The organism is Caballeronia sp. INML2 (assembly GCF_023631365.1).
GTDB lineage: Bacteria > Pseudomonadota > Gammaproteobacteria > Burkholderiales > Burkholderiaceae > Caballeronia > Caballeronia turbans.
On sequence record NZ_JALQDH010000049.1, the window covers coordinates 112,026 to 223,979 of the forward strand.

The following is a 111,954-nucleotide window of genomic DNA, read 5'->3' on the forward strand; positions in this document are numbered from 1 at the left end:
CGACGATCCGAAGCACACCGGTTACGGCGCGCTCGCGTTTCGCCCCGAAGACACGGATCTTCGCGACGCCGTCAACAAGGAACTGCATCAGTGGCTCGGCACCGACGATCACCTGAAGACGGTCGCGCCCTTCGGCTTCGACAAGTCCAACGTGACGACCAAGAAAGCGCCGGAGCTGTGCGCCGGTTGAGCGGGCTTCAATAGCGACGCGCAGCGTCCATCCATTCGCGAGGAACCGTCATGAGTGACCTCAATGAGCTTTTGCCCCTGATGATGAAGGGCACGCTCGTCACGATCCAGATCGCCGTCATCAGCATCCTGCTTGCGATCGTCATGGCGGGTGTCGCGACGGCGTTGCGCGCCGCGCCCTACCGCGCCGTGCGCTGGGCCGGCAATGTCTATGTCGAGGTGTTTCGCGGCACGTCGTTGCTGGTGCAGCTATTCTGGCTCTTCTTCGTGCTGCCGCTGCCGCCCTTCAACGTGCAACTGACGCCTTTCACCGTCGCGATCGTCGGTCTCGGACTGCACTACGGCGCCTATGGCTCGGAGATCCTGCGCGGCGCGCTGCGCTCCGTGCCCGGCGGGCAATATGAAGCGGCGCTGGCGCTGAACATGCCCGCGGCCGCGCGGCTGCGCCGCATCGTGCTGCCGCAGGCGATGATCAACGCGCTGCCGCCCGCGACCAACCTGATGATCGAGCTTCTGAAAGGCACCTCGCTCGTCTCGCTGATCACGCTCTCGGACCTCACGTTCCGCGCGCGCCAGCTGGACGAGGCGACCTTCAAGACGGCGGAAGTCTTCGGACTCACGCTTCTCATCTACTTCGTGCTTGCGCAGGTGATCGTCGCCGTCATGCGCGTGTTCGAACGGCGCGTAAGCAGTCATGTCGCCATTCGCCGCACTGTCCCGGGGGCTGCATCATGACATCGCTGGGTCAACTCTTCGATGTGAAATACGCGCTGCATATCCTGCCCGAACTCGCGCGCGCGGCGACCTACACGATCGGCATCACGCTTGTCGGCTTCGCGATTGCGCTCGTGCTCGGCCTCGTGCTCGCGATCATGCGACGCAGCGAATTCGCGCCGCTCGCCAGGACGACCGCGTTCTTCATCGAGTTCATTCGCAGCACGCCGCTGCTGATCCAGGTGTACGTGCTCTTCTATGTCGCGCCGCTCTATGGCTTTACGATGTCCGCGCTGACGGCCGGCACGCTCGGCATCGCGGTGCACTATGCGTGCTACGTGTCCGAGGTGTATCGCGCGGGGCTCAACGGCGTCGCGCGCGGACAGTGGGAAGCATCGTGCGCGCTGTCGCTCTCGCCGTGGCGCACATATACCGGCGTGGTTCTGCCGCAGGCGATTCGCCCGGTGATTCCCGCACTCGGCAACTATCTCGTCGCGATGTTCAAGGACACGCCGGTGCTCTCCGCGATCACCGTCGTCGAACTGATGCAGCAGGCGAAGAACATCGGCTCCGAGACGTTCCGCTATCTCGAGCCGATCACCATGACCGGGATCTTCTTTCTCATCATCAGCGTGACGTTCGCTTCGGGCGTGCGTCATCTCGAACGGCGCGTGAGGCTGCCATGATGGTTCAGCATCGCGTATCGACCACTCAGACCCCGCTGGACGGCGCACGGTAATGCAACTCCAGGAGCAGCAGATGAAACGAGACCTCGACCCGGCGCTCGGCGCAGCGGCCGACGCCAGCGCGACCACGCCCATGGTGCGCTTTCGCAACGTCACCAAGCGCTATGGCGCGCTCACCGTGCTCGACGGCCTCGACCTCGATGTCGCCCGGAACGAAAAGGTGGCGATCATCGGGCCGAGCGGCTCGGGCAAGTCCACGCTTTTGCGCGTGTTGATGACGCTGGACCCGCTCACCGATGGCGTCATCGACGTGGACGGTGAACCGCTCACGCACGAAATGCGCGGCGGCAAGCTCGTGCCCGCATCGCCGCGACATGTTCGCCAGGTGCGCAGCAAGATCGGCATGGTGTTTCAGAGCTTCAATCTCTTTCCGCACATGAGCGCGCTTGCGAATGTCATCGAAGCGCCGATGAGCGTGCTCGGATTATCGAAGAAAGAAGCGACCGAGCGAGGGCGCGACCTGCTTTCGATGGTCGGTCTTTCCGAAAAGTGCGATCACTATCCGTCGCAGTTGTCGGGCGGACAGCAGCAGCGCGTAGCGATTGCTCGCGCGCTCGCAATGCGCCCGAAGATCATGCTCTTCGACGAAGTGACCTCCGCGCTCGATCCTGAACTGTGCGGCGAAGTGCTCACTGTGATTCGCCGGCTCGGCGAAGAACATAGTCTGACGATGCTGATGGTCACGCACCAGATGGGCTTTGCCAAAGACTTCGCCGATCGCGTGTGCTTCTTCTCGCAAGGCAAGATCATCGAGCAGGCGCCGCCGCAGCAGTTCTTCTCCGCGCCGCAGCATGAGCGCACGCGGCAGTTTCTGCGCGCGGTGACCGAAGCGCTTTGATCACGCGTTTTCTCGCGGTCCGATAATTGCTTCGCGCTCTTCGCATGGCCTGTTGCTTCAGCCACCGGAGAGTGCGATGTCCCCCACCCTGAATAAAGTCGCGCGCTTTGAGGATCTTTCCATCGAGCGCGGCACACGCGTATGCGTCAAAGCCGGCGACGACGCGAAGGAAATCCCCATCCTGCTCGTGCGCGACGGCGACGACGTGCGCGCCTATACCGCGCAATGTCCCCATGCGGGCGGCCCGCTCGATGAAGGCGCGATCTGCAACGGGCGCATTGTGTGTCCCTGGCACAAGGGCACGTTCGAGGTGCGCGACGGCAGTCTCGTCGAGCCGCCGCCGCTGAAAGCGTTGACACGCTACGAAGCCACGATAAGGGACGGCGACGTGTACGTGTCCGCGCAAGCCATCGACAGCGGTGACGTCTCGAAGAAGCAGACGAACGCGAGCCGGACCATGCTCGTCGTCGGCGCGGGCGCAGCGGGCGCGGCCGCATGCTCGGCGCTGCGCGAAGCGGGCTTCGACGGACGCATCGTGCTTGCAGGCGACGACGCGCGCGAGCCCTACGATCGCACGTCGCTCAGCAAGTTCACACTCGCAGGCGACATGCCGCCCGATGAAGTCCCGCCGCTGCTCGACGACGATTTCTTCGCGAAGCACGATATCGAACGCATCGAATCGCAGGCCGTTCGTCTCGATCCGAAGGAGAAGCGCGCCGAGCTCGCGAACGGACAGAAGATCGAATACGAAGCTGCGCTCGTGTGCACCGGCGGCGTTCCGAAGCCACTCGATATTCCCGGCGCAGAACTCGAGCATGTGCATCTGCTGCGCACGCGCGAGGATGCACGCGCGATTCTCGCATCGCTCGAAGGATGCAAGCACGTGGTGATCGTGGGGGCGAGTTTCATCGGGCTGGAAGTGGCTTCGTGTCTGAGGAAGCGCGAAATCGACGTGACCGTCGTCGCGCCGGGGAAGACGCCGTTTGCCAGGCAGTTCGGCGAGCGCATCGGCGAGATGTTCAGATCGTTGCACGAAAAGAACGGCGTGACGTTTCATATGAATGCGCGCATCAGCGCATTCGCAGGCGATGGTGCAGTCAGCGAAGTGATCCTCGATTCGGGCGGCAAGGTCGCGGCCGATGTCGTCATCGCGGGCACGGGCGTCGAGCCGGCGACGTCGTTTCTGTCGGGCCTCGCGCTCGCGGACGATGGAGGCGTCGACGTCGACGCAACCATGCTCGCCGCGCCCGCGTTATACGCCGCCGGCGATATCGCGCGCTTTCCCCTGCCGCGCTCGGATCAGCGACTGCGCATCGAGCACTGGCGCGTGGCGCAACAACATGCGCGTGTCGCCGCCTACAACATGGCGGGCAGCGCGCGGGAATATGTCGGCGTGCCCTACTTCTGGACGTTCCACTACGAGAAGACCTTCGACTATCTCGGGCATGTCGAGAAGCCGGATAGCATTAAAATAGACGGCGATCTCGATGCGCAGCATTTCATTGCCTACCTGATGAAAGACGGACGCGTGGGCGCGGTGATCGCATGCGAACACGAAACCGCGGTATGCCGTCTCGCCGAAGCGATGCGCGAGCCGCTCACGCTCGATGACGCGCGGCGCGTCGCGAACGCTTGAGAAACCGACATGGCCACGAAGCAGCCCGGCGTCGAACCGGATCAGGCTCCCGAGTCGCTGGACGAATGCCGCCGCTGCGCGCTCTGGGAACATGCGACGCAAGCGGTTCCCGGCAAAGGCCCGCGTCACGCGCCGATCATGATCGTCGGCGAGCAGCCCGGCGATCAGGAGGACTTGCAGGGCAAGCCTTTCGTCGGGCCGGCGGGCGCGATGCTCGATCGTGCGCTCGAAGAAGCCGGCGTCGCACGCAGGGAGGTCTACGTGACGAATGCCGTGAAGCACTTCAAGTGGGAGCCGCGCGGCAAGCGGCGATTGCACAAGACACCCGCGCAGCGCGAGATCGACGCATGCCGCTATTGGCTCGATCGCGAGACGGGTGATGTCGGGCCGAAGGTGATCGTCGCGCTCGGCTCGACCGCGCTCAAGTCCGTGATGCGCGATTCGAAAGCGACATTGCAGGCGTCGATGGGACAGGCGATCGAGCACGAAGGCCATGCAATCGTCGCGACCTATCACCCTTCGTTCGCGTTGCGGGCGCCCGATCCCGAAACGCGCGAGCGCGCCTACGTGGCTATCGTCGACGCGTTGCGCGAGGCGCATAGACTCGCCACGCATCATCGGAAAGAGCGTTGAGGTATGACTATGGCAACGAGCAAAACCCCATCGAAGAAGACAAGCAGCGGCAAGCGGCCCAGCACGCGGCAAAGGCATTCGCTCGGGAGTGCCCGCAAGAAGCCGGCGCGTTCCACGCATCGCTGGTCACATCATGTGATGGAAACGAGCGATGCAATGGATATTCAGCGCGATATCTTCAAGACAGGCAATGCGCAGGAAATCGCGGATTCGCTCAAACGGTCATCGACACGCAGTACGCGACGCAAAGGCTCGCCGTTTCAATCGGCCATGTCGATGCTCAACTTCTATATCAATCGCGCGGGACGCAATCTGCCCAAGTCGCGCAAGAGCACGCTCGAGCGCGCAAAAAAACGTCTGCGCGAGGCATTCGGACGCAAGCCCTGAAAAAGAGGCCCGAAAACGATCGCGCGCGGCCTCGTCGAAACGAAACCGCGCGCATTGCTTCCTGCCACTTCTCCAGAACGATCAAGGTTGCCGCTGGCCGCCCTGATGCTGCGGCAACGGCTGGTTCTGCTGCCGCTGACCGGATTGCTGATCCTGTTGCGGCTGCCCCGGCGATTTTTCCTGTTGGCCATGCTGCCGGTGTGACGGGTTCCATTGATTGGGCGTAGACGGCTGATTGCCCGTTTGCTTTTGATTCCCGCTCATAAAAGCCCTCCTGGCTGTGTCATCGCGCATCGAAGACGCGTAATGACGTTGCAGTGGTGAAAGCCGCGGCTCGCGCCGCATCGACATTCGAGCATCACGCGTACCAGACACGGCAGCCGCGCGTACGAAGGTGGCGCGGCGCGATGTACGCTGCGGGCGTGCAAAAACTGCCAGACGAATGCAAGCCTTGCAAGGTCATGAGGAACGGCGCTTGCTGCCGCTACGCATGACGCAACCCCAAGGAGACATCGATGGCTCAGGAACCCCCTCTCAATCCCGGCGATGAAGCCGAACCCGGCACGCCTGGCACGGGCGAAGATCTCTGTCCGGACTGTAACGGCTCGGGCAAGCTCGACGGCGCCGACTGCGAGACCTGCGGCGGCACGGGCAAAGTGACGCAAGGCATCGGCGGCGGCTGAACCGGACGTTCGACTCGTCAGGAGCGCAGGTTTGAAAACGAAAACAAAGCTACTTATGCGAGCGACGGCGCTCGCCTTGATGATCGCGAGCGGCGCGGCCACCGCCGATACCACCGCCGGCGATTACGCGCAGGGGTTCGGCCCGAATCCGACGCTGCCCGCGCCGCACAAATCGATGATGCCCACGGTCAACATCGCGCCCGCGAGGCCGTGGGCGCAAGGACAGAAGCCCATTCCCGCCGCGGGCTTCGACGTCACCGCCTTTGCCGCGGGCCTCGATCATCCGCGCTGGGTCGCGACCTTGCCCAATGGCGACGTGCTCGTTGCCGAAAGCAACGCACCCGCCCAGCACGACGAACACGCCGGCATCAAGGGTTTCGTGATGAAAAAGGTGCAGAAACGCGCCGGCGCCGGCGTGGAAAGTCCGGATCGCATCATGCTGCTGCGCGATGCCGACGGCGATGGCGTCGCCGAAACACGCACCGTGTTCATCGACAAACTGCATTCGCCCTTCGGCATGGCGCTCGTCGGCGATGAACTCTATGTTGCGGATACCGATGCGATCCTGCGCTTCAAGTACGAAAACGGCGCGACGCAAATCTCGACGCCCGGCGAGAAGTTCATGGACTTGCCAGCGGGCGAAATCAATCATCACTGGACCAAGAACATCCTCGCGAGCCGCGACGGCAAGAAGCTGTATGTGACGGTCGGTTCGAACAGCAACGCGGCGGAGAACGGCATCGACGCCGAGAACGGCCGCGCGGCGATCATGGAAGTGGATATCGAATCGAAACAGGCGCGTCTGTTCGCAACGGGCTTGCGCAATCCGAACGGCATGTCGTGGCAGCCGCAGAGCGGCGCGCTGTGGACGGTCGTGAACGAGCGCGACGAACTCGGCAACGAACTCGTGCCGGACTATCTGACGTCGGTAAGGGATGGCGCGTTTTATGGCTGGCCATACAGCTATTACGGCCAGCATGTCGATGACCGCGTGAAGCCGCAGCGCGCGGATCTCGTGCAATCGTCGATCGTGCCCGACTATGCGCTCGGCGCGCACACGGCTTCGCTCGGGCTCGCGTTCTACGACGGCAACGCGTTTCCGGAGCGTTATCGCAACGGGGCGTTCATCGGTCAGCACGGGTCGTGGAATCGCAAGCCGAGAAGCGGCTACAAGGTCATCTTCGTGCCGTTCGACAACGGCAAGCCTTCGGGTCCGCCCGAAGATGTCCTGACGGGCTTTCTATCGTCGGATGGCCATGCGCTCGGGCGGCCTGTCGGCGTCGCGGTGGATCGCAAAGGCGCGTTGCTCGTCGCCGACGATGTAGGCAACACGGTATGGCGGGTCGCGCCCGCCACGAAGTGAATGGCCGCGAAGAAGCCGACTCGGGAAGCAAAGAGCTATTTTGCGCTCGCGGAACGGCAGATCGTTGGTCTCTATGACGCAGGTGTGATGTCGCCTGCCGTATTGCATCACGTGGTTGCGGCTTATGCGGATAGCGGCATCGACTGGAACGAGGATGCCGCGCTGCGAACCGTGGATGGCCATTCCGTGCACGAAGCCGTGGTGCTCGTCATGATGCCGGGGCGCGCGCTGAAGAATGCGAGGAAGGACTTCATGTCGGTCGTCGCGCATCTTGCGGGCGGCGAATCGTCGTCGGCAGACGACGAAGAACCGAAAGCGGAAGACGACGAAGACCTGCTCAGTCAGCTAGGCGGCGATACGTCATCGCGTTCCAAGACCCGTCCCGCCAAGAAAAGCGAACAAGCACCGGAGCCGAAGCGCGCGGCCTTCAATCCGCTCGTCGGCGCGCGTGCCGTACCGGGGCACGACAAGCGCTGAACGCGTTCAGTGCGGGACGCCCGGCGCGATCAGATCGAGCAGATCGTCCATGTCGAATGGCTTTGCGAGGATCGGCACACCGAGATGCTTCGCGCGCTCCAGTTCGTCGGCGTAGCCCGTCATCAGCACGAGCTTTTGCGAAGGAAGACGCTTGATGATCTGCTCGGCCAGATCGATGCCGTTCATGCGGCCAGGCATCTGCACATCGGACAGCACGAGGTCGAAGCCATAGCCTTCGCCCAACAGCGCGAACGCGGCATCCGCGCTTTCCTCGTGATGCACCGTGCAGCCGAACACTTCGAGCACCGCCCTCACGCCCGCCGCGACATCCGCGTTGTCCTCGACGAGCAGCACCGTGGTGCCGCGCAGCGGCTCTCCCTCGTCGTCCGTCGCGGGTACGAGCGGCGGCGTCGTTACATCGGGTGGCACGCATGCCTTGGACGCCTCGGGCATCGGCCCATGATGACGCGGCAGATAGAGCCGCACCGTCGTGCCGGAGCCCGTCACGCTCGTGATGCGCGCGGTGCCTCCCGCCTGCTCGCACGCGGCGAGCACCTGCGTGAGGCCGAGACCGGCGCCCGCGCCGCGCTGCTTCGTCGTGAAAAGCGGCTCGAACGCGCGCCGCCGGACTTGCTCGGTCATGCCTTCGCCGTTATCGGTGATCGAGACGAGCACGTACTCACCATCCGGAATATCCGTTTCCGCGCCGCGCACGCGGGCATTCTGGCAGCGGATCAGCACGCGTCCGCCATGCGGCATGGCATCGCTCGCATTCACCGCGATATTCACGAGCGCAAGCTCCAGCTCGACCGGATCGGCCATCACGTTCCACAGATCGGGCGACAGCTCCAGCGTCACCATGACGGACGGATGCACCGATTTCTTCACCAGATCGAGCACGTTTCGCAGCCAGGCGCCCGGATCGATCAATTCCTGCCTGAGCGGCTGCTTGCGCGCGACGCTCATGAGCCGCCGCGCGAGCGACTCGGCGCCGGCGGTGGCGCGCTCCACCGCGAGCACTTCGCTTTCGACGTCGTTGAAGCGCTTGCGCCGTGCGAGCTCCATGTTCGCTCCGACCACCATCAGCAAATTGTTGAAGTCGTGCGCGACGTTGGCGACGAGATTGCCGAGCGCGCCCATGCGCCGCAGTTGCCGGCGCGACGCCTCGATGGAAAGGCGCGTCGCGACTTCGGCCTGCCATCGCTCCCATGCGGCCTGTTCGGCATCGAGCCGGCGAATCGAGAACGCAATCAGCAGCCACACCGCGATGCACGGCAACAGCGCGATCGCCGCGACGAGCGCGAGATTGTCGCGCCAGCGCTTTTCAACCACGGATGTCGCGTAGCCCGCCGATACATAGAGCGGCGAGTCGCCCACGCGCCTGAAGGCGAGCAGCCGATCGACGTGATCGATGCTCGAGCGCATGCGCATGCTGCCGTAGAGTTCGTTGTTGCGAAACGCGCGCGTAAAGCCCGTATTGGTTGCCGGTTGCGTGCTGCCGGCGCTCTCCGGAAAGCGGGCGAGGACGCTGCCGTCGCGGCGATACAGCCCGATGACGAGCGCGCGATCGCCCGCCGCGATCTCGCGATAAAAATCGGTGAAATAGCCGCGCTTCAACGCGATCGACACGACGCCGAGAAACTGCCCGTTGCGCGCGATGCGGCCCATCGTCGTCGTGAACACATCTGAACTCGCCACCTTGCCGCGCAACGGCAGCGAGAAGTACGTGACGGGCGCGACGGCACGCGCGGACCGGAAATCGTCGCGCTCCGCAATCGACACGGCCGGCGCCGGATACCAGCGGCTATTCGCGAGCAGCGCGCCGTTTTCGCCGAAGACGGAAATCGCGGCGATCTGCGCGAGCGTGCCGCTCATGTCGTCGAGCGTGCGGTGCAGACCTTCCTCGCGGCGCTTGATGAGCGCGTCGTCGCTGTCGCCGAGCAGATCGACGATGCGCGTCTCCAGTTGCTGATTCAGGTCGATCACTTTCAGCGCATGCTCGTCTGCAATGCGCGTGAGGCGCTCGATCAGTTCCTGTGCTTCAGCAAAGCGACGCTGATGATCGTAATAGCCATAAATGCAAAGGCACGCGAGCGGGATCACGATGGACGCGCCCAGCACGAGCAGCAGCATCCTTCGCATCGATGCGAAATTGCGCACGGGCAGCGGCAGATCGAATGTCGCGGTCTCTGTGGAGTCCAAGCGATGCGCCTCCGAGGGAATCGACCGGTATATCCTACCCGGCGCGCGCTGGAAGCGATATGAGGAATAAAGACCGTGCCGGACCTGGCATGCTCTTTTGGCGCGGCGAGTGCGTCGATCGCACTCGCCTTCCTGCCGTCATTCGATGCGACGCATCACGATGCGAGCGCCGCCTGTGACCTCCGATAGCGCGTGAAAGCGCTGGCTGCTCTCCGCGTCACCCCGCCATTTCCCGATCCGGCGTTGCCGAGATGCGATGAATCGCGAGATCGGCGCCATTGAATTCTTCTTCGCGATCGAGCCGCAACCCGACCGTCGCCTTGATCGCGCCATACACCGCCGCGCCGCCCGCGAGCGCGAGCGCCACCGCACCGACCGTGCCGATGACCTGCGACCACATCGACACACCGCCGATGCCGCCGAAGCCCTTCTGCCCGAAGACGCCCGCGGCGATTCCGCCCCACGCGCCGCACATGCCGTGCAGCGGCCACACGCCGAGCACATCGTCGATGCGCCAGCGGTTCTGCACGCACGTGAACATCTGCACGAAGAGCACGCCCGCCACCGCGCCGACGATCAGCGCGCCAAGCGGATGCATGAGGTCCGAGCCCGCGCACACCGCGACCAGACCCGCGAGCGGGCCGTTGTAGGTGAAGCCCGGATCGTTGCGGCCGGCGAACCACGCGGCAAGCGTGCCGCCGACCATCGCCATCAGCGAGTTGACCGCCACGAGGCCGCTGATCTTGTCGACCGTCTGCGCGCTCATCACGTTGAAGCCGAACCAGCCGACCGCGAGCACCCATGCACCGAGCGCGAGGAACGGAATGCTCGAGGGCGGATGCGCGGCGATGCGTCCATCCTTGTGATAGCGCCCGTGACGCGGCCCGAGCAGCAGCACCGCCGGCAGCGCGACCCAGCCGCCGAACGCATGGACCACGACCGAGCCGGCGAAGTCGTGAAACGGCGCGCCGAATGCCTGCGTCAACCAGCCCTGAATGCCGAAGCGCTCGTTCCACGCCACCCCTTCGAGCAACGGATAAACGAAGCCGACGATCACGCAAGTCGCGAACAGTTGCGGATTGAACTTCGAGCGCTCGGCGATGCCGCCCGACACGATCGCCGGAATCGCGGCGGCGAAGGTCAGCAGGAAGAAGAAGCGCACCAGCGCGTAGCCGTTGTGCTCGGCGAGGATATCGGCGCTGTGCATGAACTGCACGCCATACGCGATGTTGTAGCCGATGAAGAAATACGCGAGCGTCGAAACCGCGAAGTCCACGAGGATTTTCACGAGTGCATTCACCTGATTCTCGCGGCGCACGGTTCCGAGTTCGAGAAAGGCGAAGCCCGCGTGCATCGCAAGCACCATTGCGGCGCCCAGCAGCAGAAAAAGAGTGTTGGTTCCGGATTGGAGTGCCTGCATGTTTTTCAACGGTCGTCTGAAAGAGGCGCTGGTTTTGCAAGTTCCGGGCCAAGTTGGCGCAAACAGCATCGGAACGGTGCGCAATGGGCGTTGGCGCGGTAAAGCGTGGTGCAACGTGCGCCGCGAATGGTCATTTCGCATCGCTCGAACTTGGTGCAATGCTCCGTCGTGTTGCATCTCATGCACCGGATATGCGCCAGATATTTCATCACGACAGCTTTTAGCATGGTGAACGAAAGCATTTCACGTGGCGCACCGATGCGTCGTGCCGCGAGTATCCTGACGTGTGTAGCCGCGAAAAACTGGAGCCGTCGATGTCTTCTCACATCGAGTATCTGGGCGAGCATGTGCGCATGGAACCGCACGCGCTCGATCCGCGAGTCGTCACGGTCGTGCTCGACCGTGCCGAGCGGCGTAACGCGGTGGATCGCCACATCGCGGATGCGCTGCGCCAAGCGTTCGAGCGCTTCGACGCCGACGATGCGCTGCGAGTCGCCGTGCTGTGGGGCGCGGGCGGCACGTTCTGCGCAGGCGCCGATCTCTCCGCACTCGAGGACGACGCGCGCCGCAACGAGATCCATTCCGACGGCAGCGGCCCCGGCCCGATGGGACCGACGCGGCTCGCGCTGAACAAACCCGTGATCGCGGCGATCGCGGGACATGCGGTCGCGGGCGGGCTCGAACTGGCGGCGTGGTGCGATTTGCGCGTCGTCGAGGAACACGCGGTGCTCGGCGTGTTCTGCAGGCGCGTGGGTGTGCCGCTCATCGACGGCGGCACGATCCGGCTGCCGCGTCTCATCGGCATGTCGCGTGCGCTCGATCTGATCCTCACCGGACGAGCGGTCGACGCGACGGAAGCGCTTGCCTTCGGCCTTGCGAATCGCATTGCGCCGCAGGGCGAAGCGCGCGGCGTGGCGGAAGCGCTTGCGTGCGAACTGGCCGCGTTGCCGCAGGCCGCATTGCGTGCGGACCTGCGCTCGGTGCACGAGAACGCGTTCGACGCCGACATCGCCCGGGCATTGCAGCGAGAAGGCGCGAACGGATATCGCTCGATATTCGATGAAGGTCTCGACGGCGCGTCGCGTTTTCTCTCGCGCGCGTCGAGTCCGAAAGGACAGGCAACATGAACTCAGTATTCGAGAACCGCAGAGCCGCGGGCCGCGCGCTCGCGCAGCATCTCGGCGCTTATCACGGCCGCGCCGACGTCACCGTGCTCGCGCTGCCGCGCGGCGGCGTGCCGGTTGCGTATGAAGTGGCGCGCGCGCTCGGCGCGCCGCTCGACGTGCTCGTCGTGCGCAAGCTCGGCGTGCCGGTGCAACCCGAACTCGCGATGGGCGCGATCGCATCCGGCGATGCTTTCTATCTCGACGAGCGCATCGTGCAATACGCGGGGGTCGCGAAGGACGATCTCGAACGCGTGATCGCGAAAGAACGCGCCGAGCTTGCCCGGCGCGAGAAGCTGTATCGCGGCTCGCAGCCGCCGCTCGATGTCGAAGGACGCGTCGCGATCATCGTCGATGACGGCATGGCGACCGGCGCGACGATGAAGGCCGCGGCGATGTCCCTGCGTCATGCGCATCCGTCGAAGATCGTCGCGGCGCTGCCGGTGGCGCCGCTCGATTCCGAAGCGCGCGTGGACGAAGTGGTCGATGAATTCGTCTGCGTGCTGCGCCCGCATCAGTATTACGGCGTCGGGCAGTTCTATATCGACTTCGATCAGACAAGCGACGACGAAGTGCGCGAGCTGCTCGACGCCGCGCGCAAGGCCGCCTAGCGCATCCAGGGCGCGTCGTGCGCTTCCTGCGTCTTGCCGTACTTCACGCGCGCGGTCTTCAAGACTGATTTATCGATGACGCCTTCGTCCACGAGCGACTTCAACGCGGCGATGACGATCGACACGCGATCCACTTCGAAGAACGCGCGCAATGCCTGCCGCGTGTCGCTACGGCCGAAGCCATCCGTGCCGAGCGTGACATAGCGGCGCGGCACGTAGGCGCGAATGAGTTCCGGCACCGCGTGCACGTAATCGGTCGCCGCGATCACGGGACCACGCGATCCTTCGAGCGCACGCGTGACGAACGGCGTGTTCACATCGTCGTCGCTCAGGCGGGCAAGACGTTCGGATGACGCGCCGTCGCGATGCAATTCGGTATAACTCGTCACGCTCCACACGGCGGCGTCGATGTTCCAGTCGTCCTCGAGCATCGTGCGCGCAGCGATCGCTTCGTTGAGAATCGCGCCGGAACCGAGCAATTGAACCTGGGCTTCGGCTGCGTCGCCGCCGATGCGATAGATGCCGCGCAGAATCCCTTCGCGCGTTTCTTCATCCAGTGAGCCGCCGGGCGCGGAAGGCTGTGCGTAATTCTCGTTGGTCACGGTGACGTAATAGAACACGTCGTTCTGGCGCTCCATCATGTCTTTCATGCCTTCATCGACGATCGCGGCGACTTCATAAGCGAACGCCGGATCGTAGGCGCGGCAGTTCGGAATCGTCGAAGCCGCGAGATGGCTCGTGCCGTCCTGGTGCTGCAGGCCTTCGCCGCCGAGCGTCGTACGCCCCGCCGTCGCGCCGATGAGAAAGCCGCGCGAGCGCTGGTCCGCCGCCGCGAAAATCAGATCGCCGATGCGCTGAAAGCCGAACATCGAGTAGTAGATGTAGAACGGCAGCATCGGCAGATCGTGCACGCTGTAGGACGTCGCCGCCGCGATCCACGACGACACCGCGCCCGCCTCCGAGATGCCTTCTTCGAGAATCTGCCCGCGCGTGTCTTCCCGGTAGTAGAGCATGGAGCCCATGTCCTCCGGCTCGTACAACTGGCCGAGCGGCGAATAGATGCCCACTTGCCTGAAGAGATTCGCCATGCCGAAGGTGCGCGCCTCGTCCGCGACCACCGGCACGACGCGCTGCCCGATGGTCTTGTCCTTCAACAGGCTGCCGAGCATGCGCACGAAGGCCATCGTCGTCGACATCTCCTTGCCGGATGCGTCGAGCGCGAATTGGCCCCACGAATCGAGCGCGGGCGGCGCAATGCCTTGCGATGCCTTCGCGCGACGGCGCGGCAGATAACCGCCCAAAGCCGCGCGGCGCTCATGCAGATAGCGCATCTCGGGTGCGCTGTCCGCAGGCTTGTAGAACCTGACTTGTTCGACGTCTTCATCCGAGAGCGGCAAACGGAAGCGATCGCGAAACTGCTTGAGATCGTCGAGATCGAGCTTCTTCTGCTGATGCGTCGTCATGCGGCCCTGTCCCACCGTGCCCATGCCGAAACCTTTCATCGTCTTGGCGAGAATCACGGTCGGCTGGCCCTTATGCGACAGCGCTTTCGCATAAGCAGCGTGCAGCTTGCGTACATCGTGGCCGCCACGGCGCAAGCGGTCGATATCTTCATCCGACATATGCGCGACGAGTGCCGCGAGTTCCGGATTCTGGCCGAAGAAGCGCTCGCGGTTATAACGGCCGTCGTTCGCCGAGAAGGTCTGGAACTGACCATCGACGGTATGCGCGAAGGCGCGCAGCAAGGCATTCGTGCGATCGCGCGCGAACAGGCCATCCCAGTCCGATCCCCACAGCACCTTGATCACGTTCCAGCCCGCGCCGGTAAACTGCGCTTCGAGTTCATCGACGATGCGTCCGTTGCTGCGCACGGGACCGTCGAGCCGCTGCAAGTTGCAATTGATGACGAACACGAGGTTATCGAGTTGTTCGCGCGCCGCGAGCGACAGCGCGCCGATCGATTCAGGCTCGTCCATTTCGCCGTCGCCGAAGAAGCCCCACACCTTGCGCCCTTCCGTGCGCAGCAGATTGCGGTTTTGCAAATAGCGCATGAAGCGCGCTTGATAAATCGAGTTGATCGGGCCGATGCCCATCGAGCCCGTCGGAAATTGCCAGAAGTCGGGCATCAGCCATGGATGCGGATACGAGCACAAACCCGGTCCCTCGATCTCGCGCCGATAGTGCTTCAGATGTTCTTCGTTGAGAAAGCCTTCGAGATAAGCGCGTGCATACACACCCGGCGACGAATGCGGCTGGAAATAGACGATATCGCCGCCGTTGTTCGCATCGGCCGCTTTGAAGAAGTGATTGAAGCCGACTTCGAACAAATCCGCCGCCGACGCATAGCTCGCGATATGGCCGCCCAGTTCGCCGTATGCGCGATTCGCGCGCACGACCATCGCGAGCGCATTCCAGCGCAGCACGGCGGCGAGTCTTTCTTCGATGTCGAGATTGCCGGGATAAGGTGGCTGCTGCGATACGGGAATCGTGTTCGTGTAGGGCGTCGCGCGCGCCCGCGCCGATTCGATGCCCACCGACAGCGCGTGCTCCGCGAGCCTGTCGAAAAGATATTGCGCCCGTTCCCGCCCGACATGCGCGACGACGGCATCGAGTGCCTCCAGCCATTCTGCGGTTTCGCCGGGATCGATGTCCTCACGTCCCTTGGCAAGAGAAAGAAGCTGGTTGGTTCCGCTCGATAAGTCGGTCATGGTGCGACTACGCTGTGGCTGAAAGATGATTCAAGCATATCCATTGACGCGCAGAATGTGCGTCTTATTTGGCTGCGGCCGCGCTTTGCGGTAGTGTGTTTATTCTTCCAGAATGCCAAAAACCGGAATCTTTCGACTATGACGGCCAGTGTGAAGCAACGGCTCGACCGCACCGACATCGGAATATTGAATCAGCTTCAGCAAAACGCGCGCATCACCAATTCGGAACTCGCGCACGCGGTGAATCTTTCGCCGACGCCCTGCTTCAACCGCGTGCGCGCGCTGGAAAAAGCCGGGCTCTTCAAGCAGCACGTGACGTTGCTCAATCCCGAAGCGCTCGGGCTTTCCATCAATGTTTTCATTCAGGTGAGTCTGGAAAAGCAGATCAAGGATGCGCTCGCGCGTTTCGAGCAGGCGATCAGCGAGCGCCCCGAAGTGATGGAGTGTTATCTGATGACGGGCGACGCCGATTACCTGTTGCGCGTCGTCCTGCCCGACGTGGCCGCGCTCGAGCGCTTCATTCTGGAGCGGCTCACGAAAATGCCGGGCGTTTCGAACATTCGTTCGAGCTTCGCGCTCAAACAGGTGCGTTACAAGACCGCGCTGCCGCTGCCCGCATCCGGGCTTACCCTGCCCGATCAGAACTCCGACGAAGCAGAATGGACCTGATCGTTACGCAATGAGCGATCGACCCGCGATTACTGGCGCGATCATCGTCGACCCGATTTTCACGCTCCATTGCTGAACTAGAATGGGTTGAACCGGCGCGGCCTCGCGCCGGATCACCGGTCGCGCGCGGAGGATGACATGCCGACTTATCAATACCGTTGTCAGGATTGCGGCGAAAACTTCGAGCACGCGGAGCACATCGCCGAGCATGCGACGGTGCAGCTCAAATGCCCCAAGTGCGGCAGCGAGAAAGTCGCGCACGCGCCCGCACCGTTCGTCGCGAAGACCACCAAGAAAAGCTGATCCTCACGCCGCGCGGAAGCGGAGCTCGTGTGATGGCAGTCCGCCCAGACGCTGCGCGACGTGATCGATGAACGCGCGCAGTCGCGGCGCTTCGTGACGGCTCGGCGGCCAGAGAATCTGGAACACGCCTTCCGTACGCATATGCGCGCCGAGCACCGCCCGCAGCAAGCCGGCTTCCAGCGCGCTCTTCGCGACGAAATCCGGCACGCATGCGAGGCCTAAGCCCGAGATGCAGGCGGCGAGCACCGCTTCCATGTCGTTGAATGCGAGCGTCGCGTGCGGATCGATGGCGAAGGTGTGATCGTCGCGCGCGAAACGCCAGGGCTCGGACCGGCCGCTCGTCGGAGAACGGAAACGGATGCACGCATGGCCTTCGAGATCAGTCGGCGTCACCGGCTCGCCGTGTCCCGCGAAATAGGCGGGCGAGCCGACCACCACCGGCCCGTATTGCGCGAGCGGCCGTGCGAGCAACTGCGAATCGGCGAGACGTCCCGTGCGGATCACGGCGTCATAGCCTTCCTGCGTGACATCGACGACGCGATCGCTGAAATCGATATCCAGTTCGATGTCCGGATAACGCCGCCTGAAGTCGGGCACGAGCGGCATCAGGAGCCGGCTGCCGAGCGACGGCGCGCTGATGCGCAACCGGCCGCGCGGCGAAGAGGTCGAATGGAACAGTTCGTTCTCCGCTTCTTCCAGATCGGCGAGCATGCGTTTGCAACGTGCGAAGAAGCGCGCGCCTTCGTGCGTGAGTCCTATTCTGCGCGTCGTGCGATTGAGCAGTTGCACGCCGAGCTTCGCTTCGAGCCGCATCACGCTCTTGCCGACCGCCGACGCCGAGAGCCCGAGCGCGCGCCCCGCCGCCACGAAACTGCCGGACTCCGCCGCACGCACGAAGGCGACCATGCCGGAGAGACTTTCTGTCGAAGGAGGCGCGCCTGGTGAACTCCGGGCAAGAGATCCATGCGGAGCCTGCGATGGAACGGTCGTCATATTCATGATCTGGCGAGAAGTGAGGCGCGACGGAATGCGCCTGTCTCCTGCATGAACGTCCGCCACGCTGTTTTATTCCCGAAATTGCGTGCGGCGGACGCCTACCAGACGAAGGGCACGAGCCGAAAGCGCACGCGTTGCGCATAATCGGCATAGCCTTCGAGATGCGCGACGAGCTCGCGCTCCTCCATCACCGTGCGCCAGACGAGCCCCGCGAGCAGCAGCATGGAGCACGCGAGGCCCCACCACGAGCCGAGCACGAGCGCGCTCGCCGGGATCATGATGCAGGCAGCCGCATAGAGCGGATGACGAACGACCGCATACGGCCCGTTCGAAATGACACGATGCCCGCGCTCCGTCTGAATCCTCACGACCGGCGCGAGGAACGTGTTCGCGAGAAACACGCGCGCGACGAGCCAGAACGACACGGCCACGAGCGCAGCGCCGGCCGACGCGAGCCAGAGCGGCATGACGGACCAGCGAAAGCGCACGGCGTCGAAACCCATCAATACGAGCCACGCGCACCACAGCGCGCCCATCACGACGAGAAACACCTTGTCCCAAAGCGGCTGGCCGGGCTGCATCGGTGAGCGCATGCGTTCGGCTAGCAATGCGGGGTCGCGCCGCGCGATGAGCACGGTGACCGCGCCGCCGCCGCCGAACATCAGGAGTATCCACGCCCAGCCCGCGCCCCATTCGAGCGTGCCCGCCGCACCGAACAGCAGCGCGATGAACACCGCCGCTTCGACGATGGTTGCAATCGCAACTTTCGACGTGACGGGCATGGCGCGATGGTCTGTTCGTGCCGGGTCAGCCGTTCAATTCCTCGTGCAGCGCGACATATTCCTGCGCGAGCTTGTGACGCGGTTCGAGATAGATCATCGGGCGCGCGTGCTGATGGCTCTCGCGGATTTTCACGGAGAGCGACAGATGCGAATTGAGCACGGGCAGATCCTCGCCGCGCAGTTCGTCGACGAGTTGCTGCGGCAGGCTCGCGCGCGGCTGGAACTGATTGATGACGATGCCTTCGACGCTCAAGTCGGGATTGTGATCGTGACGAATTTCCTGCACGTTATCGAGCACCGAATAGAGCGCGCGACGCGAGAAGTCGTCGCAATCGAACGGGATCAGGCAGCGCTCTACCGCGATCAGCGCCGAGCGCGTGAAGAAGTTCAGCGCGGGCGGCGTGTCGATATAGACGGCGTCGTACTGTTGCAGCCCCTTTAGCGCGTCGCGCAGCTTGTAGATCTTGTAGCGCGATTCGAGCTTGCTTTGCAGCCCCTCGAGATTCGGATGCGACGGCACGATGTCGAGATTGTCGAACGGCGTCGAATGGATGAAAGATTCGAACGCCGGCTCGCGAAAACTATAGCTCAATGCCGATTCGAAGAAGCTCGCGAGATTCGGCTGGGCGTCGCGGGCTTCGGCGCCGAGCAGGTACTGGCTCGCGTTGCCTTGTGGATCGAGGTCGATGACCAGTGTGCGCAGGCCGCGGGAGGCGCTGATCGCGGCGAGATTGCAAACGATGGTGGACTTGCCAACGCCACCCTTTTGATTGAAGACCACACGGCGCATCGGGTTTTTCATCCTGGGTTTATGAACGCTCGTTTTTTTATGCGTTCTGTCTGTCTGGTAGATCGGTTCCCGGGATGTGATCTTAGCGCATCAAAATGACGGAGCTTTCGGGTTTGTTTACCTACTGCCGGATCCGGTTGCCCAGGCGACTTCCGGCGACCGCATGCTGTCGAATTCGACCGTCACCTCAGCGCCAGCGAAGCGTTTCCAATGCTGTCCGGGCTGAACGGAACTCCGCCGAGTTCTACGATGAAGCGCGTGGCGCCTTCAAAGCAGATCGTTGCCTTACGCTGGATCGACAGAGATCAAGGAAACGCAGGAATCGTAGGATCGGCCCCTTCGACATCCGCCTCCGGATGATGACTCTTCACGAGCGCCTCGATCTCCTCGACGCGATCCTTCGGCACATCCACCATCATCAGCAATTCGCCTTCTTCGATCGCATGCTCGAAGCGCCGCAAGCGCGTATTCGGAATGCCGACGCCGATCATCGTCGCGGCCCATGCGCCGAAGCCCATGCTCGCGAGCGTCATGCAAACGACTGCGCCGCCGGCAATCGTCAAACCCGCGGGCGGAAACGCCATTGCCACAAGTCCAGCGAGCGCGCCCGTCACGCCGCCGGCAGCCGTTCCGCGCGCGAGTGCGGGCAACAAATCCGTGCGTTGAACGAGTGTCGCCTGCGGCAAGTCCTCAAGCGGCTCGTGAGCCCGCGCGAGCACATGAATATGCCGCCATTCGATTCGCTTGAGCAGCAGTTCGTCGATGATCCCCTTTGCGCTCGCCACACTGGGGAGCAAAAAATAGATGCGCCTCATCTCGCACCTCCCTATCGGATCGTCATAAATCCAATATAGACGACGCGCACGAGAACGCTTTGCGGCACGCGTGAAGGCTTACGTTTTTCAAACGCTCGAACGAATGCGTGCGCCGCTCTCCTCGAAGAAATAGATGCGCTCGCGATTCACGCGCACACCCGCAGCCCCGCCGATCTCGCCCGCGAACGTATTCGGCACCTTCACGACCACCTGCTGCTCACCGACGTTCATCGTGACGAGCGAATGATCGCCGATCAGTTCGACCGAATAGATGCGCCCCTCCAGTTCGCCTTCGCCTTGCGCCACGAGCGAGCATTCTTCGGGGCGTACGCCGAGCGTCGCCTGGCCTTCATGACGAACCGCCGTCGCGAGCGAGATACCGGGCGCATCGAAGCGCCCTTGCGCGAGCTTGCCGCGCAGGAAATTCATCGGCGGGGAACCAATGAAACCCGCGACGAACAGATTCGCCGGGTCCGAATAGATGCGCGCGGGCGTATCGAGTTGCTGCAGCGCGCCCTTGTCGAGGACGGCGACGCGGTGCGCGAGCGTCATCGCTTCGATCTGATCGTGCGTGACATAAATCGTCGTGATGCCGAGTTCGTGCTGCATGTGCTTGAGTTCCGCGCGCATATGGCCGCGCAGCTTGGCATCGAGATTGGAAAGCGGCTCGTCCATCAGGAACGCGGCGGGCCGCCGCACGATCGCGCGCGCGAGCGCCACGCGCTGACGCTGTCCACCGGACAGCTGCCGCGGAAAACGCGACAGCAACGGCGCCAGTTGCACGCTTGCGGCCACTTCGCGCACGGCGGCATCGATCTCGCTTTTCGGGCGCTTTCGCACGATGAGCGGATACGCGATGTTCTCGAACACCGTCTTGTGCGGATAGAGCGCATACGACTGGAACACCATCGCCACATCGCGGTCTCGCGGCAACTGGTGCGTGACATCGGTATCGCCGACGAACACCGCGCCTTCCGTCGCCGACTCGAGTCCCGCGACGATGCGCAGCGCCGTCGTCTTGCCGCAGCCCGATTCGCCGAGCAGCACGAGGAATTCGCCCGCCTGCACGTCGAGCGACAGATCGCGCAGCACGCGCGTGTCGCCGAACGTCTTGCCGACGCTTCTCAACGACACGCTCTTCGACTGGCGCGCCGCCGCGATCTTCGTCAGGCGGGCGTCGTCGACCTTCACCGCCTCGCTTTCCATGACCGTCATCCTTTCACGGCTCCTACGAGAATGCCCCGCACGATGAAGCGCTGCAGCGTAAGCGTCAGCAGCATCACCGGCAGGATCATGATGAGTATCAGCACCGACATGTTCCACCATTGCGGGCCGCGCGTCGCGTTCTGCGCGGCGACGAGCAACGGCATCGTCTGGGCCTTCGCGGTCGTCAGAAAGAGCGCGAACAGGTACTCGTTCCACGAGAGGATCAGCACGAGCAGACCCGTTGCGACGAGACCCGGCGCGACGAGGGGCAGCACGATGCCGAAGAGTATCGAGAAGCGCGTCGCGCCGTCGATCTGCGCACTCTCTTCGATCTCGCGCGGAACGCCGTCGAAGAAATCGAACATCAGCCATACGACGATCGGCAGGTTCGCTGTCGCATACGTGATGATGAGCGCGAGATGCGTGTCGAGCAGGCCGACGTCCTTGAAGGTGAGATAGATCGGGATCACCGTGACGACGGGCGGCAGAATGCGCTGCGATACGACCCAGAAGAGAATGTCGTCGTTGTTCAGATGCTTGCGCGCGCGCCGCACGATCGGGCGCAATACGAGGAAGAACAACGCGAGCGCGACGGCCAGCGCGATGCGCAGATCGACATGCCCCCACGCGACCGCCGCGATCAGCAATGCGATCAGCAGGATGCCAAGGCCCACCGCCGCAACCGGCGGCCGATACTCGATGCGCGCGAGCGCATACGCCGCCATCGATCCGAGAAACACCGAAGCCGCCGTGCCACAGGTCGCGACGATCAGCGAATTCATATAAGGGCGATACGTGTCCGGCCCGAGATCGACGAAGATGTAATGCCACGCATCCAGATGCGGCTCGAAGTCGACGAAGGGAATGTAGAGCGGTCCCGTCGATACATCCACCGGCAGCTTGAACGACGTGATCGCCATCCAGTAAAGCGGAAACAGCACGACGAGCGACCAGAATCCGAGCAATAGATACGCGATCGCCTTGGCGCCGATCGGCAACTCATCCAGACGCGCGGGCACGAACCAGCGTTTCAACGCGCTCATCACTGATCTCCCCGCGCGCGCCGCACGACGAACTGAAAGAAGGACACGCATGCGATCGTCGAGACGAAGAACAGCATGTACGCCACCGCCGAAGCGCCGCCGAGATTCAACGCGCGCCATTCGATGAACGCGTGCAGCGTCATCGATTCGGTCGCGATGCCCGGACCGCCATTCGTCAGCACGTTGGGCAAGTCGACGATCTTGAACGCTTCGATCAGACGGATCAGCACCGCGCTCGCGGCGACAGGCGCAATGGACGGCCACGTGACATCGCGGAACACGCGCCACGCCGATGCGCCGTCGAGCTGCGCCGCTTCGATCTGCTCGCGCGAGGTGCCTTCGAGCGCGGCGAGCATCACGAGGAACATGAAGGGCACCCATTGCCACGTATCGCCGATAACGACGACGAGCCGCGCGAGCCACGGGTCCGCCGCCCACGCGATCTGGCCGAGGCCGAGCCATGACCATACCGGCGCGAGCGGTCCGATGGACGTATCGGCCATCATGCGGAACATGTACGCGATGCCGACGGGCGTCACCATGAGCGGCAGGAAGAACAGAAGGCGAAAGAAGCGCCCGCCCTGGAGCGGCAGCGTGCACAGATAGGCAAGCCCGAGCCCGACGAAAAATTGCAGCGCAACGCCGAGGACGACATAAAAGATCGTCACCATCAGGCTGCCGAGCGCGCCGCCGCCGCCGAGCGTGTTCGCCGCGAGCCACACGAGCGCTAGAAACGCGGATGCGCTGATCGATCGGCCGAGCGTGCCCATGATCGAGCGGCCGTCGCTTCTGAAGTAGCGATAAAACCACACGATCACCGCCAGCACGGCGATCACGATAGTTGCAATGCTAACTATCCCCGGCGCGCGGAACACGCCGGTGAAGTGATATTGCTGGCTGCCGGAAAAGAGCCGCACGTAGTTGCGCAGGCCCGTGAAGGTCAGTTGATAACCGCCCTCGCCCAGCTCGAAACGCGTGAGCGAAAGATAGGCCGACGTCACGAGCGGAAAGATCGAGAACGCGAGAATCAGCAGCACGGTAGGCAGCACGAAGACGAACGGCGCCTGCCGGTCGAGCCAGTTGGCGACGCGCGCGCGCGAGCCGGGCTCGTTCGCGGCCACGGACGATGCATGCGACGGCGTATTCATCGAGTCTCCATTGCGAAGCGAGCGCGTCACGAACGAACGCGCCCGCCTTCGTCATCACTTCGCGCCGATCGACGCCTTGTACGCGCGCAACTGGGCGTCCTTGCCGAGATCGTCGGTGATCTCGCTCCAGCCGCTGTCGATGGCCTTCATCGTCGCGTCCGCATCGATTTCGCCGGCGACGAAGCGCGCGACCGCCGTATCGAGCACGACCTGCTCATAGCGCTGATTCTGCGGAATGCGCAGATCGATGATCATGTTCGGGCTTTGCAGGCTCTGCTGGATTGCGCCGAGATACGACTTCGCCGCCGCGTCGCTCATGCCGGCCTTCTTCCATGCCGACATATCCGTGAATTGCGAACGCCGATACGGATTGAAGCCCGACGCGCCGATGGTCACGTCGACGTTCGATTGCGCCGGCTGGCTCATGAACGACAGGAACGCATAAGCGGCGTCCTTCACCTTCGGCTTCGCCTTTGCGTTGATGCCGCCCGACCAGCCGCCGAAAGCCGCAAACGGTGCATGATTCACGCCGTCGATCGCATAGGGACATGTGGTCTTGTCGCACGGCACGAGTTTGCCGGTATCGCGATCGACCACCTTGCGCGAGCCGGGCAGAATCACCGCGCCGACCTTGTCGATCACCTTCGACTGCTTCGGATCGATCGCCAGCACGCCGATGTCGCCCCAGTCGAGCGTCAATGCGCAATGTCCGGAGATGAACGCGCTGCGCGTGTCGCCGACATCGAGGTTGATTTCGTTGGGCGGTCCGTAAGTCGTCGATTCCTTGTAGATGCGCAATGCTTCCTTGAAGCCGTCGTTGTTCACGAGCGACTTGAAGTTGCGCGGATCGAAGAACGCGCCTTGCGCGGTGCCCTTCGATTGCAGATAACCGCCCGCGATGGAGATGATCGCCCAATACGCTTGCGCGTTACGTTTCTTGGAGATGCACGAACCCGCGACCGGCTTGCCGTCGCCGCCGAAGACCTTGCCGTTCGCGGCTTTTGCTATATCGAGGTAATCGTCCCAGGTTTTCGGCGGCTGCTTGCCGAGCTGCTGAAGAATGTCCGTGCGGTAGTAGACCATCTGGAAGTCGCCATCGAGCGCGACGAGATAGGTCTTGCCGTTGTACTTCTGCGAGAAGTCGACGAAGAACGGCATCACGTCGTCTTCCTTCAATGCCTTGTCATTCGCGACACGCTGCGTGAGGTCTTCGAGGAAGGCGCCTTTCGTGTAATCGACCATCCATTGCGGCGCGAAGACCGCCGCATCGACAGAATTCGTGCCCGAGGCCCAATCCGTCAAAAGCTTCTGATAAAGATCAGAGAACGGCACCGTCAACACGTTCACCTTCGCACCCGTCAGCTTCTCGAACTCGGGCGCGCGGCGTTGCAGCGGCTCGGCGATCTGCGGACCGACGAACGTCATCACGTTGACGGTCACGCCCTTGAAGTCCTCGGCCGCCATTGCCGGTGATGCACCCAGGCACGCCGCCGCGAGCGCCGCCACGGCGCCCACTTGCTTGAACAGGTTCATTGTGTGTCTCCTCCATTGCGGTTGACCACATGTGTCGCTTGTCTTTCTTGTCTCCTACTCCCTGAACAGGTCCGGTCTTTCAGCGGAAAAGCGCCGCAATTCCGCGACGACTTCATCCAGGTGATCGTGCATCGCGCGCGCGGCGGCATCGCCATCGCGTGCGCGAATCGCGCCGGCGATGCGTGTATGCTCGGCGAGCGTATGCGCGTGGCGCTCGGGACTCGCCATCAGACGGCGCGCACGATCGAGCGCATTGCGCGACGCCGCCACGATCTCTTTCACGCGCGGCAAGTTGATCGCATCGAGCAGCAGTTCATGAAATGCGAGATCAAGCAAATGGAACTCGCGCCGCAGGCCTTGCTGCACTGCGTCGGCCTCGCGCTCGAGGTTGGCGTCGAGCGCATCGAGGGTGGCTGCATCACATGCGGCGGCCAGCGTGCGCACGGTTTCCACTTCGAGCGCGCTGCGAATGAAGAGATGCTGACGTATGTCGTGCATGACGATGGGCATGACGCGTGTGCCGCGCTGCGGCAAGACTTCGACGAGCCCCACAGCCGCGAGCTTGGCCAGTGCCGACGAAACCGGGAAGCGCGACACGCCCATGCGCTCGCATACCGCGAGCTTGTCGATCATCATGCCGGGCTCCATCGCCAGGTTGACGATGGCCGCGCGCAGTGCCTCCTCGACTGCGTCGGTGAGGCTGCCGCGCTCTGAACCGTGCAATCGGGGCAACGCGCGGTAAGGGTCGGCGGCAAGACTGTTTTCATTCGTCGATGAGCTCACGCCGCCCTTGATTTCGCACTAACATGCTAGCAGGCTAGGAGGTCGAACACGCGTTGTCAATGTCGTTCGCTTGCGTGCATCGCAGCATATTCAGGCCTGTATAAAAGCCTCCGTTCAAACCCTGAGCATCGCCGTCACGCCACCTTTCGAGGAGATGAACATGACCAGCATCACGAAGCTCTCCGTGCGCGATATCCGTTTTCCCACTTCGCGTTCGCTCGACGGCTCGGACGCGATGAACGCCGCGCCCGACTATTCCGCCGCCTACGTGATACTCGAAACCGATGCGCCCGGACTCGCGGGACACGGCCTCACCTTCACCATCGGACGCGGCACTGAAGTCGTCGTCGCGGCGGTGGAGGCGCTTGCGCCGCTCGTCGTCGGCAGGACTATCGAAGATATCGCCGCCGACATGGGCGGCTTCTGGCGCGCGTTCACATCGGATAGTCAGTTGCGCTGGATCGGCCCGGAGAAAGGCGCGATTCATCTCGCGACGGCGGCGGTCGTCAACGCCGTGTGGGATCTCTGGGCCAAGAGCGAGAAGAAGCCCGTGTGGAAGCTGCTCGTCGATATGAGTCCGGAACAGCTCGTGCGCTGCCTCGACTTCCGCTATGTGACCGATGCCATTACGCCATCCGAAGCGCTCGCCTTGTTGAATCGCCTGCATGCGACACGCGGCGAACGGGAAAAGGAAATGCTCGCTCAGGGCTTTCCCGCATACACGACATCCGCCGGCTGGCTGGGCTATGACGACGACAAGATTCGCCGGCTCGCGCGTGAAGGCGTCGCCGCGGGCTGGACGCATTTCAAGCAGAAGGTCGGCGGGAATCTCGACGAAGACATCCGGCGCGCGCGCATTCTACGGGAGGAAATCGGCCCCGACCGCAAGCTGATGATGGATGCGAACCAGGTCTGGGAAGTCGATGAAGCCATCGCGAACATGCGCCGTCTCGCGGAGTTCGATCCATGGTGGATCGAAGAACCCACGAGTCCCGACGACGTGCTCGGCCACGCCGCGATCCGCCGGCGCCTTGCGCCGATGATCGGCGTTGCGACCGGCGAGCATTGCCAGAACCGCGTGATCTTCAAGCAGTTGCTGCAAGCGGAAGCGATCGACTTCTGTCAGATCGATAGCTGCCGTCTCGGCGGCCTCAACGAAGTGCTCATCGTTCTTCTGATGGCTGCGAAGTTCGGCGTGCCGGTGTGTCCGCATGCGGGCGGCGTCGGCTTGTGCGAGTATGTGCAGCATATTTCGCTGTTCGATTACATCTGCGTGTCGGGTTCGCTCGATCGTCGTGTGCTCGAATACGTCGATCATCTTCACGAGCATTTTCTCGATCCCGTCGTCATTAGAAGCGGACGCTATATGCCACCCCAAGCACCCGGCTACAGCATCGAAATGCACGCGGCATCGCTCGATCGATACGAGTTCGGCAAAGGAGAAGCATGGCGCGAATGAACGCCCCTTCGTGGCAGGACGTCGTCACGCAAACGGAACGCGCGCTCGCATGCGGTGCGCTGCGTTCGTTCGATACCGTGCAAAGCGTGATCGAAGACGGCGGCGTGCCCTTCCTCGTGCGGCAAGCGGCGAACCTCGCACGAAAGGAGGAAGCGTCGAAGCTCGCGGCCAAGTCCGCGGCCGATGCGGCGAGCGCATGGCGCGATCCGTTCTCGCCGTGCGAAGAAGCGTTGCGTGTGGGCGATATCGGCGAGCGGCACTTCCTGTTGCTCAACAAGTTCAACGTGCTCGCGCATCATCTGCTGATCGTGACGAAGGACTTCGAGCCGCAGGATTCGCTTGTCGGCGAGGATGACTTCGCCGCGCTCTTCTCCTGCCTCGACCGCTTCGATGGTCTCGGCTTCTACAACGGCGGCACGGTCGCCGGATCGAGCCAGCCGCACAAGCATCTGCAAATCGTGCCGCTGCCGCTCGATGGACACGCGTTACCCGTCGAACCGTTCATCGAAGCCGCGCATACGAGAGGCGTTTTTCGCGCGCCGCAACTCGCGTTCGCGCACGCGGCAGCATGGCTCGATGACGATGCCGCCGCAAACCTGCACGCAACTTATCTGCAACTGATGAACGCGATCGGCGTGCAGCCGTTCGACGTCGCGGGTGTCGCGCACCAGAGCGCGCCTTACAACCTGCTCGTCACGCGCCGCTGGATGCTCGCGGTGCCGCGCAGCGTCTCGCATGTCGAAGGCGTCGCGGTGAATGCGCTCGGCTTCGCCGGCTCGCTGTTCGTGCGCGACGATGCACAGCGCAACGTCGTCGAAACACTCGGGCCGATGAAACTACTGGCAGACGCAACTATCTCTTGAAAACCACGGCAGCGCCCCGCATGTCCGCATCCAGACATCGGGAGTCCAACGAACATGGGAAGCCGGCCTCAATTCATCGACGATCTTGCGCGCGGGGCGCAGGACGCCGCGCCCTCCGTCCCGCTCGACGATACCGCCTTGCTCGACGCCTATTCGCGCACGGTCATCGGCGCGCTCGAGCGCGTGCAGCAAGCCGTGGTGTTCATCTCTGTCGAGCGCCAGCTCGCCGACGCGCGCGGCACGCGCCGTAACGTCGGCGGCACGGGCTCGGGATTCATCTTTACGCCGGATGGCTATCTGCTGACCAATAGCCATGTGGTGCATGGCGCGACGCATATCGTCGTCACGCTCGCCGACGGCGCGCGCTTCGATGCCGATCTCGTCGGCGACGATCCTGCGAGTGATCTCGCGGTGCTGCGCATCGGTTCACCGGAGCCGCTGCCGCATGTCGAACTGGGCGATTCGGGCAGTCTGCGCGTGGGGCAGATCGCGATCGCGGTGGGCAATCCGCTCGGGCTTGCGCAGACCGTGACGACAGGCGTCGTGTCCGCGCTTGGCCGCTCGCTGCGTTCTACTTCCGGCCGCATGATCTACGACGTGATCCAGACCGACGCCGCGCTCAATCCCGGCAACTCGGGCGGGCCGCTCATCAACTCGGCGGGGCACGTCATCGGGGTGAACACCGCCATCATTTCCGGCGCGCAGGCCATCTCCTTCGCCACCGCGATCGATACGGCCAAGTGGGTCATCATGCAGATCTTCGCGTACGGGCGCGTGCGGCGCGCGTATATCGGCGTGGCGGGCACGACGACGCCGATCTCGCGGCGCGTGCAGCGCTTCTTCGAGCTCGCCTCGGCGAGCGGCGTGCATGTGATGGAGATCGTCAAAGGCAGTCCGGCCGCGCTCGGCGGATTGCGCACGGGCGATCGTATCGTCGCGGTGGATGGTATCGCCGTCGACAGCGTCGATGGCTTGCAGCGCACGCTCGATGCATCGCGCATCGACAAGCCCGTGAAGATCGCGGTGCTGCGCGGCACGCAGAAGCTCGATATCGACGTGACGCCCGTCGAGCAGACGGGTTGACGCTGCGGCGGCGCATGTGATCGTCACACGCGCCGCCACGCGCGTCGCTTCGCTTCATTTTCTGCTGCCGGTCTCCCGCGCCGCTTCTCCCGCGTGCCCCGTGTCCCGTTCGGGCGCATTGGCGAACAGCTCCGCCAGGCGCTCGCGCAGCGCAGCCGCATCGCGCCGCAACGGCTCGTTCGTCGACGCGACGATCAATGCATCGATGCGCCGCTGCCAGTACTCGGGCCGCATGACGGCATGCCGCATGGGTTCGCCGTGCCCTTCCGTCGCGACACGCTCCAGTTCCGCGATCATCCGCCCAATGTGTGCGAGTTCCTCTTGCGCATGTTGATCGGCGCTCACAGGCGTCTCCTCCCTCGTCCCGCATCTGGATTCCCGCGCGGGTTCACACATGCTAAACGGCAAGACCGAAAGGTTTATTCCAGCGGCGAAGGGAAAACCCGAGCACATATTCGGGTCCGCGCCTTGCGCTATCTGTCACGTCTTGACGGCTATGTGCGCTAACAGCCGGTGCCGCTTGTGCGGCTCCGGCTTAATGTGAAAGCAGCAGGCAGTGTTCGCGCGCATGGGCCGCCCCGTCGAACGATCCTGCCCTGTCGGGGAAGGTCCTAAAAAGGATTGCCATGACCACGCACAAGAATAAACAGACGGCCTCGCGCCGCGGAGCGTTCCGTTGCACTGGCGCACAACTTGACGCCATATTGCGATTCGCTGAGGAACGCAAGCTCGACGATCAACCGCTGCATATCGTCGTCGCCGAATACTGGCGCTATCAGGCGCACGCGAAAGCGGCCTGATCGTTCGTCCTTCTCGCTGGTTTTTGCGCTCGCCTGTGCGGGTCGCGGAGCGCTATTGTCCCGAAAGCACCCGCTGCTTGAGCACCCAGATCGCAGTCGGCACTGCGTAGTAGCCGCTGACATTGCCGGTGACGAGCTTGCCGGTTACCTGTATACGCGCGTTCTCGGTTGGCGTCGCATCGATGATCTGCACCGCCGACACGTTCGACTGCTGCCGCCCGCCCTGGCCCGCGCCTTGGCCCGCGCCTTGGCCGGTATTCGCGCTCAGCACGCAGATGGGGCCTGGCAGCGACAGCACCCACGCGGATTTCGCGGATGCATCTCCCTCGTGCGCGGCCTGGCGCGTCGCCGTGCCTTCGAGCGTGACGACATCGCCGTCGTTGTAGCAAGGCGCCGCCGCTGCGGAGCCTGCCATCAGTACCAGTACCCAAGCACAGGCTTTCGCAATCATTCGGACCTCGCGAAGAGCGCGTTGCGTGACGCGCGAATCCGGCAAATAAGTTCAGCTACTTTAGGTGATACGGGTTGGGGTCGCAACCTGCGCAAGACCGTGTTTGCCAAGCTTCCTTTCAAAACATTCATGCGGGAACGCGTGTTGCTGATGATCATCTGACGAATCGAACAGCGCGAGAGATGGATCGAAAACCGCGCACGAATACATCTGTTGCTTGGTTCGTGAAACGATGCGGGCCGACAGAGGGGGCGACGATGAATCAGGTCATAGTTGGAGTGTTCGGCTGCTATAGGGACGGGCATGACGCGCTTCGCGCATTGCAGCTCGCGGGCTTGCGACGCGACGATGCGCATCTGTATCGCGCGGGACGCGGCGAAATCGACATCGATGCGCTCCTGCCACCCACGCACGACGAAGACGACGCGGAGTACGTCGCGCATGGCGAACATCAGGGCGTGATCGGCGCCCGCAACCGTTTCGTGCCGCAAGATCCTTTGCCGCAGCGACCATCGGCACCGCCGTCCAGCGACGACACGACGCCGCAGCGCACGTTGCTCGTCATTCGCATCTCTGACGACATCAAACCTGGCGCCATCGGCGAAGTGCTGCACGAGCATGGCGCGATCGCCGTGAAAGACGCGAGCGGACACTGGCGCTTTTCGCCGTTCCGAAATCCGGCAGGCGTCTGAACGCGCACAAGTCAGTGCAGGCCGGGATGCGGCTTGCGCGTGGCGGGATGCGCTTCAGCCTCGGCACGCTCGTCGTCTTCGGGCGTGTCGTCGGAGGACGCCTCATCCGCCAGATCGCGTGCTTCCTGCGCCGCCGCCGCGGCGCGCAGCCTTCGACACTGCGCCGAATGGCGGAATGCCGCGAGCATGCGCACGACTTCGCGAGTTCTCGTTCTCATTGTTGCCTCCCTCGAAGCAGTTGAGAAACTACTTTAAGTGTAGGCGGCAAATCCTCAGGCGCAAGGCGTTCGCACGAAATAATGGCTTGCAGGCTTTCCCTTATTTGCGCGCATTTGAAGCCGGGCGACTGCTTGCGCAGATGTCCGGGTTTCTTGTCACTGCTTCGTTTGTCAACACCAACTTGCCGCTTCATATTCCGTTGGCATAACGCGGACCTCGCCGCAGAGGCACTGCTGACCGACAACGCACATGACGGCGGCGGCGAGAATAAAGAACTTAAACTGCGTCTTAATTCGGAAGACGCGATGACGCCGAAAAGCACGCCCGACCGATCGTGCCGATCGCAGCCGCACGCGATTATCCGAACCGTCTAGTACATTTGCCGCATCGTGACCTGTGCACAACACGGCGGAAAAGAACTTTACTGTCGCCTTGCCAGCGGTCTGCGATGCCGGGAGAATCGAAGCAACGGCCTGCAAGCCGTTCCTTCACACATGCCGTCAGCATGAACGCCGGGCAACGGTTTGCTGCACGCGACGGCGCATCACGAGAACTCGATGGCAACCTTAGAGGGCAAGGCGCGATACCGGATTGATACCGATAACACCGGCGCCGGTATCGCGATCATGATCCTGACGACAGCGACCTTCGCGGCAAGCGATTCCACCGTCAAGCTGATCGGCAACGCAGTCCCTCTACTGGCGCTACTCTGGGTGCGCTATCTGTTTCAGATGATCGTGATGGGGATCTGGCAAGTCCGGCGCCGCGCATTCGGTCTCTTCCGTTCCGGCAGCGTGAGGCTCCAGGTCGTGCGCGCGGTGCTGCTGCTCATCAACTCCGCTTGCACGTTCGCGGGCTTGCGCCATCTGCCGCTGCCGGTCACGACGTCGCTTGCGATGCTCGCGCCGCTCATCTCCACGCTGCTCGCCGCGCTCGTGCTCAAGGACGAGGTGCCGCGCAGCAAATGGGCGATGGTCGTCCTCGGTTTCATCGGCATGTTGCTGGTCGTGCGCCCGGGTGGCAGCCAGTTCAGCTGGACCGTTATCTTTCCGATCGGCGCCGCGACGTCCTTCGCGTGCTTCCAGGTGGTGTCGAGCCATCTCTCGCGCGTCGACGATGCAATCACAACCAACTTCCTCACGGCGCTCGTCGCCACCATCCTGTTATGCGTGCTCGTATGGATGGATCAGGCCGAAACCTTGCCCGCGCTCGCACAGGTGCGGGCGGCGAGCTGGCTGCTCGTCGTCTTCATGGCGACGATGGCAACCGTCGGGCACGGGTTCATGCTTCAGGCGTTGAAACGCGCCCCGCTTTCCGTGCTGACGCCGTTTTCCTATGGCCAGCTCGCGTTCGCGGCGCTCTTCAGCTGGCTGCTGTTCGGGCAGGCGCCTGACGTCTGGATGGCGATCGGCATGTGCGTGATCGCGGCGAGCGGCATCGGCACCGTGCTCCTGCATGGACGCAAGACGGCACCGGCCGTATCGACCGAAGTCTGACTTACAGGGAAGCGCGACAAACGGGCGCCCGAAGCGCCCGCGATCAGTTGGCGGAATGCGCGTGCAGCGCCTGGCCGGTACAGAGCCAGTGCGGATCAATGTCCAGCACCCGCGCGATGCGGTTGAATGCCGCGAATGGTGGAACCGTGATACCGCGCCGCCAGAATTGCACGTCGTGCTCGCTCACGTCGAGCCAGCCAGCGGCTTTTGCGGAACTGACGTTCGCCTTTTGCAAGGCGCGGTCGAGTCGTGCGGCCATGGCGCGCCGCAAGGCGTTGTCTTCGTGACTGCGTTCAAGATGGCCAAGGGTTTGGGAATGTCGCCCCATTTTCTTCAATTCTCTCAGATTTATATCTTTATGCCGTTCAGCGCCGGCTCATTCGCGCGAAAGTGAATCCTACGGATTTACGATGACGGAGCAGTGACAAAAATACCGACTACGTTCTCGCCCCGCTGGGTGCTCCGTCGCGCGTGTTGCAGTGCGACATTCTTTCAATTGACGCATCAAGGCGTCAAGTGGGGAAACAACGCATAAGCCAAGTTTTGGCTTAGGTGTTTACGATAGGTCGTAATGACAGCGCACCCGCGAGCGCTTTCATCTTATGGAAAATAACAGTCCTGATCGGGATCTATGCGCTTGCCGCAATACCGTCAGCGAAAACTAAATGACCGTTCGTATGATGTGATGTGTGATCAGGTTGTCGGATTAAATGAGCCTGCTTATTTACTTATTGCCACTCTGATTTTTGAATGATGGGCGATATGGTTTAAAGTCAAGCGGGGAAAACGTAATTGACACTCCACACGCTTTCCTTAAAATAGACCAATCGCTGCACTGCACAATCAATTGCAAAATCAATTGGCAACTTCCCAATGGAGTCCAGAATGAGCAGTCTTGCGCCGGAAAATGTAGTCGCGTCACAGAAGGCGGGGGTCGACACGACTTTCGGTCTCGCCGCACAAGCCGTGGGGGGCTTCGAAAAGTTGATCGACCTGAACGTGCGCACCGCCAGGACGGCACTTGACGAGCAACAGGCACTTGTCGCCAAAGCGCTTTCCGTGCGCGATCCGCAGGAATTATTCGCCCTCCAGAACCAGCATCTGCAAAACAGCGCCCAGCGGGTGCAGGCGTACTGGCAGAGCGTCTATGAGATCACGACAGGCGTGCGCGGCGGCTACATGGAAGCGGCGCAGGATCAGCTCGAGAAATCGCAGCGTAATGTGCAGGCATTCTTTGAAAGCCTCGTGAGCAACGCGCCCGTCGGCAGCGAAGCGGTCGTTTCGGCGTGGAAGAACGCGATCGATGCCGCGACGCAATCGGCGAATTCGGCTTACGAAGCCGCCAAAAAGGCTGCGAAACAAGTGGTCGAAGCGGCGCAGAACGACGCCACCATCGCGGGCCAGACGGCCGTGCGCACCGTAGCCTCGAAACCGGCGAGCGCGAAGAAGTAAATCTCGCGAATGCCGGGAAGAAAGGCGGACACGTTCCGCCTTTTTCTTTTCCCGTGTCAGGCGGCGAGACTCTTCAGCACCAGTTCATGCGAGCGGCCGATCCACACCGCCGAGTCGCGATGATCGACGAGCGCATTGCCCGTATTCGGATGCATGAAAACATCGAGCGTGCCGTGATGGAGGGTGAGCCAGGCGAGCATCGGCGCGAGCAGTTCGCCGCCGAAACCCAACTGGAAAGACCACATCGGATGCGGTCCGACCGGACGTTCGTGAAAGCGTCCCAGGCGCAATGCGCCGCTTTGCAATTCCGTCGCAAACTGTTGCTCGATGACGAGCCGAAGCTGCCACGCCGCGTCGCGGCTCGCGGCGTCGAAATACACGTGCGCGTGCCAGTCGGCGATCGTGCGGGTGTCCGTGGCGTTCATCGTTTCATCCGTGCGCGGCAATATTGAGACACGTCTCATTCTACCGAACGCGTTTCAGCAACGTTCGAGCGTCCAGAGCACGGCGCCGTCATCGAACGCGCGATGGTGCGTTGTGCGCATGCCGATCCCCGCGCCGAGTCGCGACAACACGAACGCGTCGGCGAAGCGCGTCAATCCGCCGATCGGGTGCGGCGACGAGATCGCTTCTTCAGACAAGCGCTCGATCCACAGCCAGCCCGCATCGCCCGACAGGGATTGGACGCGCCCGTTCGTCAGACGCGCCCGCCGCACGAGGACGCGGCTTTGCGGCAACGCTTCATCGACGACCCAGATGCGCGCCGATGTCCGCGTCGCGCCGCCAAAAGCAATCCACGGCAATCCCGATGTGCCCGCCGCGATGAGAAACGCGCGCCGCGTCGTGGTCATCGCCCTTCTCCTTTTGCGACGTCCGAACGCTTCGCGGGCCAGATGCCCTGTTTGCCCGGCGACAGAATCCCGTTCGGATCGAGCGCCGTCTTGATCGTGCCGGACAGTCGCATCAGCGCGTGATCGTTGAAGTCGTATTGCGCGGCGGCCAGATCCATATACGAGAGATGCGTCCGATATTGCCCGTAGCCGGCCGCGCCCGCCTCGCGGATCAGCGTTTCGATCAGCGCGCCGGCAGCGTGCGATTGCTTCGGATCGTCGCGATCGAAAATCGCCGCGAAGATGTGATGCATCGCGCGCTCGCCCGCCGTGAAACCGCCGTAGTAATCGAAGCCGAATTGCGCGGCGCGCTCGCGAACCATGCGGACCTGCTTGACGGCATCGCGTCCGATCGGCGGGCAGATCGGCGAAAAATCGATATGCGCGCCTGTGCCGCCGCGCCAGTTCAGCAGATTGAACGCTTCGAGTCCGGGAATGCCGACTTGCGCACGATCGCCGCCGCCCTCGGGTTCGAGGGATGCATCGCGATACGGCATCTCGAAGAGCGTCGCGCCCGCGATCGGCTGAAAACGCGCCCGCACGATATCGCGCCGCGCCTTCACGAGCGACGGCGGTCCATATAAACAGAAGCGCAGATTCCAGCGCCCGATGCCGATCTTGCGCGTCATGGCGTCGATGGCGTCGTCGGGCATCGCGCCTTCGCCGTCGTACCAGGTTTTCCGCGTCGATACGCCCGCGGCCCAGCGCACCGCGCTTTCGATGACCGCGTTGCTTTGAATCGTGCCGTCCATTCTGAGCGGACGCAGCGTATCGACGACGCGTTCGAGATCGTCTTCGCGCGCGAACGCGTAGCGGCAGATCATGTAGCCCTCGGGCGCGGGCATGAGCCGGATGCCGAGCTTCGTGACGACGCCGAAGTTCGACTGCTTGAACATGTCGTCGTAAGACGGCCCGAAGCCGCTCCTGAAAACCTGCCAGTCACGGCTCGACGTCATCGCGCCCATGCCGGTGCGCACGACATCGCCGTTTGCAAGCACGACCTCCATGCCGCACTGATGCGCCGCGTGGTCCCCGTACGGCGTCGTGCCATAGCCGCGTTCGAGCGTGTTGCCGATCACGCTGCCCCAGCCGGCCGCAGGCGGATCGAGCCAGAACCGCCGTGGTGTCCCGAGCGCACGATGCAGCTCGTAATACGTCACGCCCGGCTCGACCAGCGCATAACCCAGCGTTTCGTCGATCTCGATGATGCGGTTCATCCGGCGCAAATCGAGCACGACACAGCCGCGCATGCGCGGCGCGGCGCCGCCGTAGGCGAAGTTGCGTCCGGTCGATACGGTCCAGAGCGGCACCTGATACCGGTTCGCCACAGCCAGCGCCGCGCGCACGCCTTCGACATCCTTCGGCAGCACGACAGCGGACGGCGCGTGCGCGAGTGCATCGCCGGGTGCGAATGGATCAAGATACGAAGCCGGATCGTACGACACCGCGTCGCTGCCGAGCGCCGCCGCGAAGGCCGCGAGCGCCGCCCGGAACTGCGCCGCCGACAAGCCCGGCGGCAGCGGCGTCGCGCTCAATATCCGCCGCTGCTGCCGCTGCCGGACGTCGTGCCGGATGATGTCGAACTGCCATCGGTCTGACATCCCGCGAGCAAACCGGCGAGCAGAGCGAGCACGACTGTTGCGATTCTGGCGAGCTTCATGGAAGCACCTCCGAAAGGTTTGAAAAGCGGACACGGCGATTAAGCCGCTTGTCCATTAAACGCGCGGCGGTGTGCCGATATTCCTTCGCGAGGCCGTATGAGACAATTTCGCGCCGCGCAAAGCCCTCGCGCGCACTTTCACCCACGTCACGCGATGAAGCGCTACCAAGCCCTTGCCGACACGATGGCCGCCGAGATTCGCGCGGGCCGGCTGCCCGTCGGCACGCGCCTGCCGTCGGTGCGGCATCTGACGACGCAATACGGCGTCGGCCAGTCGACGGTCTTTCGCGCGTATTACCTGCTCGAAGAATGGGGCTTGATTCGCGCGCGCGAACGTTCCGGCTATTACGTCGCACCGGGCGCGAAGGTAGCGACGCAAGCTACTTCGCCCACGCCGCTCGCGGAGCCCGCGGCCATCGACGTGAGCAGCCTCGTCTTCTCCGTGCTCGATGCGGTCAAGCGTCCGGACGTCGCGCCGCTCGGCTCCGCGTTTCCGTCGCCGAAACTCTTTCCGCTGGCACGTCTTGCGAAGTCGCTCGGCCACGCGGCGCGCATGCTCGATCCGTGGAGCACGGTCGTCGACATGCCACCGGGCAACGAGCAACTGCGGCGGCAGATCGCACTGCGTTACATCGGCATGGGCATCGCGCAGCCGGTCGAGGAACTCATCGTCACGAACGGCGCGATGGAAGCGCTCACGCTCAGCCTCATGGCCGTCACCAAGCCGGGCGATGTCGTCGCCATCGAATCGCCCTGCTTCTACGCGGCGTTGCAGGCGGTCGAGCATCTGGGCCTGCGCGCGGTCGAGATTCCCGTCGATCCGCGAGAAGGGCTCGATCTCGACGTGCTCGCCGAAGCGCTCGTCAAGCATCCGGTGCGCGCCTGCTGGTTCATGACCAACTTTCAGAATCCGACGGGCGTGACGCTCTCCGTCGAGAAAAAGCGCGCGCTGGTCGGCTTGCTCACGAAGCATGACGTTCCGCTCATCGAGGACGATGTCTACGGCGAGCTGCATTTCGCGCCGGATCGTCCGCCGCCCGCGAAAGCCTTCGATGCGACAGGTCTCGTGATGCATTGCGCGTCGCTGTCGAAGACGCTCGCGCCGGGTTACCGGCTCGGCTGGGTCGCGGCGGGCCGCTTCGCCGACGCGATCCGCCGGCTCAAGCTGATGACGAGCATCTCGACCAGCATCCCGGTTCAGGCGGGCATCGCCGACTATCTTCAGCACGGCGGCTTCGACAAACACCTGCGCAAGCTGCGCGGCGCGCTTCTCACGCAGCGCGGTGCGATGGAACACGCCATCGCGCGCTGGCTGCCGCCGGAGGTCGCGCATCAGCAGCCGGAGGGCGGCTATTTCCTCTGGCTGCGACTGGCCGAGCATGTCGACGCGATGCAGTTGCACAAGCGCGGACTCGAACATGGCATCAACGTGACACCCGGACCGATCTTCTCCGCGCGTCACGCGTTCGGGAATTACGTGCGCATCAACTTCGGCCATCCGTGGTCGCCGCAGGTCGAGGGCGCCGTGAAAACGCTCGGAGAACTTCTGCGCGCCGCGTCGTAGAAGGCCTTTGCGGCCGATTCGCCCATGCTAGACTGCTGTACATGCATACAGTATCCGAGCCCGCCTACACCGTCGCCGTGCGCGCGCTCTGCGAGTTCACCGCGAAACAGGGCGACCTCGATCTGCGCTTCACGCCCACGCCAAGCGCGCAGGAAGGCGTCGCGGGCCACGTCGCGGTGACGAGCCGCCGGCCGGCCGGATATCAGAAGGAAATATCGCTTTCGGAAACCTACGGGCCGCTCTTCGTGCGCGGCCGCGCCGACGGGTACGATCCCGCGCTCAACCGTCTCGAAGAGATCAAGACGCATCGCGGCAAGCTCGAATCGATGCCGCAGAATCATCGTCATCTGCATTGGGCGCAGGCGCGTGTCTATGCGCATCTGATGTGCCGCAAGCTCGGGCTCGACGCCATCGAGGTCGCGCTCGTGTATTTCGATATCGTCGATCAGACCGAGAGCGTGCTCGTCGAAACGCAGACCGCCGAAGCGCTCGCGACGCATTTCGCGGCGCAGTGCGAGCGCTTCATCGCGTGGGCAGAACAGGAGCTGGCGCACGGCGCGGCGCGCGATGACGCGCTCAGAGCACTCGTGTTTCCTCACGCGGATTTTCGGCCCGGCCAGCGCGCACTCGCGGAAGCGGTGTATCGCTCGGCGGTGTCCGGCCGCTGTCTCGCGGCGCAGGCGCCGACCGGCATCGGCAAAACGGTCGGCACGCTCTTTCCGCTGCTGAAGGCGTGGCCGGGCCAGCGGCTCGACAAGATCTTCTTTCTCACGGCGAAGAGCGCGGGACGGCAGCTCGCGCTCGATGCGCTGACGACGCTCGCCGCCAGGCCGTTACGCGTCGTCGAACTCGTTGCGCGCGACAAGGCTTGCGAATACCCCGATCGCGCGTGCCACGGCGAGTCGTGTCCGCTCGCGCGGGGCTTCTACGATCGCCTGCCCGGGGCGCGTGCCGCCGCCCTCGACTGCGCGCAGCTCGACCGCGCGTCGGTTGCCGAGGTCGCACGAGAGCACGAAGTCTGTCCGTACTATCTGAGCCAGGAACTGTCGCGCTGGGGCGACGTGATCGTCGGCGACTACAACTATTACTTCGATACGAGCGCCATGCTCTTCGCGCTCGCGGAGGCGAATCGCTGGCGCGTGTCGGTGCTCGTCGACGAAGCGCATAACCTCGTCGAACGGGCGCGCGGCATGTATTCCGCGACGCTCGATCAGGCCGCCTTCAATGCGATGCGTCGCGGCGCGCCCGTTTTGCTGAAGCAGGCGCTCGGCCGCGTCGCGCGAAGCTGGAGCGAAGTGACGCGTGAACAGGACGCGGCGAACATCGAATACGCGGCACATGCGGAACCGCCCGCGCGCCTGCTCACGGCGCTGGGGCAAGCCGTCTCGCTGATGACGGAAACGCTCGGCGAGCAGCCCGACGTCTTCACGCCCGAAATCTTGCGCTTCTATTTCGATGCCATGCATTTCACGCGCATCGCGGAACGCTTCGGTTCGCATTCGATCTTCGACATCACGCTTGGCCGGGTGGGTGCAAACGCCAAAAAACGCAATGCCGTGCTGTGCCTGCGCAACGTGATTCCCGCGCCGCATCTCACGCCGCGTCTGGCGCGCGCCCACAGCGTCGCGCTTTTTTCCGCGACGCTCACGCCCGCGCACTTCTACGCGGATACGCTCGGCCTGCCGGAGTCGAGCGTACGCATCGACGTCGAATCGCCCTTCTGCGCCGAACAACTCGACGTGCGCGCAATCGCCGACCTGTCCACGCGCTATCGCGACCGCGCGCGCTCGGTGGACCGTATCGCCGACCTCATCGCCGCGCAGCTCGAAAGCGCCGAGGGCAACTACCTGAGCTTCTTCAGCAGCTTCGAGTATCTGACGCAAGTCGCGGCGGCGCTCGCGCTCCGTCATCCGTCGATTCCATGCTGGCAGCAATCCCGCGCGATGAGCGAAGCGGCGCAACGCGAGTTTCTCGCGCGTTTCGTGGCCGGCGGGCGCGGCGTCGGTTTCGCGGTGCTCGGCGGCGCGTTCGGCGAAGCGATCGATCTGCCCGGCACGCGGCTCATCGGCGCGTTCGTTGCGACGCTCGGTCTGCCGCAGCTCAATCCTGTCAATCAGCAAATGAAAGCGCGCATGCACGAGGCGTTCGGCGAGGGCTACGCATACACGTATCTTTTTCCCGGCTTGCAGAAAGTCGTGCAGGCGGCCGGGCGTGTGATCCGCGGGCCGCTCGATCGCGGCGTGCTCTATCTGATCGACGACCGCTTCGCGCGCGCGGAAGTCCGGCGCCTGCTACCCGCGTGGTGGCAGGTGAAAGTGCTGCGGCAACGTGACCTGGGCGTATCGGGAAATCCGACTATCTAGACGCGCACGGTGCCGCCGTTAACGGGTCTATCGCGGGCATTCGTCTTGCTGCTCTCAGGCGCCTCAGGGACACGAAGATGTCCCGGCAGGGTCGAGAGAGCCCATTAAAGGAGAACCCACATGTCTGCCGCTCATACCCCGCGACCCATCGATGCGCTCGACGTGCTCGAAGCCGATCACCGCGCCATCGAACAACTGTTCGATGCGTTCGAGCGCGCGGAACGCAACGATTTCGAACGCAAGAACACGCTCGCCCAGCGCGCGTGCGAATTGCTCACGATCCACGCGATCGTCGAAGAAGAAATGCTGTATCCCGCCGCCCAGGAGGCGCTCGGCGCAGATCAGCGCATCGATGTGGACGAAGCCTACGTCGAGCATTTTCTGGTCAAGACGGTGATCGAACGGTTCGCGAGCCTGAAGGCGGGCGACGACGGTTTCGATGCGACTTTCAAGGTACTCAAGGAGAACGCGACGCATCACATCGAGGAAGAGGAAACGACGCTGTTCCCCGAAGTGCGCAGGACGCAAATGGATCTCGTCGCGCTCGGCGCGAGGATGGCGGCGCGCAAGGCCGCGTTGAAGGAGCGCATCGCGGAGACCGCGACGGCGCATTGAAGGCGCGTCGTTCCGAATTGCGCAGCAAGACCCGGAGTGCGTGCGCAGCGCGCGTGGCGCACACTGCAGGCAATTAACGCCCATCCGGAGAAACGACATGAAGGTGCTCGAACGCGCGACGGCAGACGATATCGGCGAACGCATCGACGCGCTCGACTGGGCCGATCTCGAAGCGCAACTCGATAGCTTCGGCTGCGCCACCGCGCCCGCGCTCTTTTCGCGCGACGAATGCGAGGCGCTCGCCGCGCTATACGATCGCGACGGCATCTTTCGCAGCCGCGTCGTGATGGAACGCCACGGCTTCGGGCGCGGCGAATACAAGTACTTCGCCTATCCGCTGCCCGAAACGCTGGAGCGCGCGCGCCGCGCGGTCTATCCGCATCTTGCGCCGATCGCCAATCGCTGGAATGAGGTGATGGGCGTCGAAACGCGCTATCCGCGCGAGCACGCCGCGTTCATCGAGCGCTGTCACCGCGCGGGGCAGACACGGCCGACGCCGCTCCTGCTACGTTACGTGCCCGGCGATTTCAACTGCCTGCATCAGGATCTCTACGGCGAGCACGTCTTTCCAATTCAGATGGCGGTCCTGCTTTCCGCGCCCGGCCGGGATTTCACCGGCGGCGAGTTCGTGATGACGGAGCAGCGTCCGAGAATGCAGTCACGTGTAGAAGCCGTGCCTCTTTCACAAGGCGATGCGGTGTTTTTCGCGGTGCATCATCGGCCGGTGCAGGGCACGCGCGGGCCGTACCGGGTGAACATGAAGCACGGCGTGAGCCGCCTGAGATCGGGGCGGCGGCATATGCTCGGCGTGATCTTTCACGACGCGCAGTGAGCGCAGGCGTTATTCGTTTTCGTCGAAGTAATGCCCGAAGCGCGCCTGCTTCGTCTTGATGTAGCGCTCGTTTTCCTCGCGCATCGGGATGGCGAGCGCGACGCGTTCGGACACGGGAATATCGTGCTTGAGCAGCGTGTCGAACTTCGACGGATTGTTGCTCATGAGGCGCACCGACTTCACGTTCATCGAGCGCAGGATCGCGGCGGCGGAATCGTATTCGCGGGCGTCGTCGGGCAGGCCGAGATGCAGGTTCGCATCGACGGTATCGAGCCCCTGCTCCTGCAGCGCATACGCGCGGATCTTGTTTGCGAGGCCGATGCCGCGCCCTTCATGGCCGCGCAGATACAGCAGGATGCCGCGATCCTCGGCGGCGATATAACGCAGCGCCAGATCGAGTTGCTCCCCGCAATCGCAGCGGTACGAGCCGAACACATCGCCGGTCACGCATTCGGAATGCAGGCGCGTCAGCACCGATTCGCCGTTGCTCACGTCGCCCATCACGAACGCGATGTGTTCGACATCCGTGTGCTTCACGCGATAGACGTAGGAATCGAAGGTGCCGTAGCGCGTCGGAATGGTGGCGGTCGCCACGAGTTCGACATCCGCGCACTCGTCGCACTCGCCGAAGCGGTGTTGCGGGTCCTGCACGTCCTGCGGGGGAGAAGCGGTTTTCATAGGTCAATCTGCGAGTCCACGACGCCGGACGCGGGCCCGATGGATCGTGCTCATCGCGCCAGCCCGGCTGGTCATGTTAAAGCCCATCGGGAAAGTTTGCAGATTGTCTCACGGCACGCGCCGCTTCCCCCGCTTTCCCGTACGGGCGTTCCGCTTATCGAACGCGTTCTCTCACTCCCGCTCTCACGCCCTCTGTCACGCCGGATTCTCGAAATTGCCGGGACTTCTATCCGTCGCGCGCCATTCGGGCTTGCGCACCGGGTCGGCCTTTTGCAGCGCAGCGCGCACGCCGGCTGCGTCGAAATCGCCGGTATAGACGGGCGTTGCGGGCTGCTGTCGCCATGAATCGTCGATTTCGCCTGCATCGACGGGATCGAAGCCGATTTCATCGACGAGCTTCATCACGACGGCTTTCGCCTTCGCGTCGTCGCCCGCGACCGGCAGCGCGATGCGCCCGGGCGTACCCGGAGGCTTGCCGCGATTGCGCAGATGATCCGCGTAGATATTGTTGAAGGCCTTCACGACCGGCCGCCCGATCTGCTGCTCGACCCAGCGGCTTTCCGGTGTGCCCTTCTCGATGCCATCGATACGACCGTCGCGCTGCTGCGGATAATAGTTGCCCGTGTCGATGACGACGACGCTCGCCGGCACGCCCGCAAACAGGTCTTTCGGCAGATTCGGCACTTTTGCCTGCGGAATCGTCACGACGACGACGTCCGCATCCTTCACCGCGTCGCGCGCTTGCACGGCCGTCGCACCGGTCTCGCGTTCGATGTCCGCGAGCGACGCCGGTCCGCGCGAATTGGCGATGCGCACGTCGTGGCCGTTCTCGCTGAACCGCAGCGCGAGCACGGAACCGATATTCCCGGCGCCGATAATTCCGATTTTCATACTGCCTCCTGGATAAAAGTGAAGCGACGAAGTGCCCTCGAGGAACCTGCAAGGGACGCGCGCAATCAGAATGCCTCATGCGGGAAAACGACAAATATGGCGCCGATAGCTCCGAGCTATCCCGACAATAAAATCAATCCACTTCGCAGGAGCGATAGTTTTCCTGTATAGTTCACCTACTTCTTCAACACCACTCCAAAAGGAACCTGGTAATGCCTATCATCAACAGCCAAGTCAAGCCGTTCAAAGCAACCGCCTATCACAATGGCGAATTCGTGACCGTCACCGATGAGAGCCTGAAGGGCAAGTGGTCGGTGTTCGTGTTCTACCCGGCCGACTTCACGTTCGTGTGCCCGACGGAACTGGGCGACCTAGCTGACCGCTACGAAGAATTCAAGAAGCTGGGCGTGGAAATCTACTCGGTCTCGACCGACACGCACTTCACGCACAAGGCATGGCACGACACGTCGGACACGATCCAGAAGATCAAGTACCCGATGGTGGCCGACCCGACGCTCGCGATCTCGCGCAACTTCGACGTGCTGATCGAGGAAGAAGGCCTGGCGCTGCGCGGCACGTTCGTGATCAATCCGGAAGGCGAGATCAAGCTGTGCGAAGTGCACGACAACGGCATCGGCCGTGACGCCGGCGAACTGCTCCGCAAGGTTCAGGCTGCTCAGTACATCGCGAAGAACCCGGGCCAGGTGTGCCCCGCCAAGTGGACGCCGGGCGCTGAAACGCTGACCCCGTCGCTGGACCTGATCGGCAAGATCTAAGTCTCGTTTTTTACGAGCGCTGCATCGGATCTGCCGCGGTTCAGCGGCAGGTTCACCCCTAAAGACGCCTTCGTCCGGCGCTGCGATAAACGCAGCGTCGCGGCGAGGTGCGTCTGCACCACCCAAAGTCAAGGAACGGACATCGCCATGCTCGACGCCAATCTCAAGAATCAATTAAAAGCGTATCTGGAAAAAGTCACCCGGCCGATCGAACTCGTCGCCTTCCTCGACGACGGCGACAAATCGCGCGAGCTGAAAAGCCTGCTCGGCGAAATCGCCTCGCTGTCGCACCAGATCAGCGTCGTCGAGAAAGAGGACGCCAGCGTGCGTCGTCCGTCCTTCACCATCGGCGAGGCGGGCAAGCCCGCGGGCATCCGGTTCGCCGGCATTCCGATGGGCCATGAATTCACGTCGCTCGTGCTTGCGCTTCTGCAAGCCGGCGGCCACCCGATCAAGCTCGACGACGCCACCATCGAGCAGATTCGCAATCTCGACGGCGACTACGCGTTCGAGACGTATTTCTCGCTGTCGTGCCAGAACTGCCCGGAAGTGGTGCAGGCGCTGAACGTGATGGCGATCATCAACCCGCGCATCAAGCACGTCGCGATCGACGGCGCGCTGTTCCAGAAGGAAGTGGAAGACCGCCAGGTCATGTCCGTGCCGATGATGTTCGTCAACGGCGACAGCTTCGGTTCAGGCCGCATGGGCGTAAAGGAAATCCTGGCGAAACTGGACACGGGTGCATCGGCGCGCGCGGCGAAGGAACTGGAAAACAAGCCGGTTTTCGACACGCTGATCGTCGGCGGCGGTCCCGCAGGCGCGGCGGCGGCGATTTATTCGGCGCGCAAGGGCATCGCGACGGGCGTCGTCGCGGAGCGCTTCGGCGGCCAGGTGCTCGACACGATGGCGATCGAAAACTTCGTCTCCGTGAAAGAGACCGAAGGACCGAAGTTCGCGACCGCGCTCGAAGAGCACGTGAAAAGCTATGAAGTCGACGTGATGGACGTGCAGCGCGCCGAAAAGCTCGTGCCGGGCCGCATCAACGAGATCCATCTGGCGAGCGGCGCGGTGCTGAAGGCGAAGACGGTGATTCTGTCGACCGGTGCGCGCTGGCGTGAGATCAACGTGCCGGGCGAGCGCGAGTATCGCGGCCGCGGCGTGGCGTACTGCCCGCACTGCGACGGCCCGCTCTTCAAGGGCAAGCGCGTCGCGGTGGTGGGCGGCGGGAATTCCGGCGTGGAAGCGGCGATCGATCTCGCGGGCATCGTCTCGGCGGTCACGCTGATCGAGTTCGGCAACGAGCTGCGCGCCGATGCAGTGCTGCAGAAGAAGCTGCGCAGCCTGTCGAACGTGACCATCGTCACGCAGGCGCAGACGACCGAAATCACCGGCGACGGCAAGAAAGTGAACGGCATCACGTACACGGAGCGCGCGACAGGTGTGAGCCAGCATGTCGAGCTGGAAGGCGTGTTCGTGCAGATCGGCCTCGTGCCGAACACCGAATGGCTGAAGGGCACGGTGGAACTGTCGAAGCACGGCGAGATCGTCGTCGACGCGAAGGGCGCGACCTCGCTGCCGGGCGTGTTCGCCGCCGGCGACGTGACGACGGTGCCGTACAAGCAAATCGTGATCGCGGCCGGCGACGGCGCGAAGGCATCGCTGTCGGCGTTCGATCATCTGATCCGCGCGTCGGTGGAAGACGAGGCAGTGGTCGAAGAAGAAGCGGCGGCCTGAGCGTAGCGGGCGTCGTAGTGACCGGAAGGCGGACGGGGCAACCCGTTCGCCTTTTTTATCTGGTTTGCGCGGGCTTCGGCTTCAGCACCATCGGGAACGTCACCTCGAACACGCTGCCGTGGCCTTTCGCCGACTGGAACCGCAACTCGCCTTCCAGTGTGCGCGACAATTCCTTGACGATCGCAAGCCCGAGTCCCGCGCCGGGAATGTCGTCATCGGCGGCGCGCTCGAATTCCTGGAACACGCGCTCCTGATCCGCCGCGCCGATGCCCACGCCCGTGTCGGCGACGCGCAGCTTCCATTGCTCATCGGGCGCCGCCGCGATCGCCAGGACGATCTCGCCCGACGACGTGTACTTGATCGCGTTCGTCAGCAGATTCAGCGCGACCTGCTTGACCTTCAGCCGGTTCGACGTCACCGCGCCGAGCGCCGGATCGAACTGGCCGATGAGCTTGAGCCCCTTCGCCTCGGTCGAGACGCGGCACGCCTGCATCAGTTCGTCGAACAGGCCGACGAGATCGAACGGCTCGACCGTGAACAGCGAATCGTCGCCGAGCACTTTCGAATATTCGACCATTTCGTCGACGAGCGTCGCCATGTCGGCGACCTGCCGGTTCGCGAGACCGAGCGCCGTATCGCGCTTCGCGGGCGAGCGCCCGGCGAGCTGCAGCGCCGTCGAAAACACGTTCAGGAAGTTGCGCAGATCGTGCGCGACGCGCCGCGCGATCTGCATGCGCGTCTCATAGAGATCGCCGATGAGTTTCTGCCGCAGCGTCAGTTCGTAGTTCGCGCGCTCCAGCATGCCGGTGTATTCGTCGATCTTGCGATCGCGCTCGCCAATCGCCTCGCGTATCGACGCGAGCGTGACGAAGCTCACCACCTCGTCGGTCATGAGGCGCGCGTGCTCCTCGTCGGCGCGGGACAAATCCTCGTGCGTGCTGGCGTACTCGCCGATCGCGAGCAGCAGCGCCTGACGGAACAGATCGAGCTCGCGCACGAGTTCGTCCACACGATAGCCCTGCTGCCAGCGCCATTGCCCGTGCTGGCGCGCGTCGCGCTCGATCGCGCCTTCCTGGTCGCGCAGATTGCGCGATTCCAGCACGACGCAGATTTCCTCGAAGATGCTCGGCAGATGATCCGCGAGCTGCCGGTAGGTGAGTTGATCGGAATGTTCGACTTCCTGATCGCCGAACACGAGCTTCATCCATCGCTCGGTGAGTGCGTGTTGTTGCTCGCGCAGCGCGGCAACGAGACCCTTCAAGCCGACCGACGTGTCGTTCATCTGCGAGCCCCCGATTGCTTAAGGCGCCGGAGGACGGCGCGCGGTGATCGTGATATGCAGTCGAAAGCACGTCCCGGTGTCGCCCGCGGCCGCACGCGAATGCTTCGCCAGTATAGGCGCGATGCCCGCGCCGATGGTGCATATCCCAGTCTTCCCTTGAACTTTCCGAGACTTTCCCTGAAGCCTCGATCGGGCACTGGATTCAGTGTTCCTTTCAAATTCCGCCACGAGGTTTCGGCACGCATACGATCGACAGATCGGCTGGAACGTGCAGAATTGCGCCTGTTCCCTTCACACAATCGACCGGAGCCCGATATGACGACATCCTCGGCCGACTGGCAGGCCCGCCAGTACACGCTCTTCGAAGCGGAGCGCACGCGCCCCGTGCGGGACCTCCTGAACGCGACGCAGGCAAAGGCGGCGCGCACGGCGGTGGATCTCGGCTGCGGCCCCGGCAACTCGACCGAAACGCTTGTCGACTACGCGCCGCACGCGCGCGTCGTCGGCGTCGATAATTCCAGCGACATGATCGAGTCGGCGAGAAAGCGCCTCCGGGACGTCGAATTCGAACTCGCCGATATTTCCGCGTGGCAGGGCGAAGGCCCGTTCGATCTGATCCTCGCGAACGCGTCGCTGCAGTGGGTGCCCGATCACGAGACGGTGTTTCCATCGCTCGTCGGCAAATTGTCGAAGGGCGGCCAGTTGGCCGTGCAGATGCCGGACAACCTCGACGAGCCCGCGCATCGGCTGATGCGCGAAACCGCCGCCGACGGTCCGTGGCGCGACAAGCTGAAAGGCGTGGAACGCACCGCGCGCTATCGGGCGGATGCGTATTACTCGCTGCTCAAACCGCATTGCGCGGGCGTCGACGTGTGGCGCACCACGTACCATCACCCGCTCGCGGGCGGCGTCGATGCTGTCATCGAATGGTTCAAGGGCAGCGGGCTGCGGCCGTTCCTCGCAAAGCTCGATGCACAGGAAACGACCGCGTTCCTCGAGCGCTATCGCGCCGGGCTGGAAGCGGCCTACGCGGTGCTCGACGACGGCACGGTGCTGCTGCCCTTCCCGCGCATCTTCATCGTCGCGACGCGCTGAATCTCAATGCGGCCGGCTCTGCTCGCGCAGCATCTGCACGAACTGGCGCGCGGCCGGCGAGAGTTCCCCGCCCTTGCGCGTGACGATGCCGTAGGTCTGCGACTTCGATTTCATGCGCACCGGGAGGATGCGCAGCATGCCGTGACGCTCGAAAACCTTCGCGACGCTTGCCGGCAGGATCGACACGAGTTCCGGGCTCTCCTGCAGCAGCGTCACGGTCATGAGCGGCGAGGCGGTAGAAATCGGGTTTGACGGCATCGGCAGGCCGGCGAGATCGAGCTCGCGCTCGAGCAGCGCGCTCATCGGCATGTAGCTCGGATAGGTGACCCAGCGGTAACGGGCGAGATCCGCGAAACGGACGTCCTCTTCGCCCGTGCGCTCGTGAGCGTGGCCGACGACGATGCAAAGCGGCTCGTCCGCGAGCGGCTGATAGTGATATTTCGACGGCTGATCCGACACGCTCGACCTGCCGATCACGAGATCGACGCGGCCGTCGTCGAGCATCGGCAGCATGCGCGCACTTGTATCCTCGACGATCTCGATGGCGAGATCGGGGTGCCTCGCGTGCATCTCATTGACGATCGGCGCGACGACGCCCGGCACCGCGCCCATGATCGTGCCGACCGTCAGGCGCCCGCCCGTGCCCGCGCGGATTTGCGCGACTTCCTGGCACAGCGCGTTCAGATCGGCGGCCAGCACGCGCGCGTAGCGCACCACGCAGCGGCCGAACGGATTCGGAATCAGTCCGCTCTTCGCGCGCTCGAAGAGCGGCGCCTCCAGCATCGATTCGAGTTCGGCGAGCGCCTTGCTCGCGGCGGATTGCGTCATCGCCATTGCGCTCGACGCCTTGTGCAGCGATTTGTGGTCGTCCAGCGCGATCAGCAACTGCAACTGCTTCATGCGCAGCCGCGACATCAATACATCGAGCGTGTTCTTCATTCGTCGGCCTGCGGGAGCGCGCGAGGTGATTCCTAAAAGCGATCAAGCGATGGAAAGGTTTCAGTATACGGGCCACGCGCAACGCCGTATAGTCGGGCATGAGGCAGTCATCGTACAACTGGCCGCCACGATCATTCAAAGGAAGGACGAGACAACATGCAACTCACTGGCAACCTGCTCATCGGTCAGCAATCGGTTTTCGGCTCGAACGGCTCGATCAAGGCCGTCAACGCGTCGACCGGCGCGGCCATCGAACCGGCTTTCGGCGGCGCGACGCTCGCCGATCTCGACCGCGCGTGCGCCCTCGCATGGGCCGCGTTCGACGTTTATCGCGAAACCGCGCCCGAGGCGCGCGCGAAGTTTCTTGAAACGATCGCGCAGAACATCCTCGAGATCGGCGACGACCTGATCGAGCGCTGCATGATCGAAAGCGGCCTGCCGCGTGCGCGCCTCGAAGGCGAGCGCGGCCGCACGGTCGGCCAGTTGCGCATGTTCGCGGACGTGGTCCGCAACGGCGACTTCCTCGGCGTGCGCATCGATCCCGCGCAGCCCGAGCGCAAGCCGCTGCCGCGCGTCGATCTGCGCCTGCGCCACATCGGCGTCGGCCCGGTCGCCGTGTTCGGCGCGAGCAACTTCCCGCTCGCATTCTCGGTCGCGGGCGGCGATACGGCTTCGGCACTCGCAGCCGGCTGCCCCGTCATCGTCAAGGCGCACTCGGCGCATCCTGGCACGGCGGAGCTGGTCGGCCGCGCGGTGCAAAAAGCGGTGAAAGATTGCGGCATGCCCGAAGGCACGTTCTCGCTCCTGTTCGACAGCGGCCGTGACGTCGGCCAGGGCCTCGTCAAGGACAACCGCATCAAGGCGGCCGGCTTCACCGGCTCGCGCGGCGGCGGCACGGCGCTGATGAAACTCGCGGCAGCCCGCACCGAGCCGATTCCCGTCTACGCGGAAATGAGCAGCATCAACCCGGTTCTGCTGTTCCCGGCGGCGCTCAAGAACCGCGGCGAAGCCATTGCCAAGGCGTTCGTGGGTTCGCTCGTGCTCGGCGCGGGCCAGTTCTGCACGAATCCAGGCCTGGTGCTTGCCGTCGACGGTCCGGATCTCGACAAGTTCATCGCGGCGGCGTCAGCAGCGCTTTCGGAAACCGCCGCGCAGACGATGCTCACGCCGGGCATCTGCAAGACCTATCAGGGCGCCGTCGAGCGCGCCGCCGAACATGCGGGCGTGACGACCGCCGCGCGCGGCGTCGAGGCGAAAGGCGAGAATCAGGGCCAGTCGGCGCTGTTCGTCACCACCGCCGACGCGTTCCGCGCAAGCCACGAACTGCAGGAAGAGATCTTCGGCGCGTCGTCCCTCGTCGTGCGTTGCCCGGATCTCGCAACCATGCTGGATCTGGTCGAATCGCTGGAAGGCCAGTTGACCTCGGCGCTGCACATCGACGAGGCGGACTACGCCGATGCAAAGCGCGTCCTGCCCGCGCTCGAACGCCGCACCGGCCGTCTGCTGGTGAACGGCTTCGGCACCGGCGTGGAAGTCGGCCACGCGATGGTTCACGGCGGCCCGTTCCCGTCCACGGCCGATGGCCGCTCGACCTCCGTCGGCAGCCTCGCGATCAACCGCTTCCTGCGTCCGGTGAGCTATCAGGATCTGCCTGACGCGCTCCTGCCCGACGCATTGAAGACGGACAATCCGCTCGGCCTGAACCGCCGCATCGACGGCAAGCTGCAACTGGCCGAGTAAGGCTTCGGCTTCCGGTCAGCCTGACGAGGGCCGCGGCGCGACATTCGCGTCGCGGCCTTCGTCGTTTGCGGACTCTGCGGATTTTTTCGCAATACTTCGGATCGCTTATCAATGGCTTATCGGCATCCGTCGATTCGATCAAATCGTGTTTAAACGCCCGGCGTGGGCGCGGAACAACGCTTCGGCGAGCGCGGGAAACGCTTTGGCATCAGTGGGTTATCCGGCCATCGCGCGGCCTTGTCGGCTAACGGCTAAGGATTGGCGGTTCAAAACCGCCGGCGCGATCCCAAAATGTCAGAAATATCGTGAGCGAGAGAAGCGAGACGCTTTGCGCGGCCCGGTCAGGCGTCGCATGCGCCAGACGGCCTACGAGGCACGACACAATGGTGTAGTCGCTTAAGTCGTGGGGGCCGGAAATAGGTGCGAAAGGCAATTGACGTCCGATAGCGCTTGAACCATAGTCGGAATTCGTTCCCGCCGGCGCGCATGGCGCGCGGTGAGAGAATACGAAGGATTGCTGTTGCGGGACTGCGTTCCTGCGTACAGGCGCGACGACCCGGCGCGCATTGGCGGCCACGCGATTTTGGCAACCTCACGCACATGTCCTTCGAGGGCTCCAGCATGACCACGCGTCTGACGTTCCCCGCATCCATGTTCTCCGTCGTCTGCCAGCGGTGCGGCAGCACGGTGCGCAAAAACGCCGACAGTTGCCCCAATTGCGGCGCCGACCGCAACGCCGCGTTCGGCCAGCAGCGCGAGACCGCCTCGGGCAAGCCGCGCAAGAATGTTTTCGAAGAAGCGGCCGCGCCGCTCGCATCGGCATCGGCATCGGCATCGGCATCGGCGTCTTCTGCGATCGGCTCCGATGGCACCGAGCGTGTCGAGCCGGGCCTGCGCCCTCGCTGGACCGAGCGCGCGAGCGAGCGCATCGCTCAGAAGGCGGCGGAATATCGCGCGCGCCGCGCCGAGGAGTCGGCACGCAACGCCTATGCCGACTCCGGCAACGATCCCGATGCCCTGCCCGGCTCCGAGCGCTGGAACACGAAGAAGACGGTCATTGCGAGCGCATGCGGGCTCGTACTGCTGCTCGGCGCCATGTTCTATTACCAGCTCGGCGATTCCGACGGCGGCGGCACGCCGTCAGCCGATCACAGCGTCTCGGGCGCGATCGACTCCAAGGTCGGTTCGCTCATGCGCGGCGCGACGGACGCGCCGGCTGCCGCCGAACATCGCGTCCTGGCCGATGCGCGCGCACTCACCTCCGGCGATACGCTGCAAGGCGTACGCGCCGCGCTGGATCAACACGATCTCGCTACCGCCCGCGCGCGCCTCAGAGTTCTTCCGGCGCAGCAACAGGCGCGTGCGGACTACGAAAGCCTGAAAGACGAACTGGTCAAGCGTGAAGCGCAGCGTGACGCCGCGTTGCAGCTCGCACGCGCCTGCGAGCGGACCTCGGCGTGGGCCTGCGTGCAGCAGAACGCGGGCGAGGCACTCGCGCTCGACGGCAGCAACATGGAATCCCAGACCATGCTCGAACGCGTGGTCTCCCACGCGGGATGGCTCGCGCCGACGGCAGCGGCGGCGCTCGCCAAAAAGGTGCCGGGCACGACGCCACCGCCGGCCGCCGCGAATACGCCCGACGCGACGAACACGGCAGCGGCCGCCGCCCCGCCCGCGCCGCTTCCCGCACAGGCAAACGTTGCAGCGGGCGCGCCAACGACGAAGCCGAACATCTTCGCGCAGCGCCCCCCCGTGGAGCGGCGTGCGGGTCAACGCAGCGCCGCCGCGCGCCAGACCGACGACGAAGCCGCCTACGAATCCCGTGCCGAGAAGATCGCGCGTGCTCAGGCGGCCACCGCCGCGATCACCGCGATGACGATCGCACCGCCCGCCGCGCCTACCGTCGCCACGACGATGACAAAGCCCGCGCCCGCCGCGCAAGCGCCCACGCAGGCGGCCGCGCCCGCGCCCTCGGCGCAGGCGACGACGCAGGCCGCTGCGCCCGCGCCATCGCAGCCGGCGGCGAGAACCGCTCCGGCTCCCGTCACGCAGGCGGCGCGCACGCCCTACTATCTCGGCGACGAAGACGCGCAGCCGTCCGCCGCGGCGAGCCCGCGTTCCGCAAATCCGCGCGCGCCCTACTATCTCGGCGATGAGCCGCCCGCGCAGGCCGCTCGCCCGGCCAATCCGCGTGGCGCGTATTACCTCGGTGAAGATCCGCCGCAACCTTCGGCGCCGGCCGCGCGGGCCGCCGTGCCGCGGCCGCCGCAATCCGGCAACCAGAGCAGCGCGCTGCCGCCTTCCGCGGCAACGATGCAAGCCGCCGTGCCGCGCCCGCCCGCGGCCGCAGCAGCGCAACCCGTCACGCAGACTCCGGCGGTGCAGCGCGTCCTGCCGGCCGTGGGCCAGCCCGTCGCGCAGACGAACGCGTCGCCGCGCGGCACGCAGGCGAGCGCCAGCGCGTCGCCCCAGTTCGCCACCGCGCCGGCGGGTTCGCGTCTGGACTCCGACAAGTCCGAGGAGCTCGAGCGCGCCATCAAGCAATACGGCTGGAGCGGCGGCGACCCGGCTTCGAAGCCGTCGCGCTGAAAAAACCGAAAGAACGACCCAAGTACAAGAACACGCAGAGACAACAACCACGCACGGCAAGCACGCGGACCCGCACCTTTGCGCCGAGCCGCATGTGAGTGACCGGGCATGAGCGAATTGCGCGCTTCGCTGACGAGATCCGCGTCGCGCGAGTTTCAAAAGCACCCGTCCAACTACGATCAAGGGTCAATCATGTTCACCACAAAAAGCATGCGCAACGCCGCACGGGGTGCGCTCGCGCTCCTTGCCATCGCCGGGCTGATCGGCGCGGGGTCGAGCTTCGCCGCCGATCCGATCCCCTACAAGATCACGACGGGTCAGGAACGCGGCACGTATATCCAGATCGGCCAGGACTTGTCGAAGTATGTGGCCGAACCGGCGGGCATCGAGCTGGAAGTGCTGCCGTCGAAGGGATCGGCTGAAAACGTGCAGCGCATGCGCTACGAGCCCGGCGTGAAGTTCGCGCTCGTGCAGTCGGACGTGTATCAGGCGTACATGGACATGGCGACCTCCGGCAATGCAGACGCGGGCAAGATCATCAAGCCGTTGCGGCTCATCATGCCGCTCTATGACGAGGAGATTTACTTCGTGACGCGCGCGGACTCGCCGATGAAGTTCATCCACGAGATCAAGGGCAAGAACATCAGCGTCGGGCCGATCGGCAGCGGCACGGCGCAATCGGCCGAGACGCTGTATCGGCTGATGTTCGGCGAGCCGATCGCCGATGCGAACGAGCAGCATCTCAACAACGAGGATTCGCTCGCGCGGCTGATCGTCGGCAAGATCGACGTGGCGGTGATCGTCGCGGGCCAGCCGGCGAAGCTCTTTCAGGACATGAATCCCGAACTGCTGAAACAGATCAAGCTGCTGCGCCTCGATTCCAGCGCGCCCGAAACCGCGCGCGCGAAGCAGACCTATTTCCCCGCGACGATCCGCACGTCGAGCTATCCGAACTGGATTCAGGAAGACACGCCGACGCTCACCGTGAAGGCCTTCCTCGTGACCTACGACTATGGCTTGCGCGGCACGGTCGGCGCGCTGTCGAAATTCGCGGATTCGCTGTGCACGAACTTCGACACGCTGCAGGCCAACGGCCATCCGAAGTGGAAACAGGTGCACCTCGAACTGCCGCCGCTCACGCGCGGCTGGAAGTACTATCCGCCGATGGAGAAGCACCTGCGCGCGTGCATCGCGCAGCGCACGGCGGCGGAGCAATCGCAGGCGCCGGCGCGCAGGGTCGCCGCGCGCGACGCGGAAGCGGCCGCGCAGAAGCCCAAGAAGGCGAGTTGCAGCGCACAGGAAAAGCTCTTGCTGCTGTGCGATCAGTGATGCCGCGAAGCTAGCGGGCGAGCGTCGGCATGAGCGCGGCGAGGCGCTTCATGCCGCGTTCGATCGCCGCGGCGTCCGTTCCGCCATAGCCGAGCAGCACGCCTTGTTGCGCCGGCTCGCCCGCGTAGAACGCGCGGATTCCATACAGCCCGACCGACACCGCGCGCGCCGCCGCGACCACATCGTCCTCTCGCAGCGATCCGGCAAGCCGCGCGACGAGATGGATGCCCGCCGTCGACGGCAGCGGCTCGAACCAGGGCGCAAGCTCGTCGCTCAGGCTGTCGATCAGGATCGCGCGGCGTTGTGCGTACGCCTTGTGCATGCGGCGCAGGTGCTTCGCGTATTCGCCGTCGAGCATGAACGCGCCGAGCGCCGTTTGCGTCAGCATGCAGCTGTGCCAGTCGCAGGTTTGCTTCGCGTTCCAGATCGGTTCGGACAGCGTCGCGGGCGGCACGACGTAGCCGAGCCGCAAATCGGGAAAGAGCGTCTTCGAAAACGTGCCCACATACGCGACCAGTCCCGCCCGATCCAGACTTTTCAGCGATTCCACCGGCCTGCCCTCGAAGCGGAACTCGCCGTCGTAGTCGTCCTCGACGATCACCGCGCCGCGCTTCGCGGCCCACTCGAGCAATTCGACGCGCCGGTCGAGACTCATCGGCATGCCGAGCGGAAACTGGTGCGACGGTGTCACGTAGACGAGCCGGGTATTGCGCGGCAGCTTTTTCACGACGATGCCCTCGCCATCGACCGGCACATGCGCGATCCGTGCGCCGAGCGCCGCGAACAGCGCACGCGCCGGCGGATAGCCGGGTTCCTCGAGCGCGACGACATCGCCCGGCTGGATCGTGACGCGCGCGAGCAGATCGAGCGCCTGCTGCGCGCCCTGCGTGACGATCACGTCCTGCCAGTTGCACGCGACCGCGCGGCTGAACCCGAGATAACGCGCGATGCCGAGCCGCAGTTCCTGTTCACCGCCCGGGTCGCGATAGCCCGCCACGCCGCCGTCCGCGCGCGCCTGCGTGCGCAAAGCCTGATAGAGGCAGCGCCGCCACGCCTCGTAGGGAAAGAGCGATTTGTCGGTCACGCCGCCCTTGAAATCGCAGTCGAGCGTTTCGTGGGCGGGCGGCATCGGCATCGCCATGCGTTCGGGCATCTTGCGCCAGATGCCGGTCGCACGGGCGCGGGCCGAGACCGGTTCGGCCTGCGCGGAGGGCAGGCGCGTGAGACCATCGGCGACAAACGTGCCGTCGCCCGCGCGCGTGCGCAGATAACCTTCGGCGATGAGCCGCTCGAAGACGTCGAGCGTGGTCTTGCGCGAAACGCCGAGCTGCACGGCGAGATCGCGCGTGGACGGCAACCGCGTGTTCGCGGCCAGCCGGCCTTCGACGATGCCCGCGCGCAGTTGGCCGTAGATCTGGCCGGTGAGATCGCGACGGCCGTGCAGGGTGATGTGAATGTCCAAGGGCAGCAGCGACCGACATGACTACAGTTGATTGGCACCCGTACGCCCGGATCATCGGGCGGGAAGTGCTTAAGCGTAGCGCCTTTTGACAGTTCGCCTAGCTTCCGAATACCGTCTGACACAAAGACTCGCCCTCCGCGCTCAGCGAGGCGCTTCCCGTCCCTTCCTCGCTTACCTGCATATCGACGAGGCCGCTTTCCGCGAGCCCCGTCAACTGCCGCCGCAACGTGCTCATCGGCAAGCCCGCCTGTTTCGCGAGCTTGGCGAACGACCACGCGCGCCCGGGCGTTTCCGTGCGCGCACGCCACAACTGCGCCAGCACGGCGACGAGCGCCGGATCGATGTCATCGCTCATGCGCGTTCTCCCATGTTCCTATGCCTGCCCGCGCGCGCGCCGATCTCGCCGACGAGCTCGCCGAGCCGCTGCAAGGCGGCCTCGCTCTGCGCGGTCCACGGATAACTGTAGTTGAGCCGGATGAAGTGACTGAAGGCGTTGCGCGTCGAGAACATATAACCCGGCCCGACCGTGATGCCGCAGTCGAGCGCCGCGCGATACAGCACCATCGAATCGACGCGTTCCGGCAATTCGACCCACAGCACGTAGCCGCCCTGCGGCGCGGACGTCCGCGTGCCCGGCGGAAAGAAGCGCTCGACCATCGCGCTCATGATGCGCGACTGCTGCCGATACAGCCTGCGCACGCGTCGCAGATGCCGGTCGTAGCCGTCCTGCCGCAAATAATCCGCGATCGCGACCTGCGGCACGGAGGGCGTCGTCAGCGTGTTGAGGAACTTGAGCTTTTCGACCTGCGCCCGATACCGGCCCGGCATCGCCCAGCCGATGCGGTACGACGCCGTCAGGCTCTTCGAAAACGATGCGCAATGCAGCACGAGGCCTTTGGTATCGAAATTCTTCAGCGTCGACGGGCGTGCATCGCCGTAATACAGCTCGTGATACACGTCGTTTTCGATAACTGGAATCTCGTGCGCCGACAGCAGATCGACCAGTTGACGTTTGCGTTCGTCGGGCATCTGGAAGCCGAGCGGATTCTGGAAGTTGGGCATCACCATGCACGCGGCGATCTTGCCGCGCCCGATGATCTGCGAGAGTGCTTCGATGTCGATGCCATCGGCCGGATGCGTGGGCACTTCAATCGCGCGCATGCCGAGACGCTCGATCGCGTGCAGCATCGCGTAATAAGTCGGGGACTCCACCGCCACCGTGTCGCCCGGCTTCGCGACGGCCTGCAGGCTCAGGTTGATCGCCTCCGTCGCGCCGACGGTAATGACGATTTCGTCCGGATCGACCGGCACGCCATTTTCCGCGTAACGCCGCGCGATCTGGCGGATCAGTTCCGGATTGCCCGGCGGCAGATCGTCGATGAGATTCCAGCTCGAATGCCGACGCGCGATCGCGTTCGCGTACTGGTTGATGCGTCGCCACGGAAACGGCGCGGGATCGGGATACGGCGAGCCGAACGGCACGGCGTCGTGGGCGCCGATGCTGCGCAGTGTCGAGAGCACGAGCCGGCTGACATCGACTTCGGATGCCGTTGCGATCACGCGCTTCGGCTGGCTGTGCGCCGCGCCCGCCTGCGGCTTCGCGCGCACGAAGTAGCCTGACTGCGGGCGCGTCTCCAGAATGCCGCGGCTTTCGAGAATGGCGTAGGCGTGCAGCACCGTCTTGATGCTCACGCCGTGCTGCTGGCTCGCCTGCCGTACGGACGCGATCTTCTCGCCCGGCGTGAATACGCCGCGGCGAACGGCTTCCTCGATTTCATCGGCGAGCTTCTCGTAGAGCTTCAACGCGCGCGCTCCCTTTTCGTTTTATTTCGGATGTGACGTGCAGTCTAGGTCAAAACGCCGCAACTGTACTCCTCGTATTTCATATTTTCTGTGCGCCGCGCGCGGTTCGGGCCACAGTAATCTTGGTGTCGTCGCTTGCCTGATCGAAAACGAACGCCATGAAGAAGCCGGAACCACGCATTGAACCGTACACGCATCCCGCCGCAGGCTGGGGCGCGTTGAAGCAGGTCGCCATTAACCTCGTCAAGGAGAAGGTGGCGGGCGGAAACTATCGGACGCTCTTCAAGCAGAATCAGCCCGACGGTTTCGATTGCCCCGGCTGCGCGTGGCCGGACCGCGAGCACGGCTCGACCTTCGAATTCTGCGAGAACGGCGTCAAGGCCGTCGCAGCCGAAGCGACGAGCAAGCGCGTGACGCCGGCCTTTTTTGAGGCGCACACCGTCTCCGCGCTGATGGCGCAATCCGATTACGAGCTGGAGCAGCACGGCCGGCTCACGGACCCGCTCGTCTATGACGCAAAGCGCGATCGCTACGTGCCGATCGAATGGGACGACGCGTTCGAACTGATCGCCTCGCACCTGAAAAAGCTCGACGATCCGGACCGCGCCGCGTTCTACACGTCGGGCCGCGCGAGCAATGAAGCCGCGTTTCTGTATCAATTGTTCGTGCGCATGTACGGCACCAACAACTTCCCCGATTGCTCGAACATGTGCCACGAAGCGACGAGCCGCGGCTTGCCGCATACCGTGGGCATCGGCAAGGGCACCGTCACGCTCGACGACTTCGAGCACGCCGACACGCTCCTGCTCTTCGGCCAGAACCCGGCGACGAATCATCCGCGCATGCTCGGCGAGTTGCGCGACTGCGCGAAACGCGGCGCGACCATCGTGTCGATCAACCCGCTGAAGGAGCGCGGCCTCGAACGCTTCGCGAGTCCGCAGCACACGCTCGACATGCTCTCGCCGAAGGGCGTGAAGATCAGCTCGGTGTTCATCCGACCGAAAGTCGGCGGCGACTTCGCGCTCATCAAGGGCGTCGCGAAGCGCGTGATCGAACTGGACGACGAGGCCCGCGCGAGCGGCGGCGAACGCGTGCTCGATGTCGATTTCATCGCGCAGCACACGGTCGGCTTCGACGCGTTCGCCGACGACCTGCGCGCCGAGCGCTGGGACGCAATCCTCGAAGAATCCGGCGTGCAAATGGACGATCTGCTCAAGCTCGCCGATATCTACGGGAAAGGCCGCGCCGTCATCGCGACGTGGGGCATGGGCCTCACGCAGCACAAGAACTCCGTGCCGACGATTCAACTGCTCTCGAACCTCATGATGATGCGCGGGAACATCGGCCGGCGCGGCGCGGGGCTATGCCCGGTGCGCGGCCATTCGAACGTGCAGGGCGACCGCACCGTGGGCATCGAGGAAAAGCCGACGCAGGCGTTTCTCGACCGGCTCGGCGCCGCCTACGATTTCGAACCGCCGCGCGAGCACGGCTACGACGTCGTCGAAACTATTCACGCGATGCTCGAAGGCAAGGTGAAGGTGTTCATCGGACTGGGCGGGAATTTCTCCATCGCGACGCCCGACACGCCGCGCACCTGGGAAGCGATGCGCTCGTGCGATCTCACCGTGCACATCACGACGAAGCTCAACCGCAGCCATCTCGTGCACGGCCGCGACGCGCTCATTCTGCCGACGCTCGGCCGGACGGAAATCGATCTTCAGAACGGCGTGCCGCAAGGCGTGAGCGTCGAGGATTCGATGAGCATGGTGCACATCTCATACGGCATGAACAAGCCGGCCTCGCAGAATCTGCTTTCCGAAGTGGCGATCGTCGCGCGCATGGCGCATGCGGCGCTCGGCTCGGAGAAGGTCGACTGGCGCGCGCATGCAGCCGACTATGCGTTGATCCGCGACGGCATCGAGAAAGTGCTCGATGGCTTCGAGCGTTACAACGAACGTCTGAAGCAGCCCGGCGGCTTCCATCTGGGCGTGGCCTCGCGGGACCGCGTCTGGAACACGCCGAGCGGCAAGGCCCAGTTCATCGTGCACGAGATTGCATTCGACACGCCGATCCACCGTGCCCGTGCGCTGTACGGCGAGCGCCTGATGACACTCATGACGACGCGCTCCCACGATCAATACAACACGACGATCTACGGCCTCGACGACCGGTATCGCGGCGTGTACGGACAGCGGCACGTGCTGTTTGCCAACCGCGACGACATCGACATGCTCGGCTTCGAGCCGGGCGAACTCGTGGATATCACGAGCGTCTGGGACGACGGCGTCGAGCGCCGCGTAAACGGCTTCACACTCGTGGAATACGACATTCCGCGCGGTTGCCTCGGTGCGTACTATCCGGAGACCAACCCGCTCGTGCCGTTGTCATCGGTCGCGGATGGCGCCGGTACGCCGACGTCGAAGTCCATTCCCGTGTTGCTGACGTCCGCCAGTCGGGCCATTGCTGCCTGAAACTGCTCGCGGGCGACATGTTGCAGAGCGCGTGAAGACGCGCCTTCTGACGATGACGGATGCGACGTTCGAGCGCGGCCGCGCCGCTGAACCGGCGATCGACGAATGCGCCCAGCATGGCAAGGATCGCGACCCACGCAATCCATCCGGCGGCGAAACTCTCGAACTGGTGGCTGAACCATGCGCCGCCCAGCATGGCGGCGGCGAAGACCAGCATGACCAGCATGAGCGGCGGACAATGCTCGTGTTCGATATGGGAGCTGTTGCAGGCTCCCATGCCTAACTGGTAGCCGCTCAAGGAATACGCGCCGATGGAGTGATTCATTCCGATGTCCGAACTGTCGTCGATTAGTGTTTGCACCAATCTACGCAGTCGAGAGATCTACAACACCAGATTACTCCGAACCTCTGTTGCAGCGTTCCACGTGATTGACTTTCGTGAAAACGCGGAAAACGCGGCGGCGCGCTACTTCGCCCCGGCGAACTCCTGAATGTCGGCATCGGCTTCGCCCGCGAGCGGCACGACGCCGGACGGCCCCGTCGCATGCGGCTGCAACAGCAGCGCGACCAGTCCGCTCCAGCCTGTCTGATGCGATGCGCCCACGCCGCGCCCGTTGTCACCGTGAAAATATTCGTGAAAGAGCACGAGATCGCGTGAGCGCGGATCGGCCTGAAGCAACGGATACGCGGCCATCACGGGACGTTCGCTGTTCCTGTCGAGCAAAAAGAGCGTGGTCACGCGGCGCGCGAGTTCATCGGCGATCTGCGCGAGGGAGAACTTCTGACCCGAGCCCGTCGGATACTCGACGCGGAAATCGTCGCCGTAATAGCGATGGAACTCGTGGATCGATTCGATCAGCAGATAGTTCACCGGCATCCACACCGGACCGCGCCAGTTCGAATTGCCGCCGAACACCCGCGAGTCCGATTCCGCCGGCAGATAGCGGATGCTGAAGCTCTCGCTGTTGTGATAGAAGACGAACGGGTTGTCGAGATGCACGCGCGACAGCGCGCGCACACCGTGATCGGAGAGAAACTCGGTTTCGTCGAGCATACGTCGGAGCAACGCCTTCATGCGATGCCCGCGCAACAGCGAGAGCAGCACACTGTTGCCCTGCCCGGCGACGTTCCAGCGCGACACGAGCCGCGCGAGGTCGGTGCGATGTTCGAGGAACCAGTGCAGCCGCTCGCGCAACTCGGGCAGCGAGCGATACACCTTCGGCTCCAGCACGTGCACGGCGAAGAGCGGAATCAGCCCGACGATCGAGCGGATGCGCATCGGCACGGCGGACCCGTCCGGCAGACGCAGCTTGTCGTAGAAGAACTCGTCTTCGCTGTCCCAGAGACCGGTATCGCAGTTGTCCTCGCAGCTCACCGCCTCCGCGATATACAGGAAGTGCTCGAAGAACTTCACCGCGATATCGACGAACACCTTGTTTGCATACGCGAGTTCCAGCGCGATGCGCATGAGGTCGAGCGCATACGCGGCCATCCAAGCGGTGCCGTCGGCCTGATCGATGTGGCCGCCCGTCGGCAGCGGCGACGAGCGATCGAAGATGCCCACGTTGTCCAGCCCGAGAAAGCCGCCTTGAAAGACGTTCTTGCCCTCGGCGTCCTTGCGGTTGACCCACCACGAGAAGTTCAGCAGCAGCTTGTGGAACACGAGTTCCAGAAAATCGCGGTCGCCACGGCCGGTGATCGCGCGGTCGATCTCGTAGACGCGCCACGTCGCCCAGGCATGCACGGGCGGGTTCGCGTCGCTGAAAGCCCATTCGTAGGCGGGCAACTGGCCGTTCGGATGCTGATAGCGGTCCTTCACGAGCAGGAGCAACTGGCGTTTCGCGAACTCCGGATCGATCAGCGCGAACGCGGCGGCATGAAACGCAAGGTCCCACGACGCGTACCAGGGGTATTCCCATTTGTCCGGCATCGACACGATGTCCGCGTTGCACAGATGCCGCCAGTCCGCATTGCGTCCCGAGCGGCGCTGCTTCGGCGGCTTCGGCTGGAGCGGATCGCCGTCGAGCCAGCGCGTCACGTCGAATTGATAGTACTGCTTCGACCACAGCATGCCCGCGAGCGCCTGGCGCTGCACGAGCCGCTGATCGGCATCGGCGATATCGTGTTGCAGCGCGCCGTAGAATTCGTCCGCTTCCGCGAGGCGGCGCGCGAAGAGTCCTTCGACGTCGAGCGGCACGGCGTCCGGAGCCGACTCGGGGCGCCAGCGCATATACACCACGGCGGTGCCGTGCGGCTCCAGTTCGAGATGAGCATGCGCGGCGGCGCGCGTGCCGGTGTCGCGGCGAATCGCGCCTTCGTCGCCTTGCACGATGTAATCGTTGAAGCCGTCCTTGAACGGCCCCTCGCCTGCCATGTGAAAAAGACGCCTGACGTTGGTCTCGTTTTCGCAGAAGAGCCATTCGATGTCCGCGGCATCCGGCGACCATGCGGTGACGACCATCGGCTCGTGATTGCCCTGTTGCGCGAGCACGTACGTGCCCTCGCCCGGCACCGTTTCCACTTTCAGCGACGGCCTGACCGGCGTCGGCTTCCACGACCACGTATTGCGCGCCCAGATCTGCGGCAGCACGTCGAGCGCAGCGGAGACGTCGCCGCGATTCTCGATCGTCACGCGCATCAGGATGTCGTCGGTCGTGTGTTTGGCGTATTCGACCTGCACGTCGAAGTAACGCCCGTCGTCGAATACGCCGGTGTCGAGCACTTCGTACTCGGGCATGTCGGCGCCGCGCCGCGCGTTTTCATCGACGAGATCGGCGTATGGAAACGCCGCATGCGGATACTTGTAGAGCATGCGCATGTAGGAATGCGTCGGCGTGCCGTCGATGTAGAAGTACAGCTCCTTCACGTCCTCGCCGTGATTGCCCTCCTGGTTCGTCAGACCGAAGAGCCGCTCCTTGATGATCGGATCGCAGCCGTTCCAGAGCGCGAGCGAAATACACCAGTTGAGCTTGTCGTCGCCGAAGCCGGCGAGACCGTCCTCGCCCCAGCGATACGTGCGGCTGCGCGCATGATCGTGCGGAAAGTATTCCCACGCGGTGCCGAACTCGCTGTAGTCCTCGCGCACCGTGCCCCACTGGCGCTCGCTCAGATACGGCCCCCAGCGCTGCCAGCGCGGGCATTCCTGCGAATGGAGCCTCGAACCCTCGACGGTATCGATCTGATTGACGGGGCGCGATTTCGGCATGGGCCTCTCCTCGTTGGCGGCGTGCGAAGCCGCGGGCAAGACTCGTAATTTAGCGCGTTTTGGCGGCGGCCCGCGCGCGGCGCGCCTACTGCGCGCCGAGCAGTTTTTCGATGCGCAGAAGCTCCGCGAGCGACCACGCCTGGAAAGGCGTGCCGCCGGGCGCGTGAGGCGCGTCGCCGTCGGCGACCTCGCTGATGTGATCGAGGCCAAAGCGGTCCAGATGCGCGTAGAGCGGCGACAGAAAGCGCTCGCGCGCGCCCGCCGCGCCGTGCACGCGCACCCACGCGTCCACGAACGGACCGATCAGCCACGGCCACACGGTGCCCTGGTGATACGCACCGTCGCGCCCCAGCACATCGCCCGCATAGTGCGGCTTGTATGCGGGGTCGGACGGCGCGAGCGTGCGCAGGCCGAGCGGCGTGAGAAGCTCAGTTTCGGCCTGCGCGACGACGGCGCGTGCGATATCGCCATCGACGAGTTGAAACGGCAGCCCGCCGACCGCGAAGATCTGATTCGGGCGAATCGAGCGATCGAGCTTGCCGGGCTCGTGATCGGCGTCGACGACATCGAAGAGCGTGTGTGTGTCCGGATCGACGAAACGTGCGGCGAACGACGACAGCGCCTGATCGCGCAACGCCTGCCAGCGCGGATTCCACGCGCTTGCGATCCGAAGCGCGTTGATCCATAGCGCCTGCACCTCGACCGGCTTGCCGATGCGCGGCGTCACGACCCAGTCGCCCGCCTTCGCGTCCATCCACGTGAGTTGCACGCCGGGCGTGCCCGCGCGCAGCAGGCCGTCCGTATCGGCGGCGATGTTGAAGCGCGTGCCGGACGAATAGCCCTGCAGGATTGCGTCGGCGGCGCGCTGCAGGCGGCTCGTCGTGGCGGCGTGGGCGAAACCAGTCGCGAGAAAGTCGTGCACGGCGACGATGAACCACAGCGATGCATCGACGGCGTTGTACTCCGGCAGACCGCCGCTGTCCGGAAAGCGGTTCGGCACCATGCCTTCGGAGATCGTGTCGGCCCATTCGAGCAGGATCGATTCCGCTTCCTGGTGACGGCCGCACGCGAGCAGGAGGCCGCGCATCGAGATGAAGGTATCGCGGCCCCAGTCGGTGAACCACGGAAAGCCCGCGATGATCGTGCGCCCGACGTTGCGATTCACGACATACGCGTCCGCGGAGCGCGCGAGCCGCGAGCCGGACGCCGCGCGGCGCTGCGCTTCCCGCGACGCCAGACGCGATGCATGCGCGATCGCGCTGTCTTCGAACGGCTTCTCGCGGCCCGCGTGCGCGTGCAGGATCATCACGGCGTCGCCGCGCGTGAAGTCGAAAGTGAACACGCCGGGCGTCGCGAGGTCTTCGGTGAAATCGAGCCCGCGCTCGCGTTCGCGCGCATAGCAGAAATCGCGATACCAGTCGGGCGCGTGCTTATACGCGCCGTTGGATGTCGCGCAGATCGTGGGCAGATCGCCGTACGGCAACCATTGCACGCGCTCGCCTTCGAGCGTTGCATCGAATGAAAAATTCGGATTCTCGTGATGCAGCGCGTGATAATCGCGGCCGGAAAGAAGCGGACGCACTTCGAGCTTCGCCGCGCTCGATGCCCCCTCGAGACGCCAGCGCAGCACGGTTTCGCGGCTCTCCTTCGCGACGAACACTTCCGCCACGACGACCGAGTCCGCGTCGATGCGATATCGCCAGGTGGGCCACGGTTGGGTGTCGAAGGACAGCAGGCTCGCGGATGCGTCCGGGTAGAGCACATCGGGTGCGTAGCGCTGCATCGTCAGAGGGAAGCGCCTGCCGTCCAGGTCGAGCCATGCTTCGATGCCGTTGACGAGCACGACGCGTCCCGCGGGCGGCTGCGTCGCGGTGAGCAGCAGCGCCTGATAGCGCCGCGTGCGCATGGTGCCGACGGTGCCCGAGGCGAAGCCGCCGTATGCATCGGCTTCGAGCCATTCGTCTTCGAGATTGCTTTGGTCGGGGCGATCGATTCGGGTCATGCCGTCGACCCCTTCAGGCGATAGTCCCTGAGTGCCTTGCGCGCCTTGCGCTGGATCGCGCGCTGCATCGGCGGCGTCCAGCCGAACAGCCAGCCGCTCACGCCGAGCGCCTGACGGCTCCAGCGCCAGAGATCGAAGACGTCCGTATGCTCGACGATGAAGCCGTCGCGGATCGCGAAGCGCGACTCGATTTCGTTGACGACGCGGCGACCGGTCGCCGAATAGGTATAACGCGCGACGGCTTTCGCGCTTGCCGTCTGGCCGACCGAAGCGATGTTGTCGTAGGTGAGCGTGAAATCGGCGGCGCGGCCGAGGAGCATGCGCCACATGTCGGCGGCTTCCTTGCCGCGAAGCACGCCGAAGGCCGGATCCTGGAACTGGATGTCGGGGGCGTAGCAGGCGGACATCGATTCGGCGTCGCGGTTCTGGAACGCTTTGTAGAAGCGTTCGATCAGGTCGGTGTTGGCGTTGGGCATGTGCTTTTTTTTGCTTGTCGGGCCTCTTGTGCCTGGCGTCGTGGAATTCTGATTCGTGTCGGTCTATCGGCACTGCCCCTGTGCGGGGCGGCAGTTACTTTCTTTGATCAGCAAAGAAAGTAACCGGAGAAAGCAGCTTGATACGCGCGCGGCCACACGCAGCGGCCATGCTTGCCAGCCCATCGCGGGCTGGGTAGCGAGTGCCCTCAGAGGCCCAACCGGGCTTGAACCGCGCCCGGTCTGTCGAGCTAGTACTTTGCCACGTGGGCTCAGCAATCATACATCCGGCACAGCGCTACGCGCTGCCGCCCGGCATGCGAGGGAAACAGACGTGCGGCAAATGCAGTGAGATAGGCGGCTAATCGTCTTCGCGATCCTCTACCACCGCGAGAAACGTTTCAATCTCCGTGCGCCGCCCCGATGGACCCGTCGGCCGCGAAGCGGGCCGGAGCCTTTTGGTGCTGAACCAATTCGCTATGCGGCGCGAGGCGACAGACCGTGCGCGAGCCAAGCCGATTAGTCTTGTGAGGGCGACACTTAGGCAGCCCACGATCACATGGCACGCGTGGCCAAACTGCGTGTGACCGCGGGCTTAACGAGCTGCTTTCTTTGGTCACTTTCTTTGCAGCAGCAAAGAAAGTGACTGCCGCCCCGCACAGGGGCAGTGCTAATAAACCGACACGAACACGGGATCCGGCGAGAGAAAAAACCTCACCCCACCCAAACCATCACAGCATGAATAAGCACTCCAACCGCCCCACCCACCAACGTCCCATTCACGCGAATGAACTGCAAATCCCGCCCGATATTGAGCTCGACGTCCCTGACGAGCGTCGCATCGTCCCATTGCTTGACGGTTGCGGCGATATGCTTCGCGATCCCGTCACGCAACTCCGGCGCAAGCGCCTTCAACGCATCGCGCATATGCTCGTTGATCGAATCGCGCAACGCCGGATCGCTCCCGAGCGCTTCGGCAAAACCGCCCGCCATCGCCACGACCTTCGCGTGCAGCGATGAATCCGGCCGCCTGATGTCCGCATCGAGCCATGCGATGAACTCGTCCCACAGCCCGTTCACATAGCCGCGCAATTCGGGCCGCTCGAGCCATTCGCGCTTGTGTTCGTCGATGCGCGCCTTGAACGAAGCATCCGTCTTCAGCCGCCCGACGAATCGCTCCACGGCCGCATCGAAGGCCTTGCGGCGCTCGTGCTCCGGATCGCTGCTCACGTCGTGCAGCCATTGATTCGCACCGCGCACCAGACCAGCCGCGAACTTGTTGCCGAGATCCTCGGCGTTCAGCCCGACGAAACCCAGCATGCCGATGAGCTTCGGATACTCCTCGCCCGCCACCGCGACGATGCGCGTCGCCAGCATCTCCTGAACCTCGGGCTTGTCGAGCCATGCAGCCATCTGCTTCAGGCCTTCATCGAGCAGCAACTGATGACGACGGTCGGACGTCAGCGTCGACAGCACGCTGCCCGCCGCGCTCGCGAGATCGAATGCGTCCGCGCGGCGGCGCAGCGTGTCGTAGAGCATGGTCTTGACGCGTTCATCGTCGACGAAAGACAGCAACTGGCCGACCGCCGTCACCGCCTTCCGGCCGAGCAGCTCCGAGTTCTTCGGTTCCGCGAGCCACATCGACAGGCGGCTCGCCGGATCGAACGCATTCACGCGCGCGACGAGCGCATCGGTGCCGAGAAACCGGTCGCGCACGAACACGGCGAGATTGTCCGCGACGCGCGCCTTGTTCGCCGGCAGGATCGCCGTGTGCGGAATCGGCACGCCGAGCGGATGGCGAAACAGCGCGACGACCGCGAACCAGTCCGCGAGCGCGCCGACCATCGCGGCTTCCGCGAACGACGATACCCATGCCCACACACCCGCGTCGTGCTGGCTCTTCGCGAGCGCAAAAAGGCAACCCGCCGCGACGAGCAACGCAGCGGCGAACCATTTCATTCTTCTGAGCGCAACGGCTTTGTCCTGCGCTTTTTCCTGCGTTTCCATCTATGTTGTGATCATGGTTTTGGAGAGGCCGAAAGCTTACCAGCAGTGCGTTGCAGCGCGGATAACGCATCCATGGCGCGCGCCGCATCGTCCACCGGCACGAAGATGTGATCGTGCCAGGCCGCCGCGATCACATTGCAACTGATGCCCGCCTCGCCGAGCGCACGCGCGAACGCCGCCGTCAGACCGACCGCGTTCAGGTCCGAATGGACGGTCAGGGTGATCCACGCCGCGCGAAACAGCGGCGCGATGCCTGCCGCCTGCGCCGCGCTTTCCTCCATCACGACCGTCAGTCCTTCGCGCTCGCGAAACGTCGCGACGATGCCCGCGCCGCTCGTCAGCGCATCGTGCGGCAGCGAAGCGAACACGTAGACGCCCGACTGCAACTCGGGCTGCATCGACGCAATCAGCGTATCGAGATCACGCAGCATTCTCGGCCTCCCGCGAGCGTCCCAGAACCGGCCGCAGCGCCGCGCCCGTATGGCTGCGCGGATGCGTCGCGAGCGTGTCCGGGTCCGTCGCCGCGACGATCGTGCCGCCGTTCACGCCGCCTTCCGGTCCGAGATCGAGCACCCAGTCGGCTTCGGCGATCACGTCGAGATCGTGTTCGATGACGATCACGCTATGCCCGCCGTCCACCAGCCGATGCAGCACGCGGATCAGCTTCGCGACATCCGCCATGTGAAGGCCGACGGTCGGTTCATCCAGCACGTAGAGCGTATGCGGCGGCTTCTGGCCGCGCCGCGTGATGTCGTCGCGCACTTTGGACAACTCGGTCACGAGCTTGATGCGCTGCGCCTCGCCGCCCGACAGCGTCGGCGAAGGCTGGCCGAGGGTCAGATAGCCGAGACCGACATCGCACAGCAACTGCAACGGATGCGCGATGCTCTGCATCGAAGCAAAAAATTCGACGGCCTCGTCGATCTCCATCGTCAGTACTTCGCCGATGTTCTTGCCGCGCCACGTCACCGCGAGCGTCTCCGGATTGAAGCGCTGTCCATGGCATACGTCGCACGGTACTTTCACGTCGGGCAAAAAGCTCATCGCGATGGTGCGCACGCCCTGGCCTTCGCACGCCGGGCAACGTCCTTCGCCCGTGTTGAACGAAAAGCGCGACGGCGTATAGCCGCGCGCGCGGGCTTCGAGCGTATCGGCGAACAGCTTGCGGATGGTGTCCCACATGCCGATGTACGTCGCCGGACACGAGCGCGGCGTCTTGCCGATCGGCGTCTGATCGACTTCGAGCACGCGGTCGATGGTCTCGAAACCGGTCAGGCCGCTGCAGCCCTGCCACGCGTGCGTGACGTCGAACGTCGGGCGCGGCGCTTCGCGCGCGAGCACGCTGGCGCGCGATCTCGCGGCGGGCTTGCCGGTGTCCGAGGCCTGCGCCGCCTTGCGCGCGCGCCGCACCGCGGGCGACGACAGCACCGAGCGGCCGACGGCATCGAGCAGGTTGGTCATCAGCACGTCGCGCGCCAGGGTCGACTTGCCCGAGCCGGACACGCCCGTGATCGCGACGAGGCGATTCAATGGCACGCTCGCCGTCACGTTGCGCAGGTTGTGCAGCGTCGCGCCTTCGACCGTGAGCCATTGCCCGGGCGTCGCCGGACGTTTCGCGGTCCCGGCACGCACTTCGCGGCGCGGCTGCAACGGATGCACGATCGGGTTCGCGAGGAACTGCCCCGTCAGCGACGCCTTGTGCGCCGCGAGGTCCGTCACGTTGCCCTGCGCGACCACCGTGCCGCCGCGCTTGCCCGCGCCCGGCCCGATATCGATGATGTGATCCGCGCGGCGAATCGTGTCCTCGTCATGCTCGACGACGACGAGCGTATTGCCCTTGTCGTTCAGCTTCTTCAGCGCTGCAAGCAGGATGAGGTTGTCGCGCGGATGCAAACCGATGGTCGGTTCATCGAGCACGTAGCACACGCCTTGCAGATTGCTGCCGAGTTGCGCGGCGAGACGAATGCGTTGCGCTTCGCCGCCGGAAAGCGTCGGCGCGGCGCGGTCGAGGCTCAGATAGCCGAGCCCGACTTCTTCGAGAAACTGCAGACGGCCTTCGATTTCGCTGATCACGTCGCGCGCGATATCCGCATCGCGGCCCTTCAGCCTGAGCGTGGAGATCCACTCACGCGTATCGCTCACGGTCCAGCGCCCGACTTCCGTGATCGGGTAGTTGCCGAAGGTCACGGCACGGGCGACCTCGTTCAGACGCGTGCCTTCGCAGTCCGGACACGGCTGATCGACGATATCGTCCGGTTCCTGCTCCACCGAGCCGATGCTCTGCTCGCGCCCGCGATCGTCCTGCGCGAACAATGTGTCATCGAACGCGGCGCGCTGCTCGCGCGTGAGCTTCACGCCCGTGCCGACGCAGGTATTGCACCAGCCGTGCTTGCTGTTGTACGAGAACATGCGCGGATCGAGCTCGGGATAGCTCGTGCCGCAGACAGGACATGCGCGCTTCGTCGAAAACACGCGGGTTTCTTCCTTGCCCCGGCGCGCGCCGTCCTGCCACGAGCCATGCAGATCGTCGAGCGGCGCGCACAGGTGCATCACGCCCTTGCCGATCTCCAGCGTTTCGTCGAGCAGACGGCGCAGATCGGCTTCGTTATCCGCCGAGACGACGAGATCCGCGACCGGCAATTCGATCGTATGCTCGCGGAACCGGTCGAGCTTGGGCCACGGGCTCACCGGCAGAAATTCGCCGTCCACGCGCAGATGCGTGTTGCCGCGCGCCTTCGCCCATTTCGCGAGATCGGTGTACACACCCTTGCGGTTCACGACGAGCGGCGCGAGCAGGCCGACATGTTGTCCCTTGAAATCGCGCATGATCTGCGCGGCGATCGATTCCGAGCTTTGCGACTGCACCGGCGTGCCGTCGTGGATGCAATGCTGGATGCCGAGCTTCACGTACAAAAGACGCAGGAAGTGCCAGACTTCCGACGTCGTCGCGACGGTCGACTTGCGCCCGCCGCGCGACAGACGCTGTTCGATTGCGACGGTCGGCGGAATGCCGTACACGGCATCGACTTCGGGACGTCCCGCGGGCTGCACGATGGAACGCGCATACGCATTGAGCGATTCGAGATAACGTCGCTGGCCTTCGTGAAAGAGGATGTCGAACGCGAGCGTCGACTTGCCCGAGCCGGACACGCCCGTCACGACGTTGAACTTGTTGTGCGGGATATCGACGTCGAGCGACTTCAGGTTGTGCTCGCGCGCGTTGACGATGCGCACGACGTCCTCGCCCTGCAACGCGCGGCGCGCGCTCGCGACTTCCGCCGCGAGTTGCAGCGGCACGCCCGCGCGCTTTTGCGCCGCGCCGGGCGCCATCGCGTCTTCGTAATCGAGCAAGGCGCGGCCCGTATGCGACTGCTCGCACGCGGCCACGTCGTCGGGCGTGCCGATGCACACGACCTGACCGCCGCCATCGCCGCCTTCGGGACCGAGATCGATGATCCAGTCGGCCGCGCGAATCACATCGAGGTTATGTTCGATGACGATCAGCGAATGCCCGCGCTCGAGCAATCGCCGCAGCGCCTGCATCAGCTTGGCGATGTCGTCGAAATGCAGACCGGTGGTCGGCTCGTCGAACATGAAGAGGCGGCGTTCGCTGCCTTTGCTTTGCGACGTTTCCGCGAGATAACCCGCGAGCTTGAGTCGCTGCGCCTCGCCGCCCGACAGCGTCGGTACCGGCTGACCGAGCTTCACGTATTCGAGACCCACATCGACGATCGGCTGCAGCACGCGCAGCACTTCCTTGTCGCCGGCGAAGAGATCGACGGCTTCGCTCACGGTCAGTTCGAGCACGTCGGCGACGCTTAATTGACGGCCGCCGCGCTCGATCTTCACTTCGAGAATTTCAGCGCGATAACGCCGTCCATCGCAATCCGGGCAACGCAGATAGACATCGCTCAGGAACTGCATCTCGACGTGCTCGAAGCCCGAGCCGCCGCATGTCGGGCAGCGTCCGTCCCCCGAATTGAAGCTGAACATGCTCGCGCTGTAGCCGCGTTGCAACGCGAGCGGCGCCTTCGCATAGAGCTTGCGGATTTCATCGAACGCGCCGACGTAGCTCGCCGGATTCGAGCGCGCCGTGCGCCCGATCGGCGACTGATCGACGAAAACGACATCGCTCAGATGCTCCGCGCCCTTCAATGCGCGAAACGCGCCGGGCGTTTCCGTAGCCTTGCCGAAATGACGCATCAGCGCGGGCGCGAGCACGTCCTGAATCAGCGTCGATTTGCCCGAGCCGGATACGCCCGTCACGCAGACGAGACGTTGCAGCGGAATATCGACCGTCACGTCCCGCAGGTTGTGGTCGCTCGCGCCTTCGAGCGTGAGATGCGGCGTGTTCGCATCGACGGCGCGCCGGTTCCAGTTCGACGCATGCGCGACATGCTTGCGGCCGCCGAGATACGCGCCCGTCAGGGTGTCGGTGGTTTGAATGTCGTCGGGGGCGCCGTCGTAGACGATCTGACCGCCGCGCTCGCCCGGTCCCGGTCCCATGTCGATGAGACGATCCGCCGCGAGCATCACCGACGGATCGTGCTCCACGACGACGAGCGTATTGCCCGCGTCGCGCAGCCGGTGCATCGCCTCGACAATGCGGTTCAGATCGCGCGGATGCAGGCCGATGCTCGGCTCATCGAGCACGAAGAGCGTATTCACGAGCGACGTGCCGAGCGCGGTCGTCAGGTTGATGCGCTGCACTTCGCCGCCCGAGAGCGTGCGGCTCTGGCGATCGAGCGTCAGATAGCCGAGCCCGACATCGCAGAGATATTTGAGGCGCGTGCGCACTTCCGCGTGCAGCAGCTTGAGCGCTTCGTCGAGCAGCGTCGAAGGCAGCGTCAGCGAATCGAAGAAGCGGCGGATGCGTTCGATCGGCATCAGCATCAGATCGTGAACCGTGAGGCCCGGCAGCGCCTCGAGTTGCGCGCGCGTCCAGTCGACGCCTTCCGGCATGAAGCGATCCGACGGCGACAGCACCGCATCGGCCTGTTCCTTCGTGCCCAGACGCCACAGCAGCGATTCGGTTTTCAGGCGCGCGCCGGCGCACACCGGGCACGTCGTATAGCTGCGATATTTCGACAGCAGCACGCGGATGTGCATCTTGTACGCCTTCGACTCCAGATAGTCGAAGAAGCGCTGCACGCCGTACCACTGGTTCTGCCACTTGCCGGTCCAGTCGGGCGAACCCTTGATGACCCAGTCGCGCTCTTCCTGCGTGAGATCCTTCCACGGCACGCCGAGACGGATGCCCGCCTTCGCGCCGTACTTCACGAGATCGTCCTGGTTCTCTTTCCACGCGGGCGTTTGCAGCGTCTTGACGGCGCCTTCGCGCAGCGTCTTCTTGTCGTCCGGAATGACGAGCCCGTAATCGACGCCGATCACGCGGCCAAAGCCGCGGCACGTTTCGCACGCGCCGTACGCCGAATTGAACGAGAACAGCGCGGGCTGCGGGTCCGCGTAGCGCAGATCGCTTTCCGGGCTGTGCAAGCCGGTGGAGAAGCGCCAGATTTCCGGCTCGCCTTCGTCCTTCAGCACGTAAATGTCGACGCGGCCGGTGCCGCGCAGCAACGCGCTTTCGATCGCCTCGAGCGCACGCGAGCGCTCCGTGTTCTGCAGGCGAAAGCGATCCGCGACGACATCGAGCATCTGCCGTGCGCCGGATTCCGTCTGTACGTGGCGCTTCGCCTGCACGCGCGTGTAGCCGCTCGCGGACAGCCATTGCTCGACTTCTTCATCGCTCGCGGTATCCGGCAATTCGACCGGAAACGTGATCGCGAGACGCGGATCGTCGGCGCGCGTGCGTTCGAGCAGCTCGGCGTAGATCGTTTCGGGCGTGTCGTGGCGCACGCGCTGCGACGTCTTCCTGTCGAACAGTTCGGCGGCCCGAGCGTAGAACAGCTTCAGGTGATCGTTGAGCTCGGTCATCGTGCCGACGGTCGAGCGCGAACTGCGCACCGGATTCGTCTGGTCGATGGCGATCGCGGGCGGCACGCCGTCCACGCGATCGACCTGCGGACGGTCCATCCGGTCGAGAAACTGGCGCGCGTACGCGCTGAAAGTCTCGACGTAGCGGCGCTGGCCTTCCGCGTAGAGCGTATCGAATACGAGGCTCGACTTGCCCGAGCCGGAAGGCCCGGTCACGACCGTCATCTGGCCGGTGTGCAGGTCGAGATCGAGATTCTTGAGGTTATGCTGACGTGCGCCGCGAATGCGGATTGCGTTGTTCGATGCCAATTTTTCAACCGGTTCAATAGGTTAGGCGGCTCGCTGAAAGCCGTGGGCGAGGTCGCACGAGTGTTCGGATGTGCGCGCCCGCCATAGCGAACAGTACTGTACACGCATACAGTAGTTGTCGCCAAACGTGCTACGAGTGTCCGCATCCGTGCGCAAGACGCTCGCCTGATCCGCCGTCACGTCAGATGCGCGATGACGGCATCCGCAACGGCGTCCGACGCTTCACGCAGCGGAAAATGCCCCGCGCCATCGACGATCACGCGCCGGTATCCCGCCGGAAAATACACGTCCTGTCCTTCCGAGCTCGCCGGTTCATCGCAGGAATCGGCGCCGCCTTGGATCATCAGCGCGGGTACGCCGATGCGCTCGATCGTCGCGAGCCGCGCATACAGTTTCGCGAGCGCCGGATCGGACGGCTGGTCGCTGCGCCAGCGACGCCGGTACGCGTTCAGCGTGATCGGCACCCAATCCGGGTTCTCGAAGGCGCGCGCCGTCGCCGCGAATTCTGCTTCGTCGAACCAGCCGGGCGGCGACCACGTGTCCCACTGGATGCGCGCGAAGCCTTTGGGATCGGCGGCGACGGCGTCCGGGCCGCCATCGAGCGACATGAACCATTGGTACCAGAAGCGCCGCGCCTGAGAGAAATCCGGCAGTTTGAAGACGCCGCGCGGCTGATACGCGAGCGCGAGCGCGGCCATGCGGCGCACGCGCTCGGGAAACAGCGCGGAGAGGGTGTACGCGGCGCGCGCGCCCCAGTCGTGGCCGACGACATCGAATTGCGCGATGCCGAGCGCATCGGCGAGATCGATGGCATCTTGCGCGAGCGCGACCCCCGAGCCGTCGCGCACGGTGTCGGCGGATAGAAAACGCGTGCCGCCCGCGCCGCGCAGTTCCGGAACGATGGTGCGATAGCCGCCTTCGTTGAGCCGTGCGGCGACCGCGTTCCAGGCGCGGGCCGCGTCGGGCCAGCCGTGAATCAGGAGGACGACGGGGCCATCGGCGGGACCGGAATCGGCGTAGGCGATATCGAGCGTCGGCGTGCGGGCGTGGCGTTCGAAGTCCAGCATGGCGAGACTCCTCGAAGGGGAACGCGGAAGGGAGCAGTCATTCTAGCGAGCAAGGCAAGCGCGCGCTCGACACGCTGGCGATGCGGCTCGCCGGACCCTCACGCCCCGATCAGCACCCCGCTCCTGATCGCCTTCTTCCCCGTCACGCGCCCCATCGGCGCGCCCGCATACACGAAGCGGATCGCGCGGCGCATGTAGAAGACGCCGTCGTTATCCGTGGCGATGGTGGTCACCGCATCGGTGACCGGATCGACGATATCGAACACCGGATCGCCCGCTCTGAGCAGTGCGCCCACCGTCGCCCGATACACGACGATCCCGCTCACCGGCGCGATCAACTGCTGGCTGCCCGCAAGCGGCGTCGCGGGTTGCGCAAGCGGCGGCGCGTCCTTCACATCGCCCTCGATCACGCCACGCGCGATCAGATAATCGACGATGGCATCGGCATCATGCGCGGCGGTGTCGTAATCGACATCACGCTGCCCGCGATGTTCGATCGTCGCCGCGATATTCGGCGCGCCGAGCGGCGTCCTCTCGCCGAGGCGCTCGCGCAGTTCGTTCCACAGCAGCGCGTGAACTTCGTCGAAAGACTGCCCGCCGGAATCGGTGGCGAGCAGCACGCCGTTCGCGCCGAGATGGCGCGCGAGCGGCTCGATCGCGGGCCAGCTCGCGGGGCTCGTATAAACGTGCATCGTCGCTTCGAGCGAGCAATGCAGATCGAGCACGATATCGGCTCGTGACGCCAGCGTCAGCAGCGCGAGCCGCAGCGATTCGAATTCGTTCTTCGCGGTCATTTCGCCGAGCATCTCGACGAGCGCGCCGCGCACAAGGCGCGCGTTGTGCGCGGCATCCGCGGACGATAAATGCGCGCCCACGCGCTCGATCAACGCCGCGGCGGGCGGCATCGGAAAGCTGCGGTTGAAGTTGTGGCCGCTGTTCGCCTCGAAGCGCCCGAGAAATTGCCCGAGCACATGCTGCGACAGACCGATCGGATTCGCCACCGGCACGAGCACGATTTCACCGCGCACGCGGCCTTCGGCGTCGAGCGCGGCGAGCCGCTTCTTCAACGTCCATGCGGTGAGCATCGCGGGCGTTTCGTCGGCGTGCAACGACGCCTGAATGTAGACCTTCTCGCCGTCGCGCTTCGCGTCGCCGAAATGAAAGCTGACGAGCTCGCGCGAGGTGCCGAGCGTCGTGGAAACGAGTGAATGGCGTCTGGTTTGCATCGAGAAATCCTCAGTCGCCGTACACGTCGAAGTCGAAGTACTTGCGCGCGATCTTCTGATACGTGCCGTCGGCGCGCATGTCGTTCACGGCCTTGTCGACTTTCGCCTTGAGCGCCGTATCGTCCTGGCGCAGGCCCATGCCGACGCCGTGATCGCCCATCGAAAGCGGCTCGCCGACGAACGAGAAGCCCGCGCCGCGCGGCGTCTTCAGGAACCCGTGCTCCGCTTCCACCGAACCGAGCAGCGCGGCGTCGATGCGTCCCGCGCTCAGGTCGTTCAGCACGCCTTCCATGCTCTGATACGACACCACCTCGACGCCGCCCGGCTGCCAGTTTTTCAGCGCGTAGGTTTCGAACTGGCTGCCGCTCTGCACGCCGATGCGCTTGCCCCGCAAGCCCTGCGCGCTCGCCGTGAGCGGCGTGCCCTGCTTCGCGATCAGGCGCGAGCGGAACTGAAAGAGCTTGGTGGAAAACGCGATCTGCTTCATGCGCTTGTCGGTGATCGCCATCGACGACATGATTCCGTCGATCTTGCGTGCCTGCAGCGCGGGAATCATCCCCGAGAATTCGAGTTCCACCCACTGGCAGCGCATCGCGATGCGGCGGCAGATTTCATCGCCGAGATCGACGTCGAAACCCGCGACGTGGCCGTCGGGCGTCTTCACGTCCATCGGGGGATAGCCGGGATCGATGCCAAGGCGCAGGGCGTCGGCATCTTTCGCCTGAAGCGGCGCGGCCGCGACGAGCGCGGCGGCCAGGAAGAGTGAGCTGAGTCTGTACATGAAGGCGGCGTCTCCGTTTTGGTGCCACCGATGGTACGAGCGCAAGACGCTCTCAAAAAGACGCATTTTGCTTATCATGATCACTTTTCGAGATCACCCGACGGAGACGCCGAGCGTGGATATGACTCTGACGCAATTGCGCATGTTCGTCGCCGTTGCCGAGGCGGGCAGCGTGCGTGCGGCCGCGCGGCGGCTCGATGTCGCGCAAAGCGGCATCACCCAGCAATTGCAGAAGCTCGAGACGCTCGCGGGCGGGCCGCTGTTCGAGCGGGACGTGCGCGGCGCGCGCCTGACGCCGGTCGGTGAGCGATTGCGTCTGCGCGCCGACCTGATTCTCGGCGAGTGCAGAAAGACCGAAGAAGAAATGCGCCAGTTGCGCGGCGAACTGACGGGCCGCGTTGCGCTCGGCCTCGCCGCGGAAGCGACGATGCGCCTCTTTCCCGCGCTGCTCGCGAGCTATCGCGAGCGCTGTCCGCGCATCGACGTGCATCTGACGAGCGCGACGTCGCGGATGCTGACTTCATGGGTTCGCGACGGCAGCCTCGACTTCGCGCTCGCCCTGATCTCCCCCGATGCCGACATCCACGACATGGACGCCACCCCGCTCTTCGACACCGAAGTCGCGGTGATCGCGCGGCGCGGGCATCCGCTCGGGCGTGCGCGCTCGCTGCGCGCCCTCCAGGACGCGGAATGGGTCAGCACGCGGCAACGCGGCGGCGGTGCGCTGGGCAACAAGCTGTCGGCGCTCTTCGAGCACGCGAAGCTCGCGCCGCCGCGCATCGCCGCGACGACCGAAGCCGTGTTCGACACCCTGCACTGCATTGCGTCGAGCGACTATATCGGTCTGGAACCCGCGAGCCTCGCCGGGCATCCGTTCTTCCGGGAGCACGTCGAGATCGTGCCTATCGCCGAGCGCGCCGCGAAAACGCCGGTATGTCTGCTGCGGCGCGCGGGCGTCCCTCTCACGCCCGCGGCGCAAGAACTGGCAACGATGGCCGTTTCGTTCGCGCGGATGCTTCCCGCTCAACGCGACGCGTGACGCGTGCCCTTCGATGCACCGGCGGCACGGGCGCGTCGCGTCGCCCAGCCTTTCTTCGCCGCCGCTGACCGATCCGCCGCCGAGCGCCGGCTCGCAGCCGCGTGCGATTGACGCGACAGGGACTTGTGCGAAGCGGCCTTGGTGCTTTCGCGTTTGAGCACGCGCGTGGACACGGCTGAACGCTTCGCCTTCGACTCGGTGCTCGGGCTTCGCTTCGTGCGATGCGCGGCCTTCGTGTCCTGCGCGGCCTTCTTGCGCGTGGCCTCGGACGTCGTGCCCTTCTTCGGCGCCTTCGTCTTCACGCCCGAGCGACGCGCTTCGGACAGCCCGATCGCGATGGCCTGCTTCGCCGACTTCGCGCCGTGCTTGCCTTCGCGAATGTGATCGATCTGCTCCTTCACGAACGCACCCGCCTGCGTGCTCGGGGACTTGCCTGCGCGCTTCGCCTTCGCTGCGCGCTCGAGGGTTTTCTTTTCGGGCATGTCGGACCTCCATATGAAGTGGACTGGCCCTTGACGCGCGAGCAACGTGCGTGCCCACATCGCGGCCTGTGCGCGCAACAGCGAGTGCACCGGTCGCATCGCTGTCTGGGATGCCGCGCAATCGCTTGCGGGTGGACAAACAGTGCGCTTTTTCCGCGAAATCGTCCGGTTCGGGGCGCATTTGTTCGAATCGATTAAAGCCCGTCAAGCCCTTGCCGTTAACGCGCTTATCCATATCACCCAGGTCGTTTCAAATTGAGGCCTGTTCTGCCTTTTGTTCTCGCGTTTGGCCTGGGCGGCCATGGATATGATCCAAACGGTAAGCACTTCCCCCTGGCACTGCAAACCCGACTCTCACTCATCAAGGAAGCAATATGCAAAAACTTCTGAAAGCCTTCGTGCGCGACGAACGTGGCGTCAGCGCCATGGAATACGCCATCCTCGCCGGCATCGTCGTGGTCGCACTGACCTTGGTCGGCTCGACCTTCAGCACCAACCTCTCGGACATTTTCACCAACCTGACCACCAAGGTTAAGAGCGCGGCAGGCGCCTAAGCAGTCGAGCATCAGGTCCGGGCCGTCAAACGCCCGGACCCCTGTATGGCCTAACCGAATCGAGTCCATCGTGACCGTACCGTCTCTCGTCATTCGTCTTGTCGTGCTGGGCGCCCTACTCTGGCTCGCTGTCATCGACGTACGCACCCGACGTCTGCCGACGAGCATCGTCCTCTCGATCGGTGCACTCTTTTTCGTCGATGCGCTCATCGCCGGCATGTCGCTCGACGATGTGATCTCGCATCTGCTGCTTGCAGTCGTCGTGTTTCTGGCCTGCGCGGTCCTGTTCGTCGCGCGGATGCTCGGCGGTGGCGACGCCAAGCTCGCTTCCGTCATCTTTCTCTGGGTGGGATTCGGTCTTTCGCTCGCCACGCTGACGCTCATCTCCGTGATCGGGACCGTGGTGTCGCTCGTGAGTCTCGCCACCCGCAACATGAATCCGTCTCAGCGCTTCGTGCCGCTGCGCGCGCTCGCGATGTTCTCCGCGGCGCGCGGCGTTCCGTACGGCGTGGCGCTCGCCTTCGGCGGCGGTCTCGTCATCGTGCTGCCTGCCCTGCTGCACCTCATCTCGACGCGATAGGACGACGTCCTCATGTCCAACATCATCAAGTTTGCCGTGCTGCTGCTCGGCGCACTCCTGGTCGCGCTGATCGTGCGCGTCGTCCTTGCGAGCGCGTCGCGCACGGCAAAGCCCGTCGTGACGAGCGAGAAAGTGCTGGTGAGCGCGGCGAACCTGCCGCAAGGCCTGTTGCTGCGCGACGAGGACCTCGCCTGGAAGGACATTCCCAAGGCGGACATTCCGTCCAGCGCCATCGTCGCGGGCGTCGCGGGTGCGCCCGACCTGAAGGGCGCGCTGCTGCGCCATCCGGTCGCGAGCGGCACCGTCCTCGTATCCGACGACGTCTTTCTGCCGAGCGCCCCCGGCTTCCTCGCCGCGACGCTCAAGCCCGACATGCGCGCGGTCTCGGTCGCCGTCGACGACGTGTCCGGCAACGCCGGGCTGATCCAGCCGGGCGATTACGTCGACCTGCTCCTCACGCAGCAAATGGACCGGCGCACCGAATCCCCGGATCTCGCGGTATCGAGCGAGACGGTGGTCGAGCACGTGCGCGTGCTCGCCGTCGGTTCCGAAATCAAGCGGCCGAAAAACGACAGCGACGCCGACGTCGCCGTGGTCCGCGCCCGCACCGTGACGCTCGAAGTCACGCCGCGCATGGGCGAAGTCGTGGCGGTCGCGGCGCGGCTCGGCAGCCTGTCGCTCGCGCTGCGCAGCTTCGCGACCGTCAGCCGCGAACCGGCGGCGGCCGCCGGCGCTTCCGCCGACGAGCGCAAGCCTCTCTGGGCCGGCGACATCTCCCGCGCCGTGCGCGAGCTGCCGCGCACGCGCCCCGCTCAGTCGGGCGCGCCGAGCGCCGCGCCGGCCATGCCGCGCACCGTGACCATCTACCGCGGCTCCGAGAAGTCGGAGACGTCGAGCGTTGCCCAGGCGGGCGGTTCGGGCCAGGGCGTCCCGCCGCTGCCCTCCGTGCCCGCGGAGCGTTGACACCGTGCCCCCGTTCGAAAGCGTGCCATCGCCAGGATTCACATTCATGAAGACGCAGTTCAGTCCGACTCGCACCGCGGGTCGCGCGGATAGCGCGCCAGTCGCCGTGCTTCTGGCGTGCGTGTCGCTCGTCGGGTGCGCCGCCGCGCATGCCGCGGAGCCGGCGAACATGCCGCCCTACGCCGGCGCGCCCTCGGCCGTGCGCGCCGCGAACGTCGCGCGCGGCGGCATGACGGACGCGATGGCGCCCGCCGGTGCCCAAGGCGCGCTCGTGCTCGACGCGGGCAAGGGCACGGTGTTGCCACTGAACGAAAACGCCGTCTCGGTCTTCGTCGCCGATCCCGCCGTCGCGGACGTGCACGTGCCCTCGCCCAGGGCGGTTTTCGTGCTCGGCAAGAAAACCGGCACGACGACGCTCTACGTGCTCGGCGCCAACAACCGTCCGCTCGTGCAGCGCACGATCGTCGTGTCGCGCGACATGATCACCTTGCGCGCCATGCTCGCCGCGCGCTTTCCGAACACGAACGTGCAGGTCGCGACGGGACAAGGCTCGCTGATGCTGAGCGGCCAGGCGGCGACGCCGGCGGATGCCGACGCCGTCGTCCAGGCGGTGACGCCCTATCTCGCCGACAAGGAAGTGCTCGTCAACCGCATGACGATCGACCGCCCGCTGCAAGTGCAGTTGCGCGTGCGCATCACCGAAGTGGATCGCAACATCACGCAGCAGCTCGGCATCAACTGGCAGGCGATGGGCAACGCGGTCGGCAACTTTTATGGCGGCATCTTCAGCGGCCGCCCGATCTACAACCTGAGCCAGCCGCTCACCGGCGCCAACGGCGCCGTGACCTATCCGGTCAATCTGCCGACCAACAACGCCTATTCGATCCTCGGCGCCTTCAGGACGAACAACGTGGACATCCGCGCGCTCGTCGACGCGCTGAATCAGGAAGGCCTGCTGACGGTGCTCGCCGAGCCGAATCTCGTCGCGCTGTCGGGGCAGACGGCGAGCTTTCTCGCGGGCGGCGAATTTCCGATTCCCGTTTCGCAGACCAACGGCGCGATCACCGTCGAGTTCAAGCAGTTCGGCGTCAAGCTCGATTTCACGCCGACCGTGCTCTCGGACCGGCGCATCAGCCTGAAGGTGCGCCCGGAAGTCAGCCAGATCGACACGACCGCGAGCGTGACGACCGGCGGCGTCACCGTGCCGGGACTCTCCGTTCGTCGCGCGGACACGACCGTGGAGCTCGCGAGCGGCCAGAGCTTCGCGATCGGGGGGCTCCTGCAGAGCAATACGAGCGACGTCGTTTCGCAGGTGCCGGGCCTGGGCTCGATTCCGATCCTCGGCAAGCTGTTCTCGTCGACGAACTACCAGAACAACAAGACGGAGCTCGTGATCATGGTCACGCCGTATCTCGTCGAGCCGACCGATCCGTCGAAACTGCGCACGCCGCTCGATTCGCTGATCTCGCCGTCGAGCGATGTCGAATACAGCTTCCGGCGCCAGAACGGCGGAGCGCCGGCTCAGGCCGGACAGCCGCGTCTCGTCGGCGCGGCCGGCTACGTCTATTGAGCCCGCGATGAAACACACACGACTGCTTTCGCTCCTTCTCGCCGGCTCGTTCGCCGTCGCCGCCGGCGGCTGCTTCAAGCCGCCGCGCAACATGCCGAACGAAACGGTGATCGGCTACGACGGCACGTCGGCCGTGCCGCCCGATTGCGACAGCCTCGCGCGCCCGTCGCTGCTGACTGACGCCGGCATCCGCCGCCCGAGCATGCAATGGGGCTGCGCGACCTACACGAATCTCGCCGCGCAACTCGCCCACCCCGAAGACGCCGTGCATCCGCAGACGCTCGGCCCGGCGAACGCGGCGGTGGCGGCGAGCGCGGTGCGGCGCTACGAGACCGGCCGCGTGATTCCGCTCGACAGATCGACCTCGCGCGACAGCAAGTGATGCGACGCAACACAGCCAGAAGCACATAAGGCCAGCCATGAGCACAGAGTTCTCCTTCTCGAAGAGCAAGTCCGGCACGCGCAACGCGGATTTCATCGCCTTCGTGTCCGATCGCAAGACCGAGCAGATCGTCAAGAGCTTCGTGCTCGAGCAGGCGATGCCGCACGCGCATATCGTCGTCGGCAGCGTCGACGACGCGATCGCGTATCTCGCCCGCGTCGACCGCTCGCCGCTCTTCCTGCTCGTCGACCTGCAGGACTCCGTGATGCCGCTGTCAGACCTCGGCCGCCTCGCCGAAGTGTGCGAGCCGTCGGTGCAGGTCGTGGCGCTCGGCGAGCGCAACGACGTCGGCCTGTTTCGCAGCCTGCTCAAGATCGGCGTGCGAGATTACCTCGTCAAGCCCATCACGGTCGAGCTGCTCAAGCGCACGGTCAACGTCTCCGAGGGCAAGGTGAGCCCGGTGATGCTCGCGCGCGCCGGCAAGACGATTGCGTTCACGGGCTCGCGCGGCGGCGTCGGGGTGACGACGCTCGCGCTCAACGTCGCGCGCCATCTGTCGGAAGACACGCATCGGCGCGTCGCCTATGTCGATCTGAACCTGCACGGCGGCGCAGCCAATTCGATGCTCGGTCTGCAGAGCAACAACGGGCTCATCGACGTGCTGCAGAACGTGCACCGCCTCGATCCGCAATACGTGGAGCGCACGCTCGTCGCCAAGGGCAGCCGGCTCTTCATGCTGTCGGCGGAACACGATTACGGCGCCGCGCGTCCGTTCGGCCCGGGCGCGTTGCCGCGCGTGCTCGAGCTGCTGTGCGACAGCTTCCACTACGTGATTCTGGACATCGGCACGGTGACGGACCCGCTCGCGCAGGAAGCCTTCGATCACGCCGCGCGGGTCTATCTGGTCGCGGACCGCTCGGTGCATTCCACACGGGAGACGATCCGCCTGCTGCGCCACATCGAGGACCGCGACAACAATCCGCCGACCTCGCTGCTGCTCAACAACCCGAACGCCGTGACGGGCGGCAAGGTGCAGGCGAACGACTTCATGACGGCAATCGGCCGCAACGTGCTGTACGAAATCCCGTTCGAAGCAAAGGCGCTCGCGACCGCCGAGAACCTCGGCGAAGCGCCTAAAGAAAAAGCGGTGAACGGCTTCAATCAGATGATCACGCGCATCGGCGGCGACCTCACCGGTCAGCAGATGAACGCCGAGCGCTCGTTCTTCCAGAAGCTCAGGCTCAGGAGAGGCTGATGTTCGGACAGAAGCAGGTTCCCCGCCCCGCGCCCGATCCGGACGCGGCGCCCGGCGCCGAAGCCGCGGCGGCAGCCGAGGCGCCGCCCCCGGTCGCGCCGGCCCCGCGCGCGCACGCGCCCGAGGGCGGTGAAGTGCTGGTGCGCTCGGACCTCTTCAAGGTGATCCGCAACGGCGTGTTCGCGGCGATGAACCCCTCGGCCGCCGTCGGCAAGACACGCGAGCAGATGAAGCCGGGCGTCGAGCAGCTCGTGCTGGACGTGGCGGAGCGCGAGCGGCTGAACATCACGATCGCGGAGCAGGGGCAGATCGTCGGCGAGTTGCTGAACGACATGTTCGGCCTCGGTCCGATCGAACCGCTGCTCGCCGACGACAGCATCACCGACGTGCTCGTCAACGGTCCCGATCAGGTCTATGTCGAGCGGCACGGGCGGCTCGAACTCACCAACTGCAAGTTCCGCGACAACACGCACGTGACCAACGTCGCGCAACGCATCGCGGCGGGCGTCGGGCGGCGTGTCGACGAAAGCAGCCCGATGGTCGATGCGCGTCTCGCCGACGGCAGCCGCGTGAACGTCGTGCTGCCGCCGCTCGCCATCAACGGCGCGTCGATCTCGATTCGTAAATTCTCGAAGCGCAACATCACGCTGCACCGCATGTCGCAGCAGGGCAACATGTCGGCCGCGATGGCCACCGTGCTCAAGCTCGCGAGCACGTGCCGGCTGAACGTGATCGTCTCGGGCGGTACGGGCTCGGGCAAGACGACGCTGCTCAATGCGCTGTCGCACTTCATCGGGCACGGCGAGCGCACCGTGACGATCGAGGATGCAGCCGAGTTGCAGCTCGTGCAGCCGCACGTCGTCAGTCTGGAAACGCGCCCCGAAAATGCCGAAGGGCTCGGCGCCGTCACGCAGCGCGATCTCGTGCGCAACGCGTTGCGGATGCGCCCCGACCGCATCATTCTCGGCGAAACGCGCGGCCCCGAAGCCTTCGACGTGCTGCAGGCGATGAACACGGGCCACGACGGCTCGATGACCACCATCCACGCGAACACGCCGCGCGACGGCATCACGCGTCTGGAATCGATGGTGATGATGGCGAACGGCAACCTGCCGCTGCTGTCGATCCGCCGGCAGATCGCGAGCGCGGTGCACATGATCGTGCAGATCGAGCGCATGCGCGACGGCATGCGGCGCGTCACGCGCATCACCGAGCTGGTGGGCATGGAAGGCGACGTCATCATCACTCAGGATCTCTTCACCTTCCGCTACGATGCGAGCGCGTACAGCGAGGAAGTCAAAGGCGTGTTCGAAACGGGCGCCGTGCGGCCGGCCTTCGCCGCGCGCGCCGCTTATTACGGTCTCGAAGATGCGCTGCTGGAGGCGATGCGGCCATGAGCTCCGTCGATCTGATCACCTTCTGCGCGTTCGCCATCGTCCTGCTGCTCGGCATCATGCTGCTCGTGGTGCAGGACATGCGCAGACAGCGCCCCGATGCGCGCATCCAGGCGCGGGTGCAGGCCGCCTTCCCCGCGGCCGGCCCGAACGGACGCGAGACCCGTCATGACCACTCCGACCTTTTCACCTTCAGCCGCAACGACAACGTCGTGAGCCGCTGGTTCGCGCCGAAGATCGCGCGCCTCAAAACGGTGGCCGGCGCAAGCGGACTGCGCGCGGTGATCATCACGGCGGTCATTTCCGAGGTCCTTGCGCTGGTGATGTCGAAGCTGCTGCCGCTGCCCGCGCTCGCAACGCCGGTGCTCCTGATCGGCCTGCCCGTGCTCGGCGCGATCCAGGCGTACCGGTTTCTCGTCGAACGATTCAAGCGCCGTTTTCTGGACGGTTTTCCCGATCTCATCGACCTGATCGTGCGCGCCGTGCGCGCGGGCGTCCCGGTGACACACGTGATGGGCGTCGCGTCGAGCGAATGCCCGGAGCCGCTCAGGAGCGAATTCCGGTTGATGGGCGACGGAATCAAGGTGGGGCTCGACCTGGAAGAGGTGCTCGCCACCGCGGTCACGCGCATCGGCATCGCGGACTTCTCCTTCTTCTGCGTCTGCCTGCTGCTGCAGCGCGAGACCGGCGGGCAGCTCGGCGAAACGCTCGAGAATCTCGCGGGCATCGTGCGCAAGCGCCGCGAGATCCGTCAGAAAACCAAGGCGCTGACGGGCGAGGCGCGCATCACGACCAAGATTCTCGCGGCGGTGCCTTTCTTCATTCTGGGCAGCATGTTCATGCTCAACCGCCCGTATCTGATGGTGCTGTTCAAAACGCCCCCGGGCCAGAAAGTGCTGACGTGCGCCGCGATTTCGCTCACGGTGGGACTGAGCCTCGTTCACAAGATGTCGAAACTGGATACCGCGCGATGAGTCAGGACAGACTCGAAACACTCATCAACCTGCTGATGCTGCTCGCGCTCGTCGTCGCGATCGTGCTGTGGTGGGCGACCAAGCATGGCGGGACGCGCGGCCGCATCGCCGAGCGCACGCGGCAGGCCGCCGTCGTGCAGCGCAATGAAAGCGCGCTCGCCGAAGAAGACGACGACGAAGGCACCGTGGCGCGCCTCACGCAGCGCCTCGCGCGCCTGGGCGACCGGCTGCCGCTCTTCGATGCCAAATACCGCGCGAAGCTGCGCACGCAGATGGTCCGCAGCGGCTATCGCAGCCAGTCGGCGGTGTCCGTGCTGCTTGCGATCAAGTTCGTCGTCGGGCTCATCTGCGCCGCGTTCGCGGTGATGCTCGGCTCGCACATTCCCGTGGTCGGCGGCTATCCGGCGGTGCGGGGCATCATGATGCTGCTGGTGTTCGTGGTCGGCATGATCCTGCCGGAATACGTGATCGCCTTCTTCGCAGCGCGGCGGCGCAAGGCCATGGCGTCGTGCCTGCCCGATGCGCTCGATCTGCTCGTCATCTGCACGAACGCGGGCAACAGCCTCGGCGTCTCGATCCGGCGCGTTGCCGACGAGTTGAAGTCCATCTGCCCGCCGCTTTCCGGCGAGTTTTCGCTGACCGCCGACGAACTGAAGCTGTCCGGCGACAGCACGCGCGCGTTGCAGGCGCTCGCCGATCGCATCGATCTGCCGTCGATCCGCGCACTGATCTCCACGCTCACGCAATCGATGCGCTACGGCACGCCGATCACGCAGGCGCTGCGCACGCTGTCGCATACCGAACGGCTTGCGCACATCGTGTCGCTCGAAGAAAAGGCGGCCAAGCTCGCACCCAAGATGGCCGTGCCGATGATGATCTTCATTCTTCCCGCGGTGATGCTGATCGCCGCAGGCCCGGCCGTCATACAACTCATGAGCGTCTTTGCAAAGCAATGAAGACAACGCAGATGTCACTTCCCGGCATGCGCCGCCTCGGCCTCGCGGCGTGCTGTGCGACGCTCGTGATCGCCCTCGGCGCATGCACGACGACCACCCGCCAGAGCGTCGACAGCCGTCCCGTCATGCGCAATTCCGCGCCCAGCACGATGAGCGAGCTGCGCATCGCCGACACCGCGCTCGATTCGGGCAATGTCGAACTTGCCACCTCGCTCTATGAAAAAGCCGTGCAGGCGGACCCGCACTCGGTCGCGGGCCTCACGGGTCTCGGCAACACGCTCTACACGGTCGGCGACTTCACGCGCGCGGGCGTCTACTACGATCGCGCCAGCAAGGCCGACGCGAACGCGACCGCGCCGCTCATCGGACTCGCGCGCGTCGCCATGCGTCAGCGCCGCTTCGACGACGCCATCTCGACCTACCGGCGTCTGCTCGCGCTGACGCCCGACGACCCGCTCGCCTCGGCCGGGCTCGGCGCCGCGCTCGACCTGAGCGGCGATCACACGGGCGCGCAGGCCGTGCTGCGCGAGGCGCTCAGGAAGAATGTCGGGGATCCGCTGCTCTCCGTGAATCTTGGCCTGTCGCTGACGCTCTCCGGCGATCCGCGCGAAGGCGCAAACGTGCTGCTCGACGTGACGCGCTTTCCCGCCGCGCCGCCGCAGGCGCGCCAGGACCTCGCGCTCGCCTACGGGCTGCTCGGTAACCGCGAAGCGGCCGCAGAAATCCTGTCGCGCGATCTGCCGAAGGCATCGGTCGAGGACAATCTCCGTTACTACGACATTCAGCGCGAACTGATGTCCCGGCCCACGTCCGCGCAGCCCGCGGCGCCGTCCGCGATTCCGACGGCCCAGATGCAGACGACGCGCCTCAAATGAAAGCCGCCGCGCGCCGCCTTCCACGACCGCCGGGCGTCGCGACGCGGATCCTGCGCGACGAGCGCGGCATCGCGTCGATCGAATTCGCGTTCGTCGCCGTTATCGCGGTCATCCTCATCATCGGCACGATCGAGATCGCGCTGGAAATGATCGTCGATGCATCGGTGCAGGCGGCCGCGCAGGCGGCGTCTCGTGTGGGCCTGACAACGACCGCGCCGAGCACGGGTAGCCGCGCCCAGGAGGCGCAGAGGATCGTCGAGACGATCCTGGGTGGATGGAGGAACGCAAACGCGACCATCACGGTCACCGAACTGAACTACGGCAGCTACGGCTACGGCAATGTCGCTAGCTCGACCTACACGCCGACGCAGGACATGGGCGGATACGGCGACGTGGTCGCCTACAACATACAGCTCAGGATGCCCGGCATCACCGGCATACCGGCGATGTTCGGCGTGAACGAACTGATCTTCGAGCGCAATTTCATCGTGCAGAACGAAAAATGAGAACGACCAGCGAAACGGTGCGATCGATCTGCCGGAAGCTCACCCGCGTGCTGCGCTCGGATCGCGGCAGCGTGTCCATCGAGTTCGTCATCATCGTGCCGCTCATGCTGCTCGTGATGCTCGGCTTCACCGAGGTCTACTTGTACATGCGCGCGGTCAGCGCGGTCGATCGTACGGCCTTCACGCTCGCCAATACCATCGGTCAGATGACCTCGATCATCGCCGACAACAACGATACCGCCGATGCGAACAGCTACGCCTCGCTGTGGCAGGACGCGTTGCTGCTCGCCGCACCGTATCAGTTGAAGGACAACGGCATGGTCTACGTGACCTTCGTGTGCGATCCGGATTCCAGCGGCAAATGCAAGGACATGGATAACTCCATGACGACCGTCACGCCGAAGGTCCAGTGGTCGGCATCTCCGCCTTCATGGACCAACAGCAAGAGCTCGGGCATGGCGTCGAGGATTTCGGGCACGAGTCCGTTGCCCGCTTCGTGGCCTTTTCGCACGGGAGATTCGGCGATCATCGTGGAAGTATTCATGTCGTACAACCCGTTCACCATGAGCTCCAAATTGATCTCGGGGCTGCCGGGCCAGCAGACCGTGTACCGCCGCGTGTATGTGCGGCCGCGTGCGCCGAGAGCGTTCTTCTGACGTTCGCGTGGTCACGGACGTCCACATGGAATTCAAACGCAAAGGGTTCAGGCTCATGACGATTTCGTCGACGCTGCGCGCATGCAGCCGGCTGCCGCAAAGCGCAGGGGGCAGCGTCGCGATGATGTTCGCGATGTGCGCGAGCACCATGATCGGGTCCATGTGCGTGGCGCTCGATGCGATCGACTACGTGATGACGCAGGGCCGCATGCAGATGGCGCTCGATGCCGCCACGTTGTCGGCGGGCGTCGATCTCCAGCGCTATGGCAACACGCCGACCGGCACGAGCCTCTCCAACTGGCAGAAGGACGCGCGTGCGTACTACGACGCGAACAGTCCTTCCGGCATGATGGGCTTCACCATGCCCGACGGGCAGTTTTCCGCGACCGTATCGGGCGCGCCCGCTACCGGACAGACCATCGCGCTGTCGGCGTCGGGATCGCTGCCCTTGCTTGCGCCGAAGATTCTCAGCAAGACATCCGGTGGCGACTCCGGCACGGGTTCCGGCGGCGGAACGGCACCGCCGGATACTTCGACGGTATCGGCAAACAACACAGCCCTGCGGCTGCCGCAGAGCACGCTCGAACTCGTCATGGTGCTCGACAACACCGGCTCCATGAGAGACCCCGCGAACGGCAAGTCCGGCGCGACCAAGATGAGCGGACTGCAGGCTGCGGCCAACTCGCTGATCGGCGACCTGCTGCCGGGCGGAAGCACTTCCACCAGCAAGAACTTCATCGGCCTGGTGCCGTTCGCGAGCACCGTCAACACCACGGGCGCCCTGCCGTCCGGCGGCAGCTGGCTCAGCGCGACGCTGCCGAGCTACAACACGAGCGGCGTGACGACGGGCGCGTGGAGCGGCTGCCCGATCGAGCCGCGCACCAGCGGCAATCTCTCGCCCGAGGCGTACTCGCCGCTCGACACGCGCAAGTTCCAGCGTTACTACTACAACGTGCCGACGAGCAAGCTCAAGGTGGTCACCTATAGTTCGTCGACGCGGTACAGCGCGTGCAATACGTCGGGCAGTTCGTCGTCGACCGTCTCGAACGTGCCATTCACCATCGGCTCGTCGGGGTCGGCGAACAAGTGCAACAGCCCGAGCGGCGGCACGGGCACCGGCATCGGCACCCAGTTCGACGAGACCAACACGACCGGGCAGAACCTGACGCAGAACTCCGGCTGCCTCGCCACCTCGATGACCTTCCTCACGCAGAACGCCACCACGCTCACCACGGCCGTCAGCAAGATGACGCCGTCGGGCTCGACGATCATTCCGGTCGGCCTTCTGTGGGGCTGGCGCATGCTGGAGCCGTCGTGGTCGCAGAACGTAGCCGGCACGAAGAACGGCTGGATTTCGTCCGACCCGAGTCTGCCGAAGCCCACCGACGGCTCCGTGCAGAATCTTCAACGCGTGATGATCGTCCTCACCGACGGCCTCAACCAGATCGGCGCGGCGGGCTCGATTCCCAACACGCTGTATTTCAACGGCCTTTCGGGCGTGGGCACCAACAGCCTGTCGGCGCCGACCGTGATCCGGGCCGACGGCACCACGATGTCGAACGCGCTCACGGACTCGTCGGAGCTGCACGGCGGCAGTCCCATCGACGCTTCGAGCGGCAACAACGCGGGTTATCCCGACGACGCCAACTCCTACCAGCAGGCGATCTGCACGGCAATCAAGGTGCGCGGCATCACGATCTATTCGATTACGTTCGGCGCATCGGCATCCAGCTCGAGCGCACAGGTCACGATGCAGAACTGCGCGAGCCCGGGCAACTATTACCACGCGCCGGACAATACGACGCTCGACAACATCTTTCAGCAGATCGCCGGCAATCTGGGCGTGCTGCGTCTCACGAAATGACAGCTACCGCTTCGCTTCGTCGAATGAAGGCATCTCGATGTCCTTGCTCGCCGAACGCAAGTCATCGCGCGCCTCCTGCGCGAGCTTTTCATAACGCTTGCGAAAAACGGTGAGTTCCTTTTCGTCGAGCTCTTCGAGATCGAGCAGCGCGTTATGCGCCTTGTCGATCGCGCGAATGAGCTCATCGAGCTTGATCTGCATCGCGGCGGTGTCGCGGTTCTGCGTGTTCTGAATCAGGAAGACCATGAGGAACGTGACGATCGTCGTGGACGTATTGATGACGAGCTGCCATGTGTCGCTGAAATGAAAGAGCGGCCCCGATGCGGCCCAGACGATGACGAGCACCACCGCGGTCACGAAGGTCGATGCGTGCCCCGCCACTTGCGCGAGCCCATTCGAGAACTTGAGGAACCAAGAAGTCTTCATTCGGCGTCTCCTGATGGTCGGGTTGAATGCGGTTGCACGGCCGCGGCTAGAATACCGCTTGTGAACAAGAAGCCCAAACCCGTCGATTTTCACGCGCCGTCCGAGATCGTCGCGCAACGCCTCATCGGCGCGATCGTGACCGTCGACGGTGTCGGCGGCCGCATCGTCGAAACGGAAGCCTATGACCGGGAAGATCCCGCCTCGCACAGCTTCTCCGGGCCGACGCCGCGCAACGCGGTCATGTTCGGGCCGCCCGCCCATGCCTATGTCTACCGTTCCTACGGCATTCACTGGTGCCTGAATTTCGTGTGCCGCGAGGCCGGCCACGGCGCCGGGGTGCTGATTCGCGCGATCGAGCCGCTCGTCGGCATCGACGAAATGCGTGCGCGGCGCGGACTGGAGCCGCTCAAGCTTCTATGCTCGGGGCCGGGCCGCGCCGCGCAGGCGCTCGGCATCACGCACCGGAACAACGGCATGTCGCTGCTCGAAGCGCCGTTTCATATCGAGCCGCCCGAGGAAGACTTCCCGATCGTGCACGGACCGCGCATCGGCATCACCAAGGCGATGGACGTACCCTGGCGTTTCGGGCTTGCCGGTTCGAAGTTCGTCAGCAAGCCCTTTCCCAAGGCGTGATGCGTCAGTCCGCCGGACGCAGTTTCTTCACTTCTTCATCCGATGGCTGCACGCTCGCGCCATCGACATAACGGAACGACGTCATCACGCCCTTGCCGTCCTTCAGGCCCGTCACACCGACATACGCGCCCATCGTCGATTGATTGTCCTGCTTGCGGTACGTGATCGGGCCGAACGGCGTATCGACGGGCAAGCCCTTGAATGCGGCGGCGAGCTTGTCGGCATCGGGTGAGCCGGCTTTCTTCAGGCCGTTGGCGATCGACATCATCGCGGTATAGCCCACGACCGAGCCCAGGCGCGGATAGTCGTGATACTTCGCCTCGTAGGCGGCGACGAATTTCTTGTTCTCCGGGGTATCGATCGAATACCACGGATAGCCCGTGACGATCCAGCCGACCGGCGCTTCCTTGCCGAGCGGATCGAGATAATCCGGCTCGCCCGTCAGCAGCGACACGACCGCGCGATCCTTGAAGAGTCCGCGCGTGTTGCCCTCGCGGACGAACTTGCCGAGGTCGGCGCTGAACAGCACGTTGAAGATGGCGTCGGGCTTTGCATCGGCGAGCGCTTGCGTCACCGCGCCCGCATCGACGTTGCCGAGCGGGGTCGCCTGCTCCGCGACGAATTCCACATCCGGCTGCGCCGCCTTCAGCAGGCGCTTGAACGTGGCCACAGCCGACTGGCCGTACTCGTAGTTCGGATAGACGAGCGCCCAGCGCTTCTTCCTGAGCTTCGCGGCTTCGGGCACGAGCATCGCGACCTGCATGTACGTCGACGGGCGCAGACGATACGTGTACTTGTTGCCGTCCTGCCAGACGATCTTGTCGGTGAGCGGCTCGGCCGCGAGGAAGAAGATGCGCCGTTGCTTCGCAAAGTCCGCAAGCGCGAGGCCCGTATTCGACAGATAACCGCCGAACAACAACTTCACCTGCTCGCGCGCGACGAGTTCTTGCGCGACCCGAACCGTATCGCCGGGATTGCCGTTGTCATCGCGCGAGACGACTTCGAGCTTGTTGCCATTGATGCCGCCCGCCGCGTTGATCTCGTCGAGCGCCAGATTCCAGCCGTTCTTGTACGGCAGAAGAAATGCAGGCTGTGCCTTGTAGCTATTGATCTCGCCGATCTTGATGGTGTCGGCGTGCGCGGCGAATGCGAGACTCGCTGCAATGGCGGCGAGGGTTAAGCGCAGTGGCGTCATCGGGTTCTGTCCTCTCTGTTTAGATTCGATTCGTTCATACGCCAAGGAATTCGCGGCGCGCGGCATCGTCGCGGGCGAATGCGTTCATCGCGCCTTCATGGCGTATCTGGCCTCTTTCCAGCACATATACGCGGTCGCTGACGAGTTCCGCGAAGTGCAGGTTCTGTTCCGACAAAAGAATCGCGAGCCCTTCGCGCTTCAGTTCGAGAATCATATCGGCCATCTGTTCCACGATGACGGGCGCGACACCCTCCGAGGGCTCGTCGAGCAACACGAGGCGCGGATTGCCCATCAGCGTGCGCGATACCGTAAGCATCTGCTGCTCACCGCCGCTCATGCGGCTCGCGCGGCGGCCGCGCATTTCGCCGAGATTCGGGAACACGCGAAAGAGCTTTTCTGGCGTCCACAAGGGCGCATCGTCGCGCGGCGGCTGGCGGCCTGTGTCGAGATTCTCCATCACGGTCAGCTCGCCGAAAACGCGCCGGTCTTCCGGCACATACCCCAAGCCCCGTCGCGCGATGCGATAAGGCGCCATGCCCGCGATGCTCTCGCCCATGAACGACACCGTGCCCGATACGCGCGGCAGGAGTCCCATCACCGCTTTCATCGTCGTGGATTTACCCGCGCCGTTTCGGCCCATCAACGCGACCACTTCGCCGCGACCGACTTCGAAGCCGACGTCGAACAGGATCTGCGCGCGGCCATAGAACGCGTTGAGCGCGTCGACTTTCAGCAGCGTCATGTGGCTGCCCCCGTCTTCAACGCCGTGCGCGGCGCGAACGATGCACCCGTGCCGAGATAGACCTCACGCACGCGCGCGTCGTTGCGGATGGCTTCGGCATCGCCTTCTGCGATGAGGCGGCCGCGCGCGAGCACGATGAGCTTGTCCGCATGCGAAAACACCACGTCCATGCTGTGCTCGGTGAACAGCACGCCGATGTCGCGCTCTTTCGCGAGGCGCGCGGTGAGCGCCATCAGTTCATTGCGTTCCTGCGGCGCCATGCCCGCGGTCGGTTCGTCCATCAGAAGCAGCTTTGGACGATTCGCAAGCGCGATCGCCAGTTCGACGCGCTTCACGTCGCCGTATGCAAGCACCGCGCAACTGCGCTGCGCGTGCGCCGTCATGCCGACGAGATCGAGCAAGGCCATCGCTTCGGTTTCGCTGAATGACGCGACGCGCCCGAAAAGACGATAGATGCGCCGCTCGCGCGACAGCAACGCCATCTGCACGTTTTCGAGCACGGTCATGGAATTGAAGGTCGCGGCGATCTGGAATGTGCGGCCCACGCCGAGACGCCAGATATCGCGCGGACGCATGCCCGCGATATCGCGGCCGTCGAAACGAATCGCGCCCGCGCCCGGCTTGAGCTGACCGTTGATCATGTTGAAGCACGTCGACTTGCCCGCGCCGTTCGGGCCGATCAGCGCGAGCAACTGCCCTGCCTGAAGGTCGAACGATACGTCGTCGACGGCCTGCACGCCGTCGAACGACTTCGACAGATGCGCGATCGAAAGCAGCGTCATTGCGCCTCCGGGAAGAAGCGCTCGCGCACGAAGCCTGCGATGCCCTGCGGAAACGCGATGACGAGCACGAGGATCGTGGCACCGAGCAGCGCCTGCCAGTAGTCGGTCTGACGCGCGACGCTATCCTGCAGCCAGGTGAACACGCTCGCGCCGACGATCGGGCCCGTGAGCGTCTGGATGCCGCCGAGCAGGACCATCACGAGGCCATCGACGGAACGGCCCACGCTGATCGCTTCGGGCGAGATGTTGCCTTTCGAGAACGCGTAAAGCGAGCCCGCGAGTCCGCAGATGAGAGCGGCGACGACGAACGCGGCCCATTGCACGCGCGCGACATCGATGCCGATCGCTTCGGCGCGCAACGGCGAATCGCGACCCGCGCGCATCGCGAGGCCGAGCGGCGAGAAGATCATGCGGCGCAGCAGCCACACGCCGATCACCGCGAACACGAGCGTGAGGTAATAGAACGCGACAGGCGACGCAAGCCACGGCGACGGCCAGATGCCCAGTATGCCGTTGCTCCCGCCCGTCACGGCGTCCCATTGATAGACGACGGACCAGACGATTTGCGCGAACGCGAGCGTGAGCATCGCGAGATAGACACCCGAGAGGCGCACGCAGAACCAGCCGAACACGATCGCGCCGATGCCCGCGATCAACGGACCGAGCACGAGCGCGGCTTCCATCGGCAGCGCGAATACTTTGAGAAACAGTGCCGCGCCGTATGCACCGAGACCGAAGTACGCCGCGTGACCGAACGAGTGCATGCCGCCCGGCCCCATGATGAAGTGCAGGCTCGCCGCGAACAGCACCGCGATCATGATCTCGACGAACAGCACGGGCATGTACGGGAAAGCATCGGCGGCGAGCGGCGCCAGCGCAAGCGCGGTTACAGCGACAGCCGCGGCGATATTCATGTTGCGCGTGGCGGGACGCAAAGGCCGGTCCGCGGGCGCGGCAGTTCGTGCGATCGCCTGTGCGCGGCCGAAAAGTCCCCACGGACGCAGCACGAGCACGACGGCCATCACGACGAACTCCGCGACGAGCGTGAACTTCGACAACGAAAAGTCGATGCCCGCGATCGACACATGCCCGATGCCGATGCACATCGCCTTGATCTCGGCGATCAATAGCGCCGCGACGAACGCGCCCGGAATCGAACCCATGCCGCCGACCACGACGACGACGAACGCATTGCCGATGGTTTCGATATCCAGCGACAGATTCGCCGACATGCGGGGCACCTGCAGCGCGCCGCCGAGCCCAGCGAGCATCGCGCCCACGAAAAACACGCCAGTGAAGAGCCACGCCTGATTGACGCCGAGCGCCCCGAGCATTTCACGATCCGCGCTGGCCGCGCGCACGAGCGTGCCCCAGCGCGTGCGCGTGAGCGCATACCACAGCGCGAGCAGCACGAGCGGCCCGATGACGATCAACGCGAGATCGTAAGCGGGCAGCGCATGATCGAGCATCTGCACCGCCCCTTCCAGATGCGGCGCGCGCGGGCCGAACAGATCTTCCGGTCCCCACAGATAGAGCGCCGCATCGCGAATGATCAGCACCAGCGCGAATGTGGCCAGCAGATGAAACAGTTCGGGCGCGCGATAGATGCGCCTGAGCACGCTCACTTCGATCGCCGCGCCGATCCCGCCGACGACAAGCGCAGCGCCCAGCACCGACGCCCAGAAGCCCGCGACGCTTTCGCCGAAGCGGCTCGTCAGGCTATACGCGACATACACGCCGAGCATGTAGAGCGAGCCATGCGCGAAGTTGACGATGCGCGTGACCCCGAAGATCAGGGAGAGACCCGACGCGACAAGAAAGAGCGCGCAGGCATCGGCGAGGCCGTTGACGAGTTGGACGAGCAGGTTGGAGAGCATCGGGCTCTGTGGGCCGCTGTGGGCGTATCGGCTGAAAGAGCCGACATTATCGATGAATTGGGCAACATGCTCCCTTCTCGGCAAAATCGCCACATGTGCGCCCAATGGAAAAAACGTATTGACGGCGTTTATGTCTTGTATATGCTCATTGAAGGGCAATTGTCGGCATCTGCAATCGCTCTGCAAATCAACTCGCCAAACGAGTCTTATCGTGAAAGTCCAAAGCCCTCTGGCACGTCGGAGCCGCGGCTCCTGCGCCGATCGCTGCGGCAAGCTTCCCGATCGCCGCTTCCTGTCGGTTCTGACTGTCCTCTCGCGCCGCTGCGTGCGGCGTCGCAACGCCGTTTCCGCTCGCGCGTTCATCGCCGTCCATTGCGTCGGCGCCGCTTCGCTGCTGCCGTAGCGCCTCTTCCGTTCTTCCCTTCCTGACTGACGGGTCCGCGCGCGTGCGTCTGCACGCGTGAATGCGCGCGCCTTCCTTCTTTGCGCCTTTGCGATGCATCGCGAAGGCCGTGGAAGCATGCGCGCCTTTAAAACACGAGAACGACAATGGAACGCATCGACGAATTTCTTCGAAAGCATCACATCACTGAAGTTGAAGCCATCATTCCCGACATGGCGGGCACCGCGCGCGGGAAGATCATTCCGCGCAGCAAGTTCGAATCGGGCGAATCGATGCGCCTGCCGCAAGCCGTGATGATCCAGACGGTGACGGGCGACTATCCCGTCGATGGCAGCTTCACCGGCGTCACCGATCCCGACATGGTGTGCGTGCCCGATCCCGCGACGATCCGCCTGATTCCGTGGGCCGTCGATCCCACGGCGCAAGTCATCCACGATTGCGTGCATTTCGACGGCACGCCCGTCGCAATTTCGCCGCGACGCGTGTTGCGTGAAGTGCTGCGGAAATTCGCCGCGAAAGGCTGGCGTCCTGTCGTCGGGCCGGAACTGGAATTCTTTCTCGTCGATATGAACCGCGATCCCGATCTGCCCTTGCAGCCGCCCGTGGGCAGAACCGGGCGCGCGGAAACGGGACGTCAGGCGTACTCGATCGATGCGGTCAACGAGTTCGATCCGCTCTTCGAAGACATCTACGCGTATTGCGAAGTGCAGGAACTCGAAGTGGATACGCTGATTCACGAAGTGGGTGCGGCGCAGATGGAAATCAACTTCATGCATGGCGATGCGCTCAATCTCGCGGACCGTGTGTTTCTCTTCAAGCGCACGGTGCGCGAGGCGGCGCTGCGTCACAAGATGTATGCGACCTTCATGGCGAAGCCGATGGAGAACGAGCCCGGCTCGGCGATGCATGTTCATCAGAGCGTGGTCGATGAAGACACCGGACGCAATCTCTTCACGAATCGAGAAGGCGAACCGACGGGCCTCTTCTATAGCTACGTCGCGGGCCTGCAGAAATACACGCCCGCGCTCATGCCGATTTTCGCGCCTTACATCAATTCGTATCGCAGGCTATCGCGCTTCATGGCCGCGCCCATCAACGTGCAATGGGGCTACGACAACCGCACCGTGGGATTTCGCGTGCCGCATGCGTCGCCGCAGGCGCGGCGCATCGAGAATCGCATACCGGGCGTGGACTGCAATCCTTATCTCGCGATCGCGGCGACACTGGCCGCGGGTTATCTCGGCATGACGCAGCATCTGGAGCCGACCGAGCCGCTCGCGAGCGACGGCTATCGCCAGCCGTATCAGTTGCCGCGCAATCTCGATGAGGGTCTCACGTTGATGGGTGCATGCGAGCCGCTCGCCGACATGTTCGGCGAGAAGTTCGTGCGCGCCTATCTCGCGTTGAAGGAGACCGAATACGAAGCGTTCTTCCGCGTGATCAGTTCGTGGGAACGCAAGCATCTGCTGCTGCACGTTTGAAGGAGACGACGACATGAACGATCGAATCGATTCGACGGCACATTACCGCGCGCTCGATGCCGCGCATCATCTGCATCCTTTCTCCGATATGAGCGCCCTCAATCGAACGGGCAGCCGCGTGATCGTACAGGCCGAGGGCGTGTATCTCCGGGACTCGGAGGGCAATCGCATCATCGATGGCATGGCCGGATTGTGGTGTGTGAACGTGGGCTATGGACGACGCGAACTCGCCGACGCCGCGATGAAGCAGATGCAGGAACTGCCCTACTACAACACCTTCTTCAAGACGACGCATCCGCCGGTGATCGAATTGTCCGCGCTGCTCGCGGCGCTCACGCCTGCGAAGTTCAATCGCTTTCTCTACTGCAACAGCGGCTCGGAAGCCAACGATACCGCGCTGCGCGCGGTGCATCGCTATTGGGCCGTGCAAGGCCGGCCGATGAAGCGTCATGTCATTGCGCGCACGAATGCGTATCACGGCTCGACCATCGCGGGCGCGACGCTCGGTGGCATGAATTACATGCACGAGCAGATGCCCTCGAAGATGGAGCATGTCGCGCATATCGGTCAGCCTTACTGGTTCGGCGAAGGCGGCGCAATGAGTGCGGAAGCGTTCGGCATCGCGCGTGCGCGTCAGCTCGAAGAAAAGATCCTCGAACTGGGCGCGGCGAACGTCGCAGCGTTCATCGGCGAGCCGTTTCAAGGCGCGGGCGGCGTCATCTTTCCGCCATCGAGCTACTGGCCTGAAATCGAACGCATCTGCCGCAAGCATGATGTGCTGCTGATCGCTGATGAGGTTATCGGCGGATTCGGGCGCACGGGCGAATGGTTCGCGCACGAGCATTTCGGTTTCGAGCCGGATGTCATCACGATGGCCAAAGGCCTCACGAGCGGCTATGTGCCGATGGGCGCGGTCGGGCTGTCGGATCGCATCGCGGATGCCATCGTGAACAGCGGCGAGTTCAATCACGGCTTCACGTATTCGGGGCATCCGGTTGCGGCCGCGGTCGCGGTGGCCAATCTGAAGCTGTTGCGCGACGAAGGCATCGTCGCGCACGTCAAGCACCATGCGGGGCCGTATTTCCAGAAGCGCCTGCGTGAGGCGTTAGGCGATCATCCGATCGTCGGCGAGATTGCGGGCGCGGGTCTCGTTGCGGGGATTCAGCTTGCCGAAGATCGTGCGACGAGGAAGCGCTTTTTGAATGGCGACGATATCGGCACGATATGCCGTGACTTCTGTTTCGCGGGCAATCTCGTGATGCGCGCGAGTCACGATCGGATGTTGTTGTCGCCGCCGCTCGTCGTCACGCACGACGAGATAGACGAGATAGTCGACAAAGCCAGAGCCGCGATCGACGCAACGGCGCGTCAAATCAGGAACGCCGCGTAGCGAAGTGGTCCGCCGCCATGTGCCTGAAGGCCGTGACGGCGGGATTGTCCTGATCGGAACGCCACGCCATGCTCATTTCGGCCTGCACGGTATTGCCGGCGATTTCCCTGAACTCGACATTGTCGTAGTGAAATCGTTGCGATGACGCGGGCAGGATCGAAACGCCCAATCCCGCCCGAACGAGCGACAGAATGGTCGGCGTCTGATCGATGTATTGCGTGAAATGCGGCTTCACTTCATCGGCCACGAGCATGCTCACGATGCGGTCATGAAAGTATTTGCCGTGCGTGGGTGAATGCATGATGAAGGCCTGCTCGTTCAACTGCGCGAGTTCGAGTCGATCGAAGCGGCACAACGCGTGTCCCGCCGGCAGCGCGACGATCATCGGCTCACGGTCGACGAGAAGGAACTGCACTTTCTGCCGCGACGGCAGCGGCCGCATGAAGCCCAGATCGATTGCGTTTGCCTCGAAAGCCTCGATCTGCGCGACGGAAATCATTTCGAGCAGGACGACGTCGATATCCGGCAAATCCCGCTTCGCCGCGACGAGCAATTCGGGTATCAACTCATAGCCCGCGGCGCCCGTGAAGCCGATGCGCACGCGCCCGGTCTTGCCTTTGCTCGCACGACGCACCGTGCTTTCGGCCTGCTCGGAGAGATTGAGCAGGCGCGTCGCATCCGCGAGAAACACGCGCCCTTCCGTGGTCAGCCTGACCGTGCGCCCGACGCGCTCGAACAGCTTCACGCCGAGATTTTCTTCGAGCAGATGAATCTGCCTGGAAAGCGGCGGCTGTGTCATGTTGAGCAATGCGGCCGCGCGCCGGAAGTTCAGCTCCGTCGCGGCAGCGACGAAGCAACGCACTTGTCCGAGATCGAGCATTCGTAATCGACGTTGAAGTGATAGCCGATCATTATATGTTCGCCCCGGACGGCTTCATGCGCACGCGTCAGGTCGTGAGGCTGCCATCGGGACGCTGACCCGCGAGACCTTGCGCGAGACTCGCGAGCACCATCTCGCCCATCGCCGTGCGCGATTCCACCGTCGCGCTCGCGCGATGCGCCTGCAGCACGACGCGGTCCATATCGAACAGTTCGGCCGGCACGTTCGGTTCATCGACGAACACGTCGAGGCCCGCGCCCGCGATCGTGCCACGCGACAGCGCTTCGACGAGGTCGCTTTCCACGACGAGCTTGCCGCGCGCAATGTTGATGAGATAACCCTCCTTGCCCAATGCATCGAGCACCGCTGCGTTCACGATGCCTTTGGCCTTATCGGCCGCGGCGGCCAGCACGAGAATGTCGCTTTCGCGTGCGAGCGAGAGCAGATCCGGCACGAAGCGATAGTCGCTATCGTCCATGCGGCGCATATCGGTATAAGCGATCGGGCAGTTGAATGCGGCTGCGCGCTGCGCGATCGCGCGACCCACTTTGCCGAGGCCCACGATTCCCACGCGCTTGCCGCTGAAACGGCGCGACAGCGGGATCGCGCCGGGGTTCGGGTTCTTCACCCATTTGCCGGTCTTCACGAAATCGTTGCCGGGGCAGATCTCGCGCAGCACGGCGAGGATCAAACCAATCGCGAGATCGGCGACATCTTCGGTCAGCGCGCCGAACGTGCCCGTCACTGGAAGGCCGCGCGAGCGTGCGAATTCGAGATCGACCGCATCGGTGCCGACACCGTTCACCGCGATCACCTGCAACGCGGGCAAGCGCTCGATGAGATCGTTCGAGATGCCCGTATGCCCGCCGGTGATCACGCCGCGAATCGAGGCGCCATGCTCACGGATATACGCGTCCTTATCCTCCTTTTCGAAGAGGCGATGCATCGTATAGAGCGCATCCAGCTTTTCGTTGATGGCCGGTACGAGGATCGGGTTCAGTTGCAGAATGCTCGGCTTCAATTCGCGTGCTCCATGATGTTCGTTTCCGATGTGGAGCGCATGATGTCTGCTTTTGCCGGACACGTCCAATCCCAAAAGGCTATCAATTGATCCACGTATCGACGCATGACCGGCAGTGTTCTTATCGATTCAATTCGGGAATCAGGTAATAGCAATAAAAGATTGGACGCTCTTGCGCACCATCCCCACAATTCGAAGCATAAGAAGGCATATCGACAATAAAGCCTTGAAAATGACATCGGAGACAACAGCGTGAGCCTGCGCCCTACCCGCTTCCCATTCATTCGCCTCCTTCAAGCCGCAGCGCATGCACCACGGGAGGCGTCGCGATGAACAACGCTGACGGCATCATTGCGCCCTCGAAGGCGGAACCTTTCGCGGAGAAGCCCACGAAACACCGTTGGGTCGTGATGGGACTGATCTTCTGCATCTGGGCCATCGCATGTGCGGACCGCGCCAACTTCGGCATCGCGCTGCCGTATCTGAAGAAGGAATATCACATCACCAATACCGAAGCCGGTCTGATCGTCAGCCTGTTTTCGTTCGCGTATGGCTTCGTGCAGATTCCCGTTGGACTGCTTTACAAGCGACTCGGCAACAAAACGACGGGCTTGCTGTTCTCGGTCTTCATGATCCTCACTTCCGTGTTCACCGGATTGATGGGCACCACGTCGTCGGTAATCTTGCTGATGACGTATCGCGTGGGGCTCGGCTTGTCGGAAGGGCCGCTCGGCATCGGCTGCACGAACGTCATCAATCGCTGGTTTCCCGCGAAGGAAAAAGGCACGGCCACCGGCCTGTGGATCGCGGCATCGAAGCTCGGGCCGCTGATCGTGCCTTCGGTATGCATCATCGTGATTCAGTTGTGGGGATGGCGGGAGATCTTCTATGTGTTCGCGGTGCCGGGGATTCTGCTCGCCGTGGTGTGGATGTTCTTCGTCACCAACTCGCCCGGCGAGAACCGTTTCTGCTCGCCCGCCGAGCGCCGTTACATCGCCGATGAAACAATCGTCGGCGGCAATAGCGGCAAGTCGCTGTCCCGCGCGCACATGACGCCGATGCCCCGGCTCGACGCGATCAATCGCACGAAGCGCGTGCCGCAACTCGAGACGATTCGCCAGGTCTTCGGCTCGTGGAACATCTTCGGCATCGCGCTCGGTTATGGCTGCATGATCGGCATCAGCAATATTTTCATCTCGTGGATTCCCACGTATCTCGTCACCGTGAAAGGCTTCGCTTCAGTGAAGATGGGCTTTCTCGCCTCGGCGCCTTTCATCGGCGCGGTCGCGGGCAACATGCTTGGCGGCATCATCTCGGACCGCCTGCTCGGCGGCCGCCGCAAGCCCATGATGATGCTCGGCGCGCTCGGCACGATGATCATGACGTTCCTGTTGATAGATGCGCCCGATAGCGTCGCTTATCTCGGTGCAGCCCTCATGCTGGCGGGCCTCATGCTAGGCATCGGCTTCGCGGGTTACTCCGCATATCCGATGGGTCTCGCGACCAAAGCAACGTACCCGACGGCGTTCGGTATCGTGAACTCGCTGGGGCAGATCGGCGGCGCATGCGCCCCGCTCGCGGTCGGCCTGCTGCTCGACAGCTATAGCTGGACCGCCGTTTTTCTCTACATGGTCGGGACGTCGACGCTATGCCTGTTGTTGCTCTTCAGCGTGGTCGAGCCGATAGCCGGCGAGACGCAGTCCGCGAAGTAATCGTATCGATCACACGAATCGCGCCGCTTGATACGGCGCGATTCGTATCTCAGACTCGCATTCAAAGTCCGTTCTCGACCATATCGAGCAAGCGCCCGGCAAGCGGCTCGATCTGCGCGCGCTTCAATCCCTGCAACGGGCCTTCGATCACGAGCAGCGCGAAACCATGCACCGCGCTCCACGCGAGATATTCCGCTTCGGGCCTGCGCTTCGCATCGAGTGCGCCCGCGTCCACCATGTCATCCAGCGCCCGGCTGAGCAACTGAAAGGGATCGAGTCCGCTCGGCCCTGCGCCATACGGCTCATCATGTTCCGCCCATTCCGCTTGCGGCGCTGCGAAGGCCGTACGAAAAAGACCCGTCTCCGTCTGCGCAAAACGCAGATAACCCGTGCCGATAGCCCGCAATCCCGCGCGCGCCGCATCGGCGCGGCGGCGCTTTTTTGGGCGCGCGGCCAGTTCCTCTTCCATTGCCTGCGCGACGAACGACAGCGCCGCCGAGCGCACCGCCGATAGCAATTCCTGACGGCTCTCGAAGTGACGATAGGCCGCGTTCGGAACGACGCCTGCCCGACGCGTCGCCTCGCGCAGGACGATCGCATCCGGCCCGCCTTCGCGCGCCAGTTCGATGCCCGCTTCGATCAGCGCGCGTCGCAAATCCCCATGCCGGTAAGTACTGCGCGGCTTGCCATTTGTCATTTCGATTCGTTGGGCTTTCCATATGTGGACACTGTCCATTATCTCTGCTACTTTTTGTGGACGGTGTCCACAACGAGAAAAATAATTCCGCTTCGGTGCTTGCCGTTGCATTGTCACGACGCGGCGGCATCGTGTGCGATGTGGGTCGTCATACGGAAGGAGGCAGCCATGACAAAGCCGAACGATCGTGCGCAGTCGGATGAAAATGTCGCGCGCATTCGCGAACTGATCGAAGCGTGGCGACAGGCGGTGCTCGCGAAAGACGTCGAGGCACTCGTGAGCCACTACGCGCCGGATGTCGTCGTGTTCGATGTCGTGCCGCCCGCGTCTATCCAGGGCATCGCGCACTATCGCGAGAACTGGCAGCGCTGGTTCGACAGCATGAAAGGCCCGCTTGCGTTCGAGATGCGGGAAGTGGAAGTGGCCGCGAGCGGCGATCTGGCTTATGCGCACTCCGTCAACCGGGTCGCCGTGGGCGAGCAGGAGGACATCGTGCGCGCCACCGTGTGCTTCAGAAAGATCGACGGTGACTGGCGCGTCGTGCACGAGCACGCATCAGTGCCGCTCACGATGGATATGGACCCTGACGAGAAGTCATAACTCAAGGAGCAGACATGCAAGTGCAACCCTATTTGTTTTTCGAAGGCCGCTGCGAAGAGGCGATCACGTTCTATCGCGAGAGTCTGGGCGCGCAAGTCGTCATGATGATGCGCTACAGCGAAAACCCGGAAGCCGGCAAGGCTGAGACGGCCAGCGGCTGCGGCATTCCGCCGGGATCGGAAAACAAGATCATGCACTCGGCGTTCACCATCGGCGATTCCATGCTGATGGGTTCCGACGGCATGTGCAGCGGCAAGCCGGACTTCAAGGGCGTATCGCTCTCGCTCACGGCAAACGACGAACAGCAGGCGGAGAAATACTTCAACGCGCTGTCCAACGGCGGGCAGGTGCAAATGCCGATGACCCAAACGTTCTTCGCCAAGCGCTTCGGCATGGTGGCCGACAAGTTCGGCGTTTCATGGATGGTGCTCGGCGGCGTGGAAGGCAAGCCCGCGTGATCGTCAACTGTAGCACCGTCTGGAACGGGTCTTGCGCGCCTTTCACCGCATCAATTCGAAAGGAGCCGTGACATGAGCAACTATGCCGGACGTTCTCAGGAAGACCGCATCGCGCAGCGCAAGGGCAAGCAGCCAACTTCGCAGGAACAGCCGGGCGGGCCCATGGCCGAGCCCGGCACGGAACCCGACAAGGATCACAGCAGCGGCCAGTTGTCAGAGGAAGGCAAGCAGGCATGGCGCACGGGTTCAGGCATCGATGGAGGCGGAAAAACCTGACACGTATATCGACCTTCGGAAACGTGGAACAATGGCGGGGTGCCAGATGCACTAATTGCACCTTGATGACAGGAGCTTTCGATGAGCGCCCCGCGCAAAAACCATCTTTCAGGCTCGGACATGCCAGCTGACCCAGCCGATCGTCCGACCCGCGAGGAAGCCGAAGCCGCCGTGCGTGTTCTGTTGCGCTGGGCCGGCGACGACCCGAGGCGCGAAGGCCTGCTCGACACACCAGGCCGCGTCGTGCGCGCGTATGAAGAGTTCTTCGCGGGTTATACGCAAAATCCGCACGATATTCTCGCGCGTACGTTTTCCGAAGTGCAGGGCTATGACGAGATGATCGTCCTGAAGGACATTCGTTTCGAAAGCTATTGCGAGCATCACATGGTGCCGATCATCGGGCGCGCGCACGTTGCGTATCTGCCCAACAAGCGCGTTGTCGGCATTTCGAAGCTCGCGCGTCTCGTCGATGCCTTCGCGAAGCGTCTGCAGATTCAGGAGAAGATGACCGCGCAGATCGCGGATACGCTCAACGAAGTGCTGCAGCCGCTCGGCGTCGGCGTGATTCTCGAAGCCGCGCATCAGTGCATGTCGACGCGCGGCGTGCACAAGGCGGGCGTGTCGATGGTCACGTCGCGCATGCTCGGATCGTTTCGCGACGATCCATCGACGCGGCGCGAATTTCTTTCCATCGTCAGCGATCAGAGCGCGTTCAGCGTGTCGAATACATAAGGCCGCCAGCCAAAACGGACACGCAAAAAGAAAAGGGCCTCGCGGCCCTTTTGTCATTTATGCGCCGAAGCCATTGCCGGGCGCATCTGGCCCGCTGCCCTCGCGGATCTTGCCCTGCGACACGTTGCTCCCCGGCGGCACGCTGTGCGTGAGCCACACGTTGCCGCCGATCACCGAGCCTTTGCCGATGGTCACGCGCCCGAGAATCGTCGCGCCCGCGTAGATGACGACATCGTCCTCGACGATCGGATGCCGCGCGTTGCCCTTGACGAGCGAGCCATCGCTCATCGATGGAAAGCTCTTCGCGCCGAGCGTCACGGCCTGATAGACGCGCACATGTTGCCCGATCACCGCTGTCTCGCCGATCACCACGCCCGTGCCGTGATCGATGAAGAAACTCGGCCCGATAGTGGCGCCCGGATGAATGTCGATGCCCGTCAGCGAATGCGCGATCTCGTTGATGAAGCGTGCCAGCAGCGGCACGCCGAGCTTGTGCAACGCGTGCGCGAGGCGATGATGCGTCATCGCCCACACGCCCGGATAGCACAGCAGAATCTCGGTGACGTGCTGCGCGGCCGGATCGCCCGTGAAGGCGGCCTGAATATCGCTGACCAGTAACGCGCGGATCTGCGGCAACTGCGAGCCGAATTCACGCGCGATCGCAAAGGCTTGCGCGGAGAGCGTGGCATCGTCGGTATCGCGATGCTCGGGCAGGAAGCGCAGCGCGCGGCGAATCTGTTCGTGCAGCAGGCGCAAGGTGCTTTCGAGCGTCTGGCCGACGTAGTAATCGACGCTTTCGTCGGTCAGATCCGGCGCGCCGTAATGCGTGGGAAAGAGCGCCGAGCGCAAGCCGTTGACGATCTTCACGATCGCCTCGCGCGACGGCAACTCGCGTATGCCGAGCGGATGCCGTGTGCGATGCAGTTCTTCGCGCGACTGGCGCAGATCCGCGACGATGTGAGCGAGACCCCACTCCTGAGCCGTGTCACGTGTATTGTCTCGGGATGTTTCGAGGGGCGGTACGATGCCGGGCGTGGGCGTGTTCTGCATGTCGGCCATGAAGCAAGAGAAGCGGCCGTCGCACTCGCGCACGACGGGGGAAACTTCAAGAGTAACCGGTTTTGCAGAAGCCTGCCGCCCGCGGCCCGTGCGTTTGCGTGCACGCGGTTTCATCGGGACATCGCTCAGACGGTTACGTTGCTTGCGTCGATCCAGCGCACGGCCCAGTCGCGCGCGTGCGCGATGGCATCGCCCTCGTTGCAAAATCGCAAGTCGGACGGAAAGAAGCGGTTCGCGACGAGCTCGCCATCGCTCGATCGCGAGATCACCACATACGGCTGGTAGCTGCCATCTCCGGCCCGGGCGGGCGCGCAGTTTAGAAGGTAGCCTCGATGTGAAAAGGCTGCATCGTGTTGCATGAGTCACCTGTGTGAAAGTGCCCTGCTCGTTCGAATCGCATTGCTCTTCTTCGACGGCAACGAAACGCGCCCTCCTTGTTGCTCGCGTCTCCACAGTTGCACTTTGCCGCCGACAGGTTCCAAATAATACTTGCAGGAAATAGGCTTGGGGACGAAAAAAAAACCCGAAATTTTGGGTGTCCGTTAAGGCGCCCTCCGGCAAGGCTCGCGGTTCCGTCGCCAAATATCCGGAACGAGTCTTGCATCGGGGCTTGTCAGTTCATGTCCAACGGAGCAACGCGATGAACAACGCTGAATCGAACCAGACGCAGACGCAGGAGAAGCAAAAGGATCAGGTCGCCGAGAGCCCGATCAAAACGCCCGCTGCCGAAACCGCGCACGTCAAGATGAGCGACGCGACGAAGGCCGCGTCGGGCGGAGAGGCCCACGCGGGCGCGGGCGCGGCCGTGAAAACGGAAAGGACGAAGGAAGGCATGCATGTGGGTCCGCAGGGTTTCTATGAAAAGCCCCCGCGCGGCGTCGATGTCGCCAACGATGACGGGCTCGACGACACCGTCGATGCCGACGCGAAGAGCATTCATGCAAGGCGCGAAGGGGAAATGCTCGCACGCGAGCCAGACACAGTAATCAATTCGAATGCGACGACGGTGAACTTCGTGCCCGAACCCGGCGACGGACTCGGCGGTTTCGACAGCCGTCCGGGGCGCAACGGCGTGCTGCTCGCGCTCGAGCGCGGCTATCACCTGATCGATCGCGGCATGGTTGCGCCGACTGTGCCCGAGGTCGAAGACAAGGTCCGCTTCGAAGCACGCGACGCGCACGGCCATACACTGCGCGGCCGCAAGCACTATGCGCTCAATCACTTGCGCCCCTCGCGGCTATTCGAACTCAAGCGCGGCTGAGGTGTATGAGGGCCGCGCATACATCAAGCAAAGAGCCGCATGGAATATGCGGCTCTTTTTTGTTCAAAGTGCTTTCAGTCTTGCTTTCAGCCTTCCTTCTTTTCGTCCTTGTCCTGATCGGGTTCGATGCGCGTCACGCCGCCCGTCGCGGGCGGATCGCTTGCGGGAAAGGTATCTTCGACAGCCTTGTCGACATCGTCTTCGTCACGTTCCGAATGAGGATGCTGTTCCTTCACGTTGCTCATTGTCGCTCCTGTGGTTGTGCGCCCCGTTCACATGATGCGCAGCAATACGCGTTCCCCGACCTGGCACGGCGTATGCGCATAGGCACCGCCAGCGAAGCGCCGCATTGCGGCACAAGCGATTGCGGGCGACAAGACGACCGACCAAGGTCTCGAATCGATAAAAGGGGAAAGACAAAATGACGACCATTCACGCGTACGACGCCTGTCCGTCAGAATCCGCTGAAGGCGCGCCGCTTCCGACCACGACCCGCCACATCGTCACGCCCGAACAGCGCTTCACATCCGCAATCGCATGTCTCGGTGCGGCCTACGCGCTCTCCTGGGCGGAGTTTGCGCTGACGCTCGCGATTGGCCTTCCCGGCGATGCGTCGAGTCATCCGCTCGCGGCATCGATTGCGTCGCGCGTGCTGGTCGGCCTGCTTTACGTGTGCGTCGCGTCGCGGCTGCAATGGGCGCGCTGGCTTGCCATCGCGATCGGTTTCGTTTCGGTCGCGCTCGTTGCGCCCACGCTCGCGTTGCAATGGCATGTGTTCCCGGCGGCCGCGTTCGTGTCCGGCGCGGGACTCGTCTGCAAGTTCGCGGCATCGCTGTATCTCCTTTCGCCGATGCCACCGCGCCTCGCGCCCCGATAGCAATACCGCAGCGTTTCGCTGGCAATTCGAAACGCCCCGTTTGCAATCCTTGAAGCGGGCGCGCCTTTTTCGCGCGTCCGCTCGCTCGCACAATGCAAAGTTCATCAACCGTTGCGAGTCCAGTCATGAAAATCGCTGTCATCGGTGCAACCGGCACGGTCGGCCGGGCGGTCGCCGCCGAACTCAAAGCCCGTCACGAAGTCTTCGAAATCGGCGCCACGCGCGGTGCGCATCGCGTCGATCTGCTCGATCTCGTCAGCATCAAGCGGCTCTTCGATGAAATCGGCCACGTGGATGCGATCGTCGCGACCGCCGGTCACGTGCATTTCGGCCCGCTGATGAAGATGACGCCCGAGCAGTTCCGGCTCGGCCTCGACGACAAGCTGATGGGTCAGGTCAATCTCGTGCTCACCGCGCGCGACTATCTGAACGACGGCGGCTCGTTTACGCTTACGAGCGGCATCGTCGGCGCGGCGCCGATCCGTGAAGGCGCGAGCGCGGCGGCCGTGAACGGCGCGATCGAAGGCTTCGTCCGCGGCGCGGCGATCGAGCTGCCGCGCGGCCTGCGTATCAACGCCGTGAGCCCGACGATGCTCGAAGAAGCGCGCGAAAGCTTCGGTCCGTATTTCCGCGGCTTCGAGGCGGCGAGCGGCGCGCGCGTGGCGCTGGCGTACAGCCGCAGCGTCGAGGGCGCGGAGACCGGGCGTATCTACAACGTGCACTGACACTGACAGACGCGAAGTGTGCATGGAGCGCGGCGCGTCGATCGCTTATGCTCGGCGGATCACGAAGGCCTTGGAGCGGCGCGATGCAGTGGACCCGGGACGAATATCGACTGAGCACGGACATCGACGAGTTCGACTTCGATGTCGTGCACCGTTACCTGAGCGAAGTGGCGTATTGGTCGCCGGGCATCGCGCGTGAGAAGGTCGAGCGCGCCGCGCGTCATTCGCTCGCGTTCGGGCTTTTTCGCGGCGGCGCGCAGATCGGCTACGCGCGCATGATCACCGACACCGCGACCTTCGCCTATCTCGCCGACGTCTTCGTGCTGCCCGAGCATCAGGGCGCGGGCCTCGGAAAGTGGATGATGCAGTGCGTGATGGCGCATCCCGACCTGCAGGGACTGCGCCGCATGATGCTCGTCACATCCGACGCGCACGGGCTCTACGCGCGGCACGGATTCGCCGCGAGCAGGCATCCCGAACGCATCATGGAAAAGATCGCGAAGGCTTAGCCGCCCCTCACGCCCTGTGTGTTGACGTAAAGCGAATAGAGCCCATGGCTCGCCGCCATGAACAGGCGATTGCGATGCCGCCCGCCGAAGCACACGTT

109 protein-coding genes (2 of these 109 running past the window's edge) are annotated in these 111,954 nt (G+C 64.1%); 60 read left to right on the top strand and 49 right to left on the bottom strand.

Annotated features, from left to right (window positions below):
• The 10 genes from ehuB to NCT32_RS18370 all read left to right on the top strand — a co-directional run.
• Window positions 1–190, top strand: partial view of an ectoine/hydroxyectoine ABC transporter substrate-binding protein EhuB gene (gene ehuB / locus NCT32_RS18325; RefSeq protein ID WP_061118106.1) — the 3' end only. The gene continues 665 nt to the left of window position 1, outside the view; 190 of the gene's 855 nt are visible here — the last part of the coding sequence; its start codon lies beyond the left edge, outside the window; it ends in the stop codon at window positions 188–190.
• Between the two features lie 50 nt (window positions 191–240).
• A complete protein-coding gene (ehuC, locus tag NCT32_RS18330) occupies window positions 241–924 on the top strand; it encodes an ectoine/hydroxyectoine ABC transporter permease subunit EhuC (RefSeq protein ID WP_250477446.1) in 684 nt (227 codons plus the stop codon).
• Window positions 921–1,589, top strand: a complete 669-nt coding sequence (gene ehuD, locus NCT32_RS18335) for an ectoine/hydroxyectoine ABC transporter permease subunit EhuD (RefSeq protein WP_061118105.1) — start codon at window positions 921–923, stop codon at window positions 1,587–1,589. The genes ehuC and ehuD overlap by 4 nt, the downstream gene beginning before the upstream one ends.
• Before the next feature lie 73 nt (window positions 1,590–1,662).
• A complete protein-coding gene (gene ehuA / locus NCT32_RS18340; RefSeq protein WP_061118156.1) occupies window positions 1,663–2,487 on the top strand; it encodes an ectoine/hydroxyectoine ABC transporter ATP-binding protein EhuA in 825 nt (274 codons plus the stop codon).
• A gap of 76 nt (window positions 2,488–2,563) precedes the next feature.
• Window positions 2,564–4,123, top strand: a complete 1,560-nt coding sequence (locus NCT32_RS18345) for an FAD-dependent oxidoreductase (RefSeq protein ID WP_061118104.1) — start codon at window positions 2,564–2,566, stop codon at window positions 4,121–4,123.
• A 9-nt stretch (window positions 4,124–4,132) separates the two neighbouring features.
• Complete coding sequence (locus tag NCT32_RS18350; protein WP_061118103.1) at window positions 4,133–4,756, top strand: UdgX family uracil-DNA binding protein; 624 nt, start codon at window positions 4,133–4,135, stop codon at window positions 4,754–4,756.
• Window positions 4,757–4,765: 9 nt separating this feature from the next.
• Window positions 4,766–5,143, top strand: a complete 378-nt coding sequence (locus NCT32_RS18355; protein WP_061118102.1) for a DUF3175 domain-containing protein — start codon at window positions 4,766–4,768, stop codon at window positions 5,141–5,143.
• A gap of 515 nt (window positions 5,144–5,658) precedes the next feature.
• A complete protein-coding gene (locus tag NCT32_RS18360; protein ID WP_250477448.1) occupies window positions 5,659–5,826 on the top strand; it encodes a hypothetical protein in 168 nt (55 codons plus the stop codon).
• A gap of 55 nt (window positions 5,827–5,881) precedes the next feature.
• Window positions 5,882–7,189: a sorbosone dehydrogenase family protein gene (locus NCT32_RS18365; protein ID WP_086961014.1), complete on the top strand. Its 1,308-nt coding sequence runs from the start codon at window positions 5,882–5,884 to the stop codon at window positions 7,187–7,189.
• The gene (locus NCT32_RS18370) at window positions 7,190–7,666 is read left to right on the top strand and encodes a hypothetical protein (protein ID WP_061118101.1); all 477 of its coding nucleotides are present in this window, start codon (window positions 7,190–7,192) and stop codon (window positions 7,664–7,666) included.
• A gap of 6 nt (window positions 7,667–7,672) precedes the next feature.
• On the opposite strand, the gene NCT32_RS18375 is transcribed toward NCT32_RS18370, so the two are convergent.
• Window positions 7,673–9,868, bottom strand: coding sequence for a hybrid sensor histidine kinase/response regulator (locus tag NCT32_RS18375; RefSeq protein WP_061118100.1), 2,196 nt, complete (start codon window positions 9,866–9,868; stop codon window positions 7,673–7,675).
• A gap of 217 nt (window positions 9,869–10,085) precedes the next feature.
• The gene (locus NCT32_RS18380) at window positions 10,086–11,288 is read right to left on the bottom strand and encodes an ammonium transporter (RefSeq protein WP_061118099.1); all 1,203 of its coding nucleotides are present in this window, start codon (window positions 11,286–11,288) and stop codon (window positions 10,086–10,088) included.
• 314 nt (window positions 11,289–11,602) lie between these two features.
• Here NCT32_RS18380 and NCT32_RS18385 point away from each other — a divergent pair, with 314 nt between their 5' ends.
• Window positions 11,603–12,415: a crotonase/enoyl-CoA hydratase family protein gene (locus NCT32_RS18385; RefSeq protein WP_061118098.1), complete on the top strand. Its 813-nt coding sequence runs from the start codon at window positions 11,603–11,605 to the stop codon at window positions 12,413–12,415.
• Window positions 12,412–13,062: a phosphoribosyltransferase gene (locus NCT32_RS18390; RefSeq protein WP_061118097.1), complete on the top strand. Its 651-nt coding sequence runs from the start codon at window positions 12,412–12,414 to the stop codon at window positions 13,060–13,062. The genes NCT32_RS18385 and NCT32_RS18390 overlap by 4 nt, the downstream gene beginning before the upstream one ends.
• Here the strand turns inward: NCT32_RS18390 and mdeB are convergent.
• A complete protein-coding gene (mdeB, locus tag NCT32_RS18395) occupies window positions 13,059–15,770 on the bottom strand; it encodes an alpha-ketoglutarate dehydrogenase (protein WP_250490469.1) in 2,712 nt (903 codons plus the stop codon). The genes NCT32_RS18390 and mdeB overlap by 4 nt on opposite strands.
• 138 nt (window positions 15,771–15,908) lie before the next feature.
• Between mdeB and NCT32_RS18400 the strand changes: the two genes are divergently transcribed.
• A complete protein-coding gene (locus tag NCT32_RS18400) occupies window positions 15,909–16,439 on the top strand; it encodes an Lrp/AsnC family transcriptional regulator (RefSeq protein WP_061118095.1) in 531 nt (176 codons plus the stop codon).
• Window positions 16,440–16,577: 138 nt separating this feature from the next.
• A complete protein-coding gene (locus tag NCT32_RS18405) occupies window positions 16,578–16,742 on the top strand; it encodes an FmdB family zinc ribbon protein (RefSeq protein WP_061118154.1) in 165 nt (54 codons plus the stop codon).
• A 3-nt stretch (window positions 16,743–16,745) separates the two neighbouring features.
• Here the strand turns inward: NCT32_RS18405 and NCT32_RS18410 are convergent, their stop codons facing one another.
• The 9 genes from NCT32_RS18410 to NCT32_RS18450 all read right to left on the bottom strand — a co-directional run bounded on the left by NCT32_RS18410 (window position 16,746) and on the right by NCT32_RS18450 (window position 25,838).
• Window positions 16,746–17,648, bottom strand: coding sequence for a LysR family transcriptional regulator (locus tag NCT32_RS18410; RefSeq protein WP_250477449.1), 903 nt, complete (start codon window positions 17,646–17,648; stop codon window positions 16,746–16,748).
• Window positions 17,649–17,836: 188 nt separating this feature from the next.
• On the bottom strand, window positions 17,837–18,520 hold the full coding sequence (locus NCT32_RS18415; protein WP_061118093.1) for an isoprenylcysteine carboxylmethyltransferase family protein: 684 nt from the start codon (window positions 18,518–18,520) through the stop codon (window positions 17,837–17,839).
• A 25-nt stretch (window positions 18,521–18,545) separates the two neighbouring features.
• On the bottom strand, window positions 18,546–19,310 hold the full coding sequence (locus NCT32_RS18420; protein ID WP_061118153.1) for a ParA family protein: 765 nt from the start codon (window positions 19,308–19,310) through the stop codon (window positions 18,546–18,548).
• A 305-nt stretch (window positions 19,311–19,615) separates the two neighbouring features.
• Window positions 19,616–20,125: a hypothetical protein gene (locus tag NCT32_RS18425; protein ID WP_061118092.1), complete on the bottom strand. Its 510-nt coding sequence runs from the start codon at window positions 20,123–20,125 to the stop codon at window positions 19,616–19,618.
• A gap of 87 nt (window positions 20,126–20,212) precedes the next feature.
• Entirely contained in the window at window positions 20,213–21,331 is a 1,119-nt protein-coding gene (locus NCT32_RS18430; RefSeq protein WP_284502293.1) for an ABC transporter ATP-binding protein, read from the bottom strand.
• A gap of 5 nt (window positions 21,332–21,336) precedes the next feature.
• The gene (locus tag NCT32_RS18435) at window positions 21,337–22,374 is read right to left on the bottom strand and encodes a carbohydrate ABC transporter permease (RefSeq protein ID WP_061118091.1); all 1,038 of its coding nucleotides are present in this window, start codon (window positions 22,372–22,374) and stop codon (window positions 21,337–21,339) included.
• Complete coding sequence (locus NCT32_RS18440; RefSeq protein ID WP_061118090.1) at window positions 22,374–23,522, bottom strand: carbohydrate ABC transporter permease; 1,149 nt, start codon at window positions 23,520–23,522, stop codon at window positions 22,374–22,376. Before NCT32_RS18440 ends, NCT32_RS18435 begins: the two co-directional genes overlap by 1 nt.
• 54 nt (window positions 23,523–23,576) lie before the next feature.
• Window positions 23,577–25,055 carry an extracellular solute-binding protein gene (locus tag NCT32_RS18445; RefSeq protein ID WP_061118089.1) on the bottom strand — a complete coding sequence of 493 codons (1,479 nt, stop codon included), beginning with the start codon at window positions 25,053–25,055 and terminating at the stop codon, window positions 23,577–23,579.
• A 54-nt stretch (window positions 25,056–25,109) separates the two neighbouring features.
• Window positions 25,110–25,838, bottom strand: a complete 729-nt coding sequence (locus NCT32_RS18450) for a GntR family transcriptional regulator (RefSeq protein ID WP_250477450.1) — start codon at window positions 25,836–25,838, stop codon at window positions 25,110–25,112.
• Window positions 25,839–25,998: 160 nt separating this feature from the next.
• Here NCT32_RS18450 and NCT32_RS18455 point away from each other — a divergent pair, with 160 nt between their 5' ends.
• From NCT32_RS18455 to NCT32_RS18465, 3 genes are read left to right on the top strand one after another with little or no spacing between them, the layout of a single operon-like run.
• The gene (locus NCT32_RS18455) at window positions 25,999–27,297 is read left to right on the top strand and encodes an L-fuconate dehydratase (RefSeq protein WP_250477451.1); all 1,299 of its coding nucleotides are present in this window, start codon (window positions 25,999–26,001) and stop codon (window positions 27,295–27,297) included.
• Window positions 27,285–28,160 (top strand): phosphorylase, encoded by an 876-nt coding sequence (locus tag NCT32_RS18460; protein ID WP_061118087.1) that lies wholly within the window; start codon window positions 27,285–27,287, stop codon window positions 28,158–28,160. Before NCT32_RS18455 ends, NCT32_RS18460 begins: the two co-directional genes overlap by 13 nt.
• A 54-nt stretch (window positions 28,161–28,214) precedes the next feature.
• Window positions 28,215–29,243, top strand: a complete 1,029-nt coding sequence (locus NCT32_RS18465; protein ID WP_061118086.1) for a S1C family serine protease — start codon at window positions 28,215–28,217, stop codon at window positions 29,241–29,243.
• Window positions 29,244–29,297: 54 nt separating this feature from the next.
• On the opposite strand, the gene NCT32_RS18470 is transcribed toward NCT32_RS18465, so the two are convergent.
• Window positions 29,298–29,588: a hypothetical protein gene (locus NCT32_RS18470; protein ID WP_061118085.1), complete on the bottom strand. Its 291-nt coding sequence runs from the start codon at window positions 29,586–29,588 to the stop codon at window positions 29,298–29,300.
• Window positions 29,589–29,869: 281 nt separating this feature from the next.
• Here NCT32_RS18470 and NCT32_RS18475 point away from each other — a divergent pair, with 281 nt between their 5' ends.
• Window positions 29,870–30,043, top strand: coding sequence for a hypothetical protein (locus NCT32_RS18475; RefSeq protein WP_250490470.1), 174 nt, complete (start codon window positions 29,870–29,872; stop codon window positions 30,041–30,043).
• Window positions 30,044–30,095: 52 nt separating this feature from the next.
• Here the strand turns inward: NCT32_RS18475 and NCT32_RS18480 are convergent, their stop codons facing one another.
• Window positions 30,096–30,494, bottom strand: coding sequence for a hypothetical protein (locus NCT32_RS18480; protein WP_061118084.1), 399 nt, complete (start codon window positions 30,492–30,494; stop codon window positions 30,096–30,098).
• Between the two features lie 257 nt (window positions 30,495–30,751).
• Here NCT32_RS18480 and NCT32_RS18485 point away from each other — a divergent pair, with 257 nt between their 5' ends.
• Window positions 30,752–31,186 carry a hypothetical protein gene (locus tag NCT32_RS18485; protein WP_061118083.1) on the top strand — a complete coding sequence of 145 codons (435 nt, stop codon included), beginning with the start codon at window positions 30,752–30,754 and terminating at the stop codon, window positions 31,184–31,186.
• An 11-nt stretch (window positions 31,187–31,197) separates the two neighbouring features.
• Here the strand turns inward: NCT32_RS18485 and NCT32_RS18490 are convergent, their stop codons facing one another.
• Complete coding sequence (locus tag NCT32_RS18490) at window positions 31,198–31,404, bottom strand: hypothetical protein (protein ID WP_061118082.1); 207 nt, start codon at window positions 31,402–31,404, stop codon at window positions 31,198–31,200.
• Window positions 31,405–31,962: 558 nt separating this feature from the next.
• On the opposite strand from NCT32_RS18490, the gene NCT32_RS18495 reads away from it, so the two are divergent.
• A complete protein-coding gene (locus NCT32_RS18495; RefSeq protein WP_061118150.1) occupies window positions 31,963–32,901 on the top strand; it encodes a DMT family transporter in 939 nt (312 codons plus the stop codon).
• A 43-nt stretch (window positions 32,902–32,944) separates the two neighbouring features.
• Here NCT32_RS18495 and NCT32_RS18500 read toward each other — a convergent pair whose 3' ends face one another.
• Complete coding sequence (locus NCT32_RS18500) at window positions 32,945–33,160, bottom strand: helix-turn-helix transcriptional regulator (RefSeq protein WP_086961010.1); 216 nt, start codon at window positions 33,158–33,160, stop codon at window positions 32,945–32,947.
• A gap of 626 nt (window positions 33,161–33,786) precedes the next feature.
• Here NCT32_RS18500 and NCT32_RS18505 point away from each other — a divergent pair.
• The gene (locus NCT32_RS18505; RefSeq protein WP_061118080.1) at window positions 33,787–34,353 is read left to right on the top strand and encodes a phasin family protein; all 567 of its coding nucleotides are present in this window, start codon (window positions 33,787–33,789) and stop codon (window positions 34,351–34,353) included.
• Window positions 34,354–34,409: 56 nt separating this feature from the next.
• Here NCT32_RS18505 and NCT32_RS18510 read toward each other — a convergent pair whose 3' ends face one another.
• Genes NCT32_RS18510 through NCT32_RS37270 form a run of 4 tightly spaced genes read right to left on the bottom strand, consistent with a single transcriptional unit; the run spans window position 34,410 to window position 36,903 of the window.
• On the bottom strand, window positions 34,410–34,778 hold the full coding sequence (locus tag NCT32_RS18510) for a DOPA 4,5-dioxygenase family protein (protein WP_061118149.1): 369 nt from the start codon (window positions 34,776–34,778) through the stop codon (window positions 34,410–34,412).
• A 54-nt stretch (window positions 34,779–34,832) separates the two neighbouring features.
• Entirely contained in the window at window positions 34,833–35,204 is a 372-nt protein-coding gene (locus NCT32_RS18515) for a hypothetical protein (RefSeq protein WP_061118079.1), read from the bottom strand.
• Entirely contained in the window at window positions 35,201–36,778 is a 1,578-nt protein-coding gene (locus NCT32_RS18520; protein WP_086961006.1) for an FAD-binding oxidoreductase, read from the bottom strand. The genes NCT32_RS18515 and NCT32_RS18520 overlap by 4 nt, the downstream gene beginning before the upstream one ends.
• On the bottom strand, window positions 36,775–36,903 hold the full coding sequence (locus NCT32_RS37270; RefSeq protein ID WP_284502295.1) for a hypothetical protein: 129 nt from the start codon (window positions 36,901–36,903) through the stop codon (window positions 36,775–36,777). The genes NCT32_RS18520 and NCT32_RS37270 overlap by 4 nt, the downstream gene beginning before the upstream one ends.
• A 154-nt stretch (window positions 36,904–37,057) precedes the next feature.
• Here NCT32_RS37270 and NCT32_RS18525 point away from each other — a divergent pair, with 154 nt between their 5' ends.
• The 4 genes from NCT32_RS18525 (at window position 37,058) to NCT32_RS18540 (ending at window position 42,277) form a co-directional block, all read left to right on the top strand.
• The gene (locus tag NCT32_RS18525; RefSeq protein ID WP_250490471.1) at window positions 37,058–38,467 is read left to right on the top strand and encodes a PLP-dependent aminotransferase family protein; all 1,410 of its coding nucleotides are present in this window, start codon (window positions 37,058–37,060) and stop codon (window positions 38,465–38,467) included.
• Window positions 38,468–38,508: 41 nt separating this feature from the next.
• Window positions 38,509–40,830: an ATP-dependent DNA helicase gene (locus NCT32_RS18530; RefSeq protein ID WP_061118077.1), complete on the top strand. Its 2,322-nt coding sequence runs from the start codon at window positions 38,509–38,511 to the stop codon at window positions 40,828–40,830.
• Between the two features lie 120 nt (window positions 40,831–40,950).
• Window positions 40,951–41,445 (top strand): hemerythrin domain-containing protein, encoded by a 495-nt coding sequence (locus NCT32_RS18535; RefSeq protein ID WP_250490472.1) that lies wholly within the window; start codon window positions 40,951–40,953, stop codon window positions 41,443–41,445.
• Window positions 41,446–41,542: 97 nt separating this feature from the next.
• Entirely contained in the window at window positions 41,543–42,277 is a 735-nt protein-coding gene (locus tag NCT32_RS18540) for a 2OG-Fe(II) oxygenase (RefSeq protein ID WP_061118075.1), read from the top strand.
• A 9-nt stretch (window positions 42,278–42,286) separates the two neighbouring features.
• On the opposite strand, the gene ribA is transcribed toward NCT32_RS18540, so the two are convergent.
• Together ribA and NCT32_RS18550 are read right to left on the bottom strand one after the other, a co-directional pair.
• Window positions 42,287–42,955: a GTP cyclohydrolase II gene (ribA, locus tag NCT32_RS18545; protein WP_061118074.1), complete on the bottom strand. Its 669-nt coding sequence runs from the start codon at window positions 42,953–42,955 to the stop codon at window positions 42,287–42,289.
• 195 nt (window positions 42,956–43,150) lie between these two features.
• A complete protein-coding gene (locus NCT32_RS18550) occupies window positions 43,151–43,846 on the bottom strand; it encodes an NADPH-dependent F420 reductase (RefSeq protein WP_061118073.1) in 696 nt (231 codons plus the stop codon).
• Window positions 43,847–44,058: 212 nt separating this feature from the next.
• Here NCT32_RS18550 and ahpC point away from each other — a divergent pair, with 212 nt between their 5' ends.
• Both ahpC and ahpF read left to right on the top strand, forming a co-directional pair.
• Entirely contained in the window at window positions 44,059–44,622 is a 564-nt protein-coding gene (ahpC, locus tag NCT32_RS18555) for an alkyl hydroperoxide reductase subunit C (protein ID WP_061118072.1), read from the top strand.
• A 147-nt stretch (window positions 44,623–44,769) separates the two neighbouring features.
• Window positions 44,770–46,356 carry an alkyl hydroperoxide reductase subunit F gene (gene ahpF / locus NCT32_RS18560; protein WP_061118071.1) on the top strand — a complete coding sequence of 529 codons (1,587 nt, stop codon included), beginning with the start codon at window positions 44,770–44,772 and terminating at the stop codon, window positions 46,354–46,356.
• Between the two features lie 55 nt (window positions 46,357–46,411).
• Here the strand turns inward: ahpF and NCT32_RS18565 are convergent, their stop codons facing one another.
• Window positions 46,412–47,638 (bottom strand): sensor histidine kinase, encoded by a 1,227-nt coding sequence (locus NCT32_RS18565; protein ID WP_061118070.1) that lies wholly within the window; start codon window positions 47,636–47,638, stop codon window positions 46,412–46,414.
• A 315-nt stretch (window positions 47,639–47,953) separates the two neighbouring features.
• Between NCT32_RS18565 and tam the strand changes: the two genes are divergently transcribed.
• Window positions 47,954–48,733, top strand: a complete 780-nt coding sequence (tam, locus tag NCT32_RS18570; RefSeq protein ID WP_061118069.1) for a trans-aconitate 2-methyltransferase — start codon at window positions 47,954–47,956, stop codon at window positions 48,731–48,733.
• Between the two features lie 3 nt (window positions 48,734–48,736).
• On the opposite strand, the gene NCT32_RS18575 is transcribed toward tam, so the two are convergent.
• Entirely contained in the window at window positions 48,737–49,672 is a 936-nt protein-coding gene (locus NCT32_RS18575; RefSeq protein ID WP_061118068.1) for a LysR family transcriptional regulator, read from the bottom strand.
• A gap of 156 nt (window positions 49,673–49,828) precedes the next feature.
• On the opposite strand from NCT32_RS18575, the gene NCT32_RS18580 reads away from it, so the two are divergent.
• The 3 genes from NCT32_RS18580 to NCT32_RS18590 all read left to right on the top strand — a co-directional run bounded on the left by NCT32_RS18580 (window position 49,829) and on the right by NCT32_RS18590 (window position 55,330).
• A complete protein-coding gene (locus NCT32_RS18580; RefSeq protein WP_061118067.1) occupies window positions 49,829–51,412 on the top strand; it encodes an aldehyde dehydrogenase (NADP(+)) in 1,584 nt (527 codons plus the stop codon).
• A gap of 621 nt (window positions 51,413–52,033) precedes the next feature.
• A complete protein-coding gene (locus NCT32_RS18585) occupies window positions 52,034–54,001 on the top strand; it encodes a zinc ribbon domain-containing protein (RefSeq protein WP_061118066.1) in 1,968 nt (655 codons plus the stop codon).
• 192 nt (window positions 54,002–54,193) lie between these two features.
• Complete coding sequence (locus NCT32_RS18590) at window positions 54,194–55,330, top strand: TAXI family TRAP transporter solute-binding subunit (protein WP_086961029.1); 1,137 nt, start codon at window positions 54,194–54,196, stop codon at window positions 55,328–55,330.
• Window positions 55,331–55,340: 10 nt separating this feature from the next.
• On the opposite strand, the gene NCT32_RS18595 is transcribed toward NCT32_RS18590, so the two are convergent.
• From NCT32_RS18595 to NCT32_RS18605, 3 genes are all read right to left on the bottom strand, one after another.
• Entirely contained in the window at window positions 55,341–56,792 is a 1,452-nt protein-coding gene (locus tag NCT32_RS18595) for a PLP-dependent aminotransferase family protein (protein WP_061118065.1), read from the bottom strand.
• Between the two features lie 97 nt (window positions 56,793–56,889).
• A complete protein-coding gene (locus NCT32_RS18600) occupies window positions 56,890–57,147 on the bottom strand; it encodes a helix-turn-helix domain-containing protein (RefSeq protein ID WP_061118064.1) in 258 nt (85 codons plus the stop codon).
• Complete coding sequence (locus tag NCT32_RS18605) at window positions 57,144–58,595, bottom strand: PLP-dependent aminotransferase family protein (RefSeq protein WP_061118063.1); 1,452 nt, start codon at window positions 58,593–58,595, stop codon at window positions 57,144–57,146. The genes NCT32_RS18600 and NCT32_RS18605 overlap by 4 nt, the downstream gene beginning before the upstream one ends.
• 158 nt (window positions 58,596–58,753) lie before the next feature.
• Between NCT32_RS18605 and NCT32_RS18610 the strand changes: the two genes are divergently transcribed.
• Entirely contained in the window at window positions 58,754–61,066 is a 2,313-nt protein-coding gene (locus NCT32_RS18610) for an FdhF/YdeP family oxidoreductase (RefSeq protein WP_061118062.1), read from the top strand.
• A 31-nt stretch (window positions 61,067–61,097) separates the two neighbouring features.
• Complete coding sequence (locus NCT32_RS18615; protein WP_061118061.1) at window positions 61,098–61,349, top strand: hypothetical protein; 252 nt, start codon at window positions 61,098–61,100, stop codon at window positions 61,347–61,349.
• Window positions 61,350–61,532: 183 nt separating this feature from the next.
• On the opposite strand, the gene NCT32_RS18620 is transcribed toward NCT32_RS18615, so the two are convergent.
• The 9 genes from NCT32_RS18620 to NCT32_RS18660 all read right to left on the bottom strand — a co-directional run bounded on the left by NCT32_RS18620 (window position 61,533) and on the right by NCT32_RS18660 (window position 78,070).
• A complete protein-coding gene (locus NCT32_RS18620) occupies window positions 61,533–64,271 on the bottom strand; it encodes an MGH1-like glycoside hydrolase domain-containing protein (protein WP_061118060.1) in 2,739 nt (912 codons plus the stop codon).
• Window positions 64,272–64,356: 85 nt separating this feature from the next.
• Window positions 64,357–66,273 (bottom strand): amylo-alpha-1,6-glucosidase, encoded by a 1,917-nt coding sequence (locus NCT32_RS18625; RefSeq protein ID WP_061118059.1) that lies wholly within the window; start codon window positions 66,271–66,273, stop codon window positions 64,357–64,359.
• On the bottom strand, window positions 66,270–66,749 hold the full coding sequence (locus NCT32_RS18630; protein WP_061118058.1) for a nuclear transport factor 2 family protein: 480 nt from the start codon (window positions 66,747–66,749) through the stop codon (window positions 66,270–66,272). Before NCT32_RS18630 ends, NCT32_RS18625 begins: the two co-directional genes overlap by 4 nt.
• Window positions 66,750–67,460: 711 nt before the next feature.
• Complete coding sequence (locus tag NCT32_RS18635; protein ID WP_061118057.1) at window positions 67,461–68,753, bottom strand: DUF445 domain-containing protein; 1,293 nt, start codon at window positions 68,751–68,753, stop codon at window positions 67,461–67,463.
• Window positions 68,754–68,764: 11 nt separating this feature from the next.
• The gene (locus NCT32_RS18640) at window positions 68,765–69,184 is read right to left on the bottom strand and encodes an ACT domain-containing protein (protein WP_061118056.1); all 420 of its coding nucleotides are present in this window, start codon (window positions 69,182–69,184) and stop codon (window positions 68,765–68,767) included.
• The gene (gene uvrA, locus NCT32_RS18645) at window positions 69,174–74,996 is read right to left on the bottom strand and encodes an excinuclease ABC subunit UvrA (protein WP_250477454.1); all 5,823 of its coding nucleotides are present in this window, start codon (window positions 74,994–74,996) and stop codon (window positions 69,174–69,176) included. Before uvrA ends, NCT32_RS18640 begins: the two co-directional genes overlap by 11 nt.
• Before the next feature lie 176 nt (window positions 74,997–75,172).
• Entirely contained in the window at window positions 75,173–76,063 is an 891-nt protein-coding gene (locus NCT32_RS18650; RefSeq protein WP_061118054.1) for an alpha/beta fold hydrolase, read from the bottom strand.
• 98 nt (window positions 76,064–76,161) lie between these two features.
• A complete protein-coding gene (locus NCT32_RS18655; protein WP_061118053.1) occupies window positions 76,162–77,289 on the bottom strand; it encodes a succinylglutamate desuccinylase/aspartoacylase family protein in 1,128 nt (375 codons plus the stop codon).
• A gap of 10 nt (window positions 77,290–77,299) precedes the next feature.
• Entirely contained in the window at window positions 77,300–78,070 is a 771-nt protein-coding gene (locus NCT32_RS18660; RefSeq protein ID WP_061118052.1) for a transporter substrate-binding domain-containing protein, read from the bottom strand.
• Window positions 78,071–78,191: 121 nt separating this feature from the next.
• Here NCT32_RS18660 and NCT32_RS18665 point away from each other — a divergent pair, with 121 nt between their 5' ends.
• The gene (locus NCT32_RS18665; protein ID WP_250490483.1) at window positions 78,192–79,109 is read left to right on the top strand and encodes a LysR family transcriptional regulator; all 918 of its coding nucleotides are present in this window, start codon (window positions 78,192–78,194) and stop codon (window positions 79,107–79,109) included.
• Here the strand turns inward: NCT32_RS18665 and NCT32_RS18670 are convergent.
• The gene (locus NCT32_RS18670) at window positions 79,094–79,591 is read right to left on the bottom strand and encodes a DUF6496 domain-containing protein (protein ID WP_061118050.1); all 498 of its coding nucleotides are present in this window, start codon (window positions 79,589–79,591) and stop codon (window positions 79,094–79,096) included. The two genes, NCT32_RS18665 and NCT32_RS18670, sit on opposite strands and share 16 nt — an antisense overlap.
• A gap of 46 nt (window positions 79,592–79,637) precedes the next feature.
• On the opposite strand from NCT32_RS18670, the gene NCT32_RS18675 reads away from it, so the two are divergent.
• The 14 genes from NCT32_RS18675 to NCT32_RS18740 all read left to right on the top strand — a co-directional run bounded on the left by NCT32_RS18675 (window position 79,638) and on the right by NCT32_RS18740 (window position 92,120).
• Window positions 79,638–79,850: a hypothetical protein gene (locus NCT32_RS18675; protein ID WP_143756327.1), complete on the top strand. Its 213-nt coding sequence runs from the start codon at window positions 79,638–79,640 to the stop codon at window positions 79,848–79,850.
• A 115-nt stretch (window positions 79,851–79,965) separates the two neighbouring features.
• Window positions 79,966–80,145 carry a Flp family type IVb pilin gene (locus tag NCT32_RS18680; RefSeq protein ID WP_061118049.1) on the top strand — a complete coding sequence of 60 codons (180 nt, stop codon included), beginning with the start codon at window positions 79,966–79,968 and terminating at the stop codon, window positions 80,143–80,145.
• 70 nt (window positions 80,146–80,215) lie between these two features.
• Entirely contained in the window at window positions 80,216–80,725 is a 510-nt protein-coding gene (locus NCT32_RS18685; protein WP_061118048.1) for a prepilin peptidase, read from the top strand.
• Window positions 80,726–80,737: 12 nt separating this feature from the next.
• A complete protein-coding gene (gene cpaB, locus NCT32_RS18690) occupies window positions 80,738–81,688 on the top strand; it encodes a Flp pilus assembly protein CpaB (RefSeq protein WP_250490473.1) in 951 nt (316 codons plus the stop codon).
• Between the two features lie 169 nt (window positions 81,689–81,857).
• On the top strand, window positions 81,858–83,258 hold the full coding sequence (locus NCT32_RS18695; RefSeq protein ID WP_061118146.1) for a type II and III secretion system protein family protein: 1,401 nt from the start codon (window positions 81,858–81,860) through the stop codon (window positions 83,256–83,258).
• A 7-nt stretch (window positions 83,259–83,265) separates the two neighbouring features.
• Entirely contained in the window at window positions 83,266–83,640 is a 375-nt protein-coding gene (locus NCT32_RS18700; protein WP_061118046.1) for a CpaD family pilus assembly lipoprotein, read from the top strand.
• A 37-nt stretch (window positions 83,641–83,677) separates the two neighbouring features.
• Window positions 83,678–84,895: an AAA family ATPase gene (locus NCT32_RS18705; protein WP_061118045.1), complete on the top strand. Its 1,218-nt coding sequence runs from the start codon at window positions 83,678–83,680 to the stop codon at window positions 84,893–84,895.
• A complete protein-coding gene (locus tag NCT32_RS18710) occupies window positions 84,895–86,292 on the top strand; it encodes a CpaF family protein (protein ID WP_061118044.1) in 1,398 nt (465 codons plus the stop codon). Before NCT32_RS18705 ends, NCT32_RS18710 begins: the two co-directional genes overlap by 1 nt.
• Window positions 86,289–87,263 (top strand): type II secretion system F family protein, encoded by a 975-nt coding sequence (locus NCT32_RS18715; RefSeq protein WP_061118043.1) that lies wholly within the window; start codon window positions 86,289–86,291, stop codon window positions 87,261–87,263. Before NCT32_RS18710 ends, NCT32_RS18715 begins: the two co-directional genes overlap by 4 nt.
• Window positions 87,260–88,219 carry a type II secretion system F family protein gene (locus NCT32_RS18720; protein WP_061118042.1) on the top strand — a complete coding sequence of 320 codons (960 nt, stop codon included), beginning with the start codon at window positions 87,260–87,262 and terminating at the stop codon, window positions 88,217–88,219. Before NCT32_RS18715 ends, NCT32_RS18720 begins: the two co-directional genes overlap by 4 nt.
• Before the next feature lie 11 nt (window positions 88,220–88,230).
• The gene (locus NCT32_RS18725; protein WP_250477456.1) at window positions 88,231–89,094 is read left to right on the top strand and encodes a lipopolysaccharide assembly protein LapB; all 864 of its coding nucleotides are present in this window, start codon (window positions 88,231–88,233) and stop codon (window positions 89,092–89,094) included.
• Window positions 89,091–89,600, top strand: a complete 510-nt coding sequence (locus NCT32_RS18730) for a TadE/TadG family type IV pilus assembly protein (protein WP_061118041.1) — start codon at window positions 89,091–89,093, stop codon at window positions 89,598–89,600. Before NCT32_RS18725 ends, NCT32_RS18730 begins: the two co-directional genes overlap by 4 nt.
• The gene (locus tag NCT32_RS18735) at window positions 89,597–90,256 is read left to right on the top strand and encodes a TadE/TadG family type IV pilus assembly protein (protein WP_250477457.1); all 660 of its coding nucleotides are present in this window, start codon (window positions 89,597–89,599) and stop codon (window positions 90,254–90,256) included. Before NCT32_RS18730 ends, NCT32_RS18735 begins: the two co-directional genes overlap by 4 nt.
• Window positions 90,257–90,281: 25 nt before the next feature.
• On the top strand, window positions 90,282–92,120 hold the full coding sequence (locus NCT32_RS18740; protein WP_250490474.1) for a VWA domain-containing protein: 1,839 nt from the start codon (window positions 90,282–90,284) through the stop codon (window positions 92,118–92,120).
• Between the two features lie 3 nt (window positions 92,121–92,123).
• On the opposite strand, the gene NCT32_RS18745 is transcribed toward NCT32_RS18740, so the two are convergent.
• Window positions 92,124–92,546 carry a low affinity iron permease family protein gene (locus tag NCT32_RS18745; protein WP_061118040.1) on the bottom strand — a complete coding sequence of 141 codons (423 nt, stop codon included), beginning with the start codon at window positions 92,544–92,546 and terminating at the stop codon, window positions 92,124–92,126.
• A gap of 60 nt (window positions 92,547–92,606) precedes the next feature.
• On the opposite strand from NCT32_RS18745, the gene NCT32_RS18750 reads away from it, so the two are divergent.
• Window positions 92,607–93,179, top strand: a complete 573-nt coding sequence (locus NCT32_RS18750; protein ID WP_061118039.1) for a DNA-3-methyladenine glycosylase — start codon at window positions 92,607–92,609, stop codon at window positions 93,177–93,179.
• 4 nt (window positions 93,180–93,183) lie between these two features.
• Here NCT32_RS18750 and NCT32_RS18755 read toward each other — a convergent pair whose 3' ends face one another.
• From NCT32_RS18755 to NCT32_RS18770, 4 genes are read right to left on the bottom strand one after another with little or no spacing between them, the layout of a single operon-like run.
• Complete coding sequence (locus tag NCT32_RS18755; protein WP_061118038.1) at window positions 93,184–94,374, bottom strand: ABC transporter substrate-binding protein; 1,191 nt, start codon at window positions 94,372–94,374, stop codon at window positions 93,184–93,186.
• Window positions 94,375–94,408: 34 nt separating this feature from the next.
• A complete protein-coding gene (locus NCT32_RS18760; RefSeq protein ID WP_061118037.1) occupies window positions 94,409–95,116 on the bottom strand; it encodes an ABC transporter ATP-binding protein in 708 nt (235 codons plus the stop codon).
• Entirely contained in the window at window positions 95,113–95,898 is a 786-nt protein-coding gene (locus NCT32_RS18765) for an ABC transporter ATP-binding protein (RefSeq protein WP_061118036.1), read from the bottom strand. Before NCT32_RS18765 ends, NCT32_RS18760 begins: the two co-directional genes overlap by 4 nt.
• Window positions 95,895–97,775 (bottom strand): ABC transporter permease, encoded by a 1,881-nt coding sequence (locus NCT32_RS18770; protein ID WP_061118035.1) that lies wholly within the window; start codon window positions 97,773–97,775, stop codon window positions 95,895–95,897. The genes NCT32_RS18765 and NCT32_RS18770 overlap by 4 nt, the downstream gene beginning before the upstream one ends.
• A 549-nt stretch (window positions 97,776–98,324) precedes the next feature.
• On the opposite strand from NCT32_RS18770, the gene NCT32_RS18780 reads away from it, so the two are divergent.
• Window positions 98,325–99,659: a glutamine synthetase family protein gene (locus NCT32_RS18780; protein ID WP_061118033.1), complete on the top strand. Its 1,335-nt coding sequence runs from the start codon at window positions 98,325–98,327 to the stop codon at window positions 99,657–99,659.
• Window positions 99,660–99,672: 13 nt separating this feature from the next.
• Window positions 99,673–101,049 carry an aspartate aminotransferase family protein gene (locus NCT32_RS18785; protein ID WP_061118032.1) on the top strand — a complete coding sequence of 459 codons (1,377 nt, stop codon included), beginning with the start codon at window positions 99,673–99,675 and terminating at the stop codon, window positions 101,047–101,049.
• On the opposite strand, the gene NCT32_RS18790 is transcribed toward NCT32_RS18785, so the two are convergent.
• Complete coding sequence (locus NCT32_RS18790) at window positions 101,033–101,929, bottom strand: LysR family transcriptional regulator (RefSeq protein ID WP_061118031.1); 897 nt, start codon at window positions 101,927–101,929, stop codon at window positions 101,033–101,035. The genes NCT32_RS18785 and NCT32_RS18790 overlap by 17 nt on opposite strands.
• Window positions 101,930–101,996: 67 nt before the next feature.
• Window positions 101,997–102,950: a 2-hydroxyacid dehydrogenase gene (locus NCT32_RS18795; protein ID WP_061118142.1), complete on the bottom strand. Its 954-nt coding sequence runs from the start codon at window positions 102,948–102,950 to the stop codon at window positions 101,997–101,999.
• A gap of 329 nt (window positions 102,951–103,279) precedes the next feature.
• Here NCT32_RS18795 and NCT32_RS18800 point away from each other — a divergent pair, with 329 nt between their 5' ends.
• Window positions 103,280–104,662, top strand: a complete 1,383-nt coding sequence (locus tag NCT32_RS18800) for an MFS transporter (RefSeq protein WP_061118030.1) — start codon at window positions 103,280–103,282, stop codon at window positions 104,660–104,662.
• A 61-nt stretch (window positions 104,663–104,723) separates the two neighbouring features.
• Here the strand turns inward: NCT32_RS18800 and NCT32_RS18805 are convergent, their stop codons facing one another.
• Window positions 104,724–105,359 (bottom strand): TetR/AcrR family transcriptional regulator, encoded by a 636-nt coding sequence (locus NCT32_RS18805; RefSeq protein WP_061118029.1) that lies wholly within the window; start codon window positions 105,357–105,359, stop codon window positions 104,724–104,726.
• A gap of 168 nt (window positions 105,360–105,527) precedes the next feature.
• Between NCT32_RS18805 and NCT32_RS18810 the strand changes: the two genes are divergently transcribed.
• The 4 genes from NCT32_RS18810 to folE all read left to right on the top strand — a co-directional run bounded on the left by NCT32_RS18810 (window position 105,528) and on the right by folE (window position 107,425).
• Window positions 105,528–105,959, top strand: a complete 432-nt coding sequence (locus NCT32_RS18810) for a nuclear transport factor 2 family protein (protein WP_061118141.1) — start codon at window positions 105,528–105,530, stop codon at window positions 105,957–105,959.
• 14 nt (window positions 105,960–105,973) lie between these two features.
• Window positions 105,974–106,417, top strand: coding sequence for a VOC family protein (locus NCT32_RS18815; protein WP_061118028.1), 444 nt, complete (start codon window positions 105,974–105,976; stop codon window positions 106,415–106,417).
• 72 nt (window positions 106,418–106,489) lie between these two features.
• Window positions 106,490–106,693 carry a hypothetical protein gene (locus NCT32_RS18820; RefSeq protein ID WP_250477459.1) on the top strand — a complete coding sequence of 68 codons (204 nt, stop codon included), beginning with the start codon at window positions 106,490–106,492 and terminating at the stop codon, window positions 106,691–106,693.
• Between the two features lie 81 nt (window positions 106,694–106,774).
• Window positions 106,775–107,425: a GTP cyclohydrolase I FolE gene (folE, locus tag NCT32_RS18825; RefSeq protein WP_061118026.1), complete on the top strand. Its 651-nt coding sequence runs from the start codon at window positions 106,775–106,777 to the stop codon at window positions 107,423–107,425.
• A gap of 57 nt (window positions 107,426–107,482) precedes the next feature.
• Here the strand turns inward: folE and epsC are convergent, their stop codons facing one another.
• Both epsC and NCT32_RS18835 read right to left on the bottom strand, forming a co-directional pair.
• Window positions 107,483–108,475 (bottom strand): serine O-acetyltransferase EpsC, encoded by a 993-nt coding sequence (epsC, locus tag NCT32_RS18830; RefSeq protein WP_250477460.1) that lies wholly within the window; start codon window positions 108,473–108,475, stop codon window positions 107,483–107,485.
• A gap of 134 nt (window positions 108,476–108,609) precedes the next feature.
• Window positions 108,610–108,843 carry a hypothetical protein gene (locus NCT32_RS18835; RefSeq protein WP_061118025.1) on the bottom strand — a complete coding sequence of 78 codons (234 nt, stop codon included), beginning with the start codon at window positions 108,841–108,843 and terminating at the stop codon, window positions 108,610–108,612.
• 281 nt (window positions 108,844–109,124) lie between these two features.
• Between NCT32_RS18835 and NCT32_RS18840 the strand changes: the two genes are divergently transcribed.
• A complete protein-coding gene (locus NCT32_RS18840; protein WP_061118024.1) occupies window positions 109,125–109,745 on the top strand; it encodes a DUF3005 domain-containing protein in 621 nt (206 codons plus the stop codon).
• An 86-nt stretch (window positions 109,746–109,831) separates the two neighbouring features.
• On the opposite strand, the gene NCT32_RS18845 is transcribed toward NCT32_RS18840, so the two are convergent.
• The gene (locus NCT32_RS18845) at window positions 109,832–109,990 is read right to left on the bottom strand and encodes a hypothetical protein (protein WP_250477461.1); all 159 of its coding nucleotides are present in this window, start codon (window positions 109,988–109,990) and stop codon (window positions 109,832–109,834) included.
• 176 nt (window positions 109,991–110,166) lie between these two features.
• Between NCT32_RS18845 and NCT32_RS18850 the strand changes: the two genes are divergently transcribed.
• The 3 genes from NCT32_RS18850 to NCT32_RS18860 all read left to right on the top strand — a co-directional run bounded on the left by NCT32_RS18850 (window position 110,167) and on the right by NCT32_RS18860 (window position 111,856).
• A complete protein-coding gene (locus tag NCT32_RS18850) occupies window positions 110,167–110,622 on the top strand; it encodes a hypothetical protein (protein WP_250490475.1) in 456 nt (151 codons plus the stop codon).
• A 125-nt stretch (window positions 110,623–110,747) separates the two neighbouring features.
• Window positions 110,748–111,347 (top strand): short chain dehydrogenase, encoded by a 600-nt coding sequence (locus tag NCT32_RS18855; protein WP_061118022.1) that lies wholly within the window; start codon window positions 110,748–110,750, stop codon window positions 111,345–111,347.
• Window positions 111,348–111,430: 83 nt separating this feature from the next.
• The gene (locus NCT32_RS18860; RefSeq protein ID WP_061118021.1) at window positions 111,431–111,856 is read left to right on the top strand and encodes a GNAT family N-acetyltransferase; all 426 of its coding nucleotides are present in this window, start codon (window positions 111,431–111,433) and stop codon (window positions 111,854–111,856) included.
• On the opposite strand, the gene NCT32_RS18865 is transcribed toward NCT32_RS18860, so the two are convergent.
• On the bottom strand, window positions 111,853–111,954 hold the end of the coding sequence (locus NCT32_RS18865; protein ID WP_061118020.1) for an SMP-30/gluconolactonase/LRE family protein. The gene runs 837 nt beyond the window's last position; the window shows 102 of its 939 coding nt (coding positions 838–939); its start codon lies off the right edge, out of view — the gene reads right to left on this strand; it ends in the stop codon at window positions 111,853–111,855. The two genes, NCT32_RS18860 and NCT32_RS18865, sit on opposite strands and share 4 nt — an antisense overlap.

What these genes read in the sequence shown, in the direction of transcription:
- NCT32_RS18740 (WP_250490474.1), top strand. Translation starts at nt 90,282, where the DNA reads ATGGAATTCAAACGCAAAGGGTTCAGGCTCATGACGATTTCGTCGACG.
- ribA (WP_061118074.1), bottom strand. Translation starts at nt 42,955, where the DNA reads ATGAAAACCGCTTCTCCCCCGCAGGACGTGCAGGACCCGCAACACCGC.
- NCT32_RS18655 (WP_061118053.1), bottom strand. Translation starts at nt 77,289, where the DNA reads ATGCAAACCAGACGCCATTCACTCGTTTCCACGACGCTCGGCACCTCG.
- NCT32_RS18800 (WP_061118030.1), top strand. Translation starts at nt 103,280, where the DNA reads ATGAACAACGCTGACGGCATCATTGCGCCCTCGAAGGCGGAACCTTTC.
- NCT32_RS18700 (WP_061118046.1), top strand. Translation starts at nt 83,266, where the DNA reads ATGAAACACACACGACTGCTTTCGCTCCTTCTCGCCGGCTCGTTCGCC.
- NCT32_RS18525 (WP_250490471.1), top strand. Translation starts at nt 37,058, where the DNA reads ATGAAGCGCTACCAAGCCCTTGCCGACACGATGGCCGCCGAGATTCGC.
- NCT32_RS18400 (WP_061118095.1), top strand. Translation starts at nt 15,909, where the DNA reads ATGACGGCCAGTGTGAAGCAACGGCTCGACCGCACCGACATCGGAATA.
- NCT32_RS18650 (WP_061118054.1), bottom strand. Translation starts at nt 76,063, where the DNA reads ATGCTGGACTTCGAACGCCACGCCCGCACGCCGACGCTCGATATCGCC.
- NCT32_RS18585 (WP_061118066.1), top strand. Translation starts at nt 52,034, where the DNA reads ATGACCACGCGTCTGACGTTCCCCGCATCCATGTTCTCCGTCGTCTGC.
- NCT32_RS18850 (WP_250490475.1), top strand. Translation starts at nt 110,167, where the DNA reads ATGACGACCATTCACGCGTACGACGCCTGTCCGTCAGAATCCGCTGAA.
- NCT32_RS18860 (WP_061118021.1), top strand. Translation starts at nt 111,431, where the DNA reads ATGCAGTGGACCCGGGACGAATATCGACTGAGCACGGACATCGACGAG.
- NCT32_RS18715 (WP_061118043.1), top strand. Translation starts at nt 86,289, where the DNA reads ATGAGCTCCGTCGATCTGATCACCTTCTGCGCGTTCGCCATCGTCCTG.
- NCT32_RS18380 (WP_061118099.1), bottom strand. Translation starts at nt 11,288, where the DNA reads ATGCAGGCACTCCAATCCGGAACCAACACTCTTTTTCTGCTGCTGGGC.
- NCT32_RS18485 (WP_061118083.1), top strand. Translation starts at nt 30,752, where the DNA reads ATGAATCAGGTCATAGTTGGAGTGTTCGGCTGCTATAGGGACGGGCAT.
- NCT32_RS18610 (WP_061118062.1), top strand. Translation starts at nt 58,754, where the DNA reads ATGAAGAAGCCGGAACCACGCATTGAACCGTACACGCATCCCGCCGCA.
- NCT32_RS18350 (WP_061118103.1), top strand. Translation starts at nt 4,133, where the DNA reads ATGGCCACGAAGCAGCCCGGCGTCGAACCGGATCAGGCTCCCGAGTCG.
- NCT32_RS18565 (WP_061118070.1), bottom strand. Translation starts at nt 47,638, where the DNA reads ATGAACGACACGTCGGTCGGCTTGAAGGGTCTCGTTGCCGCGCTGCGC.
- NCT32_RS18805 (WP_061118029.1), bottom strand. Translation starts at nt 105,359, where the DNA reads ATGACAAATGGCAAGCCGCGCAGTACTTACCGGCATGGGGATTTGCGA.
- ahpF (WP_061118071.1), top strand. Translation starts at nt 44,770, where the DNA reads ATGCTCGACGCCAATCTCAAGAATCAATTAAAAGCGTATCTGGAAAAA.
- NCT32_RS18635 (WP_061118057.1), bottom strand. Translation starts at nt 68,753, where the DNA reads ATGGAAACGCAGGAAAAAGCGCAGGACAAAGCCGTTGCGCTCAGAAGA.
- NCT32_RS18640 (WP_061118056.1), bottom strand. Translation starts at nt 69,184, where the DNA reads ATGCTGCGTGATCTCGATACGCTGATTGCGTCGATGCAGCCCGAGTTG.
- NCT32_RS18455 (WP_250477451.1), top strand. Translation starts at nt 25,999, where the DNA reads ATGACCAGCATCACGAAGCTCTCCGTGCGCGATATCCGTTTTCCCACT.
- NCT32_RS18590 (WP_086961029.1), top strand. Translation starts at nt 54,194, where the DNA reads ATGTTCACCACAAAAAGCATGCGCAACGCCGCACGGGGTGCGCTCGCG.
- NCT32_RS18535 (WP_250490472.1), top strand. Translation starts at nt 40,951, where the DNA reads ATGTCTGCCGCTCATACCCCGCGACCCATCGATGCGCTCGACGTGCTC.
- NCT32_RS18550 (WP_061118073.1), bottom strand. Translation starts at nt 43,846, where the DNA reads ATGAAAATCGGAATTATCGGCGCCGGGAATATCGGTTCCGTGCTCGCG.
- NCT32_RS18385 (WP_061118098.1), top strand. Translation starts at nt 11,603, where the DNA reads ATGTCTTCTCACATCGAGTATCTGGGCGAGCATGTGCGCATGGAACCG.
- NCT32_RS18730 (WP_061118041.1), top strand. Translation starts at nt 89,091, where the DNA reads ATGAAAGCCGCCGCGCGCCGCCTTCCACGACCGCCGGGCGTCGCGACG.
- NCT32_RS18490 (WP_061118082.1), bottom strand. Translation starts at nt 31,404, where the DNA reads ATGAGAACGAGAACTCGCGAAGTCGTGCGCATGCTCGCGGCATTCCGC.
- NCT32_RS18820 (WP_250477459.1), top strand. Translation starts at nt 106,490, where the DNA reads ATGAGCAACTATGCCGGACGTTCTCAGGAAGACCGCATCGCGCAGCGC.
- NCT32_RS18420 (WP_061118153.1), bottom strand. Translation starts at nt 19,310, where the DNA reads ATGCGCCGTGTGGTCTTCAATCAAAAGGGTGGCGTTGGCAAGTCCACC.
- NCT32_RS18495 (WP_061118150.1), top strand. Translation starts at nt 31,963, where the DNA reads ATGGCAACCTTAGAGGGCAAGGCGCGATACCGGATTGATACCGATAAC.
- NCT32_RS18370 (WP_061118101.1), top strand. Translation starts at nt 7,190, where the DNA reads ATGGCCGCGAAGAAGCCGACTCGGGAAGCAAAGAGCTATTTTGCGCTC.
- NCT32_RS18415 (WP_061118093.1), bottom strand. Translation starts at nt 18,520, where the DNA reads ATGCCCGTCACGTCGAAAGTTGCGATTGCAACCATCGTCGAAGCGGCG.
- NCT32_RS18620 (WP_061118060.1), bottom strand. Translation starts at nt 64,271, where the DNA reads ATGCCGAAATCGCGCCCCGTCAATCAGATCGATACCGTCGAGGGTTCG.
- NCT32_RS18785 (WP_061118032.1), top strand. Translation starts at nt 99,673, where the DNA reads ATGAACGATCGAATCGATTCGACGGCACATTACCGCGCGCTCGATGCC.
- NCT32_RS18430 (WP_284502293.1), bottom strand. Translation starts at nt 21,331, where the DNA reads ATGGAAAGCGAGGCGGTGAAGGTCGACGACGCCCGCCTGACGAAGATC.
- epsC (WP_250477460.1), bottom strand. Translation starts at nt 108,475, where the DNA reads ATGCAGAACACGCCCACGCCCGGCATCGTACCGCCCCTCGAAACATCC.
- NCT32_RS18505 (WP_061118080.1), top strand. Translation starts at nt 33,787, where the DNA reads ATGAGCAGTCTTGCGCCGGAAAATGTAGTCGCGTCACAGAAGGCGGGG.
- NCT32_RS18630 (WP_061118058.1), bottom strand. Translation starts at nt 66,749, where the DNA reads ATGCCCAACGCCAACACCGACCTGATCGAACGCTTCTACAAAGCGTTC.
- NCT32_RS18780 (WP_061118033.1), top strand. Translation starts at nt 98,325, where the DNA reads ATGGAACGCATCGACGAATTTCTTCGAAAGCATCACATCACTGAAGTT.
- NCT32_RS18345 (WP_061118104.1), top strand. Translation starts at nt 2,564, where the DNA reads ATGTCCCCCACCCTGAATAAAGTCGCGCGCTTTGAGGATCTTTCCATC.
- NCT32_RS18680 (WP_061118049.1), top strand. Translation starts at nt 79,966, where the DNA reads ATGCAAAAACTTCTGAAAGCCTTCGTGCGCGACGAACGTGGCGTCAGC.
- NCT32_RS18720 (WP_061118042.1), top strand. Translation starts at nt 87,260, where the DNA reads ATGAGTCAGGACAGACTCGAAACACTCATCAACCTGCTGATGCTGCTC.
- NCT32_RS18465 (WP_061118086.1), top strand. Translation starts at nt 28,215, where the DNA reads ATGGGAAGCCGGCCTCAATTCATCGACGATCTTGCGCGCGGGGCGCAG.
- NCT32_RS18695 (WP_061118146.1), top strand. Translation starts at nt 81,858, where the DNA reads ATGCCGCCCTACGCCGGCGCGCCCTCGGCCGTGCGCGCCGCGAACGTC.
- NCT32_RS18500 (WP_086961010.1), bottom strand. Translation starts at nt 33,160, where the DNA reads ATGGCCGCACGACTCGACCGCGCCTTGCAAAAGGCGAACGTCAGTTCC.
- NCT32_RS18845 (WP_250477461.1), bottom strand. Translation starts at nt 109,990, where the DNA reads ATGAGCAACGTGAAGGAACAGCATCCTCATTCGGAACGTGACGAAGAC.
- NCT32_RS18760 (WP_061118037.1), bottom strand. Translation starts at nt 95,116, where the DNA reads ATGACGCTGCTGAAAGTCGACGCGCTCAACGCGTTCTATGGCCGCGCG.
- NCT32_RS18460 (WP_061118087.1), top strand. Translation starts at nt 27,285, where the DNA reads ATGGCGCGAATGAACGCCCCTTCGTGGCAGGACGTCGTCACGCAAACG.
- NCT32_RS18665 (WP_250490483.1), top strand. Translation starts at nt 78,192, where the DNA reads ATGACTCTGACGCAATTGCGCATGTTCGTCGCCGTTGCCGAGGCGGGC.
- cpaB (WP_250490473.1), top strand. Translation starts at nt 80,738, where the DNA reads ATGTCCAACATCATCAAGTTTGCCGTGCTGCTGCTCGGCGCACTCCTG.
- NCT32_RS18770 (WP_061118035.1), bottom strand. Translation starts at nt 97,775, where the DNA reads ATGCTCTCCAACCTGCTCGTCCAACTCGTCAACGGCCTCGCCGATGCC.
- ehuA (WP_061118156.1), top strand. Translation starts at nt 1,663, where the DNA reads ATGAAACGAGACCTCGACCCGGCGCTCGGCGCAGCGGCCGACGCCAGC.
- NCT32_RS18810 (WP_061118141.1), top strand. Translation starts at nt 105,528, where the DNA reads ATGACAAAGCCGAACGATCGTGCGCAGTCGGATGAAAATGTCGCGCGC.
- NCT32_RS18405 (WP_061118154.1), top strand. Translation starts at nt 16,578, where the DNA reads ATGCCGACTTATCAATACCGTTGTCAGGATTGCGGCGAAAACTTCGAG.
- NCT32_RS18790 (WP_061118031.1), bottom strand. Translation starts at nt 101,929, where the DNA reads ATGCTCGATCTCGGACAAGTGCGTTGCTTCGTCGCTGCCGCGACGGAG.
- NCT32_RS18365 (WP_086961014.1), top strand. Translation starts at nt 5,882, where the DNA reads ATGCGAGCGACGGCGCTCGCCTTGATGATCGCGAGCGGCGCGGCCACC.
- ehuD (WP_061118105.1), top strand. Translation starts at nt 921, where the DNA reads ATGACATCGCTGGGTCAACTCTTCGATGTGAAATACGCGCTGCATATC.
- NCT32_RS18480 (WP_061118084.1), bottom strand. Translation starts at nt 30,494, where the DNA reads ATGATTGCGAAAGCCTGTGCTTGGGTACTGGTACTGATGGCAGGCTCC.
- NCT32_RS18815 (WP_061118028.1), top strand. Translation starts at nt 105,974, where the DNA reads ATGCAAGTGCAACCCTATTTGTTTTTCGAAGGCCGCTGCGAAGAGGCG.
- NCT32_RS18540 (WP_061118075.1), top strand. Translation starts at nt 41,543, where the DNA reads ATGAAGGTGCTCGAACGCGCGACGGCAGACGATATCGGCGAACGCATC.
- NCT32_RS18710 (WP_061118044.1), top strand. Translation starts at nt 84,895, where the DNA reads ATGTTCGGACAGAAGCAGGTTCCCCGCCCCGCGCCCGATCCGGACGCG.
- NCT32_RS18575 (WP_061118068.1), bottom strand. Translation starts at nt 49,672, where the DNA reads ATGAAGAACACGCTCGATGTATTGATGTCGCGGCTGCGCATGAAGCAG.
- NCT32_RS18390 (WP_061118097.1), top strand. Translation starts at nt 12,412, where the DNA reads ATGAACTCAGTATTCGAGAACCGCAGAGCCGCGGGCCGCGCGCTCGCG.
- NCT32_RS18510 (WP_061118149.1), bottom strand. Translation starts at nt 34,778, where the DNA reads ATGAACGCCACGGACACCCGCACGATCGCCGACTGGCACGCGCACGTG.
- NCT32_RS18725 (WP_250477456.1), top strand. Translation starts at nt 88,231, where the DNA reads ATGTCACTTCCCGGCATGCGCCGCCTCGGCCTCGCGGCGTGCTGTGCG.
- ahpC (WP_061118072.1), top strand. Translation starts at nt 44,059, where the DNA reads ATGCCTATCATCAACAGCCAAGTCAAGCCGTTCAAAGCAACCGCCTAT.
- NCT32_RS18755 (WP_061118038.1), bottom strand. Translation starts at nt 94,374, where the DNA reads ATGACGCCACTGCGCTTAACCCTCGCCGCCATTGCAGCGAGTCTCGCA.
- ehuC (WP_250477446.1), top strand. Translation starts at nt 241, where the DNA reads ATGAGTGACCTCAATGAGCTTTTGCCCCTGATGATGAAGGGCACGCTC.
- NCT32_RS18530 (WP_061118077.1), top strand. Translation starts at nt 38,509, where the DNA reads ATGCATACAGTATCCGAGCCCGCCTACACCGTCGCCGTGCGCGCGCTC.
- NCT32_RS18475 (WP_250490470.1), top strand. Translation starts at nt 29,870, where the DNA reads ATGACCACGCACAAGAATAAACAGACGGCCTCGCGCCGCGGAGCGTTC.
- NCT32_RS18705 (WP_061118045.1), top strand. Translation starts at nt 83,678, where the DNA reads ATGAGCACAGAGTTCTCCTTCTCGAAGAGCAAGTCCGGCACGCGCAAC.
- NCT32_RS18515 (WP_061118079.1), bottom strand. Translation starts at nt 35,204, where the DNA reads ATGACCACGACGCGGCGCGCGTTTCTCATCGCGGCGGGCACATCGGGA.
- NCT32_RS18765 (WP_061118036.1), bottom strand. Translation starts at nt 95,898, where the DNA reads ATGACGCTGCTTTCGATCGCGCATCTGTCGAAGTCGTTCGACGGCGTG.
- NCT32_RS18440 (WP_061118090.1), bottom strand. Translation starts at nt 23,522, where the DNA reads ATGAATACGCCGTCGCATGCATCGTCCGTGGCCGCGAACGAGCCCGGC.
- NCT32_RS18735 (WP_250477457.1), top strand. Translation starts at nt 89,597, where the DNA reads ATGAGAACGACCAGCGAAACGGTGCGATCGATCTGCCGGAAGCTCACC.
- NCT32_RS18435 (WP_061118091.1), bottom strand. Translation starts at nt 22,374, where the DNA reads ATGAGCGCGTTGAAACGCTGGTTCGTGCCCGCGCGTCTGGATGAGTTG.
- folE (WP_061118026.1), top strand. Translation starts at nt 106,775, where the DNA reads ATGAGCGCCCCGCGCAAAAACCATCTTTCAGGCTCGGACATGCCAGCT.
- tam (WP_061118069.1), top strand. Translation starts at nt 47,954, where the DNA reads ATGACGACATCCTCGGCCGACTGGCAGGCCCGCCAGTACACGCTCTTC.
- NCT32_RS18835 (WP_061118025.1), bottom strand. Translation starts at nt 108,843, where the DNA reads ATGCAACACGATGCAGCCTTTTCACATCGAGGCTACCTTCTAAACTGC.
- NCT32_RS18600 (WP_061118064.1), bottom strand. Translation starts at nt 57,147, where the DNA reads ATGAGCGATGACATCGATCCGGCGCTCGTCGCCGTGCTGGCGCAGTTG.
- NCT32_RS18745 (WP_061118040.1), bottom strand. Translation starts at nt 92,546, where the DNA reads ATGAAGACTTCTTGGTTCCTCAAGTTCTCGAATGGGCTCGCGCAAGTG.
- NCT32_RS18855 (WP_061118022.1), top strand. Translation starts at nt 110,748, where the DNA reads ATGAAAATCGCTGTCATCGGTGCAACCGGCACGGTCGGCCGGGCGGTC.
- NCT32_RS18445 (WP_061118089.1), bottom strand. Translation starts at nt 25,055, where the DNA reads ATGAACCTGTTCAAGCAAGTGGGCGCCGTGGCGGCGCTCGCGGCGGCG.
- NCT32_RS18355 (WP_061118102.1), top strand. Translation starts at nt 4,766, where the DNA reads ATGGCAACGAGCAAAACCCCATCGAAGAAGACAAGCAGCGGCAAGCGG.
- NCT32_RS18580 (WP_061118067.1), top strand. Translation starts at nt 49,829, where the DNA reads ATGCAACTCACTGGCAACCTGCTCATCGGTCAGCAATCGGTTTTCGGC.
- NCT32_RS18360 (WP_250477448.1), top strand. Translation starts at nt 5,659, where the DNA reads ATGGCTCAGGAACCCCCTCTCAATCCCGGCGATGAAGCCGAACCCGGC.
- NCT32_RS18410 (WP_250477449.1), bottom strand. Translation starts at nt 17,648, where the DNA reads ATGGTCGCCTTCGTGCGTGCGGCGGAGTCCGGCAGTTTCGTGGCGGCG.
- NCT32_RS18670 (WP_061118050.1), bottom strand. Translation starts at nt 79,591, where the DNA reads ATGCCCGAAAAGAAAACCCTCGAGCGCGCAGCGAAGGCGAAGCGCGCA.
- NCT32_RS18840 (WP_061118024.1), top strand. Translation starts at nt 109,125, where the DNA reads ATGAACAACGCTGAATCGAACCAGACGCAGACGCAGGAGAAGCAAAAG.
- mdeB (WP_250490469.1), bottom strand. Translation starts at nt 15,770, where the DNA reads ATGACCGACTTATCGAGCGGAACCAACCAGCTTCTTTCTCTTGCCAAG.
- NCT32_RS18625 (WP_061118059.1), bottom strand. Translation starts at nt 66,273, where the DNA reads ATGACCCGAATCGATCGCCCCGACCAAAGCAATCTCGAAGACGAATGG.
- NCT32_RS37270 (WP_284502295.1), bottom strand. Translation starts at nt 36,903, where the DNA reads ATGAAGCTCGCCAGAATCGCAACAGTCGTGCTCGCTCTGCTCGCCGGT.
- NCT32_RS18425 (WP_061118092.1), bottom strand. Translation starts at nt 20,125, where the DNA reads ATGAGGCGCATCTATTTTTTGCTCCCCAGTGTGGCGAGCGCAAAGGGG.
- NCT32_RS18660 (WP_061118052.1), bottom strand. Translation starts at nt 78,070, where the DNA reads ATGTACAGACTCAGCTCACTCTTCCTGGCCGCCGCGCTCGTCGCGGCC.